At 70.2% G+C, this 112,629-nt stretch carries 114 protein-coding genes, 4 tRNA genes and 1 pseudogene (1 of these 119 only partly in view); 22 read left to right on the plus strand and 97 right to left on the minus strand.

Features of this window, described 5'->3' with window-relative positions:
- Window positions 1-91 precede the first annotated feature (91 nt).
- Window positions 92-604: pseudogene (locus tag ACGFR7_RS26690) on the minus strand (DUF2264 domain-containing protein); the annotation flags it as partial.
- Window positions 605-896: 292 nt separating this feature from the next.
- Here ACGFR7_RS26690 and ACGFR7_RS26695 point away from each other — a divergent pair.
- Entirely contained in the window at window positions 897-1,883 is a 987-nt protein-coding gene (locus ACGFR7_RS26695; protein ID WP_393324531.1) for a hydroxyacid dehydrogenase, read from the plus strand.
- A gap of 129 nt (window positions 1,884-2,012) precedes the next feature.
- On the opposite strand, the gene groL is transcribed toward ACGFR7_RS26695, so the two are convergent.
- Both groL and groES read right to left on the minus strand, forming a co-directional pair.
- Window positions 2,013-3,638: a chaperonin GroEL gene (groL, locus tag ACGFR7_RS26700; RefSeq protein ID WP_088798377.1), complete on the minus strand. Its 1,626-nt coding sequence runs from the start codon at window positions 3,636-3,638 to the stop codon at window positions 2,013-2,015.
- 135 nt (window positions 3,639-3,773) lie between these two features.
- Window positions 3,774-4,082: a co-chaperone GroES gene (gene groES, locus ACGFR7_RS26705; protein ID WP_030089482.1), complete on the minus strand. Its 309-nt coding sequence runs from the start codon at window positions 4,080-4,082 to the stop codon at window positions 3,774-3,776.
- 547 nt (window positions 4,083-4,629) lie between these two features.
- Here groES and ACGFR7_RS26710 point away from each other — a divergent pair.
- Both ACGFR7_RS26710 and ACGFR7_RS26715 read left to right on the plus strand, forming a co-directional pair.
- Entirely contained in the window at window positions 4,630-5,988 is a 1,359-nt protein-coding gene (locus ACGFR7_RS26710; protein WP_393324534.1) for an FtsW/RodA/SpoVE family cell cycle protein, read from the plus strand.
- Window positions 5,989-6,309: 321 nt separating this feature from the next.
- The gene (locus ACGFR7_RS26715; protein ID WP_393324126.1) at window positions 6,310-7,521 is read left to right on the plus strand and encodes a methyltransferase domain-containing protein; all 1,212 of its coding nucleotides are present in this window, start codon (window positions 6,310-6,312) and stop codon (window positions 7,519-7,521) included.
- A 72-nt stretch (window positions 7,522-7,593) separates the two neighbouring features.
- On the opposite strand, the gene ACGFR7_RS26720 is transcribed toward ACGFR7_RS26715, so the two are convergent.
- The 4 genes from ACGFR7_RS26720 to tsaB all read right to left on the minus strand — a co-directional run bounded on the left by ACGFR7_RS26720 (window position 7,594) and on the right by tsaB (window position 10,610).
- Window positions 7,594-7,959, minus strand: coding sequence for a hypothetical protein (locus tag ACGFR7_RS26720; protein ID WP_393324129.1), 366 nt, complete (start codon window positions 7,957-7,959; stop codon window positions 7,594-7,596).
- A gap of 121 nt (window positions 7,960-8,080) precedes the next feature.
- Window positions 8,081-9,217: a tRNA (adenosine(37)-N6)-threonylcarbamoyltransferase complex transferase subunit TsaD gene (tsaD, locus tag ACGFR7_RS26725; protein WP_393324132.1), complete on the minus strand. Its 1,137-nt coding sequence runs from the start codon at window positions 9,215-9,217 to the stop codon at window positions 8,081-8,083.
- Between the two features lie 5 nt (window positions 9,218-9,222).
- Window positions 9,223-9,903 (minus strand): GNAT family N-acetyltransferase, encoded by a 681-nt coding sequence (locus ACGFR7_RS26730; RefSeq protein ID WP_393324135.1) that lies wholly within the window; start codon window positions 9,901-9,903, stop codon window positions 9,223-9,225.
- The gene (gene tsaB, locus ACGFR7_RS26735) at window positions 9,900-10,610 is read right to left on the minus strand and encodes a tRNA (adenosine(37)-N6)-threonylcarbamoyltransferase complex dimerization subunit type 1 TsaB (RefSeq protein WP_393324137.1); all 711 of its coding nucleotides are present in this window, start codon (window positions 10,608-10,610) and stop codon (window positions 9,900-9,902) included. The genes ACGFR7_RS26730 and tsaB overlap by 4 nt, the downstream gene beginning before the upstream one ends.
- Before the next feature lie 141 nt (window positions 10,611-10,751).
- On the opposite strand from tsaB, the gene ACGFR7_RS26740 reads away from it, so the two are divergent.
- Window positions 10,752-11,321: a hypothetical protein gene (locus tag ACGFR7_RS26740; RefSeq protein ID WP_393324140.1), complete on the plus strand. Its 570-nt coding sequence runs from the start codon at window positions 10,752-10,754 to the stop codon at window positions 11,319-11,321.
- A gap of 66 nt (window positions 11,322-11,387) precedes the next feature.
- Here ACGFR7_RS26740 and ACGFR7_RS26745 read toward each other — a convergent pair whose 3' ends face one another.
- From ACGFR7_RS26745 to ACGFR7_RS26785, 9 genes are all read right to left on the minus strand, one after another.
- Window positions 11,388-11,651 (minus strand): hypothetical protein, encoded by a 264-nt coding sequence (locus tag ACGFR7_RS26745; protein WP_393324143.1) that lies wholly within the window; start codon window positions 11,649-11,651, stop codon window positions 11,388-11,390.
- Window positions 11,652-11,934: 283 nt separating this feature from the next.
- Window positions 11,935-12,471, minus strand: coding sequence for a tRNA (adenosine(37)-N6)-threonylcarbamoyltransferase complex ATPase subunit type 1 TsaE (gene tsaE, locus ACGFR7_RS26750; protein ID WP_393324146.1), 537 nt, complete (start codon window positions 12,469-12,471; stop codon window positions 11,935-11,937).
- Between the two features lie 141 nt (window positions 12,472-12,612).
- Window positions 12,613-13,947 (minus strand): alpha/beta fold hydrolase, encoded by a 1,335-nt coding sequence (locus ACGFR7_RS26755; RefSeq protein ID WP_393324149.1) that lies wholly within the window; start codon window positions 13,945-13,947, stop codon window positions 12,613-12,615.
- Entirely contained in the window at window positions 13,944-15,131 is a 1,188-nt protein-coding gene (gene alr / locus ACGFR7_RS26760) for an alanine racemase (protein ID WP_393324151.1), read from the minus strand. The genes ACGFR7_RS26755 and alr overlap by 4 nt, the downstream gene beginning before the upstream one ends.
- Window positions 15,132-15,190: 59 nt before the next feature.
- A complete protein-coding gene (locus ACGFR7_RS26765; RefSeq protein ID WP_393324154.1) occupies window positions 15,191-16,057 on the minus strand; it encodes a L,D-transpeptidase in 867 nt (288 codons plus the stop codon).
- Between the two features lie 202 nt (window positions 16,058-16,259).
- Window positions 16,260-17,684, minus strand: coding sequence for an NAD(P)H-hydrate dehydratase (locus ACGFR7_RS26770; protein ID WP_393324157.1), 1,425 nt, complete (start codon window positions 17,682-17,684; stop codon window positions 16,260-16,262).
- A 146-nt stretch (window positions 17,685-17,830) separates the two neighbouring features.
- Entirely contained in the window at window positions 17,831-18,199 is a 369-nt protein-coding gene (locus tag ACGFR7_RS26775; protein WP_393324160.1) for a holo-ACP synthase, read from the minus strand.
- On the minus strand, window positions 18,196-20,043 hold the full coding sequence (gene glmS, locus ACGFR7_RS26780) for a glutamine--fructose-6-phosphate transaminase (isomerizing) (protein ID WP_393324163.1): 1,848 nt from the start codon (window positions 20,041-20,043) through the stop codon (window positions 18,196-18,198). The genes ACGFR7_RS26775 and glmS overlap by 4 nt, the downstream gene beginning before the upstream one ends.
- 216 nt (window positions 20,044-20,259) lie before the next feature.
- On the minus strand, window positions 20,260-20,430 hold the full coding sequence (locus ACGFR7_RS26785; RefSeq protein WP_393324166.1) for a hypothetical protein: 171 nt from the start codon (window positions 20,428-20,430) through the stop codon (window positions 20,260-20,262).
- Window positions 20,431-20,758: 328 nt separating this feature from the next.
- Here ACGFR7_RS26785 and coaA point away from each other — a divergent pair, with 328 nt between their 5' ends.
- Together coaA and ACGFR7_RS26795 are read left to right on the plus strand one after the other, a co-directional pair.
- On the plus strand, window positions 20,759-21,742 hold the full coding sequence (coaA, locus tag ACGFR7_RS26790) for a type I pantothenate kinase (protein WP_393324169.1): 984 nt from the start codon (window positions 20,759-20,761) through the stop codon (window positions 21,740-21,742).
- Window positions 21,743-21,754: 12 nt separating this feature from the next.
- Entirely contained in the window at window positions 21,755-22,693 is a 939-nt protein-coding gene (locus ACGFR7_RS26795) for a DUF389 domain-containing protein (RefSeq protein WP_393324172.1), read from the plus strand.
- A gap of 156 nt (window positions 22,694-22,849) precedes the next feature.
- Here ACGFR7_RS26795 and glmM read toward each other — a convergent pair whose 3' ends face one another.
- The 4 genes from glmM to ACGFR7_RS26815 form a co-directional block, all read right to left on the minus strand.
- Window positions 22,850-24,208, minus strand: a complete 1,359-nt coding sequence (gene glmM / locus ACGFR7_RS26800; protein ID WP_393324175.1) for a phosphoglucosamine mutase — start codon at window positions 24,206-24,208, stop codon at window positions 22,850-22,852.
- A gap of 143 nt (window positions 24,209-24,351) precedes the next feature.
- Window positions 24,352-24,864, minus strand: coding sequence for a 30S ribosomal protein S9 (gene rpsI, locus ACGFR7_RS26805; RefSeq protein WP_018090882.1), 513 nt, complete (start codon window positions 24,862-24,864; stop codon window positions 24,352-24,354).
- 43 nt (window positions 24,865-24,907) lie between these two features.
- Window positions 24,908-25,351 (minus strand): 50S ribosomal protein L13, encoded by a 444-nt coding sequence (gene rplM / locus ACGFR7_RS26810; RefSeq protein ID WP_006604900.1) that lies wholly within the window; start codon window positions 25,349-25,351, stop codon window positions 24,908-24,910.
- 425 nt (window positions 25,352-25,776) lie between these two features.
- Window positions 25,777-27,411 (minus strand): ABC-F family ATP-binding cassette domain-containing protein, encoded by a 1,635-nt coding sequence (locus tag ACGFR7_RS26815; RefSeq protein ID WP_393324179.1) that lies wholly within the window; start codon window positions 27,409-27,411, stop codon window positions 25,777-25,779.
- Between the two features lie 56 nt (window positions 27,412-27,467).
- Between ACGFR7_RS26815 and ACGFR7_RS26820 the strand changes: the two genes are divergently transcribed.
- Window positions 27,468-28,340 (plus strand): hypothetical protein, encoded by an 873-nt coding sequence (locus ACGFR7_RS26820; protein WP_393324182.1) that lies wholly within the window; start codon window positions 27,468-27,470, stop codon window positions 28,338-28,340.
- Between the two features lie 57 nt (window positions 28,341-28,397).
- On the opposite strand, the gene truA is transcribed toward ACGFR7_RS26820, so the two are convergent.
- The 32 genes from truA to rpsJ all read right to left on the minus strand — a co-directional run bounded on the left by truA (window position 28,398) and on the right by rpsJ (window position 46,511).
- A complete protein-coding gene (gene truA / locus ACGFR7_RS26825) occupies window positions 28,398-29,264 on the minus strand; it encodes a tRNA pseudouridine(38-40) synthase TruA (RefSeq protein ID WP_393324185.1) in 867 nt (288 codons plus the stop codon).
- 172 nt (window positions 29,265-29,436) lie between these two features.
- Complete coding sequence (gene rplQ / locus ACGFR7_RS26830) at window positions 29,437-29,904, minus strand: 50S ribosomal protein L17 (protein ID WP_088798397.1); 468 nt, start codon at window positions 29,902-29,904, stop codon at window positions 29,437-29,439.
- A gap of 185 nt (window positions 29,905-30,089) precedes the next feature.
- Entirely contained in the window at window positions 30,090-31,112 is a 1,023-nt protein-coding gene (locus ACGFR7_RS26835; RefSeq protein ID WP_003956430.1) for a DNA-directed RNA polymerase subunit alpha, read from the minus strand.
- A gap of 109 nt (window positions 31,113-31,221) precedes the next feature.
- Window positions 31,222-31,848: a 30S ribosomal protein S4 gene (rpsD, locus tag ACGFR7_RS26840; protein WP_393324190.1), complete on the minus strand. Its 627-nt coding sequence runs from the start codon at window positions 31,846-31,848 to the stop codon at window positions 31,222-31,224.
- A gap of 29 nt (window positions 31,849-31,877) precedes the next feature.
- Window positions 31,878-32,282: a 30S ribosomal protein S11 gene (gene rpsK, locus ACGFR7_RS26845; RefSeq protein ID WP_004571845.1), complete on the minus strand. Its 405-nt coding sequence runs from the start codon at window positions 32,280-32,282 to the stop codon at window positions 31,878-31,880.
- Between the two features lie 96 nt (window positions 32,283-32,378).
- Window positions 32,379-32,759: a 30S ribosomal protein S13 gene (rpsM, locus tag ACGFR7_RS26850; protein WP_129295752.1), complete on the minus strand. Its 381-nt coding sequence runs from the start codon at window positions 32,757-32,759 to the stop codon at window positions 32,379-32,381.
- Between the two features lie 198 nt (window positions 32,760-32,957).
- On the minus strand, window positions 32,958-33,071 hold the full coding sequence (rpmJ, locus tag ACGFR7_RS26855) for a 50S ribosomal protein L36 (protein WP_003956441.1): 114 nt from the start codon (window positions 33,069-33,071) through the stop codon (window positions 32,958-32,960).
- A 60-nt stretch (window positions 33,072-33,131) separates the two neighbouring features.
- On the minus strand, window positions 33,132-33,353 hold the full coding sequence (infA, locus tag ACGFR7_RS26860; RefSeq protein ID WP_003956442.1) for a translation initiation factor IF-1: 222 nt from the start codon (window positions 33,351-33,353) through the stop codon (window positions 33,132-33,134).
- 311 nt (window positions 33,354-33,664) lie between these two features.
- Window positions 33,665-34,501, minus strand: a complete 837-nt coding sequence (gene map, locus ACGFR7_RS26865; RefSeq protein ID WP_393324195.1) for a type I methionyl aminopeptidase — start codon at window positions 34,499-34,501, stop codon at window positions 33,665-33,667.
- A 122-nt stretch (window positions 34,502-34,623) separates the two neighbouring features.
- Complete coding sequence (locus ACGFR7_RS26870; RefSeq protein ID WP_393324198.1) at window positions 34,624-35,280, minus strand: adenylate kinase; 657 nt, start codon at window positions 35,278-35,280, stop codon at window positions 34,624-34,626.
- Window positions 35,280-36,593, minus strand: a complete 1,314-nt coding sequence (gene secY, locus ACGFR7_RS26875) for a preprotein translocase subunit SecY (RefSeq protein ID WP_393324201.1) — start codon at window positions 36,591-36,593, stop codon at window positions 35,280-35,282. The genes ACGFR7_RS26870 and secY overlap by 1 nt, the downstream gene beginning before the upstream one ends.
- A 226-nt stretch (window positions 36,594-36,819) precedes the next feature.
- Complete coding sequence (rplO, locus tag ACGFR7_RS26880) at window positions 36,820-37,275, minus strand: 50S ribosomal protein L15 (protein WP_393324203.1); 456 nt, start codon at window positions 37,273-37,275, stop codon at window positions 36,820-36,822.
- Window position 37,276: 1 nt separating this feature from the next.
- Complete coding sequence (gene rpmD, locus ACGFR7_RS26885) at window positions 37,277-37,459, minus strand: 50S ribosomal protein L30 (protein ID WP_030074796.1); 183 nt, start codon at window positions 37,457-37,459, stop codon at window positions 37,277-37,279.
- The gene (gene rpsE / locus ACGFR7_RS26890) at window positions 37,459-38,061 is read right to left on the minus strand and encodes a 30S ribosomal protein S5 (protein WP_088798403.1); all 603 of its coding nucleotides are present in this window, start codon (window positions 38,059-38,061) and stop codon (window positions 37,459-37,461) included. The genes rpmD and rpsE overlap by 1 nt, the downstream gene beginning before the upstream one ends.
- A gap of 46 nt (window positions 38,062-38,107) precedes the next feature.
- Window positions 38,108-38,491, minus strand: coding sequence for a 50S ribosomal protein L18 (rplR, locus tag ACGFR7_RS26895; protein ID WP_327156251.1), 384 nt, complete (start codon window positions 38,489-38,491; stop codon window positions 38,108-38,110).
- Window positions 38,492-38,494: 3 nt separating this feature from the next.
- Window positions 38,495-39,034, minus strand: a complete 540-nt coding sequence (rplF, locus tag ACGFR7_RS26900; RefSeq protein WP_350251609.1) for a 50S ribosomal protein L6 — start codon at window positions 39,032-39,034, stop codon at window positions 38,495-38,497.
- Window positions 39,035-39,056: 22 nt separating this feature from the next.
- The gene (gene rpsH / locus ACGFR7_RS26905) at window positions 39,057-39,455 is read right to left on the minus strand and encodes a 30S ribosomal protein S8 (RefSeq protein ID WP_227046489.1); all 399 of its coding nucleotides are present in this window, start codon (window positions 39,453-39,455) and stop codon (window positions 39,057-39,059) included.
- A gap of 238 nt (window positions 39,456-39,693) precedes the next feature.
- Window positions 39,694-39,879: a type Z 30S ribosomal protein S14 gene (locus tag ACGFR7_RS26910; RefSeq protein WP_004571834.1), complete on the minus strand. Its 186-nt coding sequence runs from the start codon at window positions 39,877-39,879 to the stop codon at window positions 39,694-39,696.
- A gap of 2 nt (window positions 39,880-39,881) precedes the next feature.
- Window positions 39,882-40,442 (minus strand): 50S ribosomal protein L5, encoded by a 561-nt coding sequence (rplE, locus tag ACGFR7_RS26915; protein WP_086717611.1) that lies wholly within the window; start codon window positions 40,440-40,442, stop codon window positions 39,882-39,884.
- On the minus strand, window positions 40,442-40,765 hold the full coding sequence (gene rplX / locus ACGFR7_RS26920) for a 50S ribosomal protein L24 (protein ID WP_006604883.1): 324 nt from the start codon (window positions 40,763-40,765) through the stop codon (window positions 40,442-40,444). The genes rplE and rplX overlap by 1 nt, the downstream gene beginning before the upstream one ends.
- Window positions 40,766-40,768: 3 nt before the next feature.
- Window positions 40,769-41,137 carry a 50S ribosomal protein L14 gene (rplN, locus tag ACGFR7_RS26925; protein ID WP_003992364.1) on the minus strand — a complete coding sequence of 123 codons (369 nt, stop codon included), beginning with the start codon at window positions 41,135-41,137 and terminating at the stop codon, window positions 40,769-40,771.
- Window positions 41,138-41,243: 106 nt separating this feature from the next.
- The gene (gene rpsQ, locus ACGFR7_RS26930; protein ID WP_006604882.1) at window positions 41,244-41,525 is read right to left on the minus strand and encodes a 30S ribosomal protein S17; all 282 of its coding nucleotides are present in this window, start codon (window positions 41,523-41,525) and stop codon (window positions 41,244-41,246) included.
- The gene (rpmC, locus tag ACGFR7_RS26935; RefSeq protein ID WP_033269705.1) at window positions 41,525-41,749 is read right to left on the minus strand and encodes a 50S ribosomal protein L29; all 225 of its coding nucleotides are present in this window, start codon (window positions 41,747-41,749) and stop codon (window positions 41,525-41,527) included. The genes rpsQ and rpmC overlap by 1 nt, the downstream gene beginning before the upstream one ends.
- Window positions 41,749-42,168 carry a 50S ribosomal protein L16 gene (gene rplP / locus ACGFR7_RS26940; RefSeq protein WP_006604880.1) on the minus strand — a complete coding sequence of 140 codons (420 nt, stop codon included), beginning with the start codon at window positions 42,166-42,168 and terminating at the stop codon, window positions 41,749-41,751. Before rplP ends, rpmC begins: the two co-directional genes overlap by 1 nt.
- 5 nt (window positions 42,169-42,173) lie before the next feature.
- Window positions 42,174-43,001 carry a 30S ribosomal protein S3 gene (gene rpsC / locus ACGFR7_RS26945; RefSeq protein WP_030986147.1) on the minus strand — a complete coding sequence of 276 codons (828 nt, stop codon included), beginning with the start codon at window positions 42,999-43,001 and terminating at the stop codon, window positions 42,174-42,176.
- A complete protein-coding gene (rplV, locus tag ACGFR7_RS26950; protein ID WP_037839423.1) occupies window positions 43,001-43,348 on the minus strand; it encodes a 50S ribosomal protein L22 in 348 nt (115 codons plus the stop codon). The genes rpsC and rplV overlap by 1 nt, the downstream gene beginning before the upstream one ends.
- Before the next feature lie 43 nt (window positions 43,349-43,391).
- Window positions 43,392-43,673, minus strand: coding sequence for a 30S ribosomal protein S19 (gene rpsS, locus ACGFR7_RS26955; protein WP_030986146.1), 282 nt, complete (start codon window positions 43,671-43,673; stop codon window positions 43,392-43,394).
- 12 nt (window positions 43,674-43,685) lie between these two features.
- Window positions 43,686-44,522, minus strand: a complete 837-nt coding sequence (gene rplB, locus ACGFR7_RS26960; protein ID WP_350251611.1) for a 50S ribosomal protein L2 — start codon at window positions 44,520-44,522, stop codon at window positions 43,686-43,688.
- Between the two features lie 39 nt (window positions 44,523-44,561).
- Window positions 44,562-44,885, minus strand: a complete 324-nt coding sequence (gene rplW / locus ACGFR7_RS26965) for a 50S ribosomal protein L23 (RefSeq protein ID WP_006604875.1) — start codon at window positions 44,883-44,885, stop codon at window positions 44,562-44,564.
- Window positions 44,885-45,535, minus strand: a complete 651-nt coding sequence (gene rplD, locus ACGFR7_RS26970; protein ID WP_393324213.1) for a 50S ribosomal protein L4 — start codon at window positions 45,533-45,535, stop codon at window positions 44,885-44,887. The genes rplW and rplD overlap by 1 nt, the downstream gene beginning before the upstream one ends.
- Window positions 45,536-45,543: 8 nt before the next feature.
- A complete protein-coding gene (rplC, locus tag ACGFR7_RS26975) occupies window positions 45,544-46,188 on the minus strand; it encodes a 50S ribosomal protein L3 (RefSeq protein ID WP_030986140.1) in 645 nt (214 codons plus the stop codon).
- A 14-nt stretch (window positions 46,189-46,202) separates the two neighbouring features.
- Complete coding sequence (rpsJ, locus tag ACGFR7_RS26980) at window positions 46,203-46,511, minus strand: 30S ribosomal protein S10 (protein WP_014054162.1); 309 nt, start codon at window positions 46,509-46,511, stop codon at window positions 46,203-46,205.
- Window positions 46,512-47,469: 958 nt separating this feature from the next.
- Between rpsJ and ACGFR7_RS26985 the strand changes: the two genes are divergently transcribed.
- Window positions 47,470-47,664, plus strand: coding sequence for a hypothetical protein (locus ACGFR7_RS26985; RefSeq protein WP_393324216.1), 195 nt, complete (start codon window positions 47,470-47,472; stop codon window positions 47,662-47,664).
- 109 nt (window positions 47,665-47,773) lie between these two features.
- Here ACGFR7_RS26985 and tuf read toward each other — a convergent pair whose 3' ends face one another.
- The 15 genes from tuf to ACGFR7_RS27060 form a co-directional block, all read right to left on the minus strand.
- Window positions 47,774-48,967 carry an elongation factor Tu gene (tuf, locus tag ACGFR7_RS26990; RefSeq protein WP_129295742.1) on the minus strand — a complete coding sequence of 398 codons (1,194 nt, stop codon included), beginning with the start codon at window positions 48,965-48,967 and terminating at the stop codon, window positions 47,774-47,776.
- A gap of 154 nt (window positions 48,968-49,121) precedes the next feature.
- Window positions 49,122-51,242: an elongation factor G gene (gene fusA / locus ACGFR7_RS26995; RefSeq protein ID WP_393324219.1), complete on the minus strand. Its 2,121-nt coding sequence runs from the start codon at window positions 51,240-51,242 to the stop codon at window positions 49,122-49,124.
- A gap of 39 nt (window positions 51,243-51,281) precedes the next feature.
- Window positions 51,282-51,752 (minus strand): 30S ribosomal protein S7, encoded by a 471-nt coding sequence (gene rpsG / locus ACGFR7_RS27000; RefSeq protein WP_085925683.1) that lies wholly within the window; start codon window positions 51,750-51,752, stop codon window positions 51,282-51,284.
- Between the two features lie 2 nt (window positions 51,753-51,754).
- A complete protein-coding gene (gene rpsL, locus ACGFR7_RS27005; protein WP_003948652.1) occupies window positions 51,755-52,126 on the minus strand; it encodes a 30S ribosomal protein S12 in 372 nt (123 codons plus the stop codon).
- Between the two features lie 402 nt (window positions 52,127-52,528).
- Window positions 52,529-53,017 carry a DUF1707 and DUF4190 domain-containing protein gene (locus ACGFR7_RS27010; protein WP_393324537.1) on the minus strand — a complete coding sequence of 163 codons (489 nt, stop codon included), beginning with the start codon at window positions 53,015-53,017 and terminating at the stop codon, window positions 52,529-52,531.
- A gap of 231 nt (window positions 53,018-53,248) precedes the next feature.
- The gene (locus ACGFR7_RS27015; RefSeq protein WP_393324222.1) at window positions 53,249-57,148 is read right to left on the minus strand and encodes a DNA-directed RNA polymerase subunit beta'; all 3,900 of its coding nucleotides are present in this window, start codon (window positions 57,146-57,148) and stop codon (window positions 53,249-53,251) included.
- Between the two features lie 100 nt (window positions 57,149-57,248).
- Window positions 57,249-60,734 carry a DNA-directed RNA polymerase subunit beta gene (gene rpoB / locus ACGFR7_RS27020; protein WP_393324225.1) on the minus strand — a complete coding sequence of 1,162 codons (3,486 nt, stop codon included), beginning with the start codon at window positions 60,732-60,734 and terminating at the stop codon, window positions 57,249-57,251.
- 627 nt (window positions 60,735-61,361) lie between these two features.
- Window positions 61,362-61,748, minus strand: coding sequence for a 50S ribosomal protein L7/L12 (gene rplL, locus ACGFR7_RS27025; protein ID WP_393324228.1), 387 nt, complete (start codon window positions 61,746-61,748; stop codon window positions 61,362-61,364).
- 81 nt (window positions 61,749-61,829) lie between these two features.
- Entirely contained in the window at window positions 61,830-62,381 is a 552-nt protein-coding gene (gene rplJ / locus ACGFR7_RS27030) for a 50S ribosomal protein L10 (RefSeq protein ID WP_350251619.1), read from the minus strand.
- A 319-nt stretch (window positions 62,382-62,700) separates the two neighbouring features.
- A complete protein-coding gene (locus ACGFR7_RS27035; RefSeq protein ID WP_393324231.1) occupies window positions 62,701-63,573 on the minus strand; it encodes a hypothetical protein in 873 nt (290 codons plus the stop codon).
- A gap of 148 nt (window positions 63,574-63,721) precedes the next feature.
- Complete coding sequence (rplA, locus tag ACGFR7_RS27040; protein ID WP_088798416.1) at window positions 63,722-64,438, minus strand: 50S ribosomal protein L1; 717 nt, start codon at window positions 64,436-64,438, stop codon at window positions 63,722-63,724.
- Between the two features lie 82 nt (window positions 64,439-64,520).
- Window positions 64,521-64,955: a 50S ribosomal protein L11 gene (gene rplK, locus ACGFR7_RS27045; protein ID WP_030074757.1), complete on the minus strand. Its 435-nt coding sequence runs from the start codon at window positions 64,953-64,955 to the stop codon at window positions 64,521-64,523.
- A 165-nt stretch (window positions 64,956-65,120) separates the two neighbouring features.
- Window positions 65,121-65,987 carry a transcription termination/antitermination protein NusG gene (gene nusG, locus ACGFR7_RS27050; protein ID WP_393324235.1) on the minus strand — a complete coding sequence of 289 codons (867 nt, stop codon included), beginning with the start codon at window positions 65,985-65,987 and terminating at the stop codon, window positions 65,121-65,123.
- 73 nt (window positions 65,988-66,060) lie between these two features.
- The gene (gene secE / locus ACGFR7_RS27055; protein WP_042155825.1) at window positions 66,061-66,357 is read right to left on the minus strand and encodes a preprotein translocase subunit SecE; all 297 of its coding nucleotides are present in this window, start codon (window positions 66,355-66,357) and stop codon (window positions 66,061-66,063) included.
- Between the two features lie 107 nt (window positions 66,358-66,464).
- A tRNA-Trp gene (locus tag ACGFR7_RS27060) sits at window positions 66,465-66,537 on the minus strand.
- Window positions 66,538-66,730: 193 nt separating this feature from the next.
- On the opposite strand from ACGFR7_RS27060, the gene ACGFR7_RS27065 reads away from it, so the two are divergent.
- Both ACGFR7_RS27065 and ACGFR7_RS27070 read left to right on the plus strand, forming a co-directional pair.
- Window positions 66,731-67,966 carry a pyridoxal phosphate-dependent aminotransferase gene (locus ACGFR7_RS27065; protein WP_311623462.1) on the plus strand — a complete coding sequence of 412 codons (1,236 nt, stop codon included), beginning with the start codon at window positions 66,731-66,733 and terminating at the stop codon, window positions 67,964-67,966.
- Between the two features lie 124 nt (window positions 67,967-68,090).
- Window positions 68,091-69,134: an adenosine deaminase gene (locus ACGFR7_RS27070; protein ID WP_393324238.1), complete on the plus strand. Its 1,044-nt coding sequence runs from the start codon at window positions 68,091-68,093 to the stop codon at window positions 69,132-69,134.
- A gap of 50 nt (window positions 69,135-69,184) precedes the next feature.
- Here the strand turns inward: ACGFR7_RS27070 and ACGFR7_RS27075 are convergent, their stop codons facing one another.
- From ACGFR7_RS27075 to ACGFR7_RS27100, 6 genes are all read right to left on the minus strand, one after another.
- Complete coding sequence (locus tag ACGFR7_RS27075; RefSeq protein ID WP_393324240.1) at window positions 69,185-70,240, minus strand: UDP-N-acetylmuramate dehydrogenase; 1,056 nt, start codon at window positions 70,238-70,240, stop codon at window positions 69,185-69,187.
- Window positions 70,241-70,301: 61 nt separating this feature from the next.
- Entirely contained in the window at window positions 70,302-70,736 is a 435-nt protein-coding gene (locus tag ACGFR7_RS27080) for a MaoC family dehydratase (protein ID WP_393324242.1), read from the minus strand.
- 1 nt (window position 70,737) lies between these two features.
- Window positions 70,738-71,190 (minus strand): MaoC family dehydratase N-terminal domain-containing protein, encoded by a 453-nt coding sequence (locus ACGFR7_RS27085; protein WP_393324245.1) that lies wholly within the window; start codon window positions 71,188-71,190, stop codon window positions 70,738-70,740.
- Window positions 71,191-71,274: 84 nt separating this feature from the next.
- Entirely contained in the window at window positions 71,275-71,439 is a 165-nt protein-coding gene (gene rpmG / locus ACGFR7_RS27090; protein ID WP_006604855.1) for a 50S ribosomal protein L33, read from the minus strand.
- A gap of 89 nt (window positions 71,440-71,528) precedes the next feature.
- A tRNA-Met gene (locus ACGFR7_RS27095) sits at window positions 71,529-71,601 on the minus strand.
- 47 nt (window positions 71,602-71,648) lie between these two features.
- Window positions 71,649-71,721, minus strand: a tRNA-Thr gene (locus ACGFR7_RS27100).
- Between the two features lie 182 nt (window positions 71,722-71,903).
- Here ACGFR7_RS27100 and ACGFR7_RS27105 point away from each other — a divergent pair.
- Window positions 71,904-73,166, plus strand: coding sequence for an amidohydrolase family protein (locus ACGFR7_RS27105; protein ID WP_393324249.1), 1,263 nt, complete (start codon window positions 71,904-71,906; stop codon window positions 73,164-73,166).
- 76 nt (window positions 73,167-73,242) lie between these two features.
- On the plus strand, window positions 73,243-73,905 hold the full coding sequence (locus tag ACGFR7_RS27110) for an NAD(P)H-binding protein (RefSeq protein WP_393324252.1): 663 nt from the start codon (window positions 73,243-73,245) through the stop codon (window positions 73,903-73,905).
- 170 nt (window positions 73,906-74,075) lie between these two features.
- Here the strand turns inward: ACGFR7_RS27110 and ACGFR7_RS27115 are convergent, their stop codons facing one another.
- A complete protein-coding gene (locus tag ACGFR7_RS27115) occupies window positions 74,076-74,456 on the minus strand; it encodes a hypothetical protein (protein ID WP_393324255.1) in 381 nt (126 codons plus the stop codon).
- A 302-nt stretch (window positions 74,457-74,758) separates the two neighbouring features.
- Window positions 74,759-74,840 (minus strand) — tRNA-Tyr (locus ACGFR7_RS27120).
- Between the two features lie 190 nt (window positions 74,841-75,030).
- On the opposite strand from ACGFR7_RS27120, the gene ACGFR7_RS27125 reads away from it, so the two are divergent.
- Window positions 75,031-75,519 carry a YajQ family cyclic di-GMP-binding protein gene (locus ACGFR7_RS27125; RefSeq protein WP_018090929.1) on the plus strand — a complete coding sequence of 163 codons (489 nt, stop codon included), beginning with the start codon at window positions 75,031-75,033 and terminating at the stop codon, window positions 75,517-75,519.
- Window positions 75,520-75,663: 144 nt separating this feature from the next.
- Here ACGFR7_RS27125 and ACGFR7_RS27130 read toward each other — a convergent pair whose 3' ends face one another.
- The 14 genes from ACGFR7_RS27130 to ACGFR7_RS27195 all read right to left on the minus strand — a co-directional run bounded on the left by ACGFR7_RS27130 (window position 75,664) and on the right by ACGFR7_RS27195 (window position 91,290).
- Window positions 75,664-76,056: a YccF domain-containing protein gene (locus ACGFR7_RS27130; protein WP_393324258.1), complete on the minus strand. Its 393-nt coding sequence runs from the start codon at window positions 76,054-76,056 to the stop codon at window positions 75,664-75,666.
- Between the two features lie 131 nt (window positions 76,057-76,187).
- The gene (gene htpX, locus ACGFR7_RS27135) at window positions 76,188-77,048 is read right to left on the minus strand and encodes a zinc metalloprotease HtpX (protein ID WP_393324260.1); all 861 of its coding nucleotides are present in this window, start codon (window positions 77,046-77,048) and stop codon (window positions 76,188-76,190) included.
- A gap of 283 nt (window positions 77,049-77,331) precedes the next feature.
- The gene (locus ACGFR7_RS27140; protein WP_393324263.1) at window positions 77,332-78,888 is read right to left on the minus strand and encodes an NADH-quinone oxidoreductase subunit N; all 1,557 of its coding nucleotides are present in this window, start codon (window positions 78,886-78,888) and stop codon (window positions 77,332-77,334) included.
- Complete coding sequence (locus tag ACGFR7_RS27145) at window positions 78,888-80,531, minus strand: NuoM family protein (protein ID WP_393324266.1); 1,644 nt, start codon at window positions 80,529-80,531, stop codon at window positions 78,888-78,890. The genes ACGFR7_RS27140 and ACGFR7_RS27145 overlap by 1 nt, the downstream gene beginning before the upstream one ends.
- 198 nt (window positions 80,532-80,729) lie before the next feature.
- Window positions 80,730-82,727 carry an NADH-quinone oxidoreductase subunit L gene (locus ACGFR7_RS27150; protein ID WP_393324268.1) on the minus strand — a complete coding sequence of 666 codons (1,998 nt, stop codon included), beginning with the start codon at window positions 82,725-82,727 and terminating at the stop codon, window positions 80,730-80,732.
- Complete coding sequence (gene nuoK, locus ACGFR7_RS27155) at window positions 82,724-83,086, minus strand: NADH-quinone oxidoreductase subunit NuoK (RefSeq protein ID WP_350251635.1); 363 nt, start codon at window positions 83,084-83,086, stop codon at window positions 82,724-82,726. The genes ACGFR7_RS27150 and nuoK overlap by 4 nt, the downstream gene beginning before the upstream one ends.
- A complete protein-coding gene (locus ACGFR7_RS27160) occupies window positions 83,086-83,745 on the minus strand; it encodes an NADH-quinone oxidoreductase subunit J (RefSeq protein ID WP_393324271.1) in 660 nt (219 codons plus the stop codon). Before ACGFR7_RS27160 ends, nuoK begins: the two co-directional genes overlap by 1 nt.
- Complete coding sequence (locus tag ACGFR7_RS27165; RefSeq protein ID WP_393324274.1) at window positions 83,742-84,410, minus strand: NuoI/complex I 23 kDa subunit family protein; 669 nt, start codon at window positions 84,408-84,410, stop codon at window positions 83,742-83,744. Before ACGFR7_RS27165 ends, ACGFR7_RS27160 begins: the two co-directional genes overlap by 4 nt.
- Entirely contained in the window at window positions 84,407-85,375 is a 969-nt protein-coding gene (locus ACGFR7_RS27170) for a complex I subunit 1 family protein (protein ID WP_350251638.1), read from the minus strand. Before ACGFR7_RS27170 ends, ACGFR7_RS27165 begins: the two co-directional genes overlap by 4 nt.
- The gene (locus tag ACGFR7_RS27175; protein ID WP_393324277.1) at window positions 85,372-86,778 is read right to left on the minus strand and encodes an NADH-quinone oxidoreductase subunit C; all 1,407 of its coding nucleotides are present in this window, start codon (window positions 86,776-86,778) and stop codon (window positions 85,372-85,374) included. Before ACGFR7_RS27175 ends, ACGFR7_RS27170 begins: the two co-directional genes overlap by 4 nt.
- Window positions 86,775-87,455 (minus strand): NADH-quinone oxidoreductase subunit B, encoded by a 681-nt coding sequence (locus ACGFR7_RS27180; RefSeq protein WP_393324279.1) that lies wholly within the window; start codon window positions 87,453-87,455, stop codon window positions 86,775-86,777. The genes ACGFR7_RS27175 and ACGFR7_RS27180 overlap by 4 nt, the downstream gene beginning before the upstream one ends.
- A complete protein-coding gene (locus ACGFR7_RS27185; RefSeq protein WP_328386124.1) occupies window positions 87,446-87,847 on the minus strand; it encodes an NADH-quinone oxidoreductase subunit A in 402 nt (133 codons plus the stop codon). Before ACGFR7_RS27185 ends, ACGFR7_RS27180 begins: the two co-directional genes overlap by 10 nt.
- A 242-nt stretch (window positions 87,848-88,089) precedes the next feature.
- Window positions 88,090-89,565, minus strand: a complete 1,476-nt coding sequence (locus ACGFR7_RS27190) for a hypothetical protein (RefSeq protein ID WP_393324282.1) — start codon at window positions 89,563-89,565, stop codon at window positions 88,090-88,092.
- Between the two features lie 570 nt (window positions 89,566-90,135).
- Complete coding sequence (locus tag ACGFR7_RS27195; RefSeq protein WP_393324285.1) at window positions 90,136-91,290, minus strand: secretion protein snm4; 1,155 nt, start codon at window positions 91,288-91,290, stop codon at window positions 90,136-90,138.
- A 344-nt stretch (window positions 91,291-91,634) separates the two neighbouring features.
- Between ACGFR7_RS27195 and ACGFR7_RS27200 the strand changes: the two genes are divergently transcribed.
- From ACGFR7_RS27200 to rarD, 6 genes are all read left to right on the plus strand, one after another.
- Complete coding sequence (locus ACGFR7_RS27200) at window positions 91,635-93,008, plus strand: sensor histidine kinase (protein ID WP_393324287.1); 1,374 nt, start codon at window positions 91,635-91,637, stop codon at window positions 93,006-93,008.
- A 317-nt stretch (window positions 93,009-93,325) separates the two neighbouring features.
- Complete coding sequence (locus ACGFR7_RS27205; protein ID WP_393324289.1) at window positions 93,326-94,639, plus strand: sensor histidine kinase; 1,314 nt, start codon at window positions 93,326-93,328, stop codon at window positions 94,637-94,639.
- Window positions 94,640-94,851: 212 nt separating this feature from the next.
- Window positions 94,852-95,511, plus strand: coding sequence for a LuxR C-terminal-related transcriptional regulator (locus ACGFR7_RS27210; protein ID WP_393324540.1), 660 nt, complete (start codon window positions 94,852-94,854; stop codon window positions 95,509-95,511).
- A gap of 293 nt (window positions 95,512-95,804) precedes the next feature.
- Window positions 95,805-97,757, plus strand: a complete 1,953-nt coding sequence (locus ACGFR7_RS27215; RefSeq protein ID WP_393324291.1) for a 2-oxoacid:acceptor oxidoreductase subunit alpha — start codon at window positions 95,805-95,807, stop codon at window positions 97,755-97,757.
- Window positions 97,750-98,844: a 2-oxoacid:ferredoxin oxidoreductase subunit beta gene (locus ACGFR7_RS27220; protein WP_393324294.1), complete on the plus strand. Its 1,095-nt coding sequence runs from the start codon at window positions 97,750-97,752 to the stop codon at window positions 98,842-98,844. Before ACGFR7_RS27215 ends, ACGFR7_RS27220 begins: the two co-directional genes overlap by 8 nt.
- 213 nt (window positions 98,845-99,057) lie before the next feature.
- Window positions 99,058-100,191 (plus strand): EamA family transporter RarD, encoded by a 1,134-nt coding sequence (rarD, locus tag ACGFR7_RS27225; RefSeq protein ID WP_393324297.1) that lies wholly within the window; start codon window positions 99,058-99,060, stop codon window positions 100,189-100,191.
- Here the strand turns inward: rarD and ACGFR7_RS27230 are convergent.
- The 6 genes from ACGFR7_RS27230 to ACGFR7_RS27255 all read right to left on the minus strand — a co-directional run bounded on the left by ACGFR7_RS27230 (window position 100,181) and on the right by ACGFR7_RS27255 (window position 108,225).
- Entirely contained in the window at window positions 100,181-101,050 is an 870-nt protein-coding gene (locus tag ACGFR7_RS27230) for an ABC transporter permease (RefSeq protein WP_393324300.1), read from the minus strand. The genes rarD and ACGFR7_RS27230 overlap by 11 nt on opposite strands.
- The gene (locus tag ACGFR7_RS27235) at window positions 101,037-102,176 is read right to left on the minus strand and encodes an ATP-binding cassette domain-containing protein (protein WP_393324303.1); all 1,140 of its coding nucleotides are present in this window, start codon (window positions 102,174-102,176) and stop codon (window positions 101,037-101,039) included. Before ACGFR7_RS27235 ends, ACGFR7_RS27230 begins: the two co-directional genes overlap by 14 nt.
- Window positions 102,177-102,379: 203 nt before the next feature.
- Window positions 102,380-103,648 carry an outer membrane lipoprotein carrier protein LolA gene (locus ACGFR7_RS27240; protein WP_393324306.1) on the minus strand — a complete coding sequence of 423 codons (1,269 nt, stop codon included), beginning with the start codon at window positions 103,646-103,648 and terminating at the stop codon, window positions 102,380-102,382.
- A gap of 453 nt (window positions 103,649-104,101) precedes the next feature.
- The gene (locus tag ACGFR7_RS27245) at window positions 104,102-105,115 is read right to left on the minus strand and encodes a polyprenyl synthetase family protein (protein ID WP_393324309.1); all 1,014 of its coding nucleotides are present in this window, start codon (window positions 105,113-105,115) and stop codon (window positions 104,102-104,104) included.
- A 630-nt stretch (window positions 105,116-105,745) separates the two neighbouring features.
- Window positions 105,746-106,948: an FAD-dependent oxidoreductase gene (locus tag ACGFR7_RS27250; protein ID WP_393324312.1), complete on the minus strand. Its 1,203-nt coding sequence runs from the start codon at window positions 106,946-106,948 to the stop codon at window positions 105,746-105,748.
- Window positions 106,945-108,225 (minus strand): ATP-grasp domain-containing protein, encoded by a 1,281-nt coding sequence (locus ACGFR7_RS27255; protein WP_393324315.1) that lies wholly within the window; start codon window positions 108,223-108,225, stop codon window positions 106,945-106,947. The genes ACGFR7_RS27250 and ACGFR7_RS27255 overlap by 4 nt, the downstream gene beginning before the upstream one ends.
- Before the next feature lie 285 nt (window positions 108,226-108,510).
- On the opposite strand from ACGFR7_RS27255, the gene fahA reads away from it, so the two are divergent.
- The 3 genes from fahA (at window position 108,511) to ACGFR7_RS27270 (ending at window position 110,800) form a co-directional block, all read left to right on the plus strand.
- Window positions 108,511-109,713 (plus strand): fumarylacetoacetase, encoded by a 1,203-nt coding sequence (gene fahA, locus ACGFR7_RS27260; protein WP_393324542.1) that lies wholly within the window; start codon window positions 108,511-108,513, stop codon window positions 109,711-109,713.
- Window positions 109,619-110,125: a GPP34 family phosphoprotein gene (locus tag ACGFR7_RS27265; protein ID WP_393324317.1), complete on the plus strand. Its 507-nt coding sequence runs from the start codon at window positions 109,619-109,621 to the stop codon at window positions 110,123-110,125. Before fahA ends, ACGFR7_RS27265 begins: the two co-directional genes overlap by 95 nt.
- Before the next feature lie 189 nt (window positions 110,126-110,314).
- Window positions 110,315-110,800, plus strand: coding sequence for a hypothetical protein (locus ACGFR7_RS27270; protein ID WP_393324320.1), 486 nt, complete (start codon window positions 110,315-110,317; stop codon window positions 110,798-110,800).
- Window positions 110,801-110,885: 85 nt separating this feature from the next.
- Here the strand turns inward: ACGFR7_RS27270 and nuoN are convergent, their stop codons facing one another.
- Both nuoN and ACGFR7_RS27280 read right to left on the minus strand, forming a co-directional pair.
- On the minus strand, window positions 110,886-112,538 hold the full coding sequence (gene nuoN, locus ACGFR7_RS27275; protein ID WP_393324323.1) for an NADH-quinone oxidoreductase subunit NuoN: 1,653 nt from the start codon (window positions 112,536-112,538) through the stop codon (window positions 110,886-110,888).
- Window positions 112,535-112,629: the 3' end of an NADH-quinone oxidoreductase subunit M gene (locus ACGFR7_RS27280; RefSeq protein ID WP_393324325.1), read on the minus strand. 1,564 nt of this gene lie beyond the right edge of the window; 95 of the gene's 1,659 nt are visible here — the last part of the coding sequence; its start codon lies off the right edge, out of view; it ends in the stop codon at window positions 112,535-112,537. Before ACGFR7_RS27280 ends, nuoN begins: the two co-directional genes overlap by 4 nt.

A 112,629-nucleotide genomic window follows, 5' to 3' on the forward strand; every position in this document is an offset into this window, starting at 1 on the left:
CCGCCGGCATCTGGCACAACTGGACCACCGGCGCCAAGATCAAACGATCCCTGATCGCCTTCGACCACTGAGAACATCGGACTCATTCATCTAGGGCGGGCAGCAGCCAGTCGGCGACGCGGGCGCGGACCCCGTCGTCGAGGGTGTCCCACAGCCAGGGGCGGGTCAGACGCAGGCCGAGGGCGAGCGAGGCGGCTTCGACACGGGCCTGGCGGACGGCACCGATACGGGGCCAGGAGTCGGGGTCCGCGGACGTCAGCTCCCGTGCGGCGGTGGGACACCGGGTGCCCGCGGCCAGGCCCTCGGCGTAACGGGAGAGGTGGGCGTGCGGGTCACGGCCGTTGTTGCCGGCGACTCGGAGGGCGGCGAGCAGGAACGTGCGGGCGAAGCCTTCGAGACCGTCCGAGCGGGGTCCGGAGGAGCTGGGGCGGGGTCCTGGCAGGGTGATCAGGCCGTGGCACGGGGAGGCGTAGGGGGCGGTGGCGTGCAGCAGCCCGTCGGCGACCGCCTCCCAGTGGGCGCGGGTCCAGCCGGTGTACGCGCTGCGGCGGCGGTCCTCGGGCGGGAGGCGGAAGGGATGGCGGCGGTGGGGGTGCTCGGGCATGGCGTCCCCTGGGGCGGAGGATGACGACCGGCCGGGACGGAGGATGACGACGGCCGCCGGGAATCCTTCAGGCGCGGCTGACCGCCCGTCAAGAGAGCGCCGCACGGGCAAGAGAACGCCGCACGTCAGGGGAACGCCCCGGGCAAGAGAACGCCGCACGTCAAGGAACGCCACACGTCCCAGGGAACACGGAGGAGAGCGCATGACCCCACCGTCACACCACCACGACGGGCAGGCCGAAACGGCGGTGAGCACGCCCGGCGCAGCGAACCGGCCCACGGTGCTCCTGGCGATGGGCCCCGGCATCGCCGAACGGCTCCTGGACGCCCGCCACCACACCCGTCTCGCGGCCCTCGCCCGTACCGACCCCCACCTCGTCGCTCACGAGCTGGCCGACCCCTCCCCCGCCGTCGCCGCCGCCCTCGCCGAGGCCGAGGTGCTGCTCACCTGCTGGGGCGCCCCGCGGCTCACCGGCCGGGTGCTGGACGCGGCCCCCCGGCTGCGTGCCGTCGTGCACGCCGCCGGCTCGGTCAAACACCACCTCACCGACGCCTGCTGGGAGCGCGGTATCACCGTCGCCTCGGCCGCCGCCGCCAACGCCCTCCCGGTCGCCGAATACACCCTTGCCGCGATCCTCTTCGCCAACAAACGGGTGCTGCACGCCGCCCACCACTACCGCGGCCTGCGCAGCGCCCACGACTGGCACCGGGAACTCGGCGCCGCCGGCAACTACCGCCGCACCGTCGGCGTCATCGGCGCCTCCCGCATCGGCCGCCGCGTCATCGAGCTGCTGCGCCCGTTCGATCTGCAAGTCCTGCTGCACGACCCCTACGTGACCGACGCCGACGCCACCGGGCTCGGCGTGCGGCCGGTCCCCCTCGACGCCCTCTGTGCCGGCAGCGACATCGTCACCGTGCACGCCCCCCAGCTGCCCGCCACCCGCCATCTGCTCGGTGCCCGCGAACTGGCCCTGCTGCCCGACGGCGCGACGTTGATCAATACTGCCCGCGGCTCGCTGGTCGACGGGGCGGCCCTGCTCCCCGAGCTGGTGTCCGGCCGCCTGCACGCCGTCCTCGACGTCACCGAGCCCGAACTCCCGCCCGCCGGCTCCCCGTTGTACGAGCTGCCGAACGTCCTGCTCACCCCGCACGTGGCGGGGTCGCTGGGCACCGAACTCCACCGCCTGGCCGATCACGCCCTGGACGAGCTCGAACGCTACGCCCGGGGGCGGCCGTTCACCGATCCCGTACGGCCGGAGCAGCTGCCCCACTCCGCCTGACCACCCCGGACCGGAGGTCCCGCCCGCACGCACGCACGCCCCGCCTCCGCGCAAACGGAAGACCCGGCCCCCGCACACGGCAGGGACCGGGTCTCGTACGTCAGGCAGCGAACCGCCCGGCGTGCTGCGTCAGTGCGCGTGCCCGTGGCCGTGACCGGCCTCGGCAGCGTCGTCCTCCGCGGGCTTCTCGACGACCAGGGTCTCGGTCGTCAGCAGCAGCGAGGCGATCGACGCGGCGTTCTCCAGGGCGGAGCGGGTGACCTTCACCGGGTCGATGACGCCGGCCTTGACCAGGTCGCCGTACTCGCCGGTGGCGGCGTTGAAGCCGTTGCCCTTGTCCTGCTCGGCGACCTTCGCGGTGATGACGTAGCCCTCGAGGCCCGCGTTCTCCGCGATCCAGCGCAGCGGCTCGACGGCGGCGCGGCGGACGACGGCGACACCGGTGGCCTCGTCGCCCTCCTTGCCGAGGGAGCCCTCCAGCACCTTGGCGGCGTGGACCAGAGCGGAGCCACCACCGGAGACGATGCCCTCCTCGACCGCGGCGCGGGTCGCAGAGATGGCGTCCTCCAGACGGTGCTTCTTCTCCTTGAGCTCGACCTCGGTGGCCGCACCCACGCGGATGACGCAGACGCCACCGGCGAGCTTGGCCAGGCGCTCCTGGAGCTTCTCGCGGTCCCAGTCCGAGTCGGTGGACTCGATCTCGGCCTTGATCTGCGCGACGCGACCGGTGACGTCCTCGGACTTGCCGCCACCGTCGACGATGGTGGTGTCGTCCTTGGTGACGGTCACCCGGCGGGCGGTGCCGAGCACGTCCAGACCGGCCTGGTCGAGCTTGAGGCCGACCTCCTCGGCGATGACGGTCGCACCGGTGAGGGTGGCGATGTCGCCGAGCATGGCCTTGCGGCGGTCACCGAAGCCGGGGGCCTTGACGGCCACGGCGTTGAAGGTGCCACGGATCTTGTTGACGACCAGGGTCGACAGGGCCTCGCCCTCGACGTCCTCGGCGATGATCAGCAGCGGCTTGGAGGCACCGGCCTGGATGACCTTCTCCAGCAGCGGCAGCAGGTCCTGGATCGAGGAGATCTTGCCCTGGTGGATCAGGATGTACGGGTCCTCGAGGACGGCCTCCATCCGCTCCTGGTCGGTGACCATGTACGGCGACAGGTAGCCCTTGTCGAAGGCCATGCCCTCGGTGAAGTCCAGCTCCAGGCCGAAGGTGTTGGACTCCTCGACGGTGATGACACCGTCCTTGCCGACCTTGTCCATCGCCTCGGCGATGAGCTCGCCGACCTGCTTGTCCTGCGCGGACAGACCGGCCACGGCGGCGATGTCGGTCTTGTCGTCGATCGGACGGGCGGTCGCCAGGAGCTCGTCGGAGACGGCCTTGACGGCGGCGTCGATGCCCTTCTTCAGGGCGGCCGGGGAGGCGCCGGCGGCGACGTTGCGCAGACCCTCGCGGACCAGCGCCTGGGCCAGCACGGTGGCGGTGGTGGTGCCGTCACCCGCGATGTCGTTGGTCTTGGTCGCCACCTCCTTGACGAGCTGGGCACCCAGGTTCTCGTACGGGTCGTCGACCTCGACCTCACGCGCGATGGTGACACCGTCGTTGGTGATCGTGGGCGCGCCGAACTTCTTGTCGATGACGACGTTGCGGCCCTTGGGGCCGATCGTCACCTTGACCGTGTCGGCAAGCTTGTTGACGCCGCGCTCAAGGGCGCGACGGGCGTCCTCGTCGAACTTCAGGATCTTCGCCATGGGTTGCTTCAAGTCCTCTCATTGCGATCCTCGGCCACGACGTGGGGACCGCTGTCGCTCAAACGAACTGCGCCCCTGCCCCGGGTTGTTTAGACGCGGGAACCAGGGGCGCAGATCACGGCAAAACTGGGTGACTTACTTCTCGACGATCGCGAGCACGTCGCGAGCCGAGAGAACGAGGTAGTCCTCGTTGTTGTACTTCACCTCGGTGCCGCCGTACTTGCTGTAGAGCACGACGTCGCCGACGTTGACGTCGAGCTCGACGCGCTTGCCGTCCTCGACACGGCCCGGGCCCACGGCCAGGACGACGCCCTCCTGGGGCTTCTCCTTGGCGGTGTCCGGAATGACCAGGCCCGAGGCCGTGGTCTGCTCGGCGTCGAGCGGCTGGACCACAATGCGGTCCTCAAGCGGCTTGATGGCAACCTTGGAGCTGGTGGTCGTCACGATCCGACCTCCCCCTTCGGAGATCTCACGGGGTTAACTGTCTGAGGTGGCGACCAGGTCGATCCGTCGTCGCGGGTGCCGGACCTGCCCGTCGCTGTGTGTCTGGCACTCCCCACTGGAGAGTGCCAACGCCGAGACTATGACGCGGTTAGCACTCGGTCAAGCGGAGTGCCAGCGCGGCGGGGTGCGCTTGTCTCCGCTCGGGTTGACCGGCCGCCCCGGGCCGGGGCCGACGACAGGCCGCACCCCGCCGGGCCGGCGCCTGCCACGGCGGTATCAGGGCGGGATCGGGACGGAATCAGGACGGCGCCGGAGCGGGACGGAAGCCGGAGTACGGGCACGTTCCCATCGAATCGGACACACCTTCCCCTTCCCCCGCAACCGCGCCACCTGCTGCCTCGTCTATCTCCCTGACTGCCGGGCCGAGGAACCGGGCACATCCCGGCCGGCCCGCGGCCTCGACGATCAGTGGCGGAGGACACCCGTGCGTGGACAGACCAGCGTTCCCCGGGCGGCCCGGCAGCGGGAGAGCGACGCCGAACGCACCATGACGTTCGCCGCGCTGGCCCAGGCGCCGGACCGCCGGCGGACCGAGGCATGGCTGCTCGCCCTCGCCGTACTGATCGCGGACTTCGGGTACGCCTTCACCGGCCTGTCGATGACCGGCAGGCTGCCCGGCGGGCTGACCGGCTTCGCCGTCAGCATGTTCTTCGTGGCACTGGTCCCGCACCTGGTCCTGCGCCGCTTCGCGCCCCGCGCCGATCCACTGATCCTGCCGCTGGCGACGCTGCTGACCGGGCTCGGCCTGGTGCTGCTGCACCGCCTGGACGTCACCTATGCGCAGACGCCCCGGCTGAAGATCGCCGAGGCGGCGAGCGGGCAGCTGGTGTGGACGGTGATCGGGGTGGCGGTCTGTGTCGCGATCCTGCTGGTGCTGCGCGATCACCGCGTCCTGCAGCGCTACATCTATCTGACGATGGCGGTCGCGCTGGTGCTGCTGATGGCCCCGGCCTTCTTCGGCGCCGATATGTACGGCGCCAAGCGCTGGATCCTGCTCGGGCCGCTGTCGCTGCAGCCCGGCGAGTTCGTGAAGATCATGATCTCGGTGTTCTTCGCGGGCTATCTCACCGTCAACCGCGATGCCCTGGCACTGGCCGGACGCCGCGTCCTGGGCGTCCAACTGCCCCCGGGGCGGCAGCTCGCACCGATCTTCACCATCTGGGTGATCAGCCTGCTGGTGCTGGTCTTCGAACGGGACCTGGGCACCTCGCTGATCTTCTTCGGCGTCTTCGTGATCATGCTGTACATGGCGACCGAGCGCACCAGTTGGGTGCTCTGCGGCCTGGCCATGGCCGCGGTCGGCGCCACGGTCGTCGGCTCCACGGAACCGCACGTCAAGGGCCGGATCATGGCCTGGCTGCACCCGATGGACATCTTCCTGCCGGAGCAGCAGCGACCGCCGGGACTGATCTCCGACCAGGCCGCGCAGGCGCTGTTCAGCTTCGGCAGCGGCGGCATCTCGGGCAGCGGCCTCGGCCAGGGCCACCCGGAGCTGGTCGGCTTCGCCGGCAACAGCGACTTCATCCTCACCACCGTCGGCGAGGAGCTGGGGCTGGCCGGCGTGATGGTCGTGATCATGCTGTACGTCCTGCTCGCCCAGCGCGGCCTCCGCGTCGGGCTGACCGCCCGCGACCCGTTCGGCAAGCTGCTCGCGGTCGGGCTCTCCGGCGCTCTGCTGCTCCAGGTCTTCGTCGTCGCCGGCGGCGTCACCGGCCTGATCCCCCTCACCGGCAAGGCCCTCCCCTTCCTCGCCAAGGGCGGCTCGTCCCTCGTCGCGAACTGGGTGATGGTGGCCCTGCTCTTGCGGATCAGCGACCATGCGCAGCGCCGGCGTGAGCCGGCGTAGCCGACCCCACGTTCGCGTCTTCCCCGCCGGGCCGCTGCGCTTTGCCTCCGGCGCACATTTTTGGCTTTCCCGCCGTTGCTCCCCCACTGCTGTGATCGACGCCCGCCCCCGCCCACCTCACCTACTCACCCACGGGAGGGGACGGGCCCACAGCCCCGCGCAGCGGACCCGGCCCGCCGCAGGCGAAACAAGGAGAAACCCGCACGGCGGGAAGGCCAAAAGCGAGCCGAGGCAAAGCGCAGCGGACCGGCCCGCCGCCAGGCGAAAGCAAGAGAAACCCCCACGGCGGGAAAGCCGCAAACGTGGGACGACAATGGCACCGTGAACGACCTAGACGCTTTCGCCGCCCTGCTCGCCCCGGAGGGGCAATCGCTGCTGGCCGAGCTGCGGGACCACTCCCCGTCGGACGAGCTGGCGGCAGCCACCCGGCTACGCCGTGACCACCCCGCGGCACTGGTCTCGGCCGCGCTGGGCCAAGCCCGGCTACGGCAGCGCGCGGCGGCGAAGTTCGGGGCGGACGCGGGGCGGATGTACTTCACGCCGAACGGCGTGGAGCAGTCCACCCGCGCCACGGTCGCCGCGCACCGCGCGGCCCGGCTCGCCGCGCTGGGCGTCCGTACGCTGGCCGATCTGTGCTGCGGTATCGGCGGCGACGCGATCGCGCTGGCCCGGGCCGGTATCCGGGTGCTGGCCGTCGACCGCGACCCGCTGGCCTGCGCCGCGGCCCGGGCCAACGCCGAGGTGCTGGGGCTCGCGGAGCTGATCGAGGTGCGCTGCGCGGACGTGACGGAGGTGGACACCGCCGGGTATGACGCGGTGTTCGTGGATCCGGCGCGGCGCAGCAAAGCCAGGGGCGGCCGAGTCTTCGACCCCGAGGCGTACTCGCCCCCGCTGTCATGGGCGATCGAGGCGGCCCGCAAGGCTCCCGTCGCGGCGCTGAAGATCGCGCCCGGGGTACCGCACGAGGCGCTGCCCGAGGACGCCGAGACGGAGTGGATCTCGGACGGGGGCGACGTCAAGGAGGCCGTGGTGTGGTTCGGCGGGGCGCAGGACGGAGCGGGGCGCATCACGCCGGGCGGCCGCCGGGCCACGCTGCTGCCGGCCGGGGACTCGCTGCTGGGCGCTGGGCTGCCGGACCCCGAGCCGGGGCCGGTCGGGGGCTGGTTGTACGAGCCGGACGGGGCGGTGATCCGCTCCCATCTGGTCGCGGATGTCGCCCGGCGGATCGGCGGGCGGCTGATCGATCCGACGATCGCGTACCTGACCACGGACCGGCCGGCCGAGACGCCGTATGCGACCGCCTACGCGATCACCGATGTGCTGCCGTTCCACGTGAAGCGGCTCAAGGCGCTGCTGCGGGAGCGCGAGGTCGGCATCGCGGTGATCAAGAAGCGCGGCTCGGCGGTGGAGCCGGAGGAGCTGCGCAAGAAGCTGAAGCTCGGCGGCGGGCGCAACTCCTGCACGATCTTCCTGACCCGGGTCGCCGGCGCCCCCATGATGCTGCTGGGGCACCCGGCGGCGGACACCTGCTGACCGGCGCTCACGCCGGGCCGCTGCCGGGCTCACGCCGGGCCGGTGCCGCCTCACACCGGGCCGGTGCCGGCCTCACGCCAGGTCGGTGAGGTCCTCGGCGTAGATCTGGGAGAGCGGCTGCGGGCCGATGTACTGCTGGCAGGTGCACTGGCCCGCCTCGTACTGCACCGGCTTGTGGTCGGCGTCCCAGGCGACCGCGACCTCCACCAGCTCATGACACTTGCCCTTTTTGTCATGCTTGGCGAGGTGATGGGTGCAGCCGCACACCGGCTGCGGCGGCTGCTGCGCGGCGGCCAGTTCCTGCCGCTCCTGACGGGCGGTCTCCAGCCGCTCCATCTTGCGATCGTGCCGCGTGCGCAGCGCCGTACGGGCGGTGTCGGCGACCTTCGCGAAGCCGCCCGCCATGAAGAAGATGAAGACCCACCAGAACCAGTCCACAGCCTGCCGCCTCCCCACGTGCGCGCCCGGTGCTGCCTGCCAGGGTAAGACCTCGGGCCGGACCTCGGGCCAGGGGAGGCGCGAGGACTCACAGAACGACAGAACGCGCCCTCGCCCGGCCTCAGGAGTAGAGGTTGTGCTTGCTCACCTCGTGGACGTGGTCGTGGCCGTGGTGGTGCGGGGCGGCGGACGGCTCCTCGCCGGTCTCCCCGGGCACATGCGGTTCGGTGACCGGCAGGGAGGAGTCGGCGGAGAGGTCCCAGGCGGACGCCGCCCGGCCCCGTGCCACCATCTCCGCGCCCAGGGCGGCGACCATCGCACCGTTGTCGGTGCACAGCTTGGGCCGCGGCACCCGCAGGGTGATCCCGGCGTCCTCGCAGCGGCGCTCGGCCATCGCCCGCAGCCGGGTGTTGGCCGCGACCCCGCCGCCGATCATCAGGTGGTCCACCCCGTTGTCCTTGCAGGCCCGGACGGCCTTACGGGTCAGCACGTCCACCACGGCCTCCTGGAAGGACGCCGAGACGTCCGCCACCGGCACCTCCTCGCCGGCCGCCCGCTTGGCCTCGATCCAGCGGGCGACGGCGGTCTTCAGGCCGGAGAAGGAGAAGTCGTAGACCGGGTCGCGGGGGCCGGTCAGTCCGCGCGGGAAGCGGATCGCGTCGGGGTTGCCCTCGCGTGCGTAGCGGTCGATGACCGGACCGCCCGGGAAGCCGAGGTTCAGCACCCGTGCGATCTTGTCGAAGGCCTCGCCCGCCGCGTCGTCGATCGTCGAGCCCAGCGGCCGCACGTCGGAGGTGATGTCCGGGGCCAGCAGGAGGGAGGAGTGGCCGCCGGACACCAGCAGGGCCATCGTGGGCTCGGGCAGCGGGCCGTGCTCCAGCTGGTCGACGCAGATGTGCGAGGCGAGGTGATTGACGCCGTAGAGCGGCTTGCCCAGGGCGTAGGCGTACGCCTTGGCGGCCGAGACGCCGACCAGCAGCGCACCGGCCAGGCCCGGTCCCGCGGTGACCGCGATCCCGTCCAGGTCGGACGCCGCGACCCCGGCGTCCTTCAGCGCGCGCTGGATGGTGGGGACCATCGCCTCCAGGTGGGCGCGCGAGGCCACCTCCGGCACCACGCCGCCGTAGCGGGCGTGCTCGTCGACGCTGGAGGCGACCGCGTCGGCGAGGAGGGTGTGGCCGTGGACGATGCCGACACCGGTCTCGTCGCAGGAGGTCTCGATGCCGAGGACGAGCGGTCCGCCGCGTGAGTCAGCCATGAGTGTCAAGTTCCTTGTACGGAGGGTGCTTCGGAGGAGGTCTGGGTGGTGCGCCGCATGACCAGGGCGTCGACGTTGCCGGGCTGGTAGTAGCCGCGGCGGAAACCGATCGGCTCGAAGCCGAAGCGCTCGTAGAGGCGTTGGGCGCGCACGTTGTCGACCCGCACCTCCAGCAGCACCTCGTGGCATTCGAAGGCCGTCGCGGCACCGAGGAGTTCGGTCAGCAGCCGGGCGCCGAGGCCGGTGCCCCACATCTCGCGGGCGGTGGCGATGGTCTGGATGTCGCCGGTGCCGTCGACGGCGGCCAGCCCGCCGTAGCCGACCAGCCGGCTCTCCCGCCCGCCGCCCGGCCCTCCCCGAGCTCTCAACTCCGTTCGAGCAGGGGAGACCCCCGTCCCCTCATCGGCGCCTTCCCCGGACGCTGCCCGGGGGTCCTCCCGGCGCGGCGGCACCTCCAGTTCGGCGACGAGGTAGCGGCGGGTGGCGTACGGGCCGCGCGCATGGGCCAGCTCGGACCAGAACATGCCCGGCGACCAGGCGTCCTCGGGGAAGAGCTCCCGTTCCAGCTCCAGCACCGGCGCGATGTCCCACCAGCGCATCTCGCGCAGCACCGCACCGGGCTCAGCGGCCCCGCCGGGCGGCGGGGGCGCCACCGGGCGCCGGTCGGACGACGGGCGGGTGGTCACCGGGGAGTGACCACCTTGTAGTTGGCGGGCACCTGGGCGTCCGGGCGGCGCAGGTACATCGGCTGCGGGGGCGGCAGCTCCTCGCCCGCGGCCAGCTTCGCGGCGGCCAGCGCGGCCAGCGCCCCGGCGGACTGGTGCTCGGGGGCCTCGCGCCGCAGTCCGGTGAAGACCGTGTCGTAGAGCACGGCGCCCGCGCCCACGGCGGGGACGCCGGCCACCTGGTCGGCGATGTCCGCGGGGCGGTCGACGGCGGGCTCGGTCAGGCGGGTGATCGGGGGGGGCGCGGCGGAGCCGCTCGTCGCGGGGCGGTGGCCGGACGAGGGGCCGGCCCCGTAGCGCGCCCAGTAGACCTCTTTGCGGCGGGCGTCGGTGGCCACGACGAAGGGCTCGGTGAGCCCGGAGGCGTAGGCGAGGCCGTCCAGGGTGCACAGGCCGTGGACGGGAACGCCCAGGGCCGCCCCGAAGGTCGCGGCGGTCACCAGGCCGACCCGCAAGCCGGTGTACGGGCCCGGGCCCACGCCGACCACGATGTCGCTGACGGCATCGAGCTTCAGCCCTGCCTCGGCCAGCACCCGGTCGACGGCGGGCAGCAGCAGCTCGCCGTGGCGGCGCGCATCCACCTGGCGGGACTCGGCGAGGACCCGGGTGCCGTCGTGGAGCGCGACGGTGACGGCGGGGGTGGCGGTGTCAAGAGCTAGCAGCAGCACGTCCTTAAGACTACGGCTCGGCCGGAGGTACCTGTCGCGGTGCTACCGTCGCCCCCGTAGCCCAGCAGCAAGCAGCCCGGCATTCCCAGGCCCGGGGCTCCCCGCCACAGGGCAGGGAGAGGGAGGAAAGGTGGCACAGCGGTGCCCGCTAAGAGCAGCACGATCGTCACCGCGCTGACCACGGCTGCCGTGGTCGTGGTCGGTGTGCTCGGCTACCAGGCCGCGGCGTCCGCTCCGGACACCCTCACCCAGACCCGCAAGGACACCCGCCACAGCGTGCCCAAGAGCCCGCCGGAGCACGGCGGCAAGAAGGACAAGACCCCCGCCGCTGCCCCGGTCCCGCCGTCGTCCGGCACGGGCCGGCGGATCGTCTATTCGCTGGACGCCAAGCGGGTCTGGCTGGTCGGCGCGGACGGCAAGGCGGCGCGTACGTATCCGGTCACGCCGAGCCCGGTCAGCCCGCCGCTGGGCGCCTATGCCGTCCGCTCGCGCTCGGTGAGCGTCACGGGTTCGGACGGCATCGCGATCGAGCATGTGGTGCGGTTCGCGAGTGTGGAAGGCGTCACCGTCGGCTTCAGCGCGGCCGTCGACGGCTCCATGCCCGACCCGGGCTCGTCGAAGCGGACCGGCGGCATCCGGGAGTCGCGGGCCGACGGCAAGGCGATGTGGGACTTCGCGCTGCACGGCACCAAGGTCGTCGTGGTCTCCTGACCCGCACGGCCCCGGCCGGTGGCGGCTCCGGCCGGTTCCGCAGGCCGCCGCATTCGCCCCTACGGGCTACGCCGCGTCGCGGCCCGGGGTGGACGCGGCTCCGGGCCCGTCCCGGTCCTCGTCGTCCGCTTCCGGCGCGCCGGACGGGTCCGCGGGCTTGTCCCGGCGGGCTTCCTCGGCGGCGTCCGGGGGCGTGGAGACGGCGCTGGCCGCGGCACCGGCCGCCAGCAGTTCATTCATGGTCGGCGTCTCGCGCGCGGCGCACGCGGCCGCCGCGACGGGGGTGCCCCCGCGCCCTTCAGGCGTGGTGGAGGGCTGGTGGGCCGACATGGACGCCTCCCGGGGCTCCTGGGACGAGCGACAGAAGCTAGGCTCGCTACTTAGGCAGACCTAACTGGGGTCTCCACCCATGTCACCACGGCCGGCACCAGGTACGCAACATCTTACCGACGGCTTGTCGGAAACTACCGGGCGGTGTTGTCCGGATCGGCGCCCGCCGGTTCGGCGCCGGGTCCCCCGCCGGCGCCGGCGGCAGGCCTCGGGACGGCCGCCGGCAGACCTCGGGCTGCCGCCACCGGGCCCCGGCCTGCCGCCGGCAGGCCCCGGACGGCCGTCAGCAGGTCTCCAGCGCGAGCAGGCCGGCGTCCGCCCAGCGTGCGCCGAGGCCGGTGACCGTCACCTCGCGCACATCGTCCACGTCGTCCTCGGGATGCCCGCCCGCACCACCGGGCGCATCCGCACCCACGGCGCGCCCGATGACCACGTGCAGCCGGTCCTCGGACAGCTCCTCGACCTTGCCGTCGCCCCACTCCACGACCACCACCGACTCCGGCAACGAGACATCGAGGTCCAGGTCCTCCATCTCGTCCAGCCCGCCGCCGAGCCGGTACGCGTCGACATGCACCAGCGCGGGGCCGCCGGTCAGCGAGGGGTGCACCCGGGCGATGACGAAGGTGGGCGAGGTCACGGCGCCGCGTACGCCCAGCGCCTCACCCAGGCCACGGGTCAGCGTCGTCTTGCCTGCGCCCAGCTCACCGGTGAGCAGTACCAGGTCGCCGGGGCGCAGCAGCGGGGCCAGCCGGCGACCCAACTCCTGCATCTGTTCGGGGGACTTGACGGTGACATGCGCAATGGCTCCGGTGGTGCTCATGCCGCAAATGGTACGTCCCGCCCGCCGCCCGGCCACCGCCCCTCATCGACACCGCTGCGGGACGGCGGCCCTGGCGCTCCCCCGGCCGGCGCCCGCCGGTCCCGGGTGCCTCTCAAGCCCCGGCGCCTCAGCCCCGGACTCTCAGGCGCGGGCGTGCCGCGAGCTGCGGGCCGCCACGCTCGCCCGCTCCACCAGCGACACCAGATGCTCATTGACCAGCTCGGGCCGCTCCAGCATCACCAGATGCCCGGCGCCGGGCACACACACCAGGTCCGCGTGCGGCAACACCTCGGCGATCGTCCGGCTGTGGTCGGCAGGAGTGATCAGATCGCTCTCCCCGGCGAGCACCAGCGCGGGCACCGCGTCGTACGCCACCAGCGCCTCGGTCTTGTCGTGCACCGCGAACGCCGGGAAGAACTCGGCGACCACATCGATCGGGGTCGCCTCGATCAGCCGCTCGCCGAAGCGGGCGATCCCCGGGTCCACCTTCTCCGGCGTCCCGAACGAGTACCGCTTGATCAGCCCCGCGAAGAGATCGGCGGTGGCCCGCCGCCCGCGCTCGACGATCTCGCGCTGCCAGCCCAGTGCCTTGAGGACGCCCGGCGCGAGCCAGTGGAAGGCCTTGACGCCCATGGACGGCAGCCCGAAGCCGACCTCGCTGAGCCGGCCAGCCGAGGTGCCGATCAGGGCCACCCCGACCACCCGTTCCGCGACGTACTCGGGAAACTGGTCGGCCAGCGCCATCACCGTCATCCCGCCCATGGAGTGCCCGACCAGCACGATCGGCCCCTCGGGCACCGCGGCGTCCAGCACCGCCTTCAGGTCCCGGCCCAGCAGGTCGATGGTGACCGGTTCCGTGCCGTCGATCTGGCCGTGGCCGCGCGAGGAGCGGCCGTGGCTGCGCTGGTCCCAGTGGACGGTGCGTACCGTGCCGCGCAGCGCGGAGCGCTGGAAGTGCCAGGAGTCCTGGCTCAGGCAGTAGCCGTGGCTGAAGACGACCGTGGGAGCCGCGGAACGCCGCCCCAGCGCCGCCGTCAGGCGCTTGCGCAGACCGCCGTGGGCCTCCTGCGCGGCGCGGGCCTCCTTGCCGCGGACCGGCTTGGCCGACCGGTCGTTCTTGCCGTGCTTACCGTGCTTGCCGTTCACCGCGCCCTTGGCCGCCGCGTCGTCCTTCTCCGGCGGGCCCGGCTCGTCGACCTCGTAATACAGCTCGGTGCCGTCCTCGGCGATCGCGGCGCCCGGGGTGCCGCGCAGCGTGCCGTACGGGCCCGCGGCATCCAGCGCGAGCCGGGCGCGGCGCCGCATCCCGCGGCCGACCGTCAGCCGCTCTATCGCCACACCGGCCGCGGCCCCCGCCGCGACCACGCCGATCGCGGCGCCGGCGACACCGGCGTGCCGGCCCGCCCGGGCCCAGTTGCCGGCCACCTCGGCCGCGGTCTCGACCGCCTGCGCGGCGGCTTCCTGTCCCTCGGTCATGCCGTACCCCCCGTGAGCGCGCTGTCTCCTACGGCTTCGCTCCCCGTGCCGCTGTCCACATAGACGCGTGGCACCCGGGATCCGATCCGGGTGACGATTTCATACCCGATGGTTCCGGCCACCCGGGCCCAGTCCTCGGCGGTCGGCTCACCCCGGTCCCCGGGGCCGAACAGCACGGCGAGATCGCCCGGCTCGGCGCGCTCGGCGCCCAGGTCGACCACGAACTGGTCCATCGCGATCCGCCCGGCGACCGTCCGCCAGGCGCCGGCGACCAGCACGGGACCGACGCCGGAGGCATGCCGCGGGATGCCGTCGGCGTAGCCGAGCGGGACCAGCGCCAGGGTGGTCTCGCCGGACGTCGTGTAGTGGTGCCCGTACGACACGCCGTGGCCGCCCGGGACGCGCTTGACCGACGCGAGCGAGGCCTCCAGGGTCATCGCCGGCCGGAGCCCGAAGTCCTGGGAGGTGCCGACCTCGGGGCTGGGCGAGATGCCGTAGATGCCGATGCCGGTGCGGACCAGGTCGAAGTGCGCCTCGGGCAGCGTCAGCAGCGCCGGGGTGTTGGCGATATGCCGCACCTCGGGGCGCAGCCCGGCCGTCTCGGCGGTCTTCAGCGCCGCGTGGAAGACGTCCAGCTGGGCGGCGATCGAGGGGTGGCCTGGCTCGTCGGCGCAGGCGAAGTGCGACCAGACGCCGGTGACGGTGACCGTGCCCTCGGCCTCGGCGGCGCGGGCCGCGGCGGTCAGTTCCGGCCAGGCGGCGGGCGGGCAGCCGTTGCGGCCGAGGCCGGTGTCGACCTTGAGCTGGACGCGGGCGGTGCGGCGGCACGCCCGCGCCGCCGCCCGCACCTCGTCGAGCGCCCACAGCCCGCTCACCGCGACGTCGATGTCCTGCTCGATCGCCCGCCGCCAGGGGCCGCCGGGCGTCCACAGCCAGCACAGCAGCCGCCCGGTGTCACCGGCCGCCCGCAGCGCGAACGCCTCCTCGGGCAGTGCCGTGCCCAGCCAGCCCGCACCGGCCTCACGGGCGGCGCGCGCGCAGCGCACCGCCCCGTGCCCGTAGCCGTCGGACTTGACCACGGCCATCAGCTCTGCCCGGGGTGCGCGGTCCCGCAGCGCACGGACGTTCGACCGCACGGCGGCGACGTCAATGGCGGCACGGGCACGCTTCACTGTCTCGTTCATCCCCCTCAGTGTCGCAGGCGACATTGCGCAACCCCGGGGGACGGGCGGGAAAACCGTGCTCACACGCCGGGTTTCCGCCCCCAGACGTGCACGATGTCGCCCTTCTTGAGCACTTCCCAGGCCCTGCGCGCGTCCGTCATGGTGAGGTTGACGCAGCCGTGCGAGCCGGCCCCGGAGAAGATGTCCTCGTGGACGCCGTGCAGCGCCTCCCCGCGGTCGAAGAACTGGGCGTACGGCATGGAGGTGCCGTACAGGTTGGAAATGTGCCGTCGGTGCCGCAGATAGATCCGGTACGTACCGGTACGGGTCTCCATCGTCGGCGCACCGGAGCGGATCGCCACCGGGTCGAGGATCACCCGCCCGTCCTGCTGCACCCACATCAGCTGCCGGTTCAGATCGACGCACACGGTCCGCTCGGCCCGGTCGGGACAGTGACCGGCCCGGTTGGGGTCCTTCCTGGCGCGCATCACCCGCACCATCGCCCCCGTGACGGGCCCCGCGAATCCGGACGCCGGCGCGATACGGTGCGCCTGCTGGAACCGCCGGATCGCCCGGCAGTCCCCCGCACTCTGCCGCCCGTCGGCCTCGCGCCCCAGATAGCGCTCCGCCTGCCGCTGGTAGGGCCCGGTGGCGGCACTGCAGCGCAGCGCCCGGGTGCCGGGGCGCTGCGCCTCGGACCGCGGCACGTACTCGATGCGCAGCTGCCGTCCAGGCCCCCGCACCGTGCGCGGGATGCCGGGGACCAGGCCGGACGGTCCGTACGCGGCGGACGGCTGCGGCACGGTCACCTCGGACGGCTGCGTCACGGCCCGCGCGGACGCATGCCTCACGGCCACGGTGGGCGACGGTGCCACGGCCACCGCGGGCGGCCCGGCGACAACGAGCAACGAGGCGCAGACCAGCAGCGCCGGAAGAGTGCGTTTCATGCCCTCACGCATGCCGTGGCGCCGCGGCCGTTCGGCCCGCCGGGCGCCAGGTTCGCCCTGGTGCCCGCCCCATTCCCCCGCGGGGCGTAACGCCGCTCCGTTGCCTGCCGTCAGCCGGTCGTCCGCGGCCGGTCCGCCGTCCGCCGCCGGTCCGCCGCCCGCTGCCGTCCCGTCATCCACCCGCCGGTCGCCGGTTTTGCTGTCAGCCCGTCACATCCCGCCAGGCCTCCGTCAGATGGCCCGCGACCTCCGAGGCCAGGATCGGCGCGCCGGCCGGCCCGGCCGCCCGGCGGGCCGCCAGCCCGTGCAGATACGCACCGACCGATCCCGCGTCCCGCGCCGTGAGTCCCGCGGCGAGCAACGCCCCCGTCAGCCCCGACAGCACGTCCCCGCTCCCGGCCGTCGCCAGCCAGCTGGTGCCCGTGGGGTTGACCCGCACCGGTCCGTCCGCCTCCGCCACCAGCGTCGTCGAGCCCTTGAGCAGCACCGTGGCGCCGTACCGCGCCGCCAGCTCCCGTACGGAGGCCAGCCGGGCCGCCTCGACCTCCTCGCGCCCGCGCCCGAGCAGGGCAGCGGCCTCCCCCGCATGCGGCGTCAGCAAGGTCGGGGCCGGGCGCCTGGCGACCCGACGCGGCGTCAGGAACCGCAGCCCGTCCGCGTCCACCAGCACCGGAACCTCCGCCGCCAGCACGTCCTCCAGCGCGTCCGATTCCTCGCCGATGCCCGGACCGATCACCCACGACTGCACCCGGCCCGCCTTGTCCGGCGGCCCGGCATGCACCAGCGTCTCCGGGAACCGCGCCAGCACCGCCTCGGCGGCCGGCCCGACATAGCGCACGGCCCCGGCGCCGCCCCGCAACGCGCCCGCCACCGCGAGCACCGCCGCCCCCGGATAGCGCGCGGACCCGGCGACCACCCCGACCACGCCCCGCCGGTACTTGTCGCTCTCGGGCGCCGGACGCGGCAGCAGTCCGGCCACATCCGCGTGCTGCAACGCCTCGGCGTCGGCCTCCCGCGGCAGGGTGAGCCCGATGTCCACCAGCCGCAGCGCGCCCGCCCGCTCGTGCGCCGGATCGATCAGCAACCCCGGCTTGTACGCGCCGAACGTCACCGTGGCGTCGGCCCGTACGGCGTCCCCGGCGACCTCACCGCTGTCCGCGTCCACTCCGCTGGGCAGGTCCACCGCCACCACCGGCGCCGACTCCCATGCGGCCCGCACGAGTTGCGCGGCCTCCGGGCGCAGCCCGCCCCGTCCGCCGATCCCGACGATCCCGTCCACGACCAGCGCGGCCCGTGCGATGTCCCCCCGCGCATCGGCCGAGACGCGCCCCCCGGCGGCCCGCAGCGCGGCCAGCCCGCCCTGGTGGGCCCGTTCGGGCGAGAGCAGCACCGCCGCCACCCCGGCCCCCCGCCGCGCCAGCCGGGCACCGGCGTACAGCGCGTCCCCGCCGTTGTCACCGCTGCCCACCAGCAGCACCACCCGGGCTCCGTACACCCGCCCCAGCAAGTCCGCGCAGGCCACGGCCAGTCCGGCCGCCGCCCGCTGCATCAGGGCCCCTTCGGGCAACCGGGCCATGAGCTCTCGCTCGGCGGCCCGCACGGTCTCCACGCTGTAGGCAGTCCTCATGCCGACAAGTCTCGCCCCTCGCCCCCGGGGCAGGCGGCATTTCTCCCGCGGGCCCTCGCGGGGGATGTCCTCTCGCGGGGCCGCCCAGGCCCCTCCCGCAAAGACGGCGCCCGCCCCCGGCGAACGGGGGCGGGCGCCGCAGGTCCTCATCCCTCGGCGATCACCACGGCGGAGGCGACCCCCGCGTCATGGCTCAGCGACACATGCCACGACCGGACCCCGAGCTCCTTCGCCCGGGCCTCGACGGTGCCCCGTACCCGCAACCGCGGCTGACCACTGTCCTCGACGTACACCTCGGCATCGCTCCAGTGCAGCCCGCCCGGTGCCCCGAGCGCCTTGGCCAACGCCTCCTTGGCGGCGAACCGGGCCGCCAGCGAGGCGATGCCGCGGCGTTCACCGCTGGGCAGTATCAGCTCCTCCGCGATGAACAGCCGCTGCGCCAGCTCCGGCGTACGCTCCAGCGCCTCGCCGAAGCGCTCGATCTCGGCGACATCGATCCCGACCCCGATGATCACTCGACCGTCACCGACTTGGCGAGGTTGCGCGGCTGGTCGACCTCGTTGCCGCGGGCGGTGGCGAGCTCGCAGGCGAACACCTGCAGCGGGATCGTGGAGACCAGCGGCTGCAGCAGCACCGGTGTCCGCGGAATGCGCACGAGGTGATCGGCGTAGGGCACCACCGTCTCGTCGCCCTCCTCGGCGATCACGATCGTCCGCGCCCCGCGGGCCCGGATCTCCTGGATATTCGACACGATCTTGTCGTGGAGCACGGACCGCCCGCGCGGCGACGGCACGACAACGACGACCGGCAGATCGTCCTCGATCAACGCGATCGGCCCGTGCTTGAGCTCCCCGGCCGCAAAGCCCTCCGCGTGCATATACGCGAGTTCCTTGAGCTTGAGCGCACCCTCCAGCGCCACCGGATAGCCCACGTGCCGGCCGAGGAACAGCACGGTGTTCTTGCCGGCGAGGCCGCGCGCCAGCTCCCGTACCGGCTCCATCGTGCCGAGCACCTGCTCGACCTGGGTGCCGATGGCCGCCAGTTCGCGCACCACGTCCCGGATCTCGTCGCCCCACTTCGTGCCCCGCACCTGCGCGACGTACAGCGCCACCAGGTAACAGGCCACCAGCTGCGTCAGGAACGCCTTGGTCGACGCCACCGCGACCTCGGGCCCGGCGTGCGTGTACAGCACCGCGTCCGACTCCCGCGGAATGGTCGAACCGTTCGTGTTGCAGATGGCGAGCACCTTCGCGCCCTGCTCGCGCGCATGGCGCAGCGCCATCAGGGTGTCCATGGTCTCGCCGGACTGGCTGATCGCGATGACCAGCGTCCGCCGGTCCAGGATCGGGTCGCGGTAGCGGAATTCGCTCGCCAGCTCCGTCTCGCACGGGATCCGCGTCCAGTGCTCGATCGCGTACTTGGCGATCATCCCCGCGTGGTACGCCGTCCCGCAGGCCACGATGACGACCTTGTCGACCTCGCGCAGCACGGCGGGCGGGATCCGCACCTCGTCCAGGGACAGCACCCCCGAGGCGTCGATCCGCCCCAGCAGCGTGTCGGCAACGGCCTTCGGCTGCTCCGCGATCTCCTTCAGCATGAAGTAGTCGTAGCCGCCCTTCTCGGCGGCCGAGGCGTCCCAGTCGATGTGGTACTCGCGCACCTCGGCGGGTGCCCCGTCGAAGCCGGTGACCGTCACCGCTTCCCGGCGCAGCTCCACCACCTGGTCCTGCCCCAGCTCGATCGCCTCACGGGTGTGCGCGATGAACGCCGCCACGTCCGACGCGAGGAAGGCCTCACCGTCGCCGACCCCCACCACCAGCGGCGAGTTCCGGCGCGCCCCGACCACCACGTCCGGCTCGTCGGCATGCACCGCGACCAGCGTGAACGCACCCTCCAGCTGCCGGCAGACCTGCCGCATCGCCTCGGCCAGCTCCCCGCAGGACGAGTAGGCCTCGGCCAGCAGATGCGCCACGACCTCGGTATCTGTCTCGGACGCCAACTCGTGTCCGCGGTCGGTGAGTTCCGCGCGCAGCCCGGCGAAGTTCTCGATGATGCCGTTGTGCACGACGGAGACCCGGCCGGCGTTGTCCATATGAGGATGGGCATTGCCGTCGGTGGGCCCGCCATGGGTGGCCCACCGGGTGTGCCCGATACCGGTCGAGCCGGCCGGCAACGGACGGTCGGCCAGCTCCTTCTCCAGATTGGCGAGTTTGCCGGCCTTCTTGGCCGCTGCCAGCCCGCCATCGGCCAGCACGGCGATACCCGCCGAGTCATAGCCGCGGTACTCCAGCCGCTTCAAACCGGCCAGGACGACGTCAAGGGCGCTCTGCCCGCCCACATATCCCACGATTCCGCACATGGAGGCAGCGTACGCCGGGGACCTGTACGACCCACGGCGACAGGTAAGCGGACGCGCAGGCCAAATGGTTCCACGGCTCTTTCGATCCCATGAGACACCTGGGCGGCTACGCCTACGGGCCGGCCATCGCCTTTGAGTGCGCAGCCGACGACACCCACGTACCTCCAGAGGCGGCCCGCCCGTTCCAGCCGAGCGCGCTGCGCGACAACGGCTCCCTCAAAACCCCCGCGCTATTCGCGCGTGCGCCTCGCGCACCGTCTCCAGGAACTCCTCGTCCGCCTCCGCGTCCGCACCGAGTTCGCTGCCCGGCTCGTGGCGCTCCAGGAAGTCCTGTAAATCCTCCCCCAGGTCCTCGTCCGGCAGCTCCTCCGCCAGCTCGGCGTACACCCGCGCGGCGAATCCGTCCGAGGCGGCATCCGCCGCCCGGCCCCCGGTCGCGCTTGTGGTCCTCCCCCACGGCCACTGTCCCAGCAGGCCGGCCCTACGCGCTCCCACACGCACCCCCTGAATCATCCCTGGCCCGAAAGCCGGGCCTCTCCCCGCTACCGACCGTACCGGGCAAAATCCCTCGGGTACAGACACCCGGGCAGAGAAGCCCCCAAGCCCGCCCCGACGTCCACAAGACCGGCCTCCGGGGTGCCCGGGCGGGCAGCCCCGGGTGCCTACCGTGACACCCCGAGATGAACGGCGGGTGGCGGCTGCGCACAATGGGCGCGTGCCCCTGACGACCGATCCGCAGCAACGGCGCCGCGCCGACAGCTCCCCGTACGTCGATCTGACGCGCGCGCAGTGGAGCGCCCTACGGGAGAAGACCCCCCTGCCCCTGACGGCCGACGAGGTCGAACGGCTGCGGGGCCTGGGTGATGTCATCGACCTCGACGAGGTGCGCGATGTCTACCTCCCGCTGTCCCGGCTCCTCAACCTCTACGTCGGCGCCACCAGCAATCTGCGCGGCGCGCTGAACACCTTCCTCGGCGACGCGGGCGGCGGCCCCCAGCCCGGCACCCCGTTCGTCATCGGGGTGGCGGGCAGCGTGGCGGTCGGGAAGTCCACCACCGCCCGGCTGCTGCAGGCGCTGCTGGCCCGCTGGCCCGAGCATCCGCGCGTCGAGCTGGTCACCACCGACGGCTTCCTGTTTCCCAACGCCGAGCTGCACCGCCGCGGTCTGATGTCCCGCAAGGGTTTCCCCGAGTCCTACGACCGGCGGGCGCTGACCCGCTTCGTCGCGGATGTGAAGTCCGGCAAGGCCGAGGTCTCCGCGCCCGTCTACTCCCACCTCATCTACGACATCGTGCCCGGCGAGCGGCTGACCGTGCAGCGCCCGGACATCCTCATCGTCGAGGGCCTGAACGTCCTGCAGCCGGCGCTGCCCGGCAAGGACGGCCGCACCCGCCTCGGGCTCGCCGACTTCTTCGACTTCTCCGTCTACGTCGACGCCCGCACCGAGGACATCGAGAAGTGGTATCTCGGCCGCTTCCGCAAGCTGCGCGAGACGGCCTTCCAGAACCCGTTCTCGTACTTCCGCAAGTACACCCAGGTCTCCGAGGACGAAGCCCTCGACTACGCCCGGATGATCTGGCGCACCGTCAACAAGCCCAATCTGCAGCAGAACGTGGCCCCGACCCGCGGCCGCGCCAACCTGGTGCTGCGCAAGGGGCCGGACCACAAGGTGCAGCGGCTGTCGTTGCGCAAGCTCTAGGAGTCGCACGCCATGTTGCATCTACGCCTGATCGTCCCCGAAGACCGCACGGCCGACGTGCTCCGGCTGCTGGAGACGACCGTCGGAGTGACCCATCTGGTGGTGCTGAGCGGGGCGGCCCGTGACCCGCAGGGCGATGTGGTGATGTGCGATGTCGCCCGGGAGGCCGCCGACGGTCTGCTGGCCGGGCTCCGGGCCATGGAGCTGGACCGGACCGGTTCCATCGCGCTGGAGAACATCGATCTGTCGCTGTCCCGGCGGGCCGACCGGGCGGCGGACGACGCCCCCGGCGAGGGCGCCGACGCCGTGCTGTGGGAGTCGCTGACCGACGCCACCCACGAGGAGTCCACGCTCTCCGCGACCTACCTGGCGTTCCTGACGGTCGCCACGATGATCGCGGCCTGCGGCGTGGTCCTCGACAACGCGATCCTGATCGTCGGCGCGATGGCCGTGGGCCCGGAGTTCGGACCGGTGGCCGGTATCTGCACCGCGCTCGTCCGCCGGGCCCCACGGCTGGCCTGGCGCTCCCTGGTGGCGCTGCTCGTGGGGTTCGTGGTGGCGATGGCGGTCACCGTGGGCTTCAGCCTCTTCATGGACGCGGTGGGCCTCTTCCACTTCAAGGACCTGGAAGCCGCGCGCCCGAACACCAACTTCATCTACCGGCCCGACTGGTTCTCCTTCGTCGTCGCCGTGCTCGCCGGTATCGCCGGGGTGCTCTCGCTGACGTCGGCGAAGTCGGGCGCCCTGGTCGGTGTGGCGATCTCGGTGACCACGGTCCCGGCCGCGGCCAACGCCGCGGTGGCGCTCGGCTACCAGGAGTACGGCCAGGCCTGGCACTCCATGGAGCAGTTGCTGCTGAACCTGGCCGGCATCGTCCTCGCCGGCACCCTGACCCTGACCACCCAGAAACTGCTGTGGGCCCGGCAGGGCACCGGGCGACGGGCCCACTAGGTTCTGTCGTCACCTTCCCGTCGCCGCCCGAAGGGCCGCCCCGCGGCCGGGAAGGTGACGACAGCCACCGGGACCGCCCCGGCCGTCCGGCCGCCCACGAAAAGGCCCCGCCCGATGCCGGGCGGGGCCTTCGTCATACCGGTCGGCAGGACCGGGCTAGCCCAGCGCGGACTTGACCGCGTCGGCCAGCCGCTCGGCCACCGCCCGCGCCTGCTCGATGTCCGCGGCCTCCACCATCACCCGCACCAGCGGTTCCGTACCGGACGGCCGCAGCAGCACCCGGCCGGTGGCGCCCAGTTCCCGCTCCGCCTCGGCGACCGCCGCGGTCAGCTCGGGGGAGGTGGTCACCCGCGACTTGTCGACGTCGGGGACGTTGATGAGGATCTGCGGCAGCCGCTCCATGACGCCCACCAGGTCGGCCAGCGGCCGGCCGGTCGCGGCGATCCGGGCACCCAGCATCAGACCGGTCAGCGTGCCGTCGCCGGTCGTCGCATGGTCCAGCACGATCACATGCCCGGACTGCTCACCGCCCAGCGCGAAGCCGTGCGCCTTCATCTCCTCCAGGACGTAGCGGTCGCCGACCGCGGTCTGGACGAGGTCGATGCCCTCGCGCTCCATGGCCAGCTTGAAGCCCAGGTTGGACATCACGGTGGCGACGACGGTGTTCTTGCGCAGCATCCCCGCCTCGCGCATCCCGAGCGCCAGCACGGCCAGGATCTGGTCGCCGTCGACCTCGTTGCCCTCGCGGTCCACGGCCAGGCAGCGGTCCGCGTCGCCGTCGTGGGCGACACCCAGGTCGGCGCCGTGCTCGACGACGGCCGCACGCAGCAGCTGGAGGTGGGTGGAGCCACAGCCTTCGTTGATGTTCAGGCCGTCGGGGTCGGTACCGATCGTGATGACATCGGCGCCGGCCCGCGCAAAGGCCTCGGGCGAGACCCGCGCCGCCGCGCCGTGCGCACCGTCGATGACGATCTTCAGCCCGTCCAGGCGGTTGGGCAGCACGCCGACGAGATGCGCGACGTAGTTGTCGAAGCCCTCGTCGTAGACGGTGACCCGGCCCACGCCCGCACCGGTCGGCCGCTCCCAGGGCTCACCTGAGCTGTGGGCGCGGTAGGTCTTCTCGATCCGGTCCTCCAGCTCGTCGGCGAGCTTGTGGCCGCCGCGGGCGAAGAACTTGATGCCGTTGTCGGGCATCGGGTTGTGACTGGCGGAGAGCATCACACCGAGGTCCGCGCCGAGGGAACCGGTCAGATAGGCGACCGCCGGGGTCGGCAGCACCCCCACCCGCAGCACGTCCACGCCGGCGCTGGCCAGGCCCGCCACGACCGCGGCCTCCAGGAACTCCCCGGACGCGCGTGGATCGCGTCCGACCACCGCCACCGGCCGGTGACCTTCGAAGGTGCCCGCTTCCGCGAGTACATGCGCCGCAGCGACCGACAGACCGAGCGCCAGCTCCGCCGTCAGATCCGCATTGGCGACGCCGCGCACACCGTCCGTGCCGAAGAGTCGTCCCACTGGTGTCCTCCGAGTAGATGAGCTTGGACCAGAGCGTTAAGTCCAGGTATACGCCCCAGCTCCTGGATAGCCGAACGCCCCGGCAGCACGGATCCGTGCCACCGGGGCGTTCGCCAAGTGCTGCATGTCGCAGCGAGCGCGGATTAGCGCTTGCTGTACTGCGGCGCCTTACGGGCCTTCTTCAGACCGGCCTTCTTGCGCTCGACCGCACGGTCGTCACGCTTGAGGAACCCGGCCTTCTTCAGCGCGCCGCGGTTGTTGTCCACGTCCGCCTCGTTCAGCGCACGGGCCACGCCCAGGCGCAGCGCACCGGCCTGGCCGGAGATGCCGCCACCGGAGATGCGGGCAACCACGTCGTAGCGGTTGTCGAGCTCGAGCACCTTGAAGGGCTCGTTGACTTCCTGCTGGTGCACCTTGTTGGGGAAGTAACCCTCAAGGGTGCGACCGTTGATCTTCCACTGGCCGGTGCCCGGAACGATCCGGACGCGGGCAATGGCGTTCTTGCGACGGCCCAGGCCGGCGGCCGGCTGCGGGTCGCCGAAGCGGGAGGCGAGGGACTCGGAGGTGTACTCCGACTCCACGACCTCGGTCTCAGTGGTGTATTCCTCGACGGCGTCGTCGTTCTCGATGACGGTCTCGGGAGTGGTCTCGGCCACGATGCTCCTCAGAATTCTCTGTCGTCTTAGGGGGTGGCCGGAACTACTGCGCGACCTGGGTGATCTCGAACGGGACCGGCTGCTGCGCAGCGTGCGGGTGCTCGGCGCCCGCGTAGACCTTCAGCTTCGAGAGCATCTGACGGCCGAGGGTGTTCTTGGGGAGCATGCCCTTGATGGCCTTCTCGACGGCCTTCTCGGGGTTCTTGTCGAGCAGCTCGTCGTAGCGGACGGAGCGCAGACCACCCGGGAAGCCAGAGTGGCGGTAGGCCATCTTCTGGGTCCGCTTGTTGCCGGACAGGTGCACCTTGTCGGCGTTGACGATGATGACGAAGTCACCCATGTCAACGTGCGGCGCGTAAACGGGCTTGTGCTTACCCCGCAGGAGGGACGCGGCCTGGGTGGCCAGACGGCCCAGGACAACGTCCTGCGCGTCAATGATGTGCCACTGGCGCTGGACATCGCCGGGCTTGGGGCTGAACGTACGCACGGTTAGCCTTCGCTTCTTCAGAGGTGGGGTATCCCCAGGGCCTGAGGCCTCGGGGACGGGTCCTGTACTGGTCACCGCTGCCGATCACACCAGCAGGAGCGGCACTACGGGTGACGCAACCCGATCGTCCGTCGCTGGTCATCGGCCCGGTGGACCGCGTAAGGGCCCCCTCACGTGAGATAGAGCAAGCCAATACGCATAACGAAAAGGCAGAATACCGGCCCGGCCCTGGTGGGGTCAAAACGCCCCCCGAACCGGCGTGCGGTACCGGCCTCCGCCGCCTTCCCGGTCACCGTGCGTATCGGCTGCCCCACGCCCCCGCAGGGAGCCGGCACCGTAGTCCGCACCGGAACTGGAACCGGAGCTGGAACCGGAGCTGGAACCGGCACCGGCACCGGCACCACAGAGCCACCGCCGGCCGTGGCCTACCGCTCGCGCACCACCCGCCGCTCATCCCACACCGGCTCCGCCGTCTCCCGTACCAGCCCGTCCGAGCCGAAGACCAGGAACCGGTCGAAGGACCGCGCGAACCACCGGTCGTGGGTCACCGCCACCACCGTCCCCTCGTACGCCTCCAGCCCCTCCTGCAGCGCCTCCGCCGACTCCAGGTCCAGGTTGTCCGTCGGCTCGTCGAGCAGCAGCGCGGTCGTGCCGGACAGCTCCAGCAGCAGGATCTGGAAGCGCGCCTGCTGGCCGCCGGAGAGCCGTTCGAAGCGCTGCTCGGCCTGCTGCTCCAGCTCGTAGCGGCGCAGCGCCGACATGGCCTGCCCCTTGTTCTTGGCGTGCTCGCTCCACAGGATGTCGAGCAGGGTGCGGCCCATCAGCTCGGGGTGGGCGTGGGTCTGCGCGAAGTGGCCCGGGACGACGCGGGCGCCGAGCTTCCATGCGCCGGCGTGCGGGACGGGGTTCTGCTCGTCACCGGCCAGCAGCCGCAGGAAATGGGACTTGCCCGACCCGTTGGAGCCGAGGACCGCGACCCGCTCGCCGTAGAAGATCTCCAGGGAGAAGGGCTTCATGAGGCCGGTCAGCTCCAGCCCCTCGCAGGTGATCGCCCGTACCCCGGTGCGCCCGCCGCGCAGCCGCATGGTGATCTCCTGCTCGCGCGGCGGCTCCGGCGGCGGCCCGGCCTCCTCGAACTTCTTCAGCCGGGTCTGCGCCGCCGCATAGCGCGAGGCCAGCTCGTGGCTGACCGAGGCCGCCTGGCGCAGCGAGACCACCAGCTTCTTCAGCTGCGCATGCTTCTCGTCCCAGCGCCGCCGCAGCTCCTCGAAGCGGGCGAAGCGCTCCTTGCGCGCCTCGTGGTAGGTGTCGAAGCCGCCGCCGTGCACCCAGACGTCGGAGCCCGCGGGGCCCGGCTCGACGCTGACGATCTTCTCCGCGGCCCGGGCCAGCAGCTCCCGGTCGTGCGAGACGAACAGCACCGTCTTACGGGTCTGCCGGAGCTGTTCCTCCAGCCAGCGCTTGCCCGGCACGTCCAGATAGTTGTCCGGCTCGTCCAGCAGCAGCACCTCGTCCGTGCCGCGCAGCAGCGACTCCAGCACCAGCCGCTTCTGCTCGCCGCCGGACAGCGTGCGCACCTGCCGCCATTGCGCCTTCTCGTACGGCATCCCCAGGGCCGCCGTCGTGCAGATGTCCCAGGCCGTCTCGGCCTCGTAGCCGCGCGCCTCGGCCCAGTCGCTGAGCGCCTGGGCATAGGCCATCTGCGCGGCCTCGTCGTCGCCCTCGGCGGTCATCATCGCCAGCTCCGCGGCGTCCACCGCCGCTGCCGCCGCCCTGATCCGTGGCTGCGCCACCGAGACCAGCAGGTCACGCACCGTGCGCTCGTCCCGTACGGAGCCCACGAACTGCGGCATCACGCCCAGCCCGCCGCTGACCGTCACCGCACCGCCGTGCGGCTGGAGCTCCCCCGCGATCAGCCTCAGCAGCGTCGTCTTCCCGGCGCCGTTGGCTCCCACCAGCGCCACCGATGCGCCCTCCCCCACCCGGAAGGACACGTCTCCCAGCAGGACCCTCCCGTCCGGCAGGTAGTACTCCAGATGTCCGGCCTCAAGATGTCCCATGAGCGGGATTGTGACCGGCCTCCGGACGTTCCACCAACCCCATTAGGATGCGCGGCATGAGTTTTGGGCAAGGGGGGCCGTTCGACGGCCCCGGGGGTTCTTCGTCGTCCACTCCGGACTGGGGTGCACTGGCCGAGGAGAGCGAGGCACAGACCCGCCGCAAACGCCGGCTGTGGATCGGCGGTGGAGCGCTGGCGGCCCTCGCGGTGGCCGGCATCGTCACCTTCGCCGTCATAGCCGGCGGCAGTGGGTCGCCGGGCGGCAATCCGACGGCGTCGCCCACGGCGTCCGACCAGGCCGCGGCGCCGGACGACCAGCCGTCCTTCCCCGACGTCTCCGTGCCGCCCCCGCCCAACCCGCGGGACTACATCTCCGACCCCAAGAAGGACCGGGCGCCGCTCACCCCGGCCACCCTCTTCGCCCAGAAGAGCATGGTCGTCGGCGCACACACCTACCCGCGCACCAAGACCGCCACCACCAAGGACTGCACCGCCGCCGCCCAGGGGCCGCTGGTCTCCTCGCTGTCCCACAACGGCTGCAGGCAGCTGCTGCGCGCCACCTACGCCAAGGGCGGCGTCGCGGTCACCGTCGGCGTCGCGGTCTTCGACTCGCCCGCCCAGGCCGCCAAGGTCATGAACGAGAACAAGGCCAATCTCATGCCGCTGCCCGGCGGCGGTGTCCCCTCGGACTTCTGCCAGGGCACGAAGTGCCGGATGGCGACCAATGCCACCGGCCGCTACGCCTACTTCACGATCGCCGGCTACCTCAACGGCAAGGACGTCACCGCCACGGAGACCAAGGCCCGCCAGATCGCCCGGGACGGCGGCGCCTACGCGTTCAGCCAGATCACCCAGCGCGGCAAGGACCAGGCCGCCAAGGCTGCCGAACAGCAGCTCAAGGACGCCCAGAAGAAGGCCGGCAAGTCCTGACCCCTTCCGGTGGCGCCGCCCTTCCCGGCGGCGCCCCGAAGGCTCCACGGACCCCGCTCAGCAGCAGCCGCCCCCGCCGCCGCCCCCGGGCAGCGTCCGCTTGTTGCGCGCCTCCTGGTTGCGCGCCATCAGCAGCTCGTCGGCCGGGTAGCCGACCTCCTCCAGGGTCAGCCCGTGCGGCCGTACGACATGGACGGCGGAGTCCCGCACCCCGGCGGCCAGCACCTTCCCCGGCCACTCCACCGGCCGGTGCCCGTCGCCGACGAACAGCATCGCCCCCACCAGCGACCGCACCATGTTGTGGCAGAAGGCGTCCGCCCGCACGGTCGCCGTGATGATCCCGTCCGCCCCGCGCGACCAGCTCAGCTCCTGCAGCGTCCGGATCGTCGTCGCGCCTTCCCGCCGCTTGCAGTACGCCGCGAAGTCGTGCTCCCCCAACAGCGGCCGCGAGGCCTCGTGCATCGCCTCGACGTCCAGCTCCCAGTCGTGCCACAGCACATGGCCGCGCAGCAGCGGATCCACGCCCCCGTGGTGATCGGTCACCCGGTACGCGTACCGCCGCCAGATCGCCGAGAACCGCGCATTGAACCCGTACGGCGCCTCGGCCAGCCGCCACACCCGCACATCCTTGGGCAGCCGCCCGGCCAGCCGCCGCAGCAGCTTGTCCTGATGCTCGGCCCACACCGCCGCGGGCAGGTCCACGTGCGCCACCTGCCCCCGCGCATGCACCCCCGCATCCGTTCGCCCGGCCACGGTGAGCTCATACGTCTGTCCGGACCGGGTCACGGTCCGCAGCGCATCCTCGATCTCCCCCTGCACGGTCCGCCGGCCACCGGCCTGCTTCGCCCACCCGGAGAAGTCCTTTCCGTCGTAGGAAAGGTCCATCCGCACCCGGACGAACCCGGGCTCCACTTCGTCACTCACGACAGCAATCCTCCCTCACGCCGCGGACAGCCGTTCCGCCCGGGCGCATCCCCGGTGCGCGCCCCCGGGCACGACGCCCCGGGCACGGCGGAACGGCCCCGCCACCGCCCGCCCGCGCACGCGAAAGCGGGCCCGCCCCGAAGGACGGACCCGCTCACACGTCAGTCAGGACTCAGGCGTCCTTCGACTCCTCGGTCGCCTCGGCAGCCGGGGCCGCCTCCGCGTCCTTGGCCGCACGCTTCGTCGCGGCCTCGGCCTCACCGGTGGCCTGCTGGGCCACGGTCAGCGCCTCCACCAGCTCGATGACGGCCATGGGCGCGTTGTCGCCACGGCGGTTACCGATCTTGGTGATACGGGTGTAGCCACCCGGGCGGTTCTCGAACCGCGGGGCGATCTCCGTGAAGAGCGTGTGCACGACGCTCTTGTCCGAGATCAGCTGCATGACCTGACGGCGGTTGTGAAGGTCGCCCTTCTTCGCCTTGGTCACCAGGCGCTCCGCGTACGGACGCAGACGACGGGCCTTGGCCTCGGTCGTCGTGATGCGGCCGTGCTCGAAGAGCGAGGTGGCCAGGTTGCGCAGCATCAGGCGCTCGTGCGCAGCGCTGCCGCCCAGACGGGCACCCTTGGCGGGCTTCGGCATGGTGTATCTCCTTCATTGCTGCACCGGCCGTATCAGGTACCGGTGACAGTTCCCACGAGGCGGGCGCCCCGCGGAAGATTCTGCATGCTCCGGGGGATCACCCCCGGGCCCCCAGCCGGAAACGCAGGCCGGTGGTCAGCACGGCAGGGGCCCGGGAATCACTCCCGGACCCCAGCCGGTCGGACTCAGTACTGCTCGGTCTCCACGAACCCGGCGTCCGCGTCGTCGTCCGCGCCGAAGGCGTCGGCGGCAGCGGTCGGGTCGAATCCGGGCGGGCTGTCCTTGAGGGCCAGGCCCATGCCGGCCAGCTTCGCCTTGACCTCGTCGATCGACTTCGCACCGAAGTTGCGGATGTCGAGCAGGTCGGCCTCGGAGCGCGCCACGAGCTCACCCACGGAGTGGATGCCCTCACGCTTGAGGCAGTTGTACGAGCGGACCGTGAGCTCCAGCTCCTCGATCGGCAGCGCCAGGTCGGCGGCCAGGGCGGCGTCCGTCGGGGACGGGCCCATGTCGATGCCCTCGGCGTCGATGTTGAGCTCGCGCGCCAGACCGAACAGCTCGACCAGGGTCTTACCGGCGGACGCCATGGCGTCACGCGGGCGCATGGCCTGCTTGGTCTCGACGTCGACGATCAGCTTGTCGAAGTCGGTGCGCTGCTCGACACGGGTCGCCTCGACCTTGTACGTGACCTTGAGCACCGGCGAGTAGATGGAGTCGACCGGGATACGGCCGATCTCCTGGCCCACCTGCTTGTTCTGGACGGCGGAGACGTAGCCGCGACCGCGCTCGACGGTCAGCTCCATCTCCAGCTTGCCCTTGCCGTTGAGCGTGGCGAGGACCAGGTCCGGGTTGTGCACCTCGACACCGGCCGGCGGGGCGATGTCCGCGGCGGTGACCAGGCCGGGGCCCTGCTTGCGCAGGTACATCACGACCGGCTCGTCGTGCTCCGAGGAGACGACCAGCTGCTTGATGTTGAGGATGAGGTCGGTGACGTCCTCCTTGACGCCCGGCACGGTGGTGAACTCGTGCAGGACACCGTCGATGCGGATGGACGTGACCGCCGCACCCGGAATCGAGGACAGGAGGGTCCGACGCAGGGAGTTGCCGAGGGTGTAGCCGAAGCCCGGCTCCAGCGGCTCGATCACGAACCGGGAGCGGTATTCGTCGACGACCTCTTCGGTCAGCGAGGGACGCTGAGCAATCAGCATGGTGTTCGATCCTTCAGTCGTGGACGCCCGCTATTTGACGCCCGCTGTACTGACAAGGGTACGGGCGGCACGGCGCAAACAGCTCCGTACCGCCCCCACCGGTCAGCCCTTACTTGGAGTAGAGCTCAACGATCAGCTGCTCCTGCACCTGGGTGTCGATCACCTGGCGCTCGGGCATGCTGTGCACGAGGATCCGCAGGTTCGAGGGGATCGATTCCAGCCAGGCCGGAACGGTCCTCTCGCCGGCCTCGGCCTGCGCCACCGCGAACGGGGTCAGGTTCCGAGAGCTCTGGCGGACCTCGACGATGTCGTTCACGGCCACGCGAGCCGACGGAATGTCGGTCTTGCGGCCGTTCACCGTGATGTGTCCGTGACGGACCAGCTGACGGGCGTGGTCGCGGGACTTGGCAAAGCCGGCCCGGTAAACCACGTTGTCGAGGCGGGTCTCAAGGATGCGCAGAAGGTTCTCACCGGTCTTGCCGGTCTTCTGGTTCGCTTCCTTGTAGTAGTTCACGAACTGCTTCTCCAGGACACCGTAGATACGGCTGCACTTCTGCTTCTCACGAAGCTGGAGCAGGTACTCGCTGTCCTTGGTGCGCCCGCGACCGTGCTCACCCGGGGGGTAAGGACGGATCTCGATCGGGCACTTCGCGCTCTCGCACTTGCTCCCCTTGAGGAAGAGCTTCTGCTTCTCCCGACGGCAACGCTTGCAGTCGGCCCCGGTGTATCGCGCCATTTTCCAGTTGTCTCCGTTACCTCAGTGCGTCAGACGCGCCGGCGCTTGGGCGGGCGGCATCCGTTGTGCGGAGTGGGGGTGACGTCCTGGATCGAACCCACCTCGAGGCCGGTGGCCTGGAGGGAGCGGATCGCGGTCTCACGGCCGGAGCCGGGACCCTTGACGAAGACGTCGACCTTGCGCATGCCGTGCTCCTGCGCGCGGCGGGCGGCCGACTCGGCGGCCATCTGCGCGGCGAAGGGGGTGGACTTGCGCGAGCCCTTGAAGCCGACGTGGCCGGCAGAGGCCCAAGAGATCACGTTGCCCGTGGGGTCGGTGATCGAAACGATCGTGTTGTTGAACGTGCTCTTGATGTGAGCGTGCCCGTGGGCAACGTTCTTCTTCTCCTTGCGGCGCACCTTCTTGGCGCCGGCCGTACGGCCCTTCGGAGGCATTCATTACTCCCGTGGAGGTGGTCGGTCCTACAGCGAAGACCGCTTGCAGGGGCCTGGGGGGTCTCCCCCAGGGCACACAGTGCGTCCTGCTGAGGACTACTTCTTGCCCGGCTTCTTCTTGCCGGCGATCGCGCGACGCGGACCCTTGCGGGTACGGGCGTTCGTGCTGGTGCGCTGACCGTGCACCGGCAGACCGCGACGGTGACGCAGACCCTGGTAGCAGCCGATCTCGACCTTGCGGCGGATGTCGGCCTGGATCTCGCGACGGAGGTCACCCTCGGTCTTGAGGTTGTTGTCCACGAACTCGCGGATCTTGATGAGGTCTTCCTCAGCAAGGTCGCGAACACGGGTGTTCGGGTCCACGCCGGTGGCGGCGAGGGTCTGCTGCGACAGCGTCCGCCCGATACCGAAGACGTAGGTGAGGGCGACCTCCACACGCTTTTCGCGCGGGAGATCAACGCCTGCGAGGCGTGCCATTGATGTGGCTCCTGATGGCTATTCGGAGGTCTTCCGCAGCACCGTTCCCGTAAGACTCTGAAGAATTACGAGCCGGGTCCCCGGCCTCCGAGCCGGGGGTGTCGTCCCCACGCGAGTGATGCGGGGGTCGGGTGACTGCGTATGTACGTATGTGCTTGCGTCGCGCGAAAACTGCGAAATGCAGGTGGTCGGCGTGCGTCAGCCCTGGCGCTGCTTGTGGCGCAGGTTGTCGCAGATAACCATGACCCGGCCGTGGCGGCGGATCACCTTGCACTTGTCGCAGATCTTCTTGACGCTCGGCTTGACCTTCATGGGATGTGAGGTTCTCCGGGTCAGTGCCGTCACCCCACGGGAGCGGGGCGCCGACAAGATCTACTTGTAGCGGTAGACGATCCGGCCACGCGTCAGGTCGTAGGGAGAGAGCTCCACGACGACCCGGTCATCCGGGAGGATACGGATGTAGTGCATCCGCATCTTTCCGCTGATGTGCGCGAGGACCTTGTGACCGTTCTGGAGCTCCACCTTGAACATGGCGTTCGGGAGGGACTCGATCACGGTGCCCTCGATCTCGATGGCACCTTGCTTCTTGGCCACGCTTCGCCCTTCGAATCGGCTACCTTGATCGACTATCCCGCACCACACCCTCGACCAAGAGGGCATACGGATGCACGAGAGCCGACGCGTTAGTCTACGTCAGCACCCAGCAAAAGACGAATCCAGGATTATTGCCCACCCGGGGAGATCCTTACGCCCGGGGCCGGTCGGCCGGGCGCGTCAGAGCGCCGGGCGGGCCGGGCCGGCGGGCGCGTCAGGCACCCGGGCGGCCCGGGCCGGCGGGCGCGTCAGGCACCCGGGACGGGTCAGGCGATGGAGTCTCCCCTGACCCTCAGGGTCTTCGGGAAGGATCAGGCGAGGGGGTCGGGCGCCGCGGTGATTCCCAGCTCGGCGAGCTTGGCCTTGCCGCCGTCCGGCGCGGTCAGCACCAGCGGGCCGTCCTCGGTCAGCGCGACCGAGTGCTCCCAGTGCGAGGACCAGCTGCCGTCGTTCGACTTGACCGTCCAGTCGTCGTCGAGGACGTGGGTCTTGGCCGTGCCGAGATTGACCATCGGCTCGATGGCGATGCAGAAGCCGGGCACCAGCTTGGGGCCGCGGCCGCGCTTGCGATCGACGTAGTTCAGCAGGTGCGGGTCCATGTGCATCTGCGAGCCGATGCCGTGGCCGCCGTAGTCCTCGACGATGCCGTACTTACCGCCGGCGGGGCGCGGCTGGCGGCGGATGTAGCCCTCGATCGCCTTGGAGATGTCGACCAGCCGGTTGCCCTTGGCGACCGCCGCGATACCGGCCCACATCGACTCCTCGGTGACCCGGCTCAGCTCGACCAGCTCCGCGGAGTGGCCGGAGCCGACGAAGGCGGTGTACGCCGCGTCGCCGTGCCAGCCGTCGATGATCGCGCCGCAGTCGATGGAGATGATGTCGCCGTTCTGCAGCACCGTCTCCGTGTCGGGGATGCCGTGGACCACGACATCGTTGACCGAGGTGCAGATCGTCGCGGGGAAGCCGCCGTAACCGAGGAAGTTCGACTTCGCTCCGTGCTCGGCGAGCACCTTGCGTGCCGCGTCGTCCAGATCCTTGGTCGTGGCGCCGGGCACCGCGGCCTCCCGGGTCGCCGCGTGAATGGCGGCGACCACCAGCCCCGCCTCGCGCATCTTCGCGATCTGCTCGGGGGTCTTGATCTCCACCATGACGGCTGGCGCCTTCCTGAACCGACTACAACGCATATCCGGCGGCCGTCACGACCGCCCCGTACACGATACGGCCGCGGCACCCTTGCGGGCACCGCGGCCGTATCGGAAGCCGTGTGCTGCTACGCGTCCCGCGACGGCAGGGCCGCCATGGAGCGCCGGGTGACCTCGTCGACCTTCCCCATCGCGGGGATGGTGACGACCAGGTCCTGGTCCTTGTAGTAGTCGATGATCGGCTCGGTCTCCGTGTGGTAGACCTCCAGCCGCTTGCGGACGGTCTCCTCACGGTCGTCGTCCCGCTGGTACAGCTCGCCGCCGCAGACGTCGCAGACGCCCTCGGCCTTCGGCTTGTTGTACTCCGCGTGGAAGACGTGGCTGGAGTCGTTGCGGCAGATGCGCCGGCCGGCGATCCGCTTGACGACCTCGTCCTCAGGGACCTCCAGGTCCAGGACGGCGTCCAGCTTGAGGTTCTTGTCCTTGAGGTACTCGTCCAGCGCCTTGGCCTGGCCAAGGTTGCGCGGGAAGCCGTCCAGGAGGAAACCGTTTGCCGCGTCGGGCTGCTCCATACGGTCCTCGGCCATCGCGATGGTGACCGAGTCGGGCACCAGGTTGCCGGCGTCCATGTACGACTTCGCCTCGCGGCCGAGGGGCGTGCCCTGGCTGATGTTGGCGCGGAACAGGTCCCCCGTGGAGATGTGCGGGATCTCGAGGTTCTTGGCAAGGTACGCAGCCTGCGTACCCTTGCCGGCCCCCGGGGGTCCGACGAGGACGATTCGCATCAGCGGAGGAACCCTTCGTAGTTGCGCTGCTGAAGCTGGCTCTCGATCTGCTTCACGGTCTCCAGACCCACACCCACGATGATCAGGATGCTCGTCCCGCCGAACGGGAAGTTCTGGTTCGCGTTGAAAAGCACCAACGCCACTGTTGGTACGAGCGCGATCAGCCCCAGGTACAGCGAGCCCGGCCACGTGATCCGGTTGAGCACGTAGCTGAGGTACTCGGCCGTCGGGCGACCAGCCCGGATACCCGGGATGAAGCCACCATACTTCTTCATGTTGTCGGCAACTTCTTCGGGGTTGAAGCTGATGGCGACGTAGAAGAAGGCGAAGAACACGATCAACAGGAAGTACGTAACGATGTAAACCGGGTGATTTCCCTTGGTGAAGTTGGTGGCGATCCACGTCGCCCATGCCGCCTTCGACCCGCTGAACTGTGCGATGAGGGCTGGAATGTAGAGCAGCGATGACGCGAAGATGACGGGAATCACACCCGCCTGGTTCACCTTGAGCGGGATGTAAGTGGACGTTCCGCCATAGGACCGGCGGCCGATCATCCGCTTCGCGTACTGCACCGGGATCCGCCGCTGGGCCTGCTCGACGAAGACCACCAGCGCGACCATCGCCAGGCCGACCGCGATCACCGCGAAGAACTCGATCCAGCCGTCGGCGAGCTTGCCGGTGAGCTTGATCTGCCACAGCGCGCCCGGGAAGCCGGCCGCGATGGAGATGAACATCAGGATCGACATGCCGTTGCCGATACCGCGGTCGGTGACGAGCTCACCGAGCCACATGATCAGGCCGGTGCCGGCGGTCATCGTGATGACCATGGTGATCGTGGTGAAGATCGACTGGCTGGGGACGATCTCGCGGGCGACCGGGCAGCTCTGGAAGAGCGCACCGCTGCGGGCGGTGGCCACCAGGCCGGTGCCCTGCAGGATGGCGAGCGCCACGGTCAGATAGCGGGTGTACTGGGTGATCTTTGCCTGCCCGGACTGCCCCTCTTTCTTGAGGGCTTCCAGCCGCGGGATCACCACGGTCAGCAGCTGGAGGATGATGCTCGCCGTGATGTACGGCATGATCCCCAGCGCGAAGATCGTGATCTGCAGCAGCGCACCACCGCTGAACATGTTCACCAGGGCGAACAACCCGCTGCTCCCGCCGGCCTGCTTCATGCAGGTCTCGACGTTCGCATAGTTGACCCCGGGGACCGGGACGTGTGCGCCGATCCGGTAGAGCACGACGATGCCCAGTGTGAACAGCAGCTTCTTGCGCAGGTCGGGCGTCTTGAACGCTCGGGCGAACGCGGTGAGCACGGTGCCTCCTGCGCCTCCCGCCTTGAATGCGAGAGGTGACGGTCTTGAGGATCGACGAATACGTAGCGGGCAAAAACCGCGCGGACACGGCCCGCGCGGCGGGGGTCCGGGACGAAGCCCGGAAAACAACAGTCCATCCCACCTTACCGGCGACCATACCCCCGTGGAACGACCAACCGGGGATGCCCCAAACGATGGGCATCCCCGGTCAGTTGAGTCAGCGAACTCAGATGAGTTCGGTGACGGCGCCGCCGGCAGCGGCGATCTTCTCCTTGGCGGAGCCGGAGACGGCGTCAACCGTCACCTGCAGCGCCACGGAGATCTCGCCGGTGCCGAGCACCTTGACGAGCTCGTTCTTGCGCACCGCGCCCTTGGCGACCAGGTCGGCCACCGTGACCTCGCCACCCTGCGGGTAGAGCGCGGCCAGCTTGTCCAGGTTCACGACCTGGAACTGCTTGTGGGCGGGGTTCTTGAAGCCCTTCAGCTTCGGGAGGCGCATGTGGAGGGGCATCTGCCCACCCTCGAAGCGCTCCGGAACCTGGTAACGGGCCTTCGTGCCCTTGGTACCACGACCAGCGGTCTTACCCTTGGACGCCTCACCACGACCGACACGGGTCTTGGCGGTCTTGGCGCCCGGGGCGGGCCGGAGGTTGTGGACCTTCAGCGGGTTGTTCTCCGCCATGTCAGTCGACCTCCTCAACCGTCACGAGGTGGCGGACGGTGTGCACCATGCCGCGGAACTCGGGGCGGTCCTCCTTGACAACCACGTCGTTGAGCCGCTTGAGGCCCAGCGAACGGAGGGTGTCGCGGTGGTTCTGCTTGCTACCGATGAAGGACTTCGTCTGCGTGATCTTGAGGTGCGCCATTACGCGGTCACCCCGGCACGCGCCCGCAGCAGAGCGGCGGGAGCAACGTCCTCCAGCGGCAGGCCACGACGGGCGGCGATCTCCTCGGGACGCTGCAGCCCCGAGAGAGCCTCCACCGTGGCGTGCACGATGTTGATCGGGTTCGACGAACCGAGCGACTTGCTCAGCACGTCGTGGATGCCCGCGCACTCCAGAACGGCACGCACGGGGCCACCGGCGATCACACCGGTACCGGGGGAAGCCGGCTTGAGCAGGACGACGCCCGCAGCCTTCTCGCCCTGGATGGGGTGAGGGATGGTGCCCTGGATACGGGGGACCTTGAAGAAGTTCTTCTTGGCCTCTTCCACGCCCTTGGCGATGGCAGCCGGAACTTCCTTGGCCTTGCCGTAACCGACACCTACGGTGCCGTCACCATCGCCCACCACGACCAGCGCGGTGAAGCTGAAGCGACGGCCACCCTTGACAACCTTGGCGACACGGTTGATCGCGACAACGCGCTCAACGTATGCGGTCTTCTCGGCGGCAGCGCCACCGTCGCGACCCTTCCGGTCCCGCCGCTCGCCGCCACCGGCACCGCTCCCGCGGCGCTGGGGTCCAGCCATTGGATTTACCTCTCTCTGTTACGTCCGCTAGCTCCGGAACCGGGGCTTAGAACTTCAGCCCGGCTTCGCGGGCGGCGTCGGCCAGAGCGGCAATCCGCCCGGCGTACTGCTTGCCACCACGGTCGAACACGACGGCCTCGACACCGGCGGCCTTGGCACGCTCGGCGACCAGGGAACCGACCTGCTTGGCCTGAGCGCTCTTGTCGCCCTCGCCACCACGGATCGACGCGTCCAGGCTCGACGCGGAGGCCAGCGTGTGGCCCGCGATGTCGTCGATGACCTGAGCGGTGATGCCACGGTTGGACCGCGTCACCACCAGACGCGGACGGTCCGGGGTACCCGAAATCCGCTTACGGATCCGGATGTGGCGCCGCTTGGCGGCGGCCCGCTTGTAAGCGTCGCCCTTGGCGATCTTCACACCGTATGCCATGGCTTACTTACCAGCCTTTCCGACCTTGCGGCGGATGACCTCGCCGGCGTACTTGACGCCCTTGGCCTTGTACGGGTCAGGCTTGCGCAGCTTGCGGATGTTCGCCGCAACCTCGCCGACCTTCTGCTTGTCGATGCCCTCGACGCTGAGCTTGGTCGGGGACTCGACCTTGAAGGAGATGCCCTCGGGGGCCTCGATCAGGATCGGGTGGCTGTAGCCCAGGGAGAACTCCAGGTTGGAGCCCTTCGCCTGGACGCGGTAACCGACACCGCTGATCTCGAGCGCCTTGCTGAAGCCCTGGGTCACGCCGGTGATCATGTTCGCCACCAGCGTGCGGGACAGGCCGTGCAGGGCCTTGTTCTGACGCTCGTCGTTCGGGCGGGTGACGGCGATGACGCCGTCCTCACCCTTGGCGACCTCGATGGGCGCTGCGACGGTGTGCGAGAGAGAACCCTTGGGGCCCTTCACCGCGACCGTACGGCCATCGATGGTGACGTCCACACCAGCGGGAACCTGGATGGGCAGCTTGCCAATACGCGACATTAGCTATTCCTCCGTTCCCTGGTTACCAGACGTAGGCGAGGACTTCCCCACCCACGCCCTTCTTGCTGGCCTGCTGACCGGTCAGGAGACCGTGGGACGTGGAGATGATCGCCACGCCCAGGCCGCCGAGGACCTTCGGCAGGTTGGTGGACTTTGCGTAGACCCGCAGGCCCGGCTTCGAAATCCGCTTGATGCCGGCGATCGAGCGCTCGCGGTTCGGGCCGAACTTCAGCTCGAGGGTGAGGTTCTTGCCAACCTCGGCGTCCTCGACCTTCCAGCCGGTGATGTAACCCTCCTGCTGGAGGATCTCCGCGATGTGCGACTTGATCTTGCTGTGCGGCATCACGACGGTGTCGTGGTACGCCGAGTTCGCGTTACGCAGACGGGTCAGCATGTCTGCGATGGGATCAGTCATGGTCATGAATTGGCCTTCGGCCTCTCTCGCCGGGGTTTCCTATGTGCGCCATCCCTCTCCCCGATCAGAGTCGGGACGGGTGCGGCGCGGGGACCTACGGCGTAGTAAGCGACTTTATGCGGGCTCGGCCCGCGGTCGGTCTCGGGCGGCGGTGCGCCCAAACCCCTCTACCCTACGGGAAAAGAGGGATGGGCGCCCGCCGGCCGAATGCTTACCGAGAGCCCTGGTCGTCCCAATGAAGGGATTACCAGGAGCTCTTGGTCACGCCCGGCAGCTCGCCACGGTGAGCCATCTCACGAAGGCACACGCGGCACAGGCCGAACTTGCGGTAGACGGAGTGCGGACGGCCGCAGCGCTGGCAACGCGTGTACGCGCGGACAGCAAACTTCGGCTTACGAGCCGCCTTAGCGATCAGAGCCTTCTTCGCCACGGTCAGTTCTCCTTGAACGGGAAGCCGAGGTGACGAAGCAGGGCGCGGCCCTCATCGTCGTTGGACGCCGTGGTGACCACGGTGATGTCCATGCCCCGCGTCCGGTCGATCTTGTCCTGGTCGATCTCGTGGAACATGACCTGCTCCGTGAGACCGAAGGTGTAGTTGCCCCGACCGTCGAACTGCTTCGGGGACAGACCACGGAAGTCGCGGATGCGCGGCAGCGCCAGCGACAGCAGGCGGTCCAGGAACTCCCACATGCGGTCACCGCGGAGGGTGACGTGGGCACCGATCGGCTGGCCCTCACGCAGCTTGAACTGCGCGATGGACTTACGGGCCTTGGTGACGGCCGGCTTCTGTCCGGTGATCGTGGTGAGGTCGCGGATGGCGCCCTCGATCAGCTTGGAGTCGCGGGCGGCGTCGCCCACACCCATGTTGACCACGATCTTGGTCAGACCGGGGATCTGCATGACGTTCTCGAGCGAGAACTCGTCCTTCAGCTTCCCGGCGATCTCTTCGCGGTAGCGCGTCTTGAGACGCGGCGCGTTGGTGGTGGCAGTCATCAGATGTCCTCACCGGTCCGCTTGGCAACGCGGATCTTGTTGCCCTCGTCGTCGAAGCGGTACCCGACGCGGGTGACGACCTTGTTGCCGTCCTTCTCCACCACGAGCTGAACGTTGCTCACGTGGACAGGGGCTTCGGTCGTCACGATGCCGCCGGTCTTCGAACCACGAGCGGTCTGTCCGGCCTTGGTGTGCTTCTTGACCCGGTTGACACCCTCGACCAGGACACGGTCCTCGCGGGGGAAGGCCTGGATGACCTTGCCCTGCTTGCCCTTGTCCTTACCGGTGATGACCTGGACCAGGTCGCCCTTCTTGATCTTCATCGGTTACAGCACCTCCGGCGCGAGCGAGATGATCTTCATGAACTTCTTCTCGCGCAGCTCCCGGCCCACGGGGCCGAAGATGCGGGTGCCGCGGGGGTCGCCATCGTTCTTGAGGATGACGGCCGCGTTCTCGTCGAAGCGGATGTACGAGCCGTCCGGACGGCGGCGCTCCTTGACGGTGCGAACGATGACCGCCTTGATGACGTCACCCTTCTTCACGTTGCCACCGGGGATCGCATCCTTCACGGTGGCGACGATGACGTCACCGATGCCCGCGTAGCGGCGACCGGAACCACCGAGAACACGGATGCAAAGGATTTCCTTCGCACCAGTGTTGTCGGCGACCCGCAGTCGCGACTCCTGCTGGATCACGTCTATCTCCTGTGTGTCTGCCGGTTCCCGGCAGGGGCTGCCGCTTACGTGACGAGCCCCTGCCGAGCCTGGCGGAACTGTTCCTAGGGGGTCCCCCTAGGAGGGATTACTTGGCCTTCTCGAGGATCTCGACGATGCGCCAGCGCTTGGTGGCGGACAGCGGCCGGGTCTCCATCAGGAGGACGCGGTCGCCGACACCGGCAGCGTTCTGCTCGTCGTGCGCCTTGAGCTTGTTGGTACGGCGGATGACCTTGCCGTACAGCGCGTGCTTGACGCGGTCCTCGACAGCGACGACGACGGTCTTGTCCATCTTGTCGCTGACGACGAGACCCTCACGGGTCTTGCGGAAACCGCGCTCGTTCGTCTCAGTCACATTCTTCTCGCTCATCAGGCGCTCTCCACCGTCTCGATGCCCAGCTCGCGCTCACGCATCAGGGTGTAGATCCGGGCGATGTCCTTACGGACGGACTTGAGCCGACCGTGGTTCTCGAGCTGTCCGGTCGCCGCCTGGAAGCGGAGGTTGAACAGCTCCTCCTTGGCCTCACGAAGCTTGGCAACGAGGTCCTCGTTGTTCAGCTCGCGCAGCTCGGTCGCCTTGATACCGGCCGCCATCACGACTCACCTGCCTCGCGCCGCACGATGCGGCACTTCATCGGAAGCTTGTGGGCGGCGCGGGTCAGCGCCTCCTTGGCAACCTTTTCGTTCGGGAAGGACAGCTCGAACATCACCCGACCGGGCTTGACGTTCGCGACCCACCACTCCGGAGAACCCTTACCGGAACCCATGCGGGTTTCGGCCGGCTTCTTCGTGAGCGGGCGGTCCGGGTAAATGTTGATCCAGACCTTGCCGCCACGCTTGATGTGACGGGTCATCGCGATACGAGCGGACTCGATCTGACGGTTCGTCACGTAAGCCGGGGTGACGGCCTGGATGCCGTACTCACCGAAGGCCAGCTCGGTGCCACCCTTGGCCATACCGCTGCGCTTCGGGTGGTGCTGCTTGCGGTGCTTGACCCTGCGAGGGATCAGCATGTCGGTCAGGCCTCCGTTCCGGGGGTCTCCGCCGGAGCAGCGGCAGCGGCCTCGGCCTTGGGGGCCTCGGCAGCGGCGGTCTGCTGCTGCGGCTTGCGGCCACCGCGGCCGCCACGCTCGCCACCGCGGCGCGGGCGGTCGTTGCCGCCACCGCGGGCCGGGCGGTTACCCGCACGGGCGGCAGCGTTCTCGGCACGCACCTCGGCGATGTTCTTGACGTCGCCCTTGTAGATCCAGACCTTCACACCGATGCGGCCGAAGGTGGTCTTGGCCTCGAAGAAGCCGTAGTCGACGTTCGCACGGAGCGTGTGCAGGGGCACACGGCCCTCGCGGTAGAACTCCGAGCGGGACATCTCGGCGCCGCCGAGACGGCCACCGCACTGGATCTTGATGCCCTTGGCGCCGGCCTTCATCGTCGACTGCATGCTCTTACGCATGGCGCGACGGAAGGAGACGCGGGACGAGAGCTGCTCGGCGACGGCCTGGGCCACGAGCTGAGCATCGGTCTCGGGGTTCTTGACCTCGAGGATGTTCAGCTGGACCTGCTTGCCGGTCAGCTTCTCCAGCTCGCCGCGGATGCGGTCGGCCTCGGCGCCGCGGCGGCCGATGACGATGCCCGGACGAGCGGTGTGGATGTCAACGCGGACGCGCTCACGGGTGCGCTCGATCTCCACCTTGGAGATACCGGCGCGCTCCATGCCCTTCGTCATCATGCGACGAATGGCGACGTCTTCCTTGACGTAGTCCTTGTACAGCTTGTCGGCGTACCAACGCGACTTGAAGTCGGTGGTGATGCCGAGCCGGAACCCGTGCGGGTTAACCTTCTGGCCCATTACCGGGTTCCTTCCTTGCTGCTGACGACCACGGTGATGTGGCTGGTCCGCTTGCGGATCCGGTAGGCACGGCCCTGGGCGCGCGGACGGAACCGCTTCAGGGTCGGGCCCTCGTCGACGTATGCCTCGGAGATGACGAGGCTGCCGGCGTCGGTGTGGTCGTAGTTGTGCGCGGCGTTGGCAATGGCGCTGTCCAGCACCTTGCCCACCGGCACGCTCGCGGCCTGCGGGGCGAAACGCAGGACCGCCTGAGCCTCCGTGGCATTCATGCCACGGATAAGGTCCACCACGCGGCGGGCCTTCATGGGCGTGACGCGGATGTACCGCGCCTGGGCCCTGGCTTCCATGGTTGTCCCTTCGGTGTCAGTCATAGTCTTCGCACTCCGCCGATCAACGACGCCGCGACTTGCGGTCGTCCTTCTCGTGGCCGCGGAAGGTGCGGGTCGGCGCAAACTCGCCGAGCTTGTGGCCGACCATCGACTCGGTGACGAACACCGGGACGTGCTTGCGGCCGTCGTGCACCGCGATCGTGTGGCCGAGCATGGCCGGGACGATCATGGAGCGGCGGGACCAGGTCTTGATGACGTTCTTGGAGCCGGCATCGTTCTGAACATCCACCTTCTTGGAAAGGTGGTCGTCGACGAAGGGCCCCTTCTTGAGACTGCGCGGCATCTAAACCCGCTCCTAGCGCTTCTTGTTCGTCTTGCGGCGGCGGACGATGTACTTGTTGCTCGCCTTCTTCGGCGAACGAGTACGACCCTCCTTCTGACCCCACGGCGAGACCGGGTGGCGACCACCGGAGGTCTTGCCCTCACCACCACCGTGCGGGTGGTCGACGGGGTTCATCACGACACCACGCACGGTCGGGCGGACGCCCTTCCAGCGCATGCGGCCGGCCTTACCCCAGTTGATGTTCGACTGCTCGGCGTTGCCGACCTCGCCGACGGTGGCGCGGCAGCGCACGTCGACCAGGCGGATCTCACCGGACGGCATACGAAGGTGAGCCATGCGGCCCTCCTTCGCCAGCAGCTGCACGGAGGCGCCGGCCGAGCGGGCGAACTTCGCGCCGCCGCCCGGACGCAGCTCGATCGCGTGGATCGTCGTACCCACGGGGATGTGACGCAGCGGCAGGTTGTTGCCCGGCTTGATGTCGGCGCCAGCGCCGTTCTCAATCCGAGCACCCTGGACCAGGCCACGGGGCGCGATGATGTAGCGCTTCTCGCCGTCTGCGTAGTGCAGGAGCGCGATGCGCGCGGTGCGGTTCGGGTCGTACTCGATGTGCGCGACCTTGGCCGGCACGCCGTCCTTGTCGTGACGACGGAAGTCGATCACGCGGTAGGCGCGCTTGTGGCCACCACCCTGGTGGCGAACGGTCACACGACCGGCGTTGTTACGGCCGCCCTTGCTGTGCAGCGGGCGGACCAGCGACTTCTCCGGCGTGGACCGCGTGACCTCGACAAAGTCGGCGACGCTGGAGCCACGACGGCCCGGGGTCGTCGGCTTGTACTTGCGGATACCCATTTCTCAGTCCTCGTCCGATTCCGGACGACTCGGACTCCCTTAGGAGACCGGGCCGCCGAAGATGTCGATACGGTCGCCCTCGGCGAGGGTCACGATGGCGCGCTTGGTGTTCGCACGCTTGCCGTAACCGGTGCGGGTGCGCTTGCGCTTGCCCTGCCGGTTGATCGTGTTGACCCCGGTGACCTTGACCGAGAAGACCGCCTCGACGGCCTGCTTGATCTGGGTCTTGTTCGAGCCCGGCGCGACGATGAACGTGTACTTGTTCTCGTCCAGCAGGGCGTAGCTCTTCTCCGAGACAACCGGCTTGACGAGCACGTCACGCGGGTCCGAGAAGGTCTTGCTGGTGACGACGGCCTCAGTCATCAGGCGTCGCTCCCTTCGGTCTCAGCGGCCTTGGGGCCAGACACGAAGGACTCGAAGGCGGCCTTGGTGAAGACCACGTCGTCGGAGACGAGCACGTCGTACGTGTTCAGCTGGCCCGGCTCCAGGATGTGAACCTGGGGCAGGTTGCGGGCGGACAGCCACGCGGCCTCGTCGCTGCGCTCGGCGACCAGGAGCACGTTCTTGCGCTCGCTGACCTTGCCGAGAAGAGCCTTGGCGGCCTTGGTGGAGGTCGCACCCTCGACCACGCCGGAAACGACGTGGATGCGGGAGTTGCGGGCCCGGTCGGTGAGGGCACCGCGCAGGGCGGCAACCTTCATCTTCTTCGGGGTCCGCTGGCTGTAGTCACGCGGCACGGGGCCGTGGACGATGCCACCGCCGGCGAACTGCGGCGCACGGGTCGAACCCTGGCGCGCGCGGCCGGTGCCCTTCTGGCGGTACGGCTTCTTGCCACCGCCGCGGACCTCGCCGCGAGTCTTGGTCTTGTGCGTGCCCTGACGGGCAGCGGCCAGCTGTGCGACAACGACCTGGTGGATCAGCGGAACGCTGACCTTGGCGTCGAAGATCTCCGTGGGGAGCTCGACGGTACCGGCCTTGTCGCCTGCCGGCGAAAGGATGTCAATGGTGCTCATCGGTTACCTCAGGCCCCCTTGGCCGCGGTACGGACCAGGACGAGGCCGCCGTTCGGACCAGGAACTGCGCCCTTGATGAGCAGCAGACCCTTCTCCGCGTCAACGGCGTGGACGGTCAGGTTCTGGGTGGTGACCCGCTCATTGCCCATACGGCCGGCCATCCGCATGCCCTTGAACACGCGGCCCGGGGTGGCGCAGCCACCGATGGAGCCAGGCTTACGGTGCACGCGGTGGGCACCGTGGGAGGCCTTGCCGCCATGGAAGCCGTGACGCTTCATGACACCGGCGAAGCCCTTGCCCTTGCTCTTGCCGGTCACGTCCACCTTGACGCCGGACTCGAAGGTCTCAGCGGTCACTTCCTGGCCGAGGGTGTACTCACCGGCATCGGTGGTACGGACCTCGACGAGGTGGCGACGGGGGGTGACGTCGGCCTTCGCGAAGTGGCCCTTGAGGGGCTTGTTCACCTTGCGCGGGTCGATCTCGCCGAAGGCGATCTGGACGGAGTCGTAGCCGTCCTGGTCATTGGTGCGCACCTGGGTAACGACACAGGGGCCGGCCTTGACCACAGTGACCGGGACGACACGGTTGTTCTCGTCCCAGACCTGGGTCATGCCGAGCTTCTCGCCCAGGATGCCCTTGATCTGCTTAGCCATCTCTTCCGCGCCTCTCAGAGCTTGATCTCGATGTCAACGCCGGCCGGAAGGTCCAGGCGCATCAGCGAGTCAACGGTCTTGGGCGTCGGGTCGAGGATGTCGATCAGGCGCTTGTGCGTGCGCATCTCGAAGTGCTCGCGCGCGTCCTTGTACTTGTGCGGCGACTTGATGACGCAGTACACGTTCTTTTCAGTGGGCAGCGGCACCGGGCCCGCGACCGACGCACCAGTACGGGTCACCGTCTCGACGATCTTCTTCGCCGAGGAGTCGATGACCTCGTGGTCGTAGGCCTTGAGCCGGATGCGGATCTTCTGTCCCGCCATGGCTACTTCGTAGTCCTGTCTCTCGTAAACGCTCTGGGACCCGGCGTGCTGTGCTCCGTGAGGAGCACCGCCCTACCTCCGACCCCCGCGGTCGGGCGTGTCGCGCGCCTTCCGGTAAATCCCCACAAGGAGGATCCCTCTGGAAGGAATGCGTGGGGGTAGGACACCCACCGGGCGCCTGGCCGAGGCACCCCGCTGAGCTTCCCGGAAGATTCCCGTATTTCCGACCCTGAGAAGGGACGACGAATACCTGGGACTCGCTTCCGGTCCTCCCGGCGGGAGGCGCGCAGCATCGGCACTCAACCGAGCAACCTGGACAGTGTGCCATACAGGCCACGGAACTGGCCAACTGAAGCGGGAGACACTACCCGACCGCCGGACAGAACGGCGCCCGCGCGGCCGCGGCGCGCGTCGCGAACTCACCGGCCCGCCGTCCGACACCCCCACCGGGCCTCCGCCGGTCACCGCCGAAGCCGCAGGGAAGCCGTGGGGGCCGCAATCAGCGCCGCTGCGCCGGTGGCGGCGAACCTCGACACCCTCTGCGCCCTTTTCCCGCCGTAGCCGTCTCCCCGGACGGTTCCTGGGACGTGCGGCAGTCAGCCGGCAACGCCGCATTGCTGTCCACGGTCGCCGGCGCACTCACCATGGCAGTAGCAGCCCTGACCGCCTTCACCATGGCGGCCCATTGACGGAGCAGGGCAGCGATAGAGCAGCTCTTTGGCTACGCGGGATGACCTCCCGATCGCGACGCCTCCGAAAGGGGCAGGGAATTGACGGAGTTCGTCCTTACCGACCCGGCGACACACGGCTGCCATCTCGGACTCTTCCCGGAAGCGGAGGCCTTCTTGCGCTCGTACGGGTTCCTGGACGTGCCCTTCTTCCCCGCCGCCGGACACGCGGACCGCTTCAACACCTACGCAAAATTCTGCAGGCTAAGGCCGGGCAGAACTCCAAGATCATGGACGGTACGCAGCAGTCTGCCTTCCTCATCGGCCGGGAAAGAATCGAGAACGGACTCGTGGTGCTGGACCTCGATGAGCGGATGTCTTACCTGCACCATTCCGGCACCTACTACGCAGGAAAAGGAATGCACGAAGCGTTTTCCAACCTGCATACGGTGCGCCTTCAGCCCATCGAGGAATACCTCTCCTGACCCGCCGAAGACACTCACCCGAACGTCAAGGAGCCCCGCCCACCCGAGGGTGAACGGGGCTCCTTGTGAGCTCCGGGGAGCTACGACCGGATCAACCGGATCAACGGAATTACTTGTTGATCTTGGTGACCTGGCCGGCGCCGACGGTCCGGCCACCCTCACGGATGGCGAACTTCAGGCCCTCCTCCATGGCGACCGGCTGGATCAGCTCGACCGACATCTCGGTGTTGTCGCCCGGCATGACCATCTCGGTGCCCTCGGGGAGGGTCACGACGCCGGTCACGTCCGTGGTACGGAAGTAGAACTGCGGGCGGTAGTTGTTGAAGAACGGGGTGTGGCGGCCACCCTCGTCCTTCGACAGGATGTACGCCTGGGCCTCGAACGAGGTGTGCGGCGTGACCGAACCCGGCTTGATGATGACCTGGCCGCGCTCGACGTCCTCGCGCTTGATACCGCGAAGCAGCAGACCGACGTTCTCACCGGCCTGGCCCTCGTCGAGGAGCTTCCGGAACATCTCGATACCGGTGACCGTGGTGGTGGTCTTCTCGGTCTTGATGCCGATGATGTCGACGGTCTCGTTGACCTTGAGGACACCACGCTCGATACGACCGGTGACAACGGTGCCACGGCCGGTGATCGTGAAGACGTCCTCGATCGGCATCAGGAACGGCTTGTCGACGTCGCGCTCGGGCTGCGGGATCGACTCGTCGACGGCGGCCATGAGCTTGAGGACGGAGTCGCCCCACTCCTTGTCGCCCTCGAGCGCCTTGAGCGCCGAGACCTTGACGACCGGAACGTCGTCGCCGGGGAACTCGTACTCGGAGAGGAGCTCACGGACCTCAAGCTCGACGAGCTCCAGGATCTCCTCGTCGTCCACCATGTCGGCCTTGTTCAGGGCGACAACGATGTACGGAACGCCGACCTGGCGGGCCAGGAGCACGTGCTCCTTGGTCTGCGGCATCGGGCCGTCGGTGGCGGCGACCACGAGGATGGCGCCGTCCATCTGCGCCGCACCCGTGATCATGTTCTTGATGTAGTCCGCGTGACCGGGGCAGTCGACGTGGGCGTAGTGACGGTTCTCCGTCTGGTACTCGACGTGCGCGATCGAAATCGTGATACCGCGCTGGCGCTCCTCGGGAGCCTTGTCGATCTGGTCGAAGGCCGAGGCCTCGTTGAGCTCCGGGTACGCGTCGTGCAGCACCTTGGTAATGGCGGCCGTGAGGGTCGTCTTACCGTGGTCAATGTGACCGATGGTGCCGATGTTGACGTGCGGCTTAGTCCGCTCGAACTTCGCCTTCGCCACTGGTTCCTCCTGAAGTGGTTCTGTACGCCTTACTCATCGGCGCCAGGTGATCTTTGCTGGGATGCCGGCTGACGGGGCAATCCTCACGGTTGCGGGGATTACCCCATCAGACGGTGTCAAGCCTAAAGCGTGTTCCGACTCTCGGGAGACGGACCTACTCGCCCTTGGCCTTCGCGATGATCTCCTCGGCGACGTTCCGGGGAACCTCGGCGTAGGAGTCGAACTGCATCGAGTAGCTTGCGCGACCCGAGGTCTTGCTGCGGAGGTCTCCGACGTAGCCGAACATCTCCGACAGGGGGACCAGGCCCGTGACGAGCTTGGCGCCGCTGCGCTCCTCCATGGACTGGATCTGTCCACGGCGGGAGTTGATGTCGCCGATCACGTCGCCCATGTAGTCCTCGGGCGTGGTGACCTCGACCTTCATCATCGGCTCGAGCAGGGCCGGGGAGGCCTTGCGCGCGGCCTCCTTGAAGGCCATCGAACCGGCGATCTTGAAGGCCATTTCCGACGAGTCGACCTCGTGGAAGGCACCGTCGAGGAGGGTGACCTTGACGCCGGTCAGCGGGTAGCCGGCGAGAACACCGAACTCCATGGCCTCCTGGCAGCCCGCGTCCACGGACGGGATGTACTCCCGCGGGATACGGCCACCGGTGACCTTGTTCTCGAACTCGTACCCGTCGCCCTCGAGCGGCGCAATCGCGATCTGGACCTTCGCGAACTGGCCGGAGCCACCGGTCTGCTTCTTGTGCGTGTAGTCAAGACGCTCGACCGGCTTGCGCAGGGTCTCGCGGTACGCGACCTGCGGCTTGCCGACGTTGGCCTCGACCCGGAACTCACGCTTCATACGGTCGACCAGCACGTCGAGGTGCAGCTCGCCCATACCCGCGATGATGGTCTGGCCGGTCTCCTCGTCGGTGTGCACCTGGAACGAGGGGTCCTCTTCGGCGAGCCGCTGGATGGCGACACCCAGCTTCTCCTGGTCGCCCTTGGACTTCGGCTCGATGGCGACCTGGATGACCGGGGCCGGGAACTCCATCGACTCCAGGATGACCGGCTTGCCGGCATCGCAGAGGGTCTCACCGGTGGTGGTCTGCTTCAGACCCATGACGGCGACGATGTCACCGGCACCCACCGACTCGATCTCCTCACGCTTGTTCGCGTGCATCCGGTAGATCTTGCCGATGCGCTCCTTCTTGCCCTTCACCGAGTTCTGCACCTGCGAGCCGGCCTCGAGGCGGCCCGAGTAGATGCGGATGAAGGTGAGCTTGCCCAGGTGGGGGTCGCTCGCAATCTTGAACGCAAGAGCGGACAGCGGCTCGTCCTCGGACGGCTTGCGCTTGATGACCTCTTCCGGGTCGTTGACCGCGTGGCCCTCGATGGCCTCGACGTCCAACGGGGAGGGGAGGTAGCGCACGACCGCGTCGAGCAGGGGCTGGACGCCCTTGTTCTTGAACGCGGTACCGCAGAACACCGGGGTCACGGTGGTGTTCTCGGCCTTGCCCGAAGCGATGGTGATCCGGCGGATCGCCGCGTAGAGCTGCTCCACGGTGGGCTCCTGGCCCTCCAGGTACAGCTCCATGATCTCTTCATCGTTCTCGGCAACGGCCTCGAGCAGCTTGCCGCGCCACTCGTCGGCAGCCTCGATGTGCGTGTCCGGGATGTCGACGGTGTCGTACATCTCGCCCTTGGCAGCCTCGGCCGACCAGACCAGGGCCTTCATGGTGACGAGGTCGACGACGCCCTTGAAGTCCGCCTCGGTGCCGATCGGCAGCTGCATCACGATCGGGGTCGCGCCCAGGCGGTCCACGATCATGTCGACGCAGCGGTGGAACTCGGCGCCCGTACGGTCGAGCTTGTTGACGAAGCAGATACGCGGAACGCCGTAGCGGTCCGCCTGACGCCAGACGGTCTCGGACTGGGGCTCGACACCGGCAACGCCGTCGAACACCGTCACCGCACCGTCCAGGACGCGCAGCGAGCGCTCCACCTCGACCGTGAAGTCGACGTGGCCCGGGGTGTCGATGATGTTGATGGTGTTGTCGACGTTTTCCAGCGGCCAGTGGCAGGTCGTCGCGGCAGACGTGATGGTGATGCCGCGCTCCTGCTCCTGCTCCATCCAGTCCATCGTGGCAGCGCCGTCGTGGACCTCACCGATCTTGTACGAAACACCGGTGTAGAACAGGATCCGCTCGGTGGTGGTCGTCTTGCCCGCGTCGATGTGGGCCATGATCCCGATATTGCGGACCTTGGCCAGGTCAAGCGAAGTGGTGGCCATAGTGGCTCAATCTTCTCTCGGTCTCGATGTGGGTTGCGACTACCAGCGGTAGTGCGCGAAGGCCTTGTTGGACTCGGCCATCTTGTGCGTGTCCTCGCGCTTCTTGACCGAAGCGCCGAGGCCGTTGGAGGCGTCCAGCAGTTCGTTCATGAGGCGCTCGGTCATGGTCTTCTCGCGGCGGGCGCGGGAGTAGCCCACGAGCCAGCGCAGCGAGAGGGTGCCGGCACGGCCGGGCTTGACCTCGACCGGGACCTGGTAGGTCGCGCCACCGACACGGCGGGACTTGACCTCAAGGGTCGGCTTGATGTTCTCGAGCGCGCGCTTGAGCGTGATGACCGGGTCGTTACCGGTCTTCTCGCGCAGACCCTCCATGGCGCCGTAAACGATGCGCTCGGCGGTGGAGCGCTTTCCGTTCAGCAGCACCTTGTTGATGAGGGAGGTCACCAGAGGAGAACCGTAGACCGGGTCGATGATGACCGGGCGCTTCGGGGCGGGGCCCTTACGAGGCATTCTTACTTCTCCTTCTTGGCGCCGTAGCGGCTGCGAGCCTGCTTGCGGTTCTTGACGCCCTGCGTGTCGAGGGAGCCTCGGATGATCTTGTACCGAACACCCGGCAGGTCCTTCACACGACCACCACGCACGAGCACGATCGAGTGCTCCTGCAGGTTGTGGCCCTCACCCGGAATGTAAGCGGTGACCTCGATCCCGCTGGTCAGACGCACACGCGCGACCTTACGCAGGGCCGAGTTCGGCTTCTTCGGGGTGGTCGTGAAAACACGCGTGCAGACGCCACGGCGCTGGGGGGAACCCTCGAGCGCGGGCGTCTTGTTCTTCTCGACCTTGTCCTGCCGGCCCTTGCGGACCAGCTGCTGGATCGTAGGCACCGTTTCTCCGGTTTCTGTGTGCCAGTCTCGGTAAAGCTAACCTGGAACATCTCCGACCCACGCGGTCGGGTGTGTCGAATACTGCAGTCCGGTCCCTCGCTGGAACGAGTGAGGCGGCAGATTGCGGTGTCAAAACCCGGCTTCCGTGCTGTGACCCTCCAGGCCTGAGGCTGTGGAGAATTGCGCGCACGGCAGCCCAGGGACACCCCAGGCACAAGGTCAGAGCGTACCTACCGCATGGGCTGCGGTCAAAACAAATGCACACGCGAAGGACACGCCGGACTCCTCACGGCGTTGCGGCCACCGTAGTGCGATCAGCGACCGTACGGAAGAAGGCACCGCCCCGCTGCCGCCGCCCCTGCGCCACCGCCGCGGCCGCCTGCCGTCCGGGCCGCGGACCACTCAGAGGTTGGCCGCCGCCGACAGCACGAAGACCAGCAGAAACAGCGCCCAGCCACCGATCGCCAGCCAGCCCAGCACCAGCCCCGCGGTGGCCTGGCCGTCGCCGCGCTCGCCGGTGCGGCGGATCTCGGCGCGTGCCTTGTGCCCCAGGATCACCGCGGGAATCGCCGTCAGCCCCCAGGTCACCGGCGTCATGATCCCGCAGACAAGCGCGCCCGTCGCCGAACTGTTGGTGTGCACCGGAGCCGGCATCTGCATCGGCATCGGCATGAACGTCGCCGGCACCATCGGCCGCTGCGGCTGGAACTGAGCCTGCGGTACCGGTCCCTGCGGAAGATCCGCGACCAGCATCTGCAGCTCGGCGTGGGTCTGCGCCTCGTAGGCCCGCCCTATCCTCTGTTCGTACTCCGGCTGCTGCAGCCGCCCCTCGGCGAAACCCGCCTTGAGCACATCGACCGCCCGCTCGCGATCAGCGTGCGAGGCGCGCATCGCCGGCACCTGATGCGACGGCTGAGCCGGCTGCCCGCCCTGCCACGGCTGGAATGCCACTTCGCGAACCTCCCCCGCTCGACAGTTCTCCCCATCTTCTCATCACAGACGCAGCAATGGGAGGACAAGTTCCGCCGTGCGGCCCCCAACCCTGCGGGAGAGGCCGGACAACGCCGCAGGGCGGCCACCCCGCGAGGGATGGCCGCCCTGTTGCTGTCGTACGAACCAGGCTTACTGGTTGTACGGACCGTAGTCGTAGTCCTCCAGCGGGACCGCCTGGCCGGAGCCGGTGCCGAAGGGCGAGTAGTCGATGTCGTCGTAACCAACGGCCGAGTACATCGCGGCCTTCGCCTCCTCGGTGGGCTCGACCCGGATGTTGCGGTAACGGGACAGGCCCGTACCGGCCGGGATGAGCTTACCGATGATGACGTTCTCCTTGAGGCCGATCAGGGAGTCCGACTTGGCGTTGATCGCCGCGTCGGTCAGGACCCTGGTCGTCTCCTGGAAGGACGCCGCCGACAGCCAGGACTCGGTGGCCAGCGAAGCCTTGGTGATACCCATCAGCTGCGGACGGCCGGAGGCCGGGTGGCCGCCTTCCGCCACGACGCGACGGTTCTCGCCCTCGAACTTCGTGCGCTCCACCAGCTCGCCCGGCAGCAGCTCCGCGTCGCCGGACTCGATGATCGTCACACGGCGCAGCATCTGCCGGATGATGATCTCGATGTGCTTGTCGTGGATCGCCACGCCCTGGCTGTTGTAGACCTTCTGGACCTCGCCGACCAGGTGGACCTGGACGGCACGCTGGCCGAGGATCCGCAGCACGTCGTGCGGGTTGACGGCACCCACGGTCATCGGCTGGCCGACCGTGACGTGGTCGCCCTCGCCCACCAGGAGACGGGCACGCTTGGAGACGCCGTAGGCCATCTCGTCGCTGCCGTCGTCCGGGGTGACGACGACCTTCTTGGTCTTCTCGGTCTCCTCGATCCGGACGCGGCCGGCCGCCTCCGAGATCGGGGCGACACCCTTGGGCGTACGGGCCTCGAAGAGCTCGACGACACGCGGCAGACCCAGGGTGATGTCGTCACCGGCCACACCACCGGTGTGGAAGGTACGCATCGTCAGCTGGGTGCCGGGCTCACCGATGGACTGGGCGGCGATGATGCCGACCGCCTCACCGATGTCGACCAGCTTGCCGGTGGCCAGCGAGCGGCCGTAGCAGAAGGCACAGGTGCCGACCGCGGACTCACAGGTCAGGACCGAGCGGGTCTTGACCTCCTCGACGCCCGCGTTGACCAGCGCGTCGATGAGCACGTCACCGAGGTCGACGTTGGCCGGCGCGACGACCTTGCCGTCGACGACGACGTCCTCGGCCAGCATGCGTGCGTAGACGCTGGACTCGACGTCGTCCGCCTTGCGCAGGACACCCGCGGCGTCCTTCGAGGCGATCCGCAGCTTGAGGCCGCGCTCCGTGCCGCAGTCCTCCTCGCGAATGATGACGTCCTGGGAGACGTCGACCAGACGACGGGTGAGGTAACCGGAGTCGGCGGTACGCAGGGCGGTGTCCGCCAGACCCTTACGGGCACCGTGGGTGGAGATGAAGTACTCCAGCACGGACAGACCCTCGCGGAACGACGCCTTGATCGGACGCGGGATGGTCTCGTTCTTGGCGTTCGACACCAGACCACGCATACCGGCGATCTGCCGCATCTGCATCATGTTTCCTCGGGCACCCGAGTCAACCATCATGAAGATGGGGTTCGTCTTGGGGAAGTTCTCATTCATCGCCTCGGAGACCTCATTGGTCGCCTTGGTCCAGATGTTGATGAGTTCCTGCGTGCGCTCGTCCTTGGTGATCAGACCGCGCTCGTACTGCTTCTGGACCTTCTCGTCCTGGGCCTCGTAGCCCGCGACGATGGCCTTCTTGGCCTCCGGCACGACGATGTCCGAGACGGCGACGGTGACGCCGGAACGGGTCGCCCAGTGGAAGCCGGCCGCCTTCAGGTTGTCGAGCGTCGCCGCCACGATGACCTTGGGGTAGCGCTCGGCCAGGTCGTTGACGATCGCGGAGAGCTGCTTCTTGCCCACCGAGTAGTCGACGAACGGGTAGTCCTCGGGCAGCAGCTCGTTGAAGAGCGCGCGGCCCAGGGTCGTCCGCAGCCGGAAGCTGTCACCCTGCTGCCACTCGGGCTCGCCCTCCTCCGGGACCGGCGGGGTCCAGCCGCGGGGCGGGACGGTGCCGATCGGGAAGCGGATGTCGACCTTCGCCTGGAGCGAGAGCTCGTTGGCGTCGAACGCCATGATCGCCTCGGCGGTCGAGCCGAACGCCCGGCCCTCACCGATGACCTTGCGCTCCTCTTCATCCGTGGTGAGGAAGAAGAGACCGAGCACCATGTCCTGGGTCGGCATGGTGACCGGACGGCCGTCGGCCGGCTTGAGGATGTTGTTCGAGGACAGCATCAGGATGCGGGCCTCGGCCTGGGCCTCCGCGGACAGCGGGAGGTGGACGGCCATCTGGTCACCGTCGAAGTCCGCGTTGAACGCGGTGCAGACGAGCGGGTGAATCTGAATGGCCTTGCCCTCGACCAGCTGCGGCTCGAAGGCCTGGATGCCCAGACGGTGCAGGGTGGGTGCACGGTTCAGCAGCACCGGGTGCTCGGCGATGACCTCTTCGAGCACGTCGTAGACGACCGTGCGGCCGCGCTCGACCATGCGCTTGGCGCTCTTGATGTTCTGCGCGTGGTTGAGGTCCACCAGGCGCTTCATCACGAACGGCTTGAAGAGCTCCAGCGCCATGGCCTTGGGCAGACCGCACTGGTGCAGCTTGAGCTGCGGGCCGACGACGATGACGGAACGCGCCGAGTAGTCGACTCGCTTACCGAGCAGGTTCTGACGGAAGCGGCCCTGCTTACCCTTCAGCATGTCGCTGAGGGACTTCAGCGGGCGGTTACCGGGACCGGTGACCGGGCGACCGCGGCGGCCGTTGTCGAACAGCGCGTCGACGGCCTCCTGCAGCATCCGCTTCTCGTTGTTCACGATGATCTCGGGGGCACCGAGGTCAAGGAGACGCTTGAGGCGGTTGTTGCGGTTGATCACACGGCGGTACAGGTCGTTGAGGTCGGAGGTCGCGAAGCGGCCACCGTCCAGCTGCACCATCGGACGCAGGTCCGGCGGGATCACCGGGATGCAGTCCAGCACCATGCCCTTGGGGCTGTTGCGGGTCTGCAGGAAGGCGGAGACGACCTTGAGGCGCTTGAGCGCACGGGTCTTCTTCTGGCCCTTGCCGGTACGGATGATCTCGCGGAGGCGCTCGGCCTCCTCGTCGAGGTCGAAGGTCTCCAGGCGCTTCTGCAGGGCAGCGGCACCCATGGAGCCGTCGAAGTACGTGCCGAAGCGGTCCCGCAGCTCGCGGTAGAGCAGCTCGTCGCCCTCCAGGTCCTGGACCTTGAGGTTCTTGAAGCGGTTCCAGACCTCGTCGAGACGGTCGATCTCGCGCTGCGCACGGTCGCGCAGCTGCTTCATCTCACGCTCGGCGCCCTCGCGCACCTTGCGGCGCACGTCGGCCTTGGCGCCCTCGGCCTCCAGCTCGGCCAGGTCGGTCTCGAGCTTCTTGGCGCGGGCCTCCAGGTCGGAGTCGCGGCGCTGCTCGATCTGCTGGCGCTCGACGGAGACGTGCGCCTCCAGCGAGGGCAGGTCGCGCGTCCGGCGCTCCTCGTCCACCCACGTGATCATGTAGGCGGCGAAGTAAATGACCTTCTCGAGGTCCTTGGGCGCGAGGTCCAGCAGGTAGCCCAGCCGGCTCGGCACGCCCTTGAAGTACCAGATGTGGGTGACGGGAGCGGCCAGCTCGATGTGGCCCATCCGCTCACGGCGCACCTTGGCGCGAGTGACCTCGACGCCGCAGCGCTCGCAGATGATGCCCTTGAAGCGGACGCGCTTGTACTTACCGCAGTAGCACTCCCAGTCCCGGGTCGGACCGAAGATCTTCTCGCAGAAGAGTCCGTCCTTTTCGGGCTTGAGCGTGCGGTAGTTGATGGTCTCGGGCTTCTTGACCTCGCCGTGGCTCCACTGACGGATGTCGTCAGCGGTAGCCAGACCGATCCGGAGCTCATCGAAGAAGTTGACGTCGAGCACTATGCGTCAATCCCTCTCAGGGTTGTAAGTCTTGGGGTCTGAAACGGGGGTCCTGGGGCCGGCCGGGGGAGCCATCGCTGGCTCCCCGGCCGGACTCCCGTCAGACCTCTTCGACGCTGCTCGGCTCGCGCCGGGACAGGTCGATGCCGAGCTCCTCCGCTGCGCGGAAGACGTCCTCGTCGGTGTCGCGCATCTCGATGGACATGCCGTCCGAGGACAGCACCTCCACGTTGAGGCACAGGGACTGCATTTCCTTGATGAGCACCTTGAAGGACTCGGGAATGCCGGGCTCGGGGATGTTCTCGCCCTTGACGATGGCCTCGTAGACCTTCACGCGGCCGGTCACGTCGTCGGACTTGATCGTCAGCAGCTCCTGGAGGGCGTAGGCGGCGCCGTAAGCCTCAAGCGCCCACACCTCCATCTCACCGAAGCGCTGGCCACCGAACTGAGCCTTACCACCCAGCGGCTGCTGGGTGATCATCGAGTACGGACCGGTCGAACGCGCGTGCAGCTTGTCGTCGACCAGGTGGTGCAGCTTGAGGATGTACATGTACCCGATCGAGATCGGGTCCGGGAACGGCTCACCGGAGCGGCCGTCGAACAGCCGCGCCTTGCCGGAGCCCTTGACCATCCGCTCGCCGTCACGGTTGGGGATCGTCGACTCGAAGAGACCGGAGATCTCGTCCTCGCGCGCACCGTCGAACACCGGGGTGGCGACGTTGGAGCCGGCGGCGACCTCGTCGGCGGAGATCGAGTGGAGACGCTTCTTCCACTCCTCCTCGACACCCTCGACCTTCCAGCCCTGGCTGGCGAGCCAGCCGAGGTGGATCTCCAGGACCTGTCCCGGGTTCATTCGGGACGGGACACCCAGCGGGTTGAGGATGATGTCGACCGGGGTGCCGTCCTCCAGGAACGGCATGTCCTCGACCGGCAGGATCTTCGAGATGACGCCCTTGTTGCCGTGACGGCCGGCGAGCTTGTCACCGTCGGTGATCTTGCGCTTCTGGGCGACGTAGACGCGGACCAGCTGGTTCACGCCCGGGGGCAGCTCGTCGCCCTCTTCGCGGTCGAAGACGCGGACGCCGATGACCTTGCCGATCTCACCGTGCGGCACCTTCAGCGAGGTGTCGCGCACCTCGCGCGCCTTCTCGCCGAAGATCGCGCGGAGCAGGCGCTCCTCGGGGGTCAGCTCGGTCTCACCCTTGGGCGTGACCTTGCCGACGAGGATGTCGCCGGCCACGACCTCGGCACCGATACGGATGATGCCGCGCTCGTCGAGGTCGGAGAGGACCTCCTCGGAGACGTTCGGGATGTCCCGGGTGATCTCCTCGGGGCCCAGCTTGGTGTCACGGGCGTCGACCTCGTGCTCCTCGATGTGGATCGAGGAGAGGACGTCGTCCTGCACGAGGCGCTGCGACAGGATGATCGCGTCCTCGTAGTTGTGGCCCTCCCACGGCATGAACGCCACGAGCAGGTTCTTGCCGAGCGCCATCTCGCCTTCGTCCGTGGACGGACCGTCGGCGAGGACCTGGCCCTCGATGACCCGCGCGCCCTCGTCCACGACGACCTTCTGGTTGAAGGAGGTGCCCTGGTTGGAGCGGGTGAACTTGGCGACGCGGTACGTGGTGTACGTGCCGTCGTCGTTGGCGACGGTGATGTAGTCCGCGGAGACCTCCTGGACCACACCGTCCTTCTCCGCCTTGATGACGTCACCGGCGTCGACCGCGCAGCGGTACTCCATGCCGGTGCCGACCAGCGGCGACTCCGCCTTGATCAGCGGAACGGCCTGGCGCATCATGTTCGAGCCCATGAGCGCACGGTTGGCGTCGTCGTGCTCGAGGAACGGGATCATGGCGGTCGCGGCCGACACCATCTGGCGCGGCGAGACGTCCATGAAGTCGACCTCGTCGGCGGGGACCAGGTCGACCTCGCCGCCACGACGGCGGACCAGGACACGTTGCTCGGAGAACCGCATGTCCTCGGAGAGCTTCGCGTTGGCCTGGGCGATCAGGAAGCGGTCCTCCTCATCAGCGGTGAGGTAGTCCACCTCCTCCGTGACCTGGCCGTCGACGACCTTGCGGTACGGCGTCTCGATGAAGCCGAAGACGTTGACCCGGCCGTAGGAGGCCAGCGAGCCGATCAGACCGATGTTGGGACCTTCAGGGGTCTCAATCGGGCACATGCGGCCGTAGTGCGAGGGGTGCACGTCACGGACGTCCAGGCCGGCCCGCTCACGGGAGAGACCACCCGGGCCCAGCGCCGAGAGACGGCGCTTGTGGGTCAGACCCGACAGCGGGTTGGTCTGGTCCATGAACTGGGACAGCTGGCTGGTGCCGAAGAACTCCTTGATGGAGGCGACGACCGGCCGGATGTTGATCAGGGTCTGCGGCGTGATCGCCTCGACGTCCTGGGTGGTCATGCGCTCGCGCACGACACGCTCCATACGGGCGAGACCCGTACGGACCTGGTTCTGGATGAGCTCGCCGACGTTGCGCAGACGACGGTTGCCGAAGTGGTCGATGTCGTCGGTCTCGACGACGATCTCCGTGCCGTTCTCGCCGATCGTCTCGGTCTCGCCGGCGTGCAGCTTGACCAGGTACTTGATCGTGGCGATGACGTCATCGGTGGTCAGCACACCGGCGTCCAGCGGCTCGTCGCCGCCGAGCTTCTTGTTGACCTTGTAGCGGCCGACCTTCGCGAGGTCGTAGCGCTTGGGGTTGAAGTAAAGGTTCTCGAGCAGCGTCTGCGCGGCCTCGCGGGTCGGCGGCTCGCCCGGACGCAGCTTGCGGTAGATGTCGAGCAGCGCATCGTCCTGGCCCTGGGTGTGGTCCTTCTCCAGGGTGGCGCGCATCGACTCGTACTCGCCGAACTCCTCGAGGATCTGCTCGGTCGTCCAACCGAGAGCCTTGAGCAGAACGGTCACGGACTGCTTGCGCTTGCGGTCGATGCGCACACCGACCATGTCGCGCTTGTCGATCTCCATCTCCAGCCAGGCACCCCGGGACGGGATGATCTTGGCGGAGAAGATGTCCTTGTCGGACGTCTTGTCGATGGAGCTGTCGAAGTACACACCCGGCGAGCGCACCAGCTGCGAGACGACGACACGCTCGGTGCCGTTGATGCAGAAGGTGCCCTTGTTCGTCATGAGCGGGAAGTCGCCCATGAAGACCGTCTGGGACTTGATCTCGCCGGTCTCGTTGTTCGTGAACTCAGCGGTGACGAAGAGCGGAGCCGCGTACGTGAAGTCGCGCTCCTTGCACTCGTCGATGGAGTTCTTCGGGGGCTCGAAGCGGTGGTCGCGGAACGTCAGCGACATCGACCCGGAGAAGTCCTCGATCGGGGAGATCTCTTCGAAGATCTCTTCCAGACCGGACTTGGTGGGGACTTCCTGCCCACTCTCCAGCGCAGCCTCGACGCGACCCTTCCATGCGGCATTGCCGAGCAGCCAGTCGAAGCTTTCGGTCTGCAGCGCAAGGAGGTTCGGAACCCCGAGGGGCTCCTTGATCTTCGCAAAAGAGATGCGCAGCGGGGCGGTGCTGTCGCCGTTGTTCGTATTGGCAGTCGAGGCGTTGCGCGAGGCGGCCAAGAGGGGGTCCTTCCGAGGGCTCGGACTCACTACGCGCGTACCGGTCCCGAACCGAACAGACTGAGGGAAAGCCCAGGTCAGGGCAGATCATCCAGCTTTGCTCGGGCTCGGGTATGCCCCTGGTGACGGGCAGGGAGCAGCTAACAGGCAGCGCAAAGGGTCAGTGTAGCCACTTGGCACACTGATGTCCAGAGCGAGTTTCCGGAGACCGGTTCAACGCCGTGATACCGATCTTCTCCCTCCGGGAGGCCATGTCCTCCACACCGGAGGAACTCCTCGTTGTTCTTCTCTACGCCCATTGCCCTGCGCCTGCCGAAAGCCCTGCGCCAGTGGCGCACACCGATGCTTCCCTCTTCGTCGGCGATCCATGCCTCGAACCCTGGATCGCTTCTGCGTCGCGTCCCGAGAATTGCGCGCCGCGTCCGGTTCGTCAAGGCCCCCCACCTCAGGGAGATCGTCACATGGGGGCACGTCCGGGCAACGATGATCACCATACTCGCACGCAGGCGCGAGAGAACGCAGCCGTGACGAGCACGCCGAAGGGCGACCACCCGCATGGGTGATCGCCCTTGGCTGGTGTCCGCAGCGCCTCAGGCGCCCTGGACGTGAGTCAGAGACTCAGTGGGGTCACTTGACCTCGACGGAGGCGCCGGCGCCCTTGAGGGACTCGGCGGCCTTCTCGGCGGCGTCCTTGGCGACCTTCTCGAGGACGGGCTTCGGGGTGCCGTCGACGAGGTCCTTGGCCTCCTTCAGGCCCAGGGAGGTCAGCTCACGCACGACCTTGATGACCTGGATCTTCTTGTCGCCCGCACCGGTGAGGATGACGTCGAACTCGTCCTGCTCATCGGCTTCGGCGGCGGCCGGGGCACCCGGGGCGCCGGCGGCGGCAACGGCGACCGGGGCGGCAGCCTCGACGTCGAACTTCTCCTCGAAGAGCTTCACGAACTCGGAGAGCTCGATGAGGGTCATCTCTTCGAACTGCGCGAGCAGGTCTTCCTGGCTGAGCTTCGCCATGGTGGCGGTCCTTCCACTAATTCGGCTGGTGCCGGATGTACATGAATGGCGGGCGTACGGGCCCGCTGGGCAGACGAGTGGTTACTCGGCAGCCTCGGCGGGAGCCGGCGTACCGGCACCGCCCTGCTCGACCTTGCTGCGAAGCGCGTCCGCGGTGCGGGCGAACTTCGTGAGCGGGGCCTGGAAGGTCGCCGCGGCCTTGGCCATGGACGCCTTCATGCCACCCGCCAGCTTGGCGAGCAGAACCTCGCGGGACTCGAGGTCCGCAAGCTTCTTGATCTCGTCGGCGGTCAGCGCCTTGCCGTCAAGGACACCGCCCTTGATGACGAGAGCGGGGTTCTCCTTGGCGAAGTCACGGAGACCCTTCGCCGCCGTGACCGGGTCACCGGTCACGAAGGCGACAGCGGTCGAGCCCTTGAGGTGCTCGTCCAGCTGAATCCCGGCCTCCTTGGCCGCGATCTTGGTCAGCGTGTTCTTCACCACACGGTACTGAGCGTTCTCGCCGAGAGAACGACGCAGCTCCTTGAGCTGCGCCACACTCAGTCCGGTGTAAGAAGTCACAACAGCTGCGTGGGAGTCACGGAGCTTCCCCGTGATCTCCGCAACGGCTGCGTTCTTGTCAGACGTCGCCATGAGCCTCGGCCTCCTTCCGGGTGATGAGGACCGCGCAGAAGGGGCTGGGCAAAACAAACGCCCCGGCGCAGGCGCACGGGGCGTACTCAACCGGAGAGGATCGGAATCCGTCCGGGAGTTCATCCATACACACCTGCGCAGGCCGTCCGCAGCTAGCGGATCCTTCGGCCACCACACGTCCGGGACCGGACGCGCAGAGACAACCAGCGGTCTTTGGCTTCCGGGAAAAGATACGGGAGCGGGGTGCGCTCAGGCAAATCGGCGTGGACGGGGACATCGCAGGGCCCCCGCCCACGCCGTCACACGTGCGCGGTACCGGTCAGGCGCCGGGCGCGGTCGACGTCTGGCTCGCCGGCGGCGGGGTCACATCGACCTTGCTGCCGTAGCCCGTGTAGAGCACGGTGGAGTCGCTGGGCTGCTTGCCGCCGAGCTTCTCCTGCTTCTTGACCAGCAGGTTGTTCGAGTCGATCCAGACGTCGAGCTGCTCGCTCTTCGCGCCGCCCTTCGCGAGCTGCTTGCGGATCATGTCGCGGAGGTCCTTGCCGAGCTTGCCGCTCAGCTGGTCCAGCCTGAGGGTGCCGGTGTAGTGGGTCGCCTGGACGCCGTTGACGTCCTCCTTGCCGACGGCCTTGGCCGAGCCCGAGGCGGCCAGCAGCTCGATCGGCTGGCTCGGGTCGGCGTTCTGCAGCGCTTCCTGGAGCACGGTGCCCGAGCCGCCCAGCCTCTTCGACAGGACGCTGTACGAGTACTTCGTCCAGGGCTTGCCGCCGCCACCGGGCATGGCGGCGCCCATGTTGATGTACACGGCGTCCTCGGCGTAGACCGCCTTGACCGGCTTGGCCGGCTTACCGGAGCCCCCGCCGAGGTCCATGGTGTTTTCCACGTTCATCCGCATGCCCTGCGACCAGTCCAGGTCGCCCTTGGTGGACTGCTTCATCTGCTTGCCGAGCAAGGTCGAGGTCGTGGAGCCGTCGATCTTCGCGGTCTTCTTGGCCTTGGTCGCCTGCTGGGCGGCCTTCAGCGCGTCCGCCGGGTTCTGCGCCGGGTCCTGCTTCCCACCCGCGTCGCTGCCGCCGGTGCTGCTGCTCCCGCCTCCGGACGCCTTGCCGCCGTCGTTGTCGTTGCAGGCGCTCAGACCGCCCACCAGAATCACGGCACCCGCCACGGCGGCGGCTATACGCGTGCTACGCATGTGAGGCTCCCCCTTGCATCGTCTCTGTCGACCTCGGGGCGACTGTAGTGCAGGCCACTGACCGCACATGCGTCAGGCCCCGTCCCTCCGCAGGGAGGAACGGGGCCTGACGCGTGCATCACGCGCTACGAGGCGTCGATCAGGGAGATCAGACGGCCTCGTCCTCGACGAGGAGGTTGCGGGTGCGGTTGGCGTCCAGCGGGATGCCGGGGCCCATCGTGGTGGTGACGGTCGCCTTCTTGATGTAGCGGCCCTTGGCGGCGGACGGCTTGAGGCGGTTGATCTCCTCGAGCGCCGCGGCGTAGTTCTCCACCAGCTTGGTCTCGTCGAAGGAGACCTTGCCGATGATGAAGTGGAGGTTCGCGTGCTTGTCCACGCGGAACTCGATCTTGCCGCCCTTGATGTCGGTGACAGCCTTGGCGACATCCGGGGTGACGGTGCCGGTCTTCGGGTTCGGCATCAGACCACGCGGACCGAGCACGCGGCCGAGGCGGCCGACCTTGCCCATGAGGTCCGGGGTGGCGACGACGGCGTCGAAGTCCAGACGGCCCTTGGAGACCTCGTCGATCAGTTCGTCCGAGCCGACGATGTCGGCGCCGGCGGCTTCCGCGGCCGCTGCACGGTCACCGGTCGCGAAGACCAGGACCCGGGCGGTCTTACCGGTGCCGTGCGGGAGGTTCACGGTGCCACGGACCATCTGGTCCGCCTTGCGCGGGTCGACACCCAGACGCATGGCGACCTCGACGGTCGCGTCGAACTTGACGGACGCGGTGTCCTTGGCGAGACGGACGGCCTCGAGGGGGGCGTACACGCGCTCCCGGTCGATCTTCGCGTCCGCGTTGCGAAGAGTCTTGCTGCGCTTCACTTCTGCTCCTGATGCAGTGGGGTGGAGTCGTGGTGCGGACCAGCGCCTGGTCCTGCCACGGGTGGTGCCTGAGGGGCTGAGATCAGCCCTCGACCGTGATGCCCATGGAGCGGGCGGTGCCGGCGATGATCTTCTCGGCGGCGTCCAGGTCGTTGGCGTTCAGGTCGGGCATCTTGGTGGTGGCGATGTCACGGACCTGGTCGCGCGTGATCTTGGCGACCTTGGTCTTGTGCGGCTCGCCGGAGCCCTTCTCCACGCCCGCGGCCTTCAGGATGAGCTTCGCGGCCGGCGGGGTCTTGGTGATGAAGGTGAAGGAACGGTCTTCGTAGACCGTGATCTCCACCGGCACGACCATGCCACGCTGCGACTCGGTCGCGGCGTTGTAGGCCTTGCAGAACTCCATGATGTTGACGCCGTGCTGGCCCAGCGCGGGGCCGACCGGCGGAGCCGGGTTTGCGGCGCCGGCGCTGATCTGGAGCTTGATAAGCCCCGTGACCTTCTTCTTCTTGGGAGGCATGCTCTCTCCGGGTCCTAGTGAGAGGTTTCGCCGATCCATCCGGTCATCCGGATGGAGGCATACCGCACCACGATAACGGGTATCGTCGTGCGGCCAAAAACCGAGCAGGTCAGACCGGCTGTGAGCCCGTCTGACCTGTCGGTTCGGCTGGTGGTCCGGAAGAACCTAGTTCTTCTGGATCTGGTCGAAGCTGAGCTCGACCGGGGTCTCGCGACCGAAGATCTCGACGAGGCCCTTGACCTTCTTCGAGTCGGCGTTGATCTCGTTGATCGTCGCCTGCAGCGTCGCGAACGGGCCGTCGGTGACGGTGACGGAGTCGCCCACCTCGAAGTCCAGCACCTGGACCTCGACCTTGCGCGACGGCGCCGGCTTGCCCTCGGCCGCGGCGGCCTCCTTGGCGGCCTTCTCCTCGGCCTCCGGGGCGAGCATCTTGACGATCTCGTCCAGCGTCAGCGGGTAGGGGTCGTAGGCGTTGCCGACGAAGCCGGTGACGCCCGGGGTGTTGCGGACGACGCCCCAGGACTCGTTCGTCAGGTCCATGCGCACCAGAACGTAGCCCGGGAGCTTGTTCTGGCGGATGGTCTTGCGCTCGCCGTTCTTGATCTGCGCGACCTCTTCCTGCGGCACCTCGGCCTGGAAGATGAAGTCCTCGACGTTCAGCGAGACGGCACGCTGCTCGAGGTTGGTCTTCACGCGGTTCTCGTAACCGGCGTAGGTGTGGATGACGTACCACTCACCGGGCAGGCCACGGAGCTCGTCACGGAGGGCGGCCACCGGGTCGACCGGCTCCGGCTCCTCGTCCTCGGCGACCTCGGCGGCGGCCTCGGCGTCCTCTTCGACGTGCACCGCAGCCTCTTCGGCGGGCTCGCCGGCGGCGGCGTCCTCGGAGTCGAGCTCGTCGACCTCGTCGGCGGCTTCGACGATCTCAAGCGCGGTGTCGTCGCCCTCGACCTCGGCCGAGGCAGCCGCGTCAACGTCGGCCGCTGCCGGCTCTGCGGAGTCGGCGGCGTCGTTCAGGTTCGGGTCAGACACGGTGGCTGCTTCTTCCTGGCTTCAAGGGGTTGAACATGCGAAAGGGGCGCCCGCTGAGGCGCCCTCCGCGGGATCAGCCGAAGACGTACCCGACGACTCGGTTGATTCCCAAGTCAATCACGGTTACGAGACCGATGATGATGACAACGAAGACGATCACCACACTGGTGTACGTCGACAGCTGGCTACGCGTGGGCCAGACGACCTTGCGGAGTTCCGCCACGACCTGGCGGTAAAAGAGCGCGAGGCGCGCGAAGGGGCCCTTCTTGCCGCGCTTGCCGCCACGGCGGGGCTTCTTCTGGGATTCCGCGGTGTCGTCCTCGGAACGACCGCGCTCAGGCATGTCGATGGAGCCCAGGGCGTCCGTCACTCGTCCTCACCTGAATCCGGGTCGTGGCCGTGCCGCGCCCGGTTGAGCCGCACGGCGGTGCATTTCATACGTACGCGTGCACGCACTGCGGTGGAGAGTGCGTGTAGCAGGGCCGGAGGGACTTGAACCCCCAACCGCTGGTTTTGGAGACCAGTGCTCTACCAATTGAGCTACGACCCTTTGTGGTTCCCCCAACCTACCGCATGCGGTCGACCGCACTAAGTGCGTGCGCCGCGGCGGCCTGTTCGGAGCCAACGGTCAGCGAGTGTACGTGGTTCGGAGCCAGGCGTCGAACACGATCCTTCCGGGTCCTCCCGGGTGGTGCCCGCAAACCCGTGTACCGGGCTCCTCAGAGGTCTGCAACGATGCATATATGAGCGCTGCAACCCCTTCCGCATCGTCCCCCACCGACCGCCGGGTCTCGGCCCGCGTCGGTTCGATCTCCGAGTCCGCCACCCTCGCCGTCGACGCCAAGGCGAAGGCCCTCAAGGCGGCCGGACGCCCGGTGATCGGCTTCGGCGCCGGTGAGCCCGACTTCCCCACGCCCGACTACATCGTCGAGGCGGCGATCGAGGCCTGCCGCAACCCGAAGTACCACCGCTACACCCCGGCCGGCGGCCTCCCCGAGCTCAAGACCGCGATCGCCGCGAAGACGCTGCGTGACTCCGGCTACGAGATCGAGGCCGCGAACGTCCTGGTGACGAACGGCGGCAAGCAGGCCATCTACGAGGCGTTCGCGGCGATCCTCGACCCGGGTGACGAGGTCATCGTCCCCGCCCCGTACTGGACCACCTACCCCGAGTCGATCCGCCTCGCGGGCGGTGTCCCGGTCGATGTGGTCGCCGACGAGACCACCGGCTACCGCGTGACCGTCGAGCAGCTGGAGGCCGCCCGCACGGAGCGCACCAAGGTGCTGCTCTTCGTGTCGCCGTCGAACCCGACCGGTGCGGTCTACACCCGCGAGCAGGTCGAGGCGGTCGGCCGCTGGGCCGCCGAGCACGGCCTGTGGGTGCTGACCGACGAGATCTACGAGCACCTGGTCTACGGCGACGCCGAGTTCTCGTCGCTGCCGGTGGTCGTGCCGGAGCTGCGCGACAAGTGCATCATCGTCAACGGCGTGGCGAAGACGTACGCGATGACCGGCTGGCGGGTGGGCTGGGCGATCGGCCCCAAGGACGTCATCAAGGCCGCCGCGAACCTCCAGTCGCACGCCACGTCCAACGTCTCCAACGTCGCGCAGGCGGCGGCCATCGCGGCGGTCTCCGGCGATCTGACGGCCGTCGAGGAGATGAAGGTCGCCTTCGACCGCCGCCGTCGCACGATCGTGCGGATGCTCAACGAGATCGACGGCGTGCTGTGCCCGGAGCCGGAGGGCGCGTTCTACGCGTACCCGTCGGTGAAGGAGCTCCTGGGCAAGGAGATCCGCGGCAAGCGCCCGCAGACCAGCGTCGAGCTGGCCGGGCTGATCCTGGAGGAGGCGGAGGTCGCCGTCGTCCCGGGTGAGGCCTTCGGTACCCCCGGCTACCTGCGGCTCTCCTACGCGCTGGGCGACGAGGACCTGGTCGAGGGCGTGTCGCGGCTGCAGAAGCTGCTGGCCGAGGCCAAGTAGGACACCAGCCGCCGACCGATTGCGAACGGGCCCCGACGTTCCGGGGCCCGTTCGAACGTTCCCTGGGACACCCCTTCGGGGAAGGCCCTACCGGCGCACCGCCCCCATACGGCAAGATCTTGGGATGGAGAGCGTTCGTGCCCGCGGCGGAGCCGCACTTCGAGACCTGCGCCGACTGCCGAAGGCCCATCTGCACCTGCACTTCACCGGCTCGATGCGGTCCGCCACCCTGCTGGAACTCGCCGACAAGTACGGCGTCCATCTGCCCGAGGCGCTGCGGAGCGGTGAACCGCCCCGGCTGCGGGCCACGGACGAGCGCGGCTGGTTCCGCTTCCAGCGGCTCTACGACATCGCGCGGTCGTGCCTGCGGGAGCCCGAGGACATCCGGCGGCTGGTCCGGGAGGCCGCCGAGGAGGATGTCCGCGACGGGTCGCGCTGGCTGGAGATCCAGGTCGACCCGACCTCATACGCACCGCGGCTGGGCGGGCTGATCCCGGCCCTGGAGATCATCCTGGACGCGGTGCACGGCGCCTCCCGTGACACCGGGCTCGGCATCCGCGTCGTGGTCGCCGCGAACCGCATGAAGCACCCGCTGGACGCCCGCACGCTGGCGCGTCTCGCGGTGCGCTACGCCGACCGGGGGGTGATCGGCTTCGGGCTGTCCAACGACGAACGACGCGGCTTCGCCCGGGACTTCGACCGTGCCTTCGCCATCGCCAGGGAGGGCGGACTGCTGGCGGCACCGCACGGCGGCGAGCTGTCGGGGCCGGCGAGCGTCCGGGACTGCCTGGACGATCTGCACGCCGGCCGGGTGGGGCACGGCGTACGGGCCGCGGAGGACCCCGTGCTGCTGCGCCGGCTGGCCTCGCGCGGGGTGACCTGCGAGGTGTGCCCGGCGTCGAACGTGGCGCTGGGGGTCTACGAGAAGCCCGAGGACGTGCCGCTGCGTGCGCTCTTCGAGGCCGGCGTGCCGATGGCGCTGGGCGCGGACGATCCGCTGCTGTTCGGCTCGCGGCTGGCCGCGCAGTACGAGATCGCCCGCACCGCACACGGCTTCACGGACGCCGAACTGGCCGAGCTCGCCCGGCAGTCGGTCCGCGGCTCGTGCGCCCCGCAGGACGAGCAGCAGCGGCTGCTGACGGAGATCGACGGCTGGCTGGGCGCGTAGCGGCCCCGGGGCGGCTCGGGCCGGCCCGGGCCCTGCCGGGACGTACCTGCCTAGAGGCTGACGCCGACCGTGACCGGTTCGTTGACGAGGGTGACGCCGAAGGCGGCATGGACACCGTCGCGGACCTCGCGGGCCAGGGCGAGCAGGTCCTCCGTGGTGGCCCTGCCGCGGTTGGTGAGCGCGAGGGTGTGCTTGGTGGAGATACGGGCCGGGCCGCTGCCGTAGCCCTTGGTGAAGCCGGCCCGGTCGATGAGCCAGGCGGCGGAGGTCTTCACCAGGCCCTCGCCGGCCGGGAAGGCGGGCGGGGCGGCGTCGGAGCCGAGGCGGTCCTGGACCCGCTGGAGGAAGTCGGCGTGCTCGGCCTCGGTGAGGATCGGGTTGGTGAAGAAGGACCCGGCCGACCAGGTGTCGTGGTCCCCGGCGTCCAGCACCATGCCTTTGCCGGCGCGCAGCACCAGAACGGTCTGACGGGCGACGGCGGCCGGGACCCGGTCTCCGGCCTCGACGCCGAGGGCGCGGGCCGTCTCGGCGTACTTCAGGGGCGCGGAGAGGCCTCCGGCGTCCTCCAGGGCGAAGCGCACCCGCAGCACCACGAACCGGTCGGGGTGCTGCTTGAAGCGGCTGTGGCGGTACGAGAAGCCGCACTCCTCGTTCGGGAGGGTGACCGTCTCGCCGGCGCGGCGGTCGTAGGCGACGACCTCGGTGATCGTGGCGGAGACCTCCTGGCCGTACGCGCCCACGTTCTGGATCGGGGTGGCGCCCGCCGAGCCGGGGATGCCGGCCAGGCACTCGACACCGGCCAGTCCGGCCTCGACCGTACGGGCGACCGCATCGGACCAGTTCTCGCCGGCGGCGAGGGTGAGGTCCGTGCCGTCGAGCGCGAAGCCGCGGGTGGCGATGCGCAGGGCCGTGCCGTCGAAGCCCTTGTCGCCGATGACGAGGTTGCTGCCGCCGCCGATGATCAGCAGCGGGGTCCCGGCTTCGTCGGCCGCACGGACCGTCGCGATCACCTCGTCGTCGGTGGTGGCCGTGACGAGGCGGGTGGCCGGTCCGCCGAGGCGGAAGGTGGTCAGCGGGGCGAGGGGCGCGTCATGGAGTTCCTGCACGCGCCCAAGGGTACGGGGGCGGTCCGGCGATGCCCGGCCGACCGCCCCCGCAAGGACCTGCTCAGGCGAGACGGACCACGGCGCGGGACATGCCCAGCACCTTCTGCCCCGCGCTCATCGCGGTGAGGTCGACCCGGACCGTACGGTCGTCGTCGTCCAGCTTGGCGGCGACCTTGGCGGTGACCTCGATCAGGGCCCCGGTCTCGTCGTTGGGGACGACGACGGGCTTGGTGAAGCGCACGCCGTACTCGGCGACCGCGCCCGGGTCACCGGCCCAGTCGGTCACCACCCGGATCGCCTCGGCCATGGTGAACATGCCGTGGGCGATGACGTCCGGCAGCCCGACCTCCTTGGCGAACTTCTCGTTCCAGTGGATCGGGTTGAAGTCGCCTGAGGCGCCCGCGTACCGGACGAGCGTGGCGCGGCTCACGGGGAAGGTCTGCGCCGGGAGTTCGGTGCCGACCTCGACCTCGTCATAAGAAATCGTGGCGGTCATCTCAGGCCTCCTTCGCGGCGCGGGCCACCAGCTTGGTGACGGCGGTCACGACATGGCCGCCCGCCTCGTCGTGCACCTCACCGCGGATGTCGATGATGTCGTTGCCCGCCATGGACTTGATGGCCTCGATGGTGGAGGTGACGCTCAGCCGGTCCCCGCTGCGCACCGGCCGGGTGTAGGCGAACTTCTGGTCGCCGTGCACCACCCGGCTGTAGTCCAGACCCAGTTGCGGATCCTCGATGACCTGACCCGCGGCCTGGAAAGTGATGGCGAACACAAAGGTCGGCGGCGCGATCACATCGGAGTACCCGAGTGCCTTGGCCGCTTCGGCGTCCGTGTAAGCGGGGTTGGTGTCACCGATCGCCTCGGCGAATTCGCGGATCTTTTCCCGGCCGACCTCGTACGGGTCGGTGGGCGGGTACGTGCGTCCGACAAAAGACTGGTCGAGCGCCATGGGCTCGCAACCTCCCTGTACTGATGGTGATAACGCCGTGAGGCCGCCCCCACGAATGGGGACGGCCTCACGGACGAGCCTGTGTTATCGCGTCTCGCGGTGCGCGGTGTGCGAGTTGCAACGGGGGCAGTGCTTCTTCATCTCAAGACGGTCCGGGTCGTTACGCCGGTTCTTCTTGGTGATGTAGTTCCGCTCCTTGCACTCCACGCAGGCCAGCGTGATCTTCGGGCGGACGTCGGTGGCAGCCACGTGAGTGCTCCTTGGACGGACGGGTGGTCGGATTAACGCATAAAAGAGTAGCCGATCGGAGGACCGACCCCACAATCGGCTACTGTCAGTAGCGGTGACCGGACTTGAACCGGTGACACAGCGATTATGAGCCGCTTGCTCTACCGACTGAGCTACACCGCTGTGATGCAAGAGTCCCTCGCCCGAAGGCGAGGTACCTCACACATCAGAGCCCCAATACGGAATCGAACCGTAGACCTTCTCCTTACCATGGAGACGCTCTGCCGACTGAGCTATTGGGGCGAGCGATGAAGACATTACACGGCCCGCCGCCAAACGTGAAATCCGTATCCGGGCCGTGCCCCAACGGCCCCGCGCACCACACCGGTACGACTATTCCGCGCCTGCGCGAAGCTCTCCCGGCAGCGCCCTAGGCTCGGAAGAACGCTGCGTGATCTTGCACGCCGGTGGCTTCGAGGAGCGCGATGTCCGACAGCAGTTCGCCGCAGCCCCAGCCGGGAAAGCCCGGCGGCGGCGGCCGCTACGCCAGGTCGGACAGCGGGGCGCTGGTGCTGTGCGGCGCCCGGCTCGCCGACGGCCGGACGGTGGACGTACGGCTCGGCGGCGGGTGCATCGAGGCCGTCGGAACGGCCGGCAGCCTCGCCCCGCAGGGCGCCCGCGTCGACCTCGCCGGCTACCTCCTGCTCCCCGCCCCCGCCGAACCCCATGCGCACTGCGACACCGCCCTGACGGCGGACGCCGACGGTCCCGCCTCCGGGTCCCCCGAGGACGTCCAGCGGCGGACGACCGAGGCCGCGCTGCTGCAACTGGGGCACGGGGCCACCGCTACGCGCAGTCACGTCCGGATCGGCGACGTACAGGGCCTGCGCTCGCTGGAGGCGGTGCTGCAGGCCCGCCGGTCGCTGCGCGGGCTGGCCGACCTGGCGGCGGTCGCGGTGCCGCGGGTGCTGACCGGGGTGGCCGGGGCGGACGGGCTGGCGATGCTGCGGGACGCCGTGAAGATGGGCGCCGCGGTCATCGGCGGCTGCCCGGATCTCGACCCCGACCCGGCCGGGTACGTCGAGACGGTCCTGGAGCTGGCCGGGGAGCACGGCTGCCCGGTGGATCTGCACACCGACGGCGACGATCCGGCACGGCTGGCGCGGTTCGCGGCGATGTCGGGCGGACTGCGGCCGGGCGTCGCCCTCGGGCCGTGCGCGGGGATGGCACGGATGCCGCGGAGCGTGGCGGCGCGGGTCGCCGAGCAGCTGGCGGCCGCCGGGGTCGCCGTCGTCTGTCTGCCGCAGGGCGACTGCACGGGGCTGGAGCGGTACGGCTCGCGGGTGTCGCGGCCGGCGCCCGTACGGCTGCTGCGGGCGGCCGGGGTGCGGGTGGCGGCGGGCAGCGGGGCGCTGCGGGACGTGGCGAATCCGGTCGGACGGGGCGACCCTCTGGAGGCGGCCTACCTCCTGGCTTCCCTGGGGGAGGCCACGCCGGATGCCGCGTACGAGACCGTCAGTTCGGCGGCGCGGGCGACGCTGGGCCTGCCCGAGGTGCGGGTCGAGGCGGGCTTCCCCGCGGAGCTGCTGGCGGTGCGCGGCGAGCGGATCGCCGGGGTGCTCTCGCTGGCCTACAGCCGGATCGTGATCCACCGCGGGCGGGTGGTCGCCCGTACCAGCGCGGTGCGGGAGTACTGCGACTCGGCGACGGAGGTGGCTCCGGCGCTGCCCCGGCAGTCGCAGCGCTGACCCACGGCGGCGAGAAGGCCCCGGCCCCCGGCCGGTCCCGCACCGTGCGACGGGCCTTCGGCGTACGGTCGGGATCATGCGCATTGTCATCGCAGGTGGACATGGTCAGATCGCGCTGCGGCTGGAGCGGTTGCTCGCCGGGCGCGGGGACGAGGTCGCGGGCATCGTCCGCCGGCCGGAGCAGGCCGGCGACTTGCTGGCCGCGGGCGCCGAACCGGTGGTCTGCGACCTGGAGTCGGCATCGGTGGAGGACGTCACCCGGCACATGGAAGGCGCCGACGCGGCCGTCTTCGCGGCGGGTGCGGGGCCGGGCAGCGGCACCGAACGCAAGGAGACGGTGGACCGCGGCGCGGCGCGGCTCTTCGCGGACGCGGCCGAGGCCGCGGGCGTACGGCGCTTCCTCGTCATCTCCTCCATGGGCGCGGACCGCGAGCCCCCCGAGGGCACCGACCCGGTCTTCGCCGCCTACCTGCGGGCCAAGGCCGCAGCCGACACGGACATCCGGTCCCGGGCCGGCCTGGACTGGACGATCCTGCGGCCCGGCAGGCTGACGAACGACCCCGGAACGGGCCTGGTGAAGCTGGCCGATTCGACCGGCCGCGACGAGGTGACCCGGGACGACGTGGCCGCCGTCCTCGCGGCGCTGCTCGACGAGCCGGGCACCATCGGCCGGACGCTGGAGCTGATCGGCGGGGAGGCGCCGGTGGCAGACGCGGTGCGGGCGGTGGCGGGGCGCTGAGGACGGCACGGCGCGGGGAGATCCGACAGGCCACGACGGCTCCCCGCTTCCGCTGCGCCCGGAGAGCCGGCCGCTCCCGTTGTGCGGAGAGCCGCCCGCTCCCGTTGTGCGGAGAGCCGTGCGCTCCCGTTGCGCGGAGAGCCGTGCGGAGGGCGGGCGTTACCTGCCGATCAGGTCGACGCAGGCCTTGGCGCTGGAGCCCTTGAAGCGGACGCAGAGGTCGCCGTCCGCGAGGGGTTGCCCTTCGGGGGCCAGCTGCCCTTGATCGCGTCGCCGTGGCGCTCGGCGGTCTTCGTGTGGGTGCCCGAGTACCAGTCCGTGACGTAGACCGTCGCCTTGTTGCGGCCGGCGGGCGGGTTGGTCCAGGTGGCGGTGATGGTGCCGGGGTAGACGTTGCCGCTCTCGCCGGTGGTCGCGATGCAGACCTGCGGGCCGCTCCAGTTGTGGGTGCACCCCGAAGCGGGGGCGTGGGCCGCCGGTGCGGCGGTGGGGGTGGCAAGGGCTACGGTGCCGGCCAGGGTCAGGATCCGGGTACGTGCGCCTGTTCGCACAGTCTTCTCCCCAGGGGGCGTGGGGGGGGACGGCGGACGCGGCCTGACAGATTGGCGCGTACACGTCGGCAGGCCGGTGATGATCACCCTGGCGATCTTGATTCGGTGGACGAAATGGAGAGCCTGCGCGGCGCCTCGCGCCGCGGCTGCGAGGCACCCTGGGGCCCCCGCGGCCCGTCCACGCCCTCGGGGATTCAGCGTTCGCACCGCGAAGACAGGAGGGCCGCACGAGCGACGCGAGAGCGCATCACAAAGGGCCCCTGGTTTACGGATTCCATAAGCCAGGGGCCCTTTGCTCCTTGTGGCGGCGCCAGGATTCGAACCTGGGAAGGCTGAGCCGGCAGATTTACAGTCTGCTCCCTTTGGCCGCTCGGGCACACCGCCAAGGTTTGCTGCCGGGAGACCCGCTGTGGGGCGGTGCTCCGTGGCAACGACGTAAACCATACCCGATGGCTGGGGGTGGTTCGCCACTCGATTCGGGAGCGCTGGATCTTGGCCGGGTGGCTAGGCTTGGCAGGCGGGCCCGGGAAGGGCCGCAGCCCTGACGGATCTACGTACGAGGAGCCAACTCAACATGGCCGACTCCAGTTTCGACATCGTCTCGAAGGTAGAGCGGCAGGAGGTCGACAACGCCCTCAACCAGGCCGCCAAGGAGATCTCGCAGCGCTACGACTTCAAGGGCGTGGGCGCGTCGATCGAGTGGTCGGGCGAGAAGATCGAGATGCGGGCCAACGCCGAGGAGCGGGTGAAGGCCGTGCTCGACATCTTCCAGTCCAAGCTGGTCAAGCGCGGGATCTCGCTGAAGGCGCTGGACGCCGGTGAGCCGCAGGCCTCGGGCAAGGAGTACAAGATCTTCGCCTCGATCGAGGAGGGGATCTCGCAGGACAACGCCAAGAAGGTCGCCAAGATCATCCGCGACGAGGGCCCGAAGGGCGTCAAGGCGCAGGTGCAGGGCGACGAGCTGCGGGTCAGCTCGAAGAGCCGGGACGACCTGCAGGCGGTGCAGCAGCTGCTCAAGGGCAAGGATCTGGACTTCGCCCTGCAGTTCGTGAACTACCGGTAGCGGCCCGGCTTTCGGGTGCCACGGGATGGGGCGGCGCGCTTCGGCGTGCCGCCCCACCGGTGTGTCGGGGCGGCACCAAGGAGCGCACCACGGGCCCGGGCGGCCGCCGGACGGGCGGTCAGCGGGCGGGTGGTCAGGGGACGGTCAGCGGGTGGCGAAGGGCTCGTCGGTGGGGACGATGTCGCGGCCCAGGGGCATCAGGGAGACCGGGATCATCTTGAAGTTGGCGATGCCGAAGGGGATCCCGATGATCGTCACGCACAGGGCGAGGCCGGTGATGATGTGGCCCAGGGCCAGCCACCAGCCCGCGAAGATGATCCAGATGACATTGCCGATCGCCGATCCGGCGCCGGCGTCGTCGCTCACGACGGTCGTCCGGCCGAAGGGCCACAGGGCGTAGCCCGCGATCCGGAAGGACGCGATGCCGAACGGGATGGTGATGATCAGGATGCAGCAGATGATGCCCGCGAAGACGTAGCCGAGCGCCAGCCAGAAGCCGCTGAGGACCAGCCAGAGGACGTTGAGGATGAACTTCATGATCAGCAGCCTTCCAGGGGCACGGCGGAGAACGTAACTGCCGTGCTAGACGCGCTGAGCCCGGTGAATCGTTGCGTTCATGATGCGCCGGGCGTCTGCTGAGGGCCACCGGTCCCGGCGGCCTCGGGGCGTCAGGGGCGGTGGCCCGCCATGTTTTCGAGGCGGGCGATCCGTTCGTCCATCGGGGGGTGGGTGGAGAAGAGCCGGGACAGGCCGCCGCCGCGGAACGGGTTGGCGATCATCATGTGGCCGGCGGTCTCCAGGCGCGGCTCGGGCGGGAGCGGGAGCTGCCGGGTTCCGGCCTCCAGCTTGCGCAGCGCGGAGGCCAGGGCCAGCGGGTCGCCGGTGAGCTGGGCGCCCGCGGCATCGGCCTCGTACTCGCGCGAGCGGCTGACCGCGAGCTGGATCAGCGAGGCCGCGACCGGCCCGAGGATCATGATCAGCAGCATGCCGAAGAGGCCGGGGCCCTCGTCGTCGTCGGAGCGGCCCAGGGGGATCAGCCAGGCGAAGTTGACCAGGAACATCACGACGGAGGCCAGCGCGCCGGCGACGGAGGAGATCAGGATGTCGCGGTTGTAGACATGGCTGAGCTCATGGCCGATCACGCCGCGCAGCTCGCGTTCGTCGAGCAGCTGGAGGATGCCGTCGGTGCAGCAGACCGCGGCGTTGCGGGGGTTGCGGCCGGTGGCGAAGGCGTTGGGCGCCTGGGTCGGGGAGATGTACAGGCGCGGCATGGGCTGGCGGGCCGCGGTGGAGAGCTCGCGGACCATGCGGTAGAGCTGTGGCGCCTCGAACTCGCTGACCGGGCGGGCGCGCATCGCCCGCAGGGCCAGTTTGTCGCTGTTCCAGTAGGCGTAGGCGTTGGTGCCCAGGGCCACGACGACGGCGATGAGCAGGCCCGTACGGCCGAACAGGCTGCCGATGACGATGATGAGGGCGGACAGGCCCCCGAGGAGTACGGCGGTCCTGAGCCCGTTGTGCCGGCGGTGCACGGTACGCCCTCCAAGCGGTGCGGCAGGGGAACCCTGTGCTGCGTTTCTCCACTGACCAGTGGACCCTTACTCACTGGTCAACGCGAGATGAACGAGCCAGGTTCCCTTGTGCGACGGCGGCGCACCGGGGAGGGCATGCGGGCGCGCCCGCCGGGGCGTGGCGCCGCAGGGGCGGGGTGGAGGCCGGTGAGGGCCCTGTGGGGCCGCAGGTGTCCGCCCCGTGGGGCCGCCGGTGTCCGCCCCGTGGAGGCACCGGTGAGGAGTCCCGCGGGGCGGTCGGCCGTTAGAGCAGCGCCCCGGAGGCGAAGCGCAGGACGAGCTGCGGGGCGCCGGAGAGGGCGATGCCGAGGACGGCGGCGAGCCCGATGGCGGTGGCCAGGGGGGCCGGGATCGCGGTGCGGGCCGGGTGGCCCGCGGGGGCGGGGGCTCCGGTCCCTGCCGCCTCCCCGGTGCTCGCGGTCTCCTCTGCTCCCCGGAAGAGGACCGTGGTCCACTGCAGGTAGTAGTAGAGCGCGATCACGACATTGACGGCCATGATCACGGCGAGCCAGGCCAGCCCCGCGTCGACGGCCGCGGAGAAGACCGTGACCTTGGCGAACAGGCCGATGATGCCGGGCGGCAGTCCGGCGAGGCAGAGCAGGAAGAAGCCGAGGGCGAGCGCCACGACGGGCCGCCGGTGGTACAGGCCCCGGTAGTCGGTGAGGCGGTTGGCAGAGCGGGTACGGGCCACCAGGGCGGCGACCGCGAAGGCGCCGAGGTTCACCGCCGCGTACATCAGGGCGTAGGCGACGGTGGAGCCGATGGCGCGCCCCGGGTCCCGGGCGTAGCCCGCCGCGGCGATCGGGACCAGGAGGTAGCCGGCCTGGCCGACCGAGGACCAGGCGAGCAGGCGTACGGCGCTGCGCGCGCGCCGGGGGTCCTGGCGCAGGGCCGCGACATTTCCGACGGTCATGGTGAGGGCGGCGAGGACGGCCAGCGCCGGGCCCCAGACGTTCGCGTACGAGGGGAAGCCCTGGACGGTGACGAGGATCAGGCCGGAGAAGCCGACGGCCTTGCCCACCACGGAGAGGTAGCCGGCGATGGGCAGCGGGGCGCCGACGTAGGTGTCCGGCACCCAGAAGTGGAAGGGGGCGGCGGCCGTCTTGAAGGCGAAGCCGACCAGGGTGAGGGCGACGCCGGCGCTCGCCAGGGTGGCCAGCCGCGGGTCGGGGAGGGCGGTGAGGGTGTGGGCCACCTGGGAGAGGTGCAGGCTGCCGGTGGCCGCGTAGAGGAAGCTCACGCCGAGCAGCATCACGGCGGTGGCGGCCACCGAGGACAGGAAGAATTTGAGCGCGGCCTCGGAGGAGAGCCGGTCGCCGCGCCGCAGCCCGACCAGCGCGAAGGCGGGCAGGGAGGCGACTTCGAGGGCGATGACCAGGGTGGCGAGGTCCCGGGAGGCGGGCAGCAGGGCGGCGCCGGCCGCCGAGGAGAGCAGCAGGAACCAGTACTCGCCGGCGGGCAGATCCTGGTCCTTGAGGGTGTCGATGGACAGCAGGGCGGTCAGCAGCGCCCCGCCGAGCACCAGGAACTGGATGACCAGGGCGAACGGATCGGCCGCGTAGCTGCACACGTCCGGGTGGGCGGGCAGGCAGAAGGTGCGGCGGTCGCCGTCCAGGAGGGGCAGCAGGGACAGCGCGGCGAGCGCGAGGCCCGCGGTCGCGATCCACCCCAGCAGCGGCTTGCGGGCCGCCGGGAGGAAGAGGTCGGCGACGAGGATCACCAGGGCGACGGCCGCGGCGAGGGTGGGCGGCGCGAGGGCGAGCCAGTCGACGGACTGGACCAGAGAGGTCACCGTGCTCATCACTTACCGCCTCCGAGGAGCTGCTGGACGGCCGGGTCGCTGAGGCCGAGGAGGGCCGCGGGCCACAGTCCGGCGAGGACGGTGAGGACGGCGAGGGGGGTCCAGGCCGCGTATTCGTAGCGCGCGAGGTCGGGGACGACGGGGGCGGGCGCGGCCGGGACCACGGTGGCCGCCTCGGCCGCCGTCGCGGTGCCCTCCTCGACGGCCGGGACGGCTTCCACGGCTGCCGGGGTGCCGCCCATGCAGACACGGCGGACGACGAGCAGCAGGTAGGCGGCGGTCAGCAGGGTGCCGAGGCCGGCCAGCGCCATGAACGTCAGGAAGGCGGGGCGGCTGAGGCCGGCGGCCGGCCGGAAGGCGCCGAACATCGCCAGCATCTCGCCCCAGAAACCGGCCAGTCCGGGGATGCCCAGCGAGGCGACCGCCCCGAAGGCGAGCAGGCCGCCGAAGCGGGGGGCCTTGCCGTAGAGAGCGGCGCCGGTGCTGCCCGCCAAGGTGTCGAGGTCGGTGCTGCCGTAGCGGTCCTTGAGGGCGCCGACGAGGAAGAAGAGCAGGCCGGTGATGAGGCCGTGGGCGATGTTGGCGAAGAGCGCGCCGTTGACGCCGGTGGGGGTCATGCTGGCGATGCCGAGCAGGACGAAGCCCATGTGGCCGACGGAGCTGTAGGCGATCAGGCGCTTGAGGTCGCCCCCCGCGCCCTTGCGTACGAGGGCGAGGCAGGCCAGCGAGCCGTAGATGATGCCGATGGCGGCCAGCGCGGCGAGGTAGGGCGCGAAGGTGTGCATGCCCTCGGGGGTGATGGGCAGCGCGATCCGCACGAAGCCGTAGGTGCCCATCTTCAGCAGGACGCCGGCCAGCAGCACCGAGCCGACGGTGGGCGCCGCGGTGTGGGCGTCGGGCAGCCAGCTGTGCAGCGGCCACAGCGGGGACTTGACGGCCAGTCCGATGCCGATCGCGAGCACCGCCAGGAGCTGAACCGTGTGGCTGAGCTGCGCTTTCGGTCCGTTGTCAGTGGCGAGTGCCACCATGTCGAAGGTGCCGGATTTCACGCCGATGAGGAGGAGGCCGAGCAGCATCACGACGGAGCCGAGCAGCGTGTAGAGGATGAACTTCCAGGCCGCCGCCTGCTTTTCCGCGCCGCCCCAGCGGGCGATGAGGAAGTACATCGGGATGAGGACCATCTCGAAGGCGAGGAAGAACAGCATCAGGTCGAGGACGGCGAAGCTGGCGAGGGTGCCGGCTTCGAGAGTGAGCAGCAGGGCCACGAATGCCTTGGGGGACGGGCCCTTCGGCATGTGGAAGTAGCTGTAGAGCGCGCAGAGGAAGGTCAGCAGCGCGGTCAGGACGACAAGGGGGAGCGAGATGCCGTCGACGCCGAGGTGGATGCGGATGTCCAGCGCCGGGATCCAGCTGATGTCGGTGGTGGCCTGCATACGGGCCGGGTGGTCGTGGTCGAAGCCGGCGGCCAGCGCGAGGGCGGCGGCGAGCACGGCACCGGTCACGGTCACGCCGTGGCGCAGCACGGCCTGGCCGGGGCCCCGGCCCTTGAGGCCGGGGGGCGCCGGGAGCAGGGCGCCGGCCGCGCCCAGCAGGGGGAGGACGACGACCGCCGCGAGGAGGTACTGCAGAGCGGTGGGGTTCACGGGTCAGGCCCTCCTCAGGGTTTCGGCTCCGGCGAGCCCGGCCACGAGGGGCGTCGGCTGGGGGTGCGGGGTACGTGCACCAGGGGTGCGGCCGTCAGGCGTCCGTGCGTCAGAGGTGCGGCCATCAGGGGTACGTGCACCAGGCATACGTGCACCAGGGGTGTGCGGCATAGGCATCGGCATCGGCATCGGCATCGGTCAGGCTCCCGTGCCCGTGGCGACCAGGACGGCGGCGACGGCCAGGACGAGCGAGCCCGCCAGCAGCGCGGCGAGGTAGGTCTGCACGTTCCCGGTCTGGGCGCGGCGGACCGCGGCGCCCAGCAGGCGGGGGGCGGCACCCGCCCCGCGGACGTAGGTGTCGACGACCTCGCGGTCGAGGAAGCGGACGAGGCCGGCGGCGGCGCGTACGGGCCGGACGAAGAGGGCGGAGTAGACGGCGTCGAGGTGGAAGCCGACCGCCGCGTGACGCTGCAGCGGGCCCAGGAGGAGGCGGCCGGGGTCGGCCGGGTCCGGAGCCGCGGCGTTGTCGCCGTAGGCCGGGGCGTGGGTGTCGATGGCCACCTCCTCGGCGAGCGCGGGAGTGGCGTCCGGAGCGGCGACGACCGCGCCGAGGGGGATGCGGGCGGCGAGCGCGGTGGTGTGCCGCCAGGCCGCATAGGTGACCAGGCCGCCGACGAGGGCGATACCGGTGCCCAGGACGGAGGTGGTCAGGGTCGGCGCGAGCGAACGCCCGTCGAACCAGCCGGGCAGGAAGGGGGCGGCGAGGCCGAGCGCGACGGTCGGGACGAAGAGCACCCACAGGACGGCGTTCATGGCGACCGGCTGCGGGCCGTGGTCGGGGGCTTCGGCGCCCTTGCCCTTGAAGGCCAGCAGCCACAGGCGGGTGGCGTAGGCCGCGGTGAGGAGGGCGGTCAGCAGTCCGGAAACCAGCACGGTCCAGCCGGCCGCGCCGGGGACGCCGTGCGCGTGGCCGGTGGCGGCGTGTTCGGCGGCGCCCAGGACGGCTTCCTTGGAGAAGAAGCCGGCGAACGGCGGGATCGCGGCGAGCGCCAGCAACGCCACGGTGACCGTCCAGTAGGCGTCCGGGATGCGCCGGGCCAGGCCGCTCATCCGGGACATGGCGGCCAGCGAGTTGGTGCCGGCGGCGTGGATGATCACGCCGGCGCCGAGGAAGAGGAGGGCCTTGAACGCACCGTGCGAGATGAGGTGGAAGACGGCGGCACCGCGGTCGCCGACGGCCAGGGCGCCGAGCATGTAGCCGAGCTGTCCGACCGTCGAATAGGCGAGGACACGCTTGATGTCGTCCTGCGCCAGTGCGGCCAGCCCCGAGCCGACCATGGTGAGCGCGGCCATGACGGCGAGTACGACCAGCGCGGCCGCGGAGGCGGCGAAGACGGGGAGGAGACGGGCCACGAGATAGACACCGGCCGCCACCATCGTCGCGGCGTGGATCAGCGCCGAGACGGGCGTCGGGCCGGCCATCGCGTCCGGGAGCCAGGTGTGCAGCGGGAACTGCGCCGACTTGCCCGCGACACCGGCCAGCAGCAGCAGCGCGATCAGCGTCGGATGGTCCAGGCCGCCGGCGGCGACGGAGCCGAGGATGCCGGTGATGCGGAAGGTCCCGGCATCGGCGGCCAGCGCGAAGATGCCGAAGAGGAAGGGGACGTCGCCGAGCTTGGTGACGAGGAAGGCCTTGAGGGAGGCGGCGCGGGCGGCCTCGGTCTCCCAGTAGTGGCCGACGAGGAAGTAGGAGCAGATGCCCATGACTTCCCAGCCGACCAGCAGCAGCATCAGGTCGCCGGTGTAGACGACCAGCAGCATCGCGGAGGTGAAGAGCGAGACCAGCGCCGCGTAGGAGGGGTAGCGCGGGTCGTCGCGCAGATAGCCGGTGGAGTAGATCTGCACACAGGTCGCCACGACACCGACCAGGACGGCGATCAGCGCGGCGAAGCCGTCGATGTGCAGGGCCAGCTCGATGGGGATCGATCCGGTCGGGGTGAGCCCGGTGGCGAGGTCGGTGGCCGGGCCGGTGCCCTGTCCGAGGGCGACGGCCACGGTGAGCGCGGCCGCGGCCAGCGTCGGCAGCACGGCCAGCGGCCGGACGAAGCCGGGCGCACGCCGGCCCAGGAGAAGGCCTGCGACGGCCCCGAGGAAGGGCAGGAGGGGAACGAGAACGGCGGTGGTGGTGAGGGTCACGCGGCGGCCTCCGCCGTGGTGTCCGGCTGCGGGTCCCCGTCCGCGGCGCCCGTCTTCTCGGCGAGATCACGGAGCCGGTCGATGTCGGAGCTGCCGCGGTTGCGGTAGACGAGCAGCACGATCGCCAGGCCGATGCCGATCTCGGCGGCGGCGATCGCGATGGTGAAGAGGGTGAGCGCCTGGCCGGTGTGCAGGGTGTCGCGCAGCCAGACGTCGAAGGCGACGAGGTTGAGGTTGACGGCGTTGAGCATCAGCTCGACGGACATCAGCACCAGGATCGCGTTGCGGCGCGCGAGCACGCCGTACAGCCCGGTGCAGAAGAGGAGGACGGCGAGGACGGCCGGGTAGACGAGATGCATCAGCGCTGCTCCTCTCGCGGGGCGGGGGCGGCGGGGGCCCGGGAGGCGGCAGGGGCCGGAGAGGCGGCGGGGGCCGGTGAGGCGGCGTTCTTGAGACCGGCCGCAGCGGACCGCTCCTCCCCCGTCCTGCGGGACAGCACGATCGCCCCGACGAGCGCGGCCAGCAGCAGCACGGACAGCGCCTCGAAGGGCAGCACCCAGTACTGGAAGAGGCTGCGCCCGGAGGCCTCGGTGGAGCCCTGGGCGGCGCCCTCGAAGCTGATCCAGGTGGTGCGGAAGGCATCCACGACGACCCAGACCAGGGCGGCGGCCGAGGCGAGGGCCACCGCGAGCGCGGCCCAGCGGTTGCCCGAATCGGCGTCCGGGGAGCGGCCGATGGGCGCCTTGGTGAGCATCAGCCCGAAGAGCAGGAGGACGACGACGGAACCGACGTAGATCAGCACCTGCACCCAGGCGATGAACTCGGCCGTCAGCAGCAGGTATTCGACGGCGATCCCGCCGAGGGCGACGACCAGCCAGAGGGCGGCGTGCACCAGCTGCCGGGTGGTGACGGTGATGACGGCCGCGCCGAGGGTGGCGATTCCGACGAGGAGGAAGGCGATCTCGACACCGGAGGTCGAGAGGAAGCCGTGGCCGGCTGCGGTGGCGGCGAGCGTCACTGTCCCTCCCCTGGGGTGTCCGGTCGGTTCCGGTCCGTGGCCTGGTCCGGGGTCCGGTCCGTGGCCTGGTCCGGAGTCCGGTCCGTGGCCTGGTCCGCGGTCGGGTCCTGGGCCTGGGCCTGGGCGGCCTCGGCTTCGGCCTGCTGCTGGGCGGCGAGCTTGTCGGCCGCCTTGCGGGCGGCGGCGAGCTCCTTGGGCTCCTCGGCCGCCGGGTCGAGCGCCGGCGGTTCGGGCACCGTCCACATCCACTCGCGGAGCTTGTCGCGCTCATGGGTCAGATCGCGGATGTCCGTCTCGGCGTACTCGAACTCCGGTGACCAGAAGAGCGCGTCGAAGGGGCAGACCTCGATGCAGATACCGCAGTACATGCACAGCGCGAAGTCGATCGCGAAGCGGTCCAGCACATTGCGGCTGCGCTCCCGGCCTCCGGGGGCGGCCGGCGGCACCGTCTCCTTGTGGGAGTCGATGTAGATGCACCAGTCCGGGCACTCACGGGCGCACAGCATGCAGACCGTGCAGTTCTCCTCGAACAGCCCGATGACGCCACGGGTTCGGGGCGCGAGGTCGGGCTGAACGTCCGGGTACTGCGCGGTGACCGATCGTTTCGTCATCGTCCGCAGGGTGACGGCCAGCCCCTTGGCGAGGCCGGAACCGGGGAAGCTCATGACGAGATCACCACCTTGACGACGCCGGTGAGGGCGATCTGGGCGAGCGAGAGCGGGATGAGGACCGTCCAGGCGAGCTTTTGCAGCTGGTCCTCGCGCAGCCGCGGGTAGGTCACCCGCAGCCAGATGACGCCGAAGGCGAGGATCACGGTCTTCAGCAGCGTCCACAGCCAGCCCAGGCCGTCCGCGCCGAACGGGCCGTGCCAGCCGCCGAGGAAGAGGACGGAGGTCAGGGCGCAGAGGACGACGATGCCGGCGTACTCGGCGAGCAGGAAGAGCGCGAAGCGCAGTCCGGTGTACTCGGTGTAGGCACCGAAGATGATCTCCGAGTCGGCGACCGGCATGTCGAACGGCGGCCGCTGCAGCTCGGCGAGCCCCGCGGTGAAGAAGACCACCCCGCCGACGATCTGCCACGGCACCCACCACCAGTGGAAGGCCTCGATGATGCCGGGCAGGGAGAGCGTGCCGGCCGCCATGGCGACGGAGGCCGCGGCGAGCAGCATCGGCAGCTCGTACGCGAGCAGCTGCGCGGCCGTCCGCAGACCGCCGAGCAGCGAGAACTTGTTCGCCGAGGCCCAGCCCGCCATCAACGAGCCGAGCACGCCGACGCCCATGACGGCGAGCACGAAGAAGATCCCCGCGTCCAGGGCCTGTCCCACGGCATTGTGCGGGCCTATCGGGATGGCGACCAGGACCAGGAGGTACGGCAGCAGGGCGACGGCGGGCGCGAGCTGGAAGATCCGCCGGTCGGCGCCGGCCGGAACGATGTCCTCTTTCTGCGCGAACTTCACGCCGTCGGCCACGAGCTGCGCCCAGCCGTGGAACCCGCCCGCGTACATGGGACCCAGCCGGCCCTGCATATGGGCCATGACCTTGTGCTCGGTCTGCCCGATGACCAGGGGGAAGACCAGGAAGACGACGAAGACGGCGGCGAGGCGCAGCGCGATGTCGAGGGCGTCGCTCATGGGGTGTCGCCTCCTTGCTCCGGCTTCTTCTCCGGCTCCGGCTGCTCCTTGGGCTCCTTCGGCCCTGCCTGCTTCTCCGGCTCCGGCTCCGGCGTCTCCTTGGGCTCCGCCTCTTTCTTCGGCTGGGGCTTCTTCTCCGACTCCGGCTTCTTCTCCGGCTCCGGCTTCTTCTCCGGCTCCGGCTTCTTCTCCGACTCCGGCTTCTTCTCCGGCTCGTCGAAGGCCGGACGGGCGTGGTGCCAGGGTGCGTCCGAGGAGCGGGGGGCCGCCTCCTGCGCGGGAGCCGCCGCGGTCTCCTCGGCCGGGGTCCGTGCCGACGGGGCCTCGGCCGCCGGGGTCTGCGCCGACGGGGCCTCCTTCGGCGAAGTCGCTTCAGAGGTCCCCTTGGGCGAGGCCGCCTCAGGGGTCGCCTCGGTCGCGGCGGCCTCAGTTGTGGCCTCAGTTGTGGCCTCAGTTGCGGCCTCGGTCGCGGTGGCGGCCTCAGCCGCCTGCCGCTGGGCGGCCGAACCCTCGCTCGCCGACCGCGTACGCCGCGCCGGGCGCTCCGGCCGCTCGGGACGTGCTTCGGCCGCTGGGGCCTCGGTCGCCTCCCCCGCTGCCTGCTGCTGACCGGCCGAGCCCGCGGCCGCGGTCCGCGTACGCCGCGCCGGCCGCTCGCCCGCGGCACCACCGGCCGCACGAGCACCACCGGCCGCACGTGCACCCCGCGCCGGACGGGCAGGGGCAGGCGGCAGCTGGCCCTTCAGCGGGCCCCACTCGTTCGGGTCCGGGACGCCGGGGGGCAGCATCTGGCGGCGCTTGGGCCCGCCGTGCTCGGACTCCCCCGGTTCCTTGGCCCCCGGCCAAGCCTTGGCGACCCGCGCCGCCAGCACGAAGTCCTTGCGCAGCGGGTGCCCCTCGAAGTTGTCCGGGAGCAGCAGTGGCGCGAGATGCGGATGGCCGGTGAAGCCGACACCGAACATCTCGTGGGTCTCGCGCTCGTGCCAGCCCGCGCCCGCGTACACGCCGACGGCGGTCGGCAGGGCGGGCGCCTCGTGCGGCACGGTCGTCCGGACGATCAGCCGGTGGACGGTACCGGGCCGGGCCACATCGGCGAGGTGCGCACAGACCCGGAAGCCGGTGCCGGGCTCGTCAACGGCGCTCAGCCAGTCGAAGTAGCTGCAGCCCAGGTCGTCGCGGGCAGCCGTCAGTGCGGTGAGCCAGCCGTCCACGGGGACGTCGACGGTCAGCACGTCATACGCCAGCTCCGCCGTGGCCCCCGTACCGAAGATCTCGCTCGCGGGCCGCGGCAGCCAGCCGACAACGGGCTCGGCGACGGGCTGCTCGGGCTGCTCGCCCTGCGTGCCGCCCTGCGCGTCGGTCTCCGCCGGCTGCTCCGGCTGCTGCTCCGGCTGCTCGGTCATCGGGGCTCCTCCCCCGCCGCCTTCGGCTCATCCGCCGCCTTCGGCTCATCCACCGGCTTCGGCGCGGGCGGCGTGACCAGCCCGCTGCGCAGCGCGGCGGCGGAGGGCCGCGCCGTGCCGCCCTTCGCGTACCGCTCCCCCAGCGACTCGCGGGCGATTTTCTCCTGGAGCTTGAGGATGCCCTGGAGCAGCGCCTCCGGACGCGGCGGGCAGCCCGGTACGTACACATCCACCGGAATGATCTGGTCGACGCCCTTGGTGACCGAGTACGAATCCCAGTACGGGCCGCCGCAGTTGGAGCAGGCCCCGAAGGAGATAACGTACTTCGGCTCGGGCATCTGCTCGTAGAGCCGCTTGACCGCGGGCGCCATCTTGTCGGTGACCGTGCCGGAGACGACCATCAGGTCGGCCTGGCGCGGGCCGGGCGCGAACGGGATCACGCCGAGCCGGATGAAGTCGTGCCGTGCCATGGACGCGGCGATGAACTCGATGGCGCAGCAGGCGAGGCCGAAGTTGAAGACCCAGAGGCTGTAGCGGCGGCCCCAGTTGAGGACCACCTTCATCGGTTCGGGCGCGAGCCGGGCCAGGGTGCCCAGGCGCCGCGGCTCCGGCAGGAACTGCGGGGCGGCGCCCTCGGACGCGGCTGCGGAGCTGTGGGAGGCGGGGGTCACGTCCATTCCAGGACGCCCTTCTTCCATGCGTAGAGCAGGCCGATGGTGAGGAAGCCGAGGAAGATGAACATCTCCACCAGCGTGACACCACCGAAACCGGGGGCGGCGAAGATCGTCGCCCAGGGGAAAAGGAAGATCGAGTCGACGGCGAAGATGACGTAGAGGAAGGCGTACACGTAGTAGCGGACCTGGGTGTGTGCCCAGCCCTCGCCGACGGGGTCCACGCCGCACTCATACGTCAACAGCTTCTCGGGCGTCGGCACCACGGGCCGCAGCAGCCGCCCGGCACCGAAGGCCACGGCCACGAAGAGCACCCCGATCACGGCGATGATGCCGACGACCGAATAGCCCTGGAAATAGTCCGCGGCGACGGTGGTGCCCACGGTCGCGTCCGGCACGTCCGCCCCTCGCTCCCTGACTGCGCTTGTTTCAACGACTTCGACGATCTGTACGGACGGGAGTCTAGGCCCTGCCCCGGCAGCGGTGAGCAGCCGGATCGTCGCGGACGGTGGGGTTGTCCCTACTTCGCCCTACCTGGGCGGCCGGCAGCGTAGACGGCGCGGACGGATGTCTCAGAAGGTGTCTCACGGAGCGGACGGACACGGGGTGGTCCGGGCGGGGCGAAACGCCTTGTGCCGCGTCACCGGGGCGGCCCTGCGTGGGGGTGAGCGGGGCCGGGGTGAGCGGGGCCGGAGTAGGCAGGACCGGGGTGAGCTGGGCCGGGGTGAGCGGGACCAGGGTGGGCGGGGCCGGAGTGGGCGCCGTCCGGGGCTGCCGGGGCGCTCCGGTCCGTACGCTGCCGGGCCGGGCCGCGCGAGACGGCCCGGTTCATCGCCTCGGCCGCGATCCGCGCCGCCGCCTGCAGCGTCCGCTCGCCGAGCAGCTCCGTGCGGATCGCACCGCCCGCCGCGAGATGGCGGTCGTAGGGAAGCGGGAGCACCGTCGCGCCGCCGACGCTCAGATGCTCGGTGGCCTTGCGCAGATCCAGCCCGGAATCGGGGGACACATGGCTGAGAACCACCACCGTCGTCGGCAGCATGCCGGGGTGGAGCCCGCCGGCCCAGTCCAGCACCGATCGGGTGGCCGCCACTCCCTCCGGGGTCGCCGGGGATACCAGCACCCGCGCCTGCGTCGTCACCAGCGCGGTACGCGCCACCTCGGCGGGCAGCGTCTCGCAGTCCACGACGGTGGTCGCGAAGTACCGGCGCAGGGACGTCATCACCACCCGGTAGGTGTCGATGTCCAGCCGCGTCCCGATGGCGCCCTGGCTGCCCGGCAGCAGCCAACCGCCACCGGGGAACGGAATCAGGTAGCCGGTCAGGTCCGTGATCAGCATCGACGGATCCACTATCTGCGCCAGGTCGGTGCCCGACCAGCGCACTTCCCGTGCGCCCAGCCGGTGCGGCAGCGTGCCGAGCGCCGGATCGGCCTCGATCGCCAGCACCGGATCGGCACGGTAGTGCGCATAGGTGAGGGCCAGCAGGGCGGCGACGGTGGACTTGCCCGCACCGCCCCGGATGCTCGTCACGGAGATCTGCCGGCCGGTGGCCACCGGCTGCTGGATGGCGTACGCGGTCTGGGTGACGGCGGCGGTCTCCGCGGCGGGCGACGAGGCGATCGCCCGCCGTACGGCCCGCCCCGCACGCTGCGCGACGGACTCTCCGTGCCGCGGCTTGGACCCCAGGGCGTCCAGCTCGGGCGGCAGCAGCGGTACCGAGACGGGCGTGGGCTGGGACCTGCGTACGGGGGTGGGCGTGTGAACCGGGGTGGACGGGGGCGGCGCGGAGGTGGGCGCCGCCGCGGTGGAGGGCGCCGCCGCGGTGGAGGGCGCCGCCGCGGTGGAGGGGCCAGCTGCGGTGGAGGGGGCCGCGACGGTGGACGGAGGGGGCCCGGTGGGCAGGGGCGGCATGGGGGAAGGGGGCGGGGTGGTGTGGGGGGCCATGGTGGCGTGGGGCGCCACTGCGGCGTGGGGGGCACCCGCGTCGTAGGCGGCCGGCGGACCGTAGGCGGCCGCGTCATAGGTGACCGGCACGTCATAGGCGACCGGGGCGGGTGCCTGTTCCGGTACGGGCTGCGGCGGCGGAGCGGCAGCCGGCAGCGGCCCGGCGGAGGGCATGGCAGCAGGCATACCGGGGGGCGTCACGGGGGGTGTCACGGGAGGTGTGACGGGGGGCATGGCAGGAGGTGCGGCAGAAGGCATGGCGCCGGGCGCGACCACACCGGCGTCCGGCGCGTTCGGCTCAGCCCGCGCCGTCAGCGGTGTGTCCCATACGGTCGCAGCCACGGCCGAGGGCGCGGACATGGTGGCCGCCGCCTCGGGCGCATCCCCGGTTACGGGCGTGGCTGCCCCGGCCGTCTTCTCAAGGGTGAGAGCGCCGGTGTCGCCCTTCTCAAGGGTGGGAACGCCGGTGTCGCCCTTCTCAAGGGTGGGAACGCCGGTGCCATCCTTCTCAAGGGTGGGCGCGCCAGGGCCACCCCCCGTGCCACCCTCCTCGGCGCCCGTTCCCGCGGGCGTCCCCGGCGTCATCGCCGCCCCGCCAAGGCCGCGCGGCACATCATGCTGCCGGTCTCCTTGCACAGATTGCGCAGGTTGCACCGGCTGCCCTGGTTGCACAGGTCCACCCGGCCCGCTCGATCCCTTGGTTCCCTCTGCTGACATGGTCCCGCGGCCGCCTTTCCGGTTCAGTCAGAACGTGTGCGGCAGCCGGCTGAAGACCCCGAACGCCCCGAGGGCCACCGGGATCAGCGCCACCACACTGACCGACTCGACGAGGTTCATCAGCCGGCGCAGCCGGACCTGAACGTGTTCCGGCACCCGCACCGCGAGCACCACCAGCGGCAGCACCGCCGGCACACACAGCGCGGCGAGCGCGCCCGGTGCCCCGGCCCCGTCCGCCGCTCCCTGCCACACCAGGCTCACCCCCACTGCCGTACCGGCAGCCAACAGGGCGACGACCTCGATCACCAGGGGATAGGCACGCGCGCGCGAAAGCGTCACCAGGCACAGAAGGGCCGCGGCCGCCACCGACCAGCCGTCCTCCGAACCAGCCGCAAGTACTCCCGCCGCACCCACGGAGACCGCCATGGCGAGGGTGGCCGGCGCGAGACCACGATGGGTCGCACCGAGGGCGGTCGCCACCTGAAGCCGGCTCACCGGCGCGCCACCGGAACGCCGGTCATCGAGCCGGGTCAGCCCGGCCGCCGTCAACGCCAGTCGGGGCAGGTATCCCAGCACGAGCACCGAGAGCACACCGAGTACGACTCCCGTCCGCGCCACACCGGTCAGCGCCAGCGCGGCCTCCCACGCTCCCACCGCGAGCGCGACCGCCACCGCGCCGATGAGTCCGCCGCGCCCCAGCTCCGTGCGGACGCCGAGCAGCGCGAGCGCGGCCGCAACGGTCAGTCCGACGGCGGCCAGTCGCACCGCGCCGGCCGGAGCGGCCTGCCAGGAGGCGAGCGTGCCGAGCGCGCCGCCCCACACCAGCAGTGCGGTGCCCAGCGGACGCCGTCCGAGCCGTCCGGCGGTAGCTCCGCCGGCCGCGGCGAGCACAGCAACGGCCCCGAGCCAGAGGGCGGCCGGGCCCGGCCCGTACCAACTCGCCGCCGCAACCCCGGCGACCAGCGCCAACAGCACGCTCGCCGCACCGGCCGTCCACGTCCGGCTCCGCTCGTCCCAGCAGCGGCCGCGCAGCGCCGGACCGCCTGGGGCCCCATCGGCGGCCTCGTCAGTGGCCTCGTCAGCTGTGCCGTCAGCGGTCTTATCGATGGCGTACGCGGTGGCGGGATCGGCGGCATACGCGGTGGCGGGATCGGTGGCGTACGCGGTGGCGTGCTGCGCCATCGGCGCCCTCGGTGCCGCTGACACCCTCGGTGCCGCTGACGCCGCCGATGCCACCGGCGCCGCCGATGCCGCCGACGTCCCGTGCTCGCCTACGAACCGCAACACCGAGCCGTCGGACACTTGCGCCGGAGCGTGCGAATCGTCCTGCGCAAGCGCCGACCCGTCCGCCGCCACCAACCGCCGCGCCATCGCCCGCTCCCCCTCCCGATCTGTATCGCGACACGATACGGCCCCCCTCCAACACGCTGTCCAGCACGGTCGGCAGCGGCGGGTGGGGAAAACCCCACCCCCACCACCCCAGCCACCCCATGGCACGCGGATCGGCGACCGGGCAGGCTGGGCGCATGACGGAGAGTCCACGGCCCAGTGCTGCCGATGTTGGCGATACCACCCCTGACGGTGTGTCAATGCCGCCGCCCGTGAGGCCACTCAGCGGCGCGACGTGGCGGGAGGTCGCGTATTTGCTGTCCAACTTCCCGCTGGGTCTCGTCGGGTTCGTGGTGCTGGTGGTGTGGCTGACCCTTGGAATCGGGCTGGCCGTCACCGTGATCGGCTTGCCGCTGCTGGCCGGAGGCCTGGTGGCCTGCCGGAAGTACGGGAAGCTGGAACGGGCGCGGGCGCGGGCCCTGCTCGGGGTGCGGGTGGCGGAGCCGAGTCCGCTACGGGCCCGGGAGCAGGGGTTTTTGCCCCGGCTGTGGACGTATTTGAAGGATCCGGTCGCCTGGCGGCATGCGCTGTTCGCCTTCCTCCGGCTGCCCTGGTCCCTGCTCACCTTCGCCGTCGCCCTGGTCTCGCTCGTGGTGGCATGGCCCGCGCTCCCGTGGCTGGCGCGCTGGCTGACCAACGTGGACCGGGCCATGGTGCGCGGTCTGCTCTCGCCCTCCGACGAACTGGAGCGGCGGATCGCCGAGCTGGAGACGGACCGGATGACGGTCACCGACACCGCGGCCGCCGATCTGCGGCGCATCGAACGGGATCTGCACGACGGCGCACAGGCCCGGCTGGTGGCGCTCGCCATGGGACTCGGCCTGGCGAAGGAGAAGCTGCTGGAGGGCCGGGCCGACGACAGCGTGGCGGCGATGGTGGACGAGGCGCACGGCGAGGTGAAGCTGGCGCTGCAGGAGCTGCGGGATCTGGCCCGGGGCATCCATCCGGCGATCCTCACCGACCGCGGGCTGGGGCCCGCCCTGGCCTCGCTGGCCGGGCGCTGCACGGTGCCCGCCACCACGATCGTGGACCTGGACGATCGGCCCGCGCCCGCCATCGAGGGCATCGTCTATTTCACGGTCTCGGAGCTGCTGCAGAACGTGTCCAAGCACAGTGCGGCGCGGGAGGCGTCCGTGGAGGTGTGGCGGGCCGAGGGGGGTGGGCCCGGCAGGTCCGCGGACAAGGGCGGTGGCGGGCGCCGGGCGGGTGACCGGCTGCTGATCCAGGTGACGGACGACGGGAAGGGCGGGGCGCGGCTGGACGGCGGCAGCGGGATGGCCGGGCTCGCCGAGCGGCTGGGGTCGGTGGACGGGCTGTTCGTGCTGGATTCGCCAGTGGGCGGGCCCACGCGGGTGACGGCGGAGCTGCCGTGGCGGGCGCGGACGGCGCCGAGCGCGACGGCGAAGACATCGAGGGCGGGGGCGAAGGCGTCGAAAGCGACGGCGAAGGCGTCGAAGGCGACAGCGAAGGCGGGGGCAAGGGCTTCGAAGGCGGAGTCGGAGGCGCGCTGACGGAGCCGGAGGGCGCTGACGGGGCCGGAGGGACGCTGACCGGAGGAGCGCCGAGGGGACCGCAGAGGCGCCGAGGGGACCGCAGAGGCGCTGACGGGGCGAAGAGGCACCGACCGCCAGGCCGGCGAGGTGGGTGGCGGCCTCAGGCCCGGGGGTGGGGAAAACCCCCGGCGAAGACTGCGAAAGGCCTCATGGTGCGCGGGACGCCGGCCGCGGACCCTTGTCATGGCGGAAAGAACGCACGGCCTGCAGGTCAGGCGGCGGGTCCGACCGGGCAAGTGCCGCATCCGGCAGAACGGACGAACGGACGACGAGACATGGAAACCGCATACGCACCGCAGCCCCACGCCTCCCGGGTGCCCGAGGGGCTGCGCGCCCCGTTCTCCGGGCGGGCCTGGCGGGAGTTCCTGTACCTCTTCCTGAGCCTCCCGCTGTCCATCGTGATGTTCACGTACGCGATGGTGGTGATCACCACGGGTGCCGGTCTGCTGATCACGTTCCTCGGCATCCCGCTGCTGGCGGGCGGGCTGGCCGGCGCCCGTGCGCTGGGCGGCCTGGAGCGGGTGCGGGCCCGCGCGCTGCTGGGGCTGGACGTCGCCGATCCCGAGCCCGTCCGGCCGGCCAAGCCGAGCCTGATGGGGTGGGTCGGGGCCGTACTGAAGAGCGGGACGTCCTGGCGGCACCTTCTCTACTCGCTGCTGCACTTCCCGTGGGCGCTCTTCGCCTTCATCTTCTCGGTGACCTTCTGGACCCTGGGCTGGGGGCTGCTGACCTACCCGCTGTGGCGGTGGACGTTCCCCGCCTACCCCGGCCAGTCGGGTATCCAGCTGTGGGGCGACGGCAGCGGCCACGGCGCCTGGCTCGACACTCCGACCGAGACCGCGGTCACCAGCGGGGCAGGGCTGCTGCTGGTGCTGGCCGGGCCGTGGTTGATCCACGGGCTGACGCAGGTGGACCGGGTCATGGTCCACGGCCTGCTGGGGCCCTCCTCCCTCGCCACCCGGGCCTCTCAGCTGGAGTCGGACCGCGGGGTGATGGTGGACACCGCGGCGGCGGATCTGCGGCGCATCGAGCGTGACCTGCACGACGGGGCGCAGGCCCGGCTGGCCTCGCTCGCCATGGACCTGGGCCTGGTCAAGGAGAAGCTGGCCGAGGACCCGGAGGCCGCCGCGAAGATGGTGGACGAGGCGCACGGCGAGGTGAAGATCGCGCTCCAGGAGCTACGGGACCTGGCCCGCGGGATCCACCCGGCGATCCTCACCGACCGGGGGCTCGGCCCGGCCCTGTCGGCGCTGTCCGCGCGCTGCACGGTTCCGGTGACGGTGACCGTGGACCTGGACCGGCGGCCGGCCGCGGCGATCGAGGGCATCGCCTACTTCACCGCCTCCGAGCTGCTGCGGAACGTCTCCCAGCACTCCGGGGCCGCCGACGCGACGCTGGACGTCTGGCACACCGCGGACCGGATCATGGTGCTGGTCGCGGACAACGGCCGCGGCGGCGCGCACACCGGGCCGGGCACGGGCCTGGCCGGCCTCGCCGAGCGGCTGGCGGCCGTCGACGGCCTGCTGCTGGTGGACTCCCCGGCCGGCGGCCCGACCTGCATCACCGCGGAGCTGCCGTGGCGCGGGTGACGGCGGAGCCGCCGTAGCACGGTCGGCCTCCGAGCTGCCGGGCCCTGGCCCTGTCCCGTATCAGCCCCGTATCGCCCCTCTCCCCTCCTCCTCTCCTCCCCCGCACCCCGATCCTCCACATCCGCCGCGCCGCCGTCCGAATGCTGGAATGCTGGAGCCCGACGGGGTGGGATGCGAGGAGACATGGGGGAACCTGAGCCGTGGAGGACAAGGTGCGGGTGGTCATCGCCGAGGACTCGGTGCTGCTCCGCGAGGGCCTGACCCGGCTGCTCACCGACCGGGGGCACGAGGTCGTGGCAGGCGTGGGGGACGCCGAAGCGCTGATCAAGACGATCGGGGAGCTGGCGGGCGAGGGGGCGCTGCCGGACGTGGTCGTGGCGGACGTCCGGATGCCGCCCACGCACACCGACGAAGGGGTCAGGGCCGCCATCCGGCTGCGCGGGGACCACCCCGGCCTCGGGGTGCTGGTGCTTTCGCAGTACGTCGAGGAGCAGTACGCGACGGAGCTGCTGGCCGGGTCGAGCCGTGGCGTCGGCTACCTGCTCAAGGACCGGGTGGCCGAGGTGCGGGAGTTCGTCGACGCCGTGGTCCGGGTCGCCGGGGGCGGGACCGCCCTGGACCCCGAGGTGGTGGCGCAGCTGCTGGGCCGCAGCCGGAAGCAGGACGTGCTGGCGCATCTGACACCCCGGGAACGGGAAGTCCTGGGCCTGATGGCCGAGGGCCGGACGAATTCCGCGGTCGCCCGGCAGCTGGTGGTCAGCGACGGCGCGGTCGAGAAGCACGTCAGCAATATCTTCCTGAAGCTGGGCCTGTCGCCGAGTGACGGGGATCACCGCAGGGTGCTTGCGGTGCTCACCTACCTCAATTCCTAGCGATCCGACAACCTGCCAGGAAGGCGCTCCGAGGCGCTTCCGCCGAGGTCCAGGACTTTGGTCGTAGAACCAATGGAGGAGTCCGGAGCGTCATGAAGAAGGGGCCACGGGGGTGGTGATTTCATGACAAAACACACCAGATCGATGTCTCATGTTGACGTCCAACATGCGAGCGCCCCAGGGAAGGCCACCCTTACCCACGTACGATGGTTATGGGACAACCGGTCGGTATGACACGTCCCGAGCCCTGCCTCCGGCGGGGACGCCGCACCCCTCGAGGGAGGTCCGAAGCAGTGACCAGCCAGGTCAGTAGCACAGCCGAGCAGACCGACGCAGCGCTTGTCGGGGAAGAGCGCGCTTCCGGTAACGGCAGCGAAGGCAAAGAAGTCCGACGCCTCGACCGGGTGATCATCCGGTTTGCCGGTGACTCCGGTGACGGTATGCAGCTCACCGGCGACCGGTTCACCTCCGAAACCGCGTCGTTCGGAAACGACCTGTCGACGCTGCCGAATTTCCCCGCCGAGATCCGCGCCCCTGCCGGAACCCTGCCGGGCGTCTCCAGCTTCCAGCTGCACTTCGCCGACCATGACATCCTCACGCCCGGTGACGCGCCGAATGTGCTGGTGGCGATGAACCCCGCGGCGTTGAAGGCGAACCTCGCCGATGTGCCGCGGGGCGCGGACATCATCGTCAACACCGATGAGTTCACCAAGCGCCCGATGGCGAAGGTGGGGTACGCGACCAGCCCGCTGGAGGACGGGTCGCTGGAGGCCTACAACGTCCACCCGGTGCCGCTGACGACACTGACGATCGAGGCGCTCAAGGAGTTCGGGCTCTCCCGCAAGGAGGCCGAGCGCAGCAAGAACATGTTCGCGCTGGGGCTGCTGTCGTGGATGTACCACCGGCCGACCGAGAGCACCGAGAAGTTCCTGCGGGCGAAGTTCGCGAAGAAGCCGGAGATCGCGGAGGCGAATGTCGCGGCGTTCCGGGCGGGCTGGAACTTCGGTGAGACCACGGAGGACTTCGCCGTCTCCTACGAGGTCGCGCCGGCGACCACGGCCTTCCCGCCCGGCACCTACCGCAACATCTCCGGGAACCTCGCGCTGTCCTACGGGCTGATCGCGGCGGGCCGGCAGGCGGACCTGCCGCTGTATCTGGGTTCGTACCCGATCACCCCGGCCTCCGACATCCTGCACGAGCTGTCCAAGCACAAGAACTTCGGTGTGCGCACCTTCCAGGCGGAGGACGAGATCGCCGGGATCGGCGCGGCGCTGGGTGCCGCGTTCGGTGGTGCGCTGGCGGTGACGACCACGTCGGGTCCCGGTGTGGCGCTGAAGTCCGAGACGATCGGCCTGGCGGTCAGTCTGGAGCTGCCGCTGCTGATCGTGGACATCCAGCGCGGCGGCCCTTCGACGGGTCTGCCGACGAAGACCGAGCAGGCCGACCTGCTGCAGGCGATGTACGGGCGCAACGGAGAGGCGCCGGTGCCGATCGTGGCGCCGAAGACGCCCGCGGACTGCTTCGACGCCGCTCTGGAAGCGGCGCGGATCGCGCTGGCCTACCGCACGCCGGTCTTCCTGCTCTCCGACGGCTACCTGGCCAACGGTTCGGAGCCGTGGCGGATCCCCGACGTGGACGAACTGCCGGATCTGCGGGTCCAGTTCGCCTCGGGCCCCAATCACCAGCAGGCGGACGGCACCGAGGTGTTCTGGCCGTACAAGCGCGATGAGCAGACGCTGGCCAGGCCCTGGGCGGTGCCGGGCACACCGGGCCTGGAGCACCGCATCGGCGGCATCGAGAAGCAGGACGGCACGGGCAACATCTCCTACGACCCGGCCAACCACGACTTCATGGTGCGCACCCGCCAGGCGAAGGTCGACGGCGTCGATGTCCCCGGCATCGAGGTCGACGACCCCACCGACGACAGCGGCCGGGGCGCCGGGACCCTCGTACTGGGCTGGGGGTCGACCTACGGACCGATCACCGCGGCGGTACGGCGCGTCCGGCGGGCCGGTGAGCGCATCGCGCAGGCCCATCTGCGCCACCTCAACCCCTTCCCGGGGAATCTCGGCGAGGTCCTGGCGCGTTACGACAAGGTGATCGTGCCGGAGATGAACCTCGGACAGCTCGCCACCCTGCTGCGTGCCAAGTACCTCGTCGACGCGCAATCGCACACCCAGGTCAGCGGAATGCCGTTCAAGGCCGAGCAGCTCGCGGAGGTCTTTAAGGAGGCCATCAATGACTGAGACGATCGCGGAGGGGTCCTCGCAGATCGAGGCGCTCTCCCTGGTGCCCAAGGCCGACGCCAAGCAGTCCATGAAGGACTTCAAGTCCGATCAGGAAGTGCGCTGGTGCCCCGGCTGCGGTGACTACGCCGTCCTTGCCGCCGTGCAGGGCTTCATGCCCGAGCTCGGCCTGGCCAAGGAGAACATCGTCTTCGTCTCCGGCATCGGCTGCTCCTCCCGCTTCCCGTACTACATGAACACCTACGGGATGCACTCCATCCACGGCCGCGCCCCCGCCATCGCCACCGGCCTGGCCTCCTCCCGGCGCGACCTGTCGGTGTGGGTCGTCACCGGCGACGGCGACGCGCTCTCCATCGGCGGCAACCACCTCATCCACGCCCTGCGGCGCAACGTCAACCTCAAGATCCTGCTGTTCAACAACCGGATCTACGGTCTGACCAAGGGGCAGTACAGCCCCACCTCCGAGGTCGGCAAGATCACCAAGTCGACGCCGATGGGCTCGCTGGACGCACCGTTCAACCCGGTCTCGCTGGCGCTCGGCGCCGAGGCGTCCTTCGTCGCCCGCACCGTCGACTCCGACCGCAAGCACCTCACCTCGGTGCTGCGCGAGGCCGCCGCCCACCCCGGCACGGCGCTGGTGGAGATCTACCAGAACTGCAACATCTTCAACGACGGCGCCTTCGAAGTCCTCAAGGACAAGGACCAGGCCGAGGAGGCCGTCATCCGCCTGGAGCACGGGCAGCCGATCCGCTTCGGCGCCCTGGCCCCCGACGGCTTCGGCTCCAAGGGCGTGATCCGCGACCCGGCCACCGGCGACCTCAGGGTCATCGACGTACGGGAGGAGGGCACCGGAGGCGTGCTGGTGCACGACGCGCACAACCCGTCGCCCACCACGGCGTTCGCCCTCTCCCGGCTCGCCGACCCCGACACGCTCCACCACACCCCCATCGGGGTGCTGCGGAACGTCAACCGGCCGGTCTACGACACCCTGATGTCCGACCAGCTCGACGACGCCATCGAGCAGAAGGGCAAGGGCGACCTGGACGCTCTGCTGACCGGCAACGACACCTGGACGGTCGTCGGCTGACATCGGTCCACGGGGTCGGATCATTCTGACGGGCTGCCCGCGGGTGTCCGTACGGGAACGTCTTACGGCGTCCCGTACGGGCACCCGTTCGCGTTCCCCTGGCCCGGACCTCGTGCGCCGGCGCGTCATGACCGTATGGCAAGACACGTATGACAGCCGGGCAGGGCGGCGCTACTTTCGCAGAGGCGGCAAAGCACCATGCGGAGGTCCCCCTTGCAGCCTCGAAGCGATCAGCGTGTCGGTCTTGCCTACGGTTTCGCCGCCTACACCATGTGGGGCCTGCTGCCGCTCTACTGGCATCTGCTGGACGCCGCCTCGCCGTCCGAGATCCTGGCCCATCGCATGGTGTGGTCGCTGCCCGTCGCCGTCGTCATCCTGGCGGTGCTGCGCCGCTGGTCCTGGATCGGCCCGTTGCTGCGGCAGCCCAGGAGGCTCGGGCTGATCCTGGTCTGCTCCCTGGTCATCTCGGCGAACTGGTTCCTCTACATCTGGTCGGTCAACGCCGGGCATGTCCTGGAGGCCTCGCTCGGCTATTTCATCAACCCGCTGGTCAGCATCGCCTTCGGCGTAGTGGTGCTGCGCGAGCGGCTGCGGCCGCTGCAGTGGACGGCGGTGGGGGTCGGCCTCCTCGCCGTCGTCGCGATGACCGTCGCGTACGGCAAGGTGCCCTGGATCGCGCTCGGGCTGGCCTTCTCGTTCGCGACATACGGGCTGGTCAAGAAGGGCATCAAGCTCGACGGGATCGAGGGCTTCAGCGCCGAGACGGCCCTCCAGCTGCTGCCCGCGCTGGGGGTCCTGGTCTTCCTCGCCCTCCACGGCGAGTCCCGCTTCACCACCGGCGGGGTGGGCCAGGCACTGCTGCTCTCGGGCTGCGGTATCGCGACGGCGGTGCCGCTGATCTGCTTCGGCGCCTCGGCCGTGCGGCTGCCGCTGACGGTGATCGGGATGATGCAGTATCTGGCGCCGACCTTTCAGTTCCTGCTGGGGCTCACCGTTTTCCACGAGCGGATGCCGCCGGAGCGCTGGGCCGGGTTCGCTCTGGTGTGGGCGGCCCTGACGCTACTGACCTGGGACGCCCTGCGGACCGCACGGCGGGGGCGGACGGCGCTGGCCGATGCCACGGCGCGGGCGGGCGAGGCGGCGGCGCGGGCGGGCGAGGCGGCCGGGGGCGGGACGGGGGCCAGGGCCGGGGCCGGGCCCGAGGTGGTGCAGGCGGCGGAAGCGGACCGGGCAGCGGAAGCGGCGGCGGGCCGGTCGGCGGAAGCGGACCGGGCAGCGGAAGCAGTGGCGGGAAGGCCCTCCGGGGCACCGGACGCGACGCCGCGGCCCGGCGGCCTCACCCGGTGATGTCCCGGGTGGTGAAGCGCGCCCAGGCCGCCGAGCCGAACACCACGGCGTACAGCGCCTGCAGGCCGAGGTTCTTCTGCAACTGGTCCCAGTAGACGGGGTCGCGGAGCAGGTCCGCGAACGACAGCCAGTAGTGCGGGAAGAGATAGGGCTGGATGGCGTGCAGCTGCGGGAGGGTGTCCAGGATCTGCACGGTGATCAGCAGGCCGACCGTGGTCGCCATGGCGGCGATACCGCTGGTGGTGAGTGCCGAGATGAACAGGCCGACGGCGGCCACTCCGATGAGGGACAGCGCCACCGCGACCGCGATGGCCAGCGCCCGCAGCAGTCCCTCGCCGAAGGACAGGGACGTCCCCGAGAGCAGGGTGACCTCGCCCAGGGGGAAGAGCAGCGCGCCGGTGGCCAGGGCGGAGAGCGCCACGACCAGGGTGCCCACCAGGCAGAACGTCAGGACCGTGGCGTATTTGACCAGTAGCAGGCGGGTGCGGCCCGCGGGAGCCACCAGGAGATAGCGCAGCGTCCCGCCATGGGCCTCACCGGCGAGGGAGTCGCCCGCTATCACTCCGATGGACATCGGCAGGAAGAACGGCAGCGTCACCGCGAGCGAGGTGAAGACCAGGAAGAGGCCGTTGTGGGTGACCTGCGAGAGGAACGCCGGGCCGCCACCGCCACCGCCCGAGCCGCCGCCGTCGCCCGTCTCGATCTTGACGGCGATACCGACCAGGACCGGTACCCCCGCGAGCACCGCCAGCAGCGCGAGGGTGCGCCAGCGCCGGAACGTCGTAGCGATCTCACTGCGCAGCAGACCCAGCGACCACAGCGGTCGGGGCGCGCGCACCGCCGCCTCAGCCTGCGACATCGAAGCCCTCCCCGGTCAGCTGAACGAAGACATCCTCCAGCGACGCCCGCTCCCTGCCGAACCCACGGACCCGTACACCGGCATGCACCAGCGCGGCGTTGAGATCCGCCAGATCCGCCAGGTCCGGCAGGTCCGCCAGGTCCGGCAGCGCCCCGCTGTCCGGTGTGCCCATGGGCGCGGGCGGGTCCGGGAGTTCGCCGGTCACCCGGTCGCCGGTGACCTCCAGGCCGGTCAGACCGTGCTCTTTCAGGACCCGGACCGCGTCGGCCGGGTCAGGGGTGGTCACCGTCAGCCGGCCGTGGCCGCGCGAGTCGAGGACCGTGGCGGAGAGGTCGGCGACCGTGCCCTGGGTGATCAGCCGGCCGCGGGCCATCACCGCGGCATGGGTGCAGACCTGCTCGATCTCGTCGAGGAGATGGGAGGAGAGGAAGACGGTGGTGCCGTCCGCCGCGAGTGCGCGGATCAGCGCACGGATCTCCCGCATGCCCTGGGGGTCCAGGCCATTGGTCGGTTCGTCGAGGACCAGCAGCTCACGGGGCTGGAGCAGGGCCGCGGCCAGACCGAGGCGCTGCTTCATGCCGAGGGAGTAGGCGCGCGCCTTCTTGCCGGCCGCGGCGGCCAGGCCCACCCGCTCCAGTGCGTGCCCGACCCGTTCGGCACGGGTACGGGGATCGGCGAGCGGGTCGGCGGCGTCGAACCGGCGGAGATTGTCCCGCCCGCTGAGGAAGCCGTAGTGCGCCGGGCCCTCGATCAGCGCGCCGACCTTGGGGAGCACCCGGCGGACCGCGGCCGGCATCGGCTGTCCCAGCACCCGGGCGCTGCCGGCGCTCGCCTCGATCAGGCCCATCAGCATGCGGATGGTGGTGGTCTTGCCGGAGCCGTTGGGTCCGAGGAAGCCGAAGACACTGCCCCGCGGTACGGCCAGATCAAGTCCGTCGACCGCGAGCTGGCCGCCACGGTAGGCCTTGGTCAGCCCACGCGTCTCGATCGCCGGCTCCCCTGCCGCCCGGCGGGCGGGCCCGTCGTCGCCGGGGCGGGCGTCGTCGGGCGCGCGGGAACCGGCGGCCGGGCGGGCGCCATCGGGTGGCTGGGCGCCGTCGGGCGCCGAGGCGATGGGCTGTGGCATCGGCTCCCCCGACGTCGTACGGATATGGCCACGAGCCGCACCGCGCCACCCGCCGAGGGGCGGCACGGTGCTCCCGCTCTTCTGCACGTCTGCGCTCGCGCACGTCTGCGCTTGCGCACTTGTGCACGTCCGCGCTTCTGCGCTTCTGCGCTTCTGCGCTTCTGTATTTACTTGGCGGTTCCGCGCTGCCGCGCGGTGGCCCGTTACTTGGCGGCGTTGGCCGCGTCGATCAGGGCCTGCTTGTCGACGGCGCCGACGTAGACCGTGCCCTTGTCCGTGACCAGGGCATTGACCAGGCGGGTGCTGAAGACCCGGCCGGAGCCGAAGGAGCTGTGCACCTTCTCGCCGATGCTGTCCAGGAACTTGCCCGCGTCGCCGCCGGCGCTCTGCTCCTTGCCGGAGGGCAGGCCGGGGCCGGTGCCCTTGATCGTGGCGATGGACGTCCAGCCCTTGCCGATGACGTTCAGCCCGCCCATGTCCTTCTTGAAGTCCTTCGCGCCCTGATGGGACCGGAGGTTCTTGCCGTGCTCGCGCTGCGCCTTCGCCCCTGCCTTGTCGCCGTCGACGACCTTGGCGCCCTTGGGCGGAGTGAAGGAGAACGTGCTCGCGGCGGGCTTGGCGAAGTCGACGTTCGTGTAACCGACGTCGATGGCGGCCGCGCCACCGCTCTTGGGGGTCAGGGTGAACTTCAGCGGCACGCCGTTGGAGGCGTCCACCGCGACCCGGATCGAGCCGACCGTCGAGGCGGCCTGCTTGGGCTTGATCAGCAGCTGGTAGGCGTCCCGCCCGGCGACCGTGGCGGTGCCGTCGACGGTGACCGAGGTCGTGTCGCCGGCCGCCTTCAGGGCCTGCTTCGCAAGGTCCTGCGGGGTGGCACCCTTCAGGTCCTTGGGCAGGCCCTCGGGCGCCCGGTGCTGCTTGCCGTGCCGGCCGGCGTCGGGTGCGGTGCTGTGCACCGCGGTGTTGCTGCCGCTGTCGTAGGCCCAGACCTCGTTGCCGTTGTGGACCAGGCTGTACTCGGCGGCCTTGTCGACGATCGACACCCGCTGCTTCTCGGGGCCGTCGGCCGCGACACGCAGCGTGTGCGCACCGGACGCCAGCTCCATCAGCTTGTTCTGGGGCGCTGCGGAGGCGCCCTCGCCGCTCTTCCCGCCGGGGGCCTGGCCGCCGCCGAAGCCGCCCGCCGCACCACCGGCGCCCGGCAGGGACGGCAGACCGAGGTCGGTGGTGACCTGGACCGTGCCGGAAAGCTGCTGGACATCCGACTTGGCGACCTTGGCTATCAGGTCCTGCGCCGAGATCTTCGGCAGGTCCGGAGAACCGGAGCCGGCGAACGCCGGGACCAGCCCGATCGTGGCCGCCGCCACTCCCGCCACGGCAACCGGTACGCCGTACCGCACCGCCTTACGGCGCCTGGGGGAGCGCCCCTCGTCCCATCCGTCGGTGACCTGTGTCGGTTCGTTCCGTGGCATCTGCCCTACCTCCGTCGTATGCGGCGGTTGCTGCGCTGTCCACCCGTCACCCCTGGGGCTCATTGTGACCGTCCGCCGCGCTCTGGTGCTTTCCATCTCACCAAATCGCCTCACGAATAACGTCACCCAGCGGGAGCAAGTCGTCCTACTGCTGAGGTATGACGCATGGTCACCCCAGGTCGGAGTCCGTACCCCAGGAGTCTGAGCGTTCCCTAGGGGATGCGGGGACCTGCTCTGGGGGATGCGGGGCGCCGGCACCGCAGAGGTGCAGGGCACAGGCACCGAGGAGGTAGGGGGCGCAGGCGGCGGAGCGATGCGGAACCCCGGCACGAAGCCGGGCACGGAACCCTGGGCACGGAACCCGGGCACGGCCACGGAACACCCGCACAGAGCACCCGCACACAACCCGGGCACGGCCCCGCGGCACCGAGCACTGGCCCCCGCAGGGAGACCTCAGCCCGCCCGGTGCACCACCGCGTCGCAGAGCCCTTCCAGGGCCGACTTGGCCGTGCAGGACGGCAGCGGCGCCAGCATCGCGCGGGCCTCCTGCGCATAGCGCACGGTGTCGCGGCGGGCCTCTTCGAGCGCCGGGTGGGCGCGCAGGCCGGCCAGTGCCTCGGCATGCCGGGCGTCGTCCGTGAGGTCGCCGGACAGCAGCTCGGCAAGGGCGCGGTCCTCGGCCGTACCGGCGTCGCTCTCGGCGCGTGCCCGCAGATGCAGCACGGGCAGCGTCGGGATGCCCTCCCGCAGGTCCGTGCCGGGCGTCTTGCCCGATTCATGCGAATCGCTGGCGATGTCCAGCACGTCGTCGGCCAGCTGGAAGGCGGTGCCCAGCCGCTCTCCGTACTGGGTGAGGATGTTGACCGTCGACTCATCGGCGCCCGACATCATCGCGCCGAACCGGCACGCGACGGCGATCAGCGAGCCGGTCTTGCCGGCGAGGACGTCCAGATAGTGGCTGATGGGGTCGCGGCCGTCGCGCGGGCCCGCGGTCTCCAGGATCTGGCCGGTCACCAGGCGTTCGAACGCCTCCGCCTGGATCCGGACCGCGTCAGGGCCGAGGTCGGCGAGGATGTGTGAGGCGCGGGCGAACAGGAAGTCGCCGGTCAGCACCGCGACGGAGTTGCCCCAGCGGGCGTTGGCGCTGGCCACGCCGCGGCGCACATCGGCCTCGTCCATCACGTCGTCGTGATACAGCGTCGCGAGATGCGTCAGCTCCACGACGACCGCGGAGGGCACCACGCCCGGGCTGTAGGGGTCACCGAATTGGGCGGCCAGCGTCACCAGCAGCGGCCGGAACCGCTTACCGCCCGCGCGCACGAGGTGCTGCGCGGCTTCGGTGATGAACGGCACGTCGCTTTTGGTGGCCTCCAGCAGGCCCTCCTCGACAGCCGCCAACCCGGCCTGGACATCGGCCTCAAGAGCCTGGTCCCGCACGCTCAGCCCGAAGGGCCCGACGACGGTCACGAGGGGTACTCCTGTCTGCTGACGATCAAACTGAATGTCGATCTGTCGCTGTCTCCACCGTTGGCCAGCGTATCCGGTCGCAGTTCGATCACCGTGAGCGCCCGCCCCCCGAACCGCCCGGGAAGCACAGCGACCCGGCCGACAGGTTCTGGATCACCTGTTGACGAGAGTGTGACGCGGGAGCATGGGCTCCGGCAACGAGAGGAGTATTTCCGGCCTGCTTCTTGTCCGGCAAGGCCTCCCGCCCGGCCAGGGCACGGCGGCCCCGCTCGCTTCCGCGCCCGCCTTCCGCGCCTCCGCGCCCGTCTCCCCCTCGCCGGAATCGCCGCGGTTTCGTCCGGAATCACCGCCGCTGCGTCCACAATCACCGCAGCGTCCCGCGAAAGCGCCCCAGCTCCCCCGAAATCACCGCGGCCTCCGGCGAAAGCCCCGCAGCGCAGGGTGACTTCCCTCGCCGGAGACGAGCCGCGGGGCCCACCGGAAGCAGCGCCACCGGCTCACCTCACCCGCAGGCCCGCTCCGCGGTAGTCCCTCTCACCCGCAGGGCCGCTCCCCCGAAGCCCTTCTCACCCGCAGGACCGCTCCCCCCTAGCCCTTCTCACCCGCAGACCCGCTCCCCCGAAGCCCTTCTCACCGGTAGACCCGCGCCACCGCCCGTGCCAGTCGCGGCGAGGCGAACTCCGTGCCGCACACGAAGCGCATCACCGGCCCGAACGAGGCGGCCGCCGGCAACCCCGTGAAGTACAGCCCCGGTACGGACGAGCCGAAGCCCGCGTCCAGCAGCGGCCCGCCGGCCCGCGTCACGATGCCGGTGCGCAGCCCCTGGCCCAGGAAATCCAGTGCCGCCAGGTCCATCCGGTAGCCCGTCGCCGCCAGCACATGGTCGGCGGCGAGCTCCCCGCCCTGCCCGTCGGCCCCGCGCAGCGCCAGCACGGGACGGCCGTCACGGACCGTGGCCCGTACGATCCGCCGCCCCTGCGTCACCTGCACCCGGCCGGCGAAACGGTCCCGCAGCCACCACGCCCCCAGCGGGCCGAGCACCCGCCGCACCAGATACCGCCGGGCGGGCACCGGCAGCCGGCGAAAGCCGCCGGCGTAATACGTCAGCGCATGCAGCGACCAGGCGTTGCCGAACGGCGACGGCGGCCGCAGACGGGGCTGGCGGTCCGGCGGCGCACCGAAGCCCACCGCGGCCTGGCCGCGTGCCACCACCCGTACGGATGCCGCGCCCGCTTCGGCGAGCAGCACGGCGCTCTCCAGCGCCGACTGTCCGGCACCGATCACCACCACCTCGCGGCCGGCCAGCGCGGACAGGTCGTGGTGCTGCGAACTGTGCGAGACCGGCCCCGTGGCGGACGGCCCGTCCGGGATCGCGGCGGCCAGCTCCCGCGGCAACTGGGCCAGCCCGCTCAGGCCGGTGGCCACGACCACGGCCCGCGCGCCGACCTGCTCCCCGCTGTCCAGCTTCAGCTCGAAGCCGTCGCCCCGCCGGTCCACCGAGACCACCCTGACCTGCTCCAGATCGGGGACCGTTCGCTGCTGCACCCACTGCCCGTACCGGATGAACACCTCGATGGGGACGATGTCCCAGTCCGAGGCGTAGGGCCCCTCCCCCGTCTCCGCGCAGAAGTCGCCGAGAGTGCGGCCGGGCTGCGGGACGTCGATGGTGGAAGCCGCCGGCGTCGACTTGAGCAGCATGCCCGCGGGCATCTGCGTGCGCCAGCTCGCCATCGGCGCCCCGAAGACCCGCACCGGCACACCGCGCGCCCGTAAATGCGCGGCCGTCGACACGCCGTACGGGCCGGCCCCGATGACCGCTACCGGAGTGCTCACTTCGGTCCCTCCCCTTGCCTGAGTGGTGCCTCGGTACCCGCCCGGCGGCCCGCCCGCCGCAGCTGTCTCAGATGCCGGGCGCCCGGCCCGACGGACCGCGCCAGCATCGTGAAGAACGGCAGCGGGTCGTCGCCCGCGAACCACGCCAGCTCGGTGCCCGAGGCCCGCGCCGGAGCGTGCGGCGGGCGCGGGCCGCTGCGCCGGTACGCGAGCCGGGCGGGCAGATCGACGTTCTCGACGACGAAGCGGCGCCCGGCCCGTTGCGCCCCCTGGGGGACGGTGCGACCGGTGAGTTCCAGATGCTGGGCACGGACGACATCCACCCCGGCGGCGTTCTCGAAGAGCCGGAACTGCGCGCCCATCCGCGGATTGAAGTCCAGCAGCTTGTACCGGCCGTCGCGGCGGTCGAACCGCCAGTCCAGATCGGCGATACCGGTGAACCCGATGCGGTCGGCGAACTCCGCCGACATGGTGGCGAGTTCCGGGTTGTCGACGACGTACGCGCAGGCCGTCATGCCGGCATGCGGCGGCCACGAGCGCACTTTGACCCCGGTGAACAGCGCCAGCGGCGCACGGTCCGCGCCGAAGCAGGCGTGCACGATCCAGTCCTCGGCCTGCTCCCGCGGCAGGTACTCCTGCAGGATCACGCCCGGCCGCGGCCCCCAGTCACGGGCCAGATCCAGCAACTGGTCCGGCCCTCCTATCCGGGTCGTCCCCGCGACGGCGGGCCGTTTGCGCCGGATGAACGCCTCGCGGTTCTTGGCCACCACCGGGAAGCGCGCCCGCCCGGCGTACGCCTCGATATCCGCGTACGAACCAGGGAAGACGGCGGCCGGCGAGGGCACTCCATGGGCCGCGCACAGTTCGTACAGGCCCTGTTTGCTGGCCAGCCGGCGCGGCAGTCCGGGCGCGACCCGAGGGAAAAGGAACGATCCCGCGAGCGCTTCGGCATGCTCGGCTATCAGCACGGCCGCCTCTTCGTCGGTGGGGAGCAGCAGCGTCGGCCGGCCGATCCGCCGGCCGATCCGCAGCAGCCCCGTCACCAGCCGGTCCGGCTCCTCCCGCCCGGTGGTCGGCCAGACGAAACGGCCGCGGAGATAGCGGGAGAGGGCCGCAGGGGTGAAGCGGTCCTCCGTCACGGCGTACATGGGCACCCCGAGCCGCCCCAGGCTGCGGATCGCCCCCACACCTCCGTGGTGCAGGGGGTAAGCCCCGATCTTCACGATCAGCCCCGGAACGCTCCGGTCGACCGCGAGCCGTGCGGCACTGCGAGCCACGTGTCCCCCCAACGGCGCGGTCCCTCCCCGGCCCGCGCCAGGAAAGGAAGCTAGGCCCGAATTGCGCAGTGCAGCAAGGCTTTTCCGGACATTGCCGATGCTTGAGGGCGCATCACACGGCGCGCCCGCCGTCCGAATCCGTACGCCTCCACACCCTCGCGCCCCATGACCGCCCCGCGGGTCACCGCCCGGCCGTACGCTGATCGTCGGCGCCGTCGGCCGCCGGGCCACCAGGCCCGGCCGGCCCGGCCGTCCACCGGCGACGACGAACGCGAGGAGCTGTCCATGCCCGAGCAGAGCCCGTTCGACCTGGCAGAAGGCGACCCCTTCGGCCCGCACAACCTGCCCTACGGTGTGTTCAGCACCGCCGACGCGCCCGGTCAGCGGCGCCTCGGCGTCCGCTACGGCGACCGGGTCCTCGATCTGAGCGCACTGCCGAGCGCACTGCCCGCCGCCATCCACCCGCACGCCGAACTGCTCGCGGCCCCGACCCTCAACCCGCTGCTGGCGGCCGGCCGTCCCGTCTGGCAGCAGATCCGGGCGGCCGTCCGCAGCGCCGTGACCGACCCGGCGCACCGCGACGAAGTGGCACCGCTGTTCCATCCGCTCGCCGAGGTCACGCTGCACCTCCCCTTCGAGGTCGCCGACTACGTCGACTTCTACGCCAGCGAGCACCACGCCACCAACGTCGGCCGGATCTTCCGCCCGGACGCCGCGGCGCTGACCCCCAACTGGAAGCACCTGCCGATCGGTTACCACGGCCGGGCGGGCACCGTCGTCGTCAGCGGCACCCCGGTCGTCCGGCCGCACGGTCAGCGCAAGGCCCCCGCGGACGAGGCCCCCTCCTTCGGCCCCTCCCTCCGCCTCGACATCGAGGCCGAGGTCGGCTTCGTCGTCGGTACGCCCTCCACGTTGCACGAGCCCGTCCCGCAGGAAGCCTTCCGCGACCACGTCTTCGGCGTCTGCCTCCTCAACGACTGGTCCGCGCGCGACATCCAGGCCTGGGAGTACGTGCCGCTCGGTCCCTTCCTGGGCAAGTCCTTCGCCACCTCCGTCTCCGCCTGGATCACCCCGCTCGACGCCCTCGACGAGGCCCGGACGACGCCGCCCGCCCGGGACGTGCCGCTGCTGCCCTACCTCGACGACGCGGGCGCGGAGCCGGGCGGCATCGACATCCGGATCGAGGTGCGCATCAACGGCGAGACCGTCTCCCGGCCGCCGTTCTCCACCATGTACTGGACGGCCGCCCAGCAGCTCGCCCATATGACCGTCAACGGCGCCTCGCTGCGCACCGGCGACCTGTTCGCCTCCGGCACCGTCTCCGGGCCCGACCCCGACCAGCTCGGCTGCCTGCTGGAACTCACCCAGGGCAAGGGCCCCTACCTCCAGGACGGTGACGAGGTCACTCTCGCCGCCTGGGCACCCGGCCCCGAGGGCACCCGGATCGGCCTGGGCGAGGTCACCGGCCGCATCCTGCCCGCGGGATGACCGGCACGCCGCTCACCCTCCCGGAGAAGAGAAGCTGCTGCTGCTCGCCCTCGACCCGGTCCGCGGCCGGCCGCTGAACCACGGCGCGTACCTGCGGGACGGGCCGGCCGGCGCGGCGCCGGCCGATCTGGAGGGGGCCGGGCGGATCACCGTCGAGGGCCGCGACCGGATCGTGGTGGCCAACCCGCTGCCGCTGGGCGATCCGGTGCTGGACGGCGCGCCGGCGGCGCTGCCGGGACCGGACAAGCAGCGCCGGGGCAGCACGGCCCGGCGCTGGGTGCGCGGCGCCGGACGGCCCGTTCAGGAGCTGTGTCTGCGCCGGCTGGAGGAGCGCGGCGCGGTGTCCGGCGGGGACCGGACGAGACCGGTGGGTACCGGACGAGACCGGTGGGGACCGGACGAGACCGGCTGAGGCCGGAGGGAACCGTACGAGACGGGACGAGACCAGCCGATATGCGGCAGACGCGCCCATCCGTCCCGTCCGGTGTCCCGTTACGTCACAGCCCCACACCAAGTCCGTACCGGCGTCGCCGCGGTCGGGGATCCGTCCCGGACCGCTGCTAGCCTCACGGGTCCCTGACCCACAACGGAGGAGACGTACGTGCGCAAGGCAGCACAGATCGCCGGGGCGGCAGCCATCGCCGCGATGCTGCTCAGCGGTTGCGGAAGCAGCGGCGACAACGGCAGCGACAGCAAGCCGAGCAAGACGCCGCAGGCCGCGCCGTCGACTCCGGGGGGCGCCGACAAGAGCGGGGGCCCGGGCTCGGTCGAGGGTGCCTGGAAGGCCGGCACGAAGAGCAGCCCGCTGATCCTGGTGATCAGCAAGGGCACCGTCGCCTTCAGCAACGGGCACAAGGCCGCCTGCCTGGGCAAGGTCCAGGAGATGGCCGGGATGACCATGGCCGCCATCAAGTGCACCGACAAGGACACCACCCGCACCATGGGCACCCTCAAGCCCGCTGCCGACGGCAAGACCCTGACCGTCGACTGGAAGAACGGGCCCACCGAGAAGTACACCAAGTCCAGCGACGGCAGCGTGAAGGTGCCCGACATGCCGGAGCTGCCGAGCGGTATGCCCAAGAGCTGACCGCCCGCCGCACGACGGACGGCCGCCGCCCGGAACCCCCCGAGGGCTCCGGGCGGCGGCCGTTGTCGTGGCGCGCCGCCGGATCTCAGCGCACGAAGACCCCGGCCTGGCCGGCCAGGTCGAGGAAGTACTGCGGCGCCAGGCCGAGCACCAGCGTGGCCGTGACACCGACGGCGATGGCCGTGGTCGTCAGCGGGCTGGGCACCGCGACGGTCGGGCCGTCCGCCTTGGGCTCGTTGAAGAACATCAGCACGATCACGCGGATGTAGAAGAACGCCGCGATGGCCGACGAGATCACGCCGACGACCACCAGCCAGCCCGCGCCGCTTTGCGCCGCCGCCTTGAACACCGCGAACTTTCCGGCGAAACCGGAGGTCAGCGGGATACCGGCGAAGGCCAGCAGAAAGACCGCGAAGACCGCGGCCACCAGCGGCGAACGCCGGCCGAGCCCGGCCCACTTGGACAGCGCGGTGGCCTCGCCGCCCGCGTCCCGCACCAGGGTGACCACGGCGAAGGCGCCGAGCGTCACGAAGGAGTAGGCGCCGAGGTAGAAGAGCACCGAGGAGATGCCGTCCTCGCTGGTGGCGATGACGCCGGCGAGGATGAAGCCGGCGTGGGCGATGGAGGAGTAGGCCAGCAGCCGCTTGATGTCGGTCTGGGTGATGGCGACGATCGCTCCGCCCAGCATCGTGAGGATCGCGACGCCCCACATCACCGGCTGCCAGTCCCAGCGCAGGCCCGGCAGGGCGACGTACAGCAGTCGCAGCAGCGCACCGAACGCGGCGACCTTGGTGGCGGCCGCCATGAAGCCCGTGACCGGGGTCGGGGCGCCCTGGTAGACGTCCGGGGTCCACATGTGGAAGGGGACCGCGCCGACCTTGAACAGCAGCCCCATCAGCACCAGCGCCGCACCGATCAGGAGCAGGGCGTCATTGCCCATCGTGCCGGCCAGCGCCGGATCGATCTGCTTGGCGCCGTCCGAGACCACCTCGGCGATCCCGGCATAGGTGACCGTGCCCGCATAGCCGTACAGCAGGGCCACGCCGAACAGCAGGAAGGCCGACGAGAAGGCGCCGAGGAGGAAGTACTTCACCGCGGCCTCCTGCGACAGCAGCCGCTGGCGGCGGGCCAGCGCGCACAGGATGTACAGCGGGAGGGAGAAGACCTCCAGCGCGATGAAGAGCGTCAGCAGATCGTTGGCCGCCGGGAAGACCAGCATCCCGCCGACCGCGAAGAGCAGGATCGGGAAGACCTCGGTGGTGGTGAACCCGGCCTTGACGGCGGCCTGTTCGGCGGCGCCGCCGGGAACGGCCGCGGCCTGGGCGGCGAAGGAGTCCACGCGCTTTCCGTGCGCCGCCGGATCGAGCCTGCGCTCGGCGAAGGTGAAGACCGCGATCAGGGACACCAGCAGGATCGTGCCCTGCAGGAACAGCGCCGGGCCGTCGACGGCGAGGGCACCCATGGCCGCGATGTGCGCCTTGGACGAGCCGAAGCCGCCGGCCGCCAGGCCGATCACCGCGGCGAACGCGGCGGCCAGCGCCACCACGGTCAGCAGCAGTTGGGAGTAGTAGCGGTGCCGGCGCGGCACGAACCCCTCGATGAGGATGCCGGCCACCGCCGCGCCGAGGACGATCAGCGTCGGCGACAGCTGGGCGTACTCGATGTGCGGCGCCGGAATCTTGCCCGGCGCACCGGACGCCGCTGTCCACAGGCTGTGGACACTTGCCACGGAACTCACTTCGCGGCCTCCACGTCTTGAGGGCGCACGGTATGACCGGCCCGGCCTCCACCGGGCACGGCGTCCACCTGCACAGGGGGCTTGGGGTCCT

Source organism: Streptomyces sp. NPDC048516, assembly GCF_043199875.1.
Taxonomy (GTDB): Bacteria; Actinomycetota; Actinomycetes; order Streptomycetales; family Streptomycetaceae; genus Streptomyces.

Coding starts and splice junctions, on each gene's coding strand:
- ACGFR7_RS26695 (WP_393324531.1), top strand. CDS start 897: ATGGGCCCCGGCATCGCCGAACGGCTCCTGGACGCCCGCCACCACACC.
- groL (WP_088798377.1), bottom strand. CDS start 3,638: ATGGCGAAGATCCTGAAGTTCGACGAGGACGCCCGTCGCGCCCTTGAG.
- ACGFR7_RS26710 (WP_393324534.1), top strand. CDS start 4,630: ATGACGTTCGCCGCGCTGGCCCAGGCGCCGGACCGCCGGCGGACCGAG.
- tsaD (WP_393324132.1), bottom strand. CDS start 9,217: ATGGCTGACTCACGCGGCGGACCGCTCGTCCTCGGCATCGAGACCTCC.
- ACGFR7_RS26745 (WP_393324143.1), bottom strand. CDS start 11,651: ATGTCGGCCCACCAGCCCTCCACCACGCCTGAAGGGCGCGGGGGCACC.
- tsaE (WP_393324146.1), bottom strand. CDS start 12,471: ATGAGCACCACCGGAGCCATTGCGCATGTCACCGTCAAGTCCCCCGAA.
- ACGFR7_RS26755 (WP_393324149.1), bottom strand. CDS start 13,947: ATGACCGAGGGACAGGAAGCCGCCGCGCAGGCGGTCGAGACCGCGGCC.
- alr (WP_393324151.1), bottom strand. CDS start 15,131: ATGAACGAGACAGTGAAGCGTGCCCGTGCCGCCATTGACGTCGCCGCC.
- ACGFR7_RS26765 (WP_393324154.1), bottom strand. CDS start 16,057: ATGAAACGCACTCTTCCGGCGCTGCTGGTCTGCGCCTCGTTGCTCGTT.
- ACGFR7_RS26770 (WP_393324157.1), bottom strand. CDS start 17,684: ATGAGGACTGCCTACAGCGTGGAGACCGTGCGGGCCGCCGAGCGAGAG.
- glmS (WP_393324163.1), bottom strand. CDS start 20,043: ATGTGCGGAATCGTGGGATATGTGGGCGGGCAGAGCGCCCTTGACGTC.
- ACGFR7_RS26795 (WP_393324172.1), top strand. CDS start 21,755: ATGTTGCATCTACGCCTGATCGTCCCCGAAGACCGCACGGCCGACGTG.
- ACGFR7_RS26815 (WP_393324179.1), bottom strand. CDS start 27,411: ATGGGACATCTTGAGGCCGGACATCTGGAGTACTACCTGCCGGACGGG.
- ACGFR7_RS26820 (WP_393324182.1), top strand. CDS start 27,468: ATGAGTTTTGGGCAAGGGGGGCCGTTCGACGGCCCCGGGGGTTCTTCG.
- rplQ (WP_088798397.1), bottom strand. CDS start 29,904: ATGCCGAAGCCCGCCAAGGGTGCCCGTCTGGGCGGCAGCGCTGCGCAC.
- ACGFR7_RS26835 (WP_003956430.1), bottom strand. CDS start 31,112: ATGCTGATTGCTCAGCGTCCCTCGCTGACCGAAGAGGTCGTCGACGAA.
- rpsD (WP_393324190.1), bottom strand. CDS start 31,848: ATGGCGCGATACACCGGGGCCGACTGCAAGCGTTGCCGTCGGGAGAAG.
- rpsK (WP_004571845.1), bottom strand. CDS start 32,282: ATGCCTCCGAAGGGCCGTACGGCCGGCGCCAAGAAGGTGCGCCGCAAG.
- rpsM (WP_129295752.1), bottom strand. CDS start 32,759: ATGGCACGCCTCGCAGGCGTTGATCTCCCGCGCGAAAAGCGTGTGGAG.
- rpmJ (WP_003956441.1), bottom strand. CDS start 33,071: ATGAAGGTCAAGCCGAGCGTCAAGAAGATCTGCGACAAGTGCAAGGTG.
- map (WP_393324195.1), bottom strand. CDS start 34,501: ATGGTGGAGATCAAGACCCCCGAGCAGATCGCGAAGATGCGCGAGGCG.
- ACGFR7_RS26870 (WP_393324198.1), bottom strand. CDS start 35,280: ATGCGAATCGTCCTCGTCGGACCCCCGGGGGCCGGCAAGGGTACGCAG.
- rplO (WP_393324203.1), bottom strand. CDS start 37,275: ATGGCGGAGAACAACCCGCTGAAGGTCCACAACCTCCGGCCCGCCCCG.
- rpmD (WP_030074796.1), bottom strand. CDS start 37,459: ATGGCGCACCTCAAGATCACGCAGACGAAGTCCTTCATCGGTAGCAAG.
- rpsE (WP_088798403.1), bottom strand. CDS start 38,061: ATGGCTGGACCCCAGCGCCGCGGGAGCGGTGCCGGTGGCGGCGAGCGG.
- rplR (WP_327156251.1), bottom strand. CDS start 38,491: ATGGCATACGGTGTGAAGATCGCCAAGGGCGACGCTTACAAGCGGGCC.
- rplF (WP_350251609.1), bottom strand. CDS start 39,034: ATGTCGCGTATTGGCAAGCTGCCCATCCAGGTTCCCGCTGGTGTGGAC.
- rpsH (WP_227046489.1), bottom strand. CDS start 39,455: ATGACCATGACTGATCCCATCGCAGACATGCTGACCCGTCTGCGTAAC.
- rplE (WP_086717611.1), bottom strand. CDS start 40,442: ATGACTGCCACCACCAACGCGCCGCGTCTCAAGACGCGCTACCGCGAA.
- rplX (WP_006604883.1), bottom strand. CDS start 40,765: ATGAAGATCAAGAAGGGCGACCTGGTCCAGGTCATCACCGGTAAGGAC.
- rpsQ (WP_006604882.1), bottom strand. CDS start 41,525: ATGAGCGAGAAGAATGTGACTGAGACGAACGAGCGCGGTTTCCGCAAG.
- rpmC (WP_033269705.1), bottom strand. CDS start 41,749: ATGGCGGCCGGTATCAAGGCGACCGAGCTGCGCGAGCTGAACAACGAG.
- rplP (WP_006604880.1), bottom strand. CDS start 42,168: ATGCTGATCCCTCGCAGGGTCAAGCACCGCAAGCAGCACCACCCGAAG.
- rpsC (WP_030986147.1), bottom strand. CDS start 43,001: ATGGGCCAGAAGGTTAACCCGCACGGGTTCCGGCTCGGCATCACCACC.
- rplV (WP_037839423.1), bottom strand. CDS start 43,348: ATGGAAGCCAGGGCCCAGGCGCGGTACATCCGCGTCACGCCCATGAAG.
- rpsS (WP_030986146.1), bottom strand. CDS start 43,673: ATGCCGCGCAGTCTCAAGAAGGGGCCCTTCGTCGACGACCACCTTTCC.
- rplB (WP_350251611.1), bottom strand. CDS start 44,522: ATGGGTATCCGCAAGTACAAGCCGACGACCCCGGGCCGTCGTGGCTCC.
- rplW (WP_006604875.1), bottom strand. CDS start 44,885: ATGACTGAGGCCGTCGTCACCAGCAAGACCTTCTCGGACCCGCGTGAC.
- rplD (WP_393324213.1), bottom strand. CDS start 45,535: ATGAGCACCATTGACATCCTTTCGCCGGCAGGCGACAAGGCCGGTACC.
- rplC (WP_030986140.1), bottom strand. CDS start 46,188: ATGGCTAAGCAGATCAAGGGCATCCTGGGCGAGAAGCTCGGCATGACC.
- rpsJ (WP_014054162.1), bottom strand. CDS start 46,511: ATGGCGGGACAGAAGATCCGCATCCGGCTCAAGGCCTACGACCACGAG.
- ACGFR7_RS26985 (WP_393324216.1), top strand. CDS start 47,470: ATGGACGGTACGCAGCAGTCTGCCTTCCTCATCGGCCGGGAAAGAATC.
- fusA (WP_393324219.1), bottom strand. CDS start 51,242: ATGGCCACCACTTCGCTTGACCTGGCCAAGGTCCGCAATATCGGGATC.
- rpsG (WP_085925683.1), bottom strand. CDS start 51,752: ATGCCTCGTAAGGGCCCCGCCCCGAAGCGCCCGGTCATCATCGACCCG.
- ACGFR7_RS27010 (WP_393324537.1), bottom strand. CDS start 53,017: ATGCGCGCCTCGCACGCTGATCGCGAGCGGGCGGTCGATGTGCTCAAG.
- rplL (WP_393324228.1), bottom strand. CDS start 61,748: ATGGCGAAGCTCAGCCAGGAAGACCTGCTCGCGCAGTTCGAAGAGATG.
- rplJ (WP_350251619.1), bottom strand. CDS start 62,381: ATGGCGACGTCTGACAAGAACGCAGCCGTTGCGGAGATCACGGGGAAG.
- ACGFR7_RS27035 (WP_393324231.1), bottom strand. CDS start 63,573: ATGCGTAGCACGCGTATAGCCGCCGCCGTGGCGGGTGCCGTGATTCTG.
- rplK (WP_030074757.1), bottom strand. CDS start 64,955: ATGCCTCCCAAGAAGAAGAAGGTCACGGGGCTTATCAAGCTCCAGATC.
- ACGFR7_RS27065 (WP_311623462.1), top strand. CDS start 66,731: ATGAGCGCTGCAACCCCTTCCGCATCGTCCCCCACCGACCGCCGGGTC.
- ACGFR7_RS27070 (WP_393324238.1), top strand. CDS start 68,091: ATGGAGAGCGTTCGTGCCCGCGGCGGAGCCGCACTTCGAGACCTGCGC.
- ACGFR7_RS27080 (WP_393324242.1), bottom strand. CDS start 70,736: ATGACCGCCACGATTTCTTATGACGAGGTCGAGGTCGGCACCGAACTC.
- ACGFR7_RS27085 (WP_393324245.1), bottom strand. CDS start 71,190: ATGGCGCTCGACCAGTCTTTTGTCGGACGCACGTACCCGCCCACCGAC.
- ACGFR7_RS27105 (WP_393324249.1), top strand. CDS start 71,904: ATGTCCGACAGCAGTTCGCCGCAGCCCCAGCCGGGAAAGCCCGGCGGC.
- ACGFR7_RS27110 (WP_393324252.1), top strand. CDS start 73,243: ATGCGCATTGTCATCGCAGGTGGACATGGTCAGATCGCGCTGCGGCTG.
- ACGFR7_RS27125 (WP_018090929.1), top strand. CDS start 75,031: ATGGCCGACTCCAGTTTCGACATCGTCTCGAAGGTAGAGCGGCAGGAG.
- ACGFR7_RS27130 (WP_393324258.1), bottom strand. CDS start 76,056: ATGAAGTTCATCCTCAACGTCCTCTGGCTGGTCCTCAGCGGCTTCTGG.
- ACGFR7_RS27140 (WP_393324263.1), bottom strand. CDS start 78,888: ATGAGCACGGTGACCTCTCTGGTCCAGTCCGTCGACTGGCTCGCCCTC.
- nuoK (WP_350251635.1), bottom strand. CDS start 83,086: ATGCATCTCGTCTACCCGGCCGTCCTCGCCGTCCTCCTCTTCTGCACC.
- ACGFR7_RS27165 (WP_393324274.1), bottom strand. CDS start 84,410: ATGAGCTTCCCCGGTTCCGGCCTCGCCAAGGGGCTGGCCGTCACCCTG.
- ACGFR7_RS27170 (WP_350251638.1), bottom strand. CDS start 85,375: ATGAGCGACGCCCTCGACATCGCGCTGCGCCTCGCCGCCGTCTTCGTC.
- ACGFR7_RS27175 (WP_393324277.1), bottom strand. CDS start 86,778: ATGACCGAGCAGCCGGAGCAGCAGCCGGAGCAGCCGGCGGAGACCGAC.
- ACGFR7_RS27180 (WP_393324279.1), bottom strand. CDS start 87,455: ATGGACGTGACCCCCGCCTCCCACAGCTCCGCAGCCGCGTCCGAGGGC.
- ACGFR7_RS27190 (WP_393324282.1), bottom strand. CDS start 89,565: ATGCCCTCCGCCGGGCCGCTGCCGGCTGCCGCTCCGCCGCCGCAGCCC.
- ACGFR7_RS27195 (WP_393324285.1), bottom strand. CDS start 91,290: ATGGCGCAGCACGCCACCGCGTACGCCACCGATCCCGCCACCGCGTAT.
- ACGFR7_RS27200 (WP_393324287.1), top strand. CDS start 91,635: ATGACGGAGAGTCCACGGCCCAGTGCTGCCGATGTTGGCGATACCACC.
- ACGFR7_RS27205 (WP_393324289.1), top strand. CDS start 93,326: ATGGAAACCGCATACGCACCGCAGCCCCACGCCTCCCGGGTGCCCGAG.
- ACGFR7_RS27220 (WP_393324294.1), top strand. CDS start 97,750: ATGACTGAGACGATCGCGGAGGGGTCCTCGCAGATCGAGGCGCTCTCC.
- ACGFR7_RS27230 (WP_393324300.1), bottom strand. CDS start 101,050: ATGTCGCAGGCTGAGGCGGCGGTGCGCGCGCCCCGACCGCTGTGGTCG.
- ACGFR7_RS27235 (WP_393324303.1), bottom strand. CDS start 102,176: ATGCCACAGCCCATCGCCTCGGCGCCCGACGGCGCCCAGCCACCCGAT.
- ACGFR7_RS27240 (WP_393324306.1), bottom strand. CDS start 103,648: ATGCCACGGAACGAACCGACACAGGTCACCGACGGATGGGACGAGGGG.
- fahA (WP_393324542.1), top strand. CDS start 108,511: ATGCCCGAGCAGAGCCCGTTCGACCTGGCAGAAGGCGACCCCTTCGGC.